Origin of the sequence: Agrobacterium sp. CCNWLW155 (assembly GCF_036888815.1) — a bacterium.
GTDB lineage: Bacteria > Pseudomonadota > Alphaproteobacteria > Rhizobiales > Rhizobiaceae > Agrobacterium > Agrobacterium radiobacter.
The window spans coordinates 286,865-402,207 of sequence record NZ_JBAKFW010000003.1; the positions used below are offsets into that span (position 1 = coordinate 286,865).

At 60.2% G+C, this 115,343-nt stretch carries 97 protein-coding genes and 1 riboswitch (1 of these 98 cut by a window edge); of the genes, 46 read left to right on the plus strand and 51 right to left on the minus strand.

Translation table 11 applies throughout. The features are described from left to right. The 3 genes in view from V6S97_RS13855 to V6S97_RS13865 are tightly spaced (at most 14 nt apart) and all read left to right on the plus strand, a layout consistent with a single transcriptional unit that may run on beyond the window. A protein-coding gene (locus V6S97_RS13855; protein WP_112346922.1) for a glycosyltransferase family 2 protein crosses the window boundary here: on the plus strand, positions 1–1,354 show its 3' portion. Its footprint begins 584 nt before the window's first position; the window shows 1,354 of its 1,938 coding nt (coding positions 585–1,938); the start codon falls outside the window, past its left edge; its stop codon occupies positions 1,352–1,354. 14 nt (positions 1,355–1,368) lie between these two features. After that, positions 1,369–1,872 (plus strand): DUF995 domain-containing protein, encoded by a 504-nt coding sequence (locus V6S97_RS13860; protein ID WP_003506364.1) that lies wholly within the window; start codon positions 1,369–1,371, stop codon positions 1,870–1,872. Between the two features lie 13 nt (positions 1,873–1,885). Beyond that, complete coding sequence (locus tag V6S97_RS13865; RefSeq protein WP_060724773.1) at positions 1,886–2,848, plus strand: glycoside hydrolase family 26 protein; 963 nt, start codon at positions 1,886–1,888, stop codon at positions 2,846–2,848. A 51-nt stretch (positions 2,849–2,899) separates the two neighbouring features. Here V6S97_RS13865 and V6S97_RS13870 read toward each other — a convergent pair whose 3' ends face one another. After that, positions 2,900–4,084: an AGE family epimerase/isomerase gene (locus V6S97_RS13870; RefSeq protein WP_334427103.1), complete on the minus strand. Its 1,185-nt coding sequence runs from the start codon at positions 4,082–4,084 to the stop codon at positions 2,900–2,902. A 337-nt stretch (positions 4,085–4,421) separates the two neighbouring features. Here V6S97_RS13870 and bcsN point away from each other — a divergent pair, with 337 nt between their 5' ends. The 5 genes from bcsN to V6S97_RS13895 all read left to right on the plus strand — a co-directional run bounded on the left by bcsN (position 4,422) and on the right by V6S97_RS13895 (position 13,590). Further along, positions 4,422–5,417 carry a cellulose biosynthesis protein BcsN gene (gene bcsN, locus V6S97_RS13875; protein WP_162691885.1) on the plus strand — a complete coding sequence of 332 codons (996 nt, stop codon included), beginning with the start codon at positions 4,422–4,424 and terminating at the stop codon, positions 5,415–5,417. Positions 5,418–5,511: 94 nt separating this feature from the next. After that, positions 5,512–7,701, plus strand: a complete 2,190-nt coding sequence (gene bcsA / locus V6S97_RS13880) for a UDP-forming cellulose synthase catalytic subunit (RefSeq protein ID WP_003506371.1) — start codon at positions 5,512–5,514, stop codon at positions 7,699–7,701. After that, complete coding sequence (locus tag V6S97_RS13885; RefSeq protein ID WP_112356273.1) at positions 7,698–10,199, plus strand: cellulose biosynthesis cyclic di-GMP-binding regulatory protein BcsB; 2,502 nt, start codon at positions 7,698–7,700, stop codon at positions 10,197–10,199. The genes bcsA and V6S97_RS13885 overlap by 4 nt, the downstream gene beginning before the upstream one ends. After that, a complete protein-coding gene (locus V6S97_RS13890) occupies positions 10,196–11,251 on the plus strand; it encodes a glycosyl hydrolase family 8 (protein ID WP_080866825.1) in 1,056 nt (351 codons plus the stop codon). The genes V6S97_RS13885 and V6S97_RS13890 overlap by 4 nt, the downstream gene beginning before the upstream one ends. Then, positions 11,242–13,590: a hypothetical protein gene (locus tag V6S97_RS13895; protein WP_003506377.1), complete on the plus strand. Its 2,349-nt coding sequence runs from the start codon at positions 11,242–11,244 to the stop codon at positions 13,588–13,590. Before V6S97_RS13890 ends, V6S97_RS13895 begins: the two co-directional genes overlap by 10 nt. A gap of 28 nt (positions 13,591–13,618) precedes the next feature. On the opposite strand, the gene V6S97_RS13900 is transcribed toward V6S97_RS13895, so the two are convergent. After that, the gene (locus V6S97_RS13900; protein ID WP_003506379.1) at positions 13,619–14,773 is read right to left on the minus strand and encodes an amidohydrolase; all 1,155 of its coding nucleotides are present in this window, start codon (positions 14,771–14,773) and stop codon (positions 13,619–13,621) included. Between the two features lie 60 nt (positions 14,774–14,833). Then, positions 14,834–16,480 carry a GNAT family N-acetyltransferase gene (locus tag V6S97_RS13905; protein WP_003506381.1) on the minus strand — a complete coding sequence of 549 codons (1,647 nt, stop codon included), beginning with the start codon at positions 16,478–16,480 and terminating at the stop codon, positions 14,834–14,836. A gap of 235 nt (positions 16,481–16,715) precedes the next feature. On the opposite strand from V6S97_RS13905, the gene V6S97_RS13910 reads away from it, so the two are divergent. Together V6S97_RS13910 and V6S97_RS13915 are read left to right on the plus strand one after the other, a co-directional pair. Further along, positions 16,716–17,450, plus strand: a complete 735-nt coding sequence (locus tag V6S97_RS13910) for an SDR family NAD(P)-dependent oxidoreductase (RefSeq protein WP_003506382.1) — start codon at positions 16,716–16,718, stop codon at positions 17,448–17,450. A gap of 36 nt (positions 17,451–17,486) precedes the next feature. After that, the gene (locus V6S97_RS13915) at positions 17,487–18,839 is read left to right on the plus strand and encodes an aspartate aminotransferase family protein (protein WP_112356274.1); all 1,353 of its coding nucleotides are present in this window, start codon (positions 17,487–17,489) and stop codon (positions 18,837–18,839) included. A 40-nt stretch (positions 18,840–18,879) separates the two neighbouring features. Here the strand turns inward: V6S97_RS13915 and V6S97_RS13920 are convergent, their stop codons facing one another. After that, entirely contained in the window at positions 18,880–19,317 is a 438-nt protein-coding gene (locus V6S97_RS13920) for an EamA family transporter (RefSeq protein WP_112356275.1), read from the minus strand. Between the two features lie 184 nt (positions 19,318–19,501). Then, positions 19,502–20,848 carry a dicarboxylate/amino acid:cation symporter gene (locus V6S97_RS13925; RefSeq protein ID WP_112356276.1) on the minus strand — a complete coding sequence of 449 codons (1,347 nt, stop codon included), beginning with the start codon at positions 20,846–20,848 and terminating at the stop codon, positions 19,502–19,504. 236 nt (positions 20,849–21,084) lie between these two features. Here V6S97_RS13925 and V6S97_RS13930 point away from each other — a divergent pair, with 236 nt between their 5' ends. Then, positions 21,085–22,926: a sensor histidine kinase gene (locus V6S97_RS13930; protein ID WP_112356277.1), complete on the plus strand. Its 1,842-nt coding sequence runs from the start codon at positions 21,085–21,087 to the stop codon at positions 22,924–22,926. 1 nt (position 22,927) lies between these two features. Continuing rightward, on the plus strand, positions 22,928–24,292 hold the full coding sequence (locus tag V6S97_RS13935) for a sigma-54-dependent transcriptional regulator (protein WP_334427109.1): 1,365 nt from the start codon (positions 22,928–22,930) through the stop codon (positions 24,290–24,292). A gap of 97 nt (positions 24,293–24,389) precedes the next feature. Here the strand turns inward: V6S97_RS13935 and V6S97_RS13940 are convergent, their stop codons facing one another. After that, entirely contained in the window at positions 24,390–24,881 is a 492-nt protein-coding gene (locus V6S97_RS13940) for a BA14K family protein (RefSeq protein WP_112356278.1), read from the minus strand. A 179-nt stretch (positions 24,882–25,060) separates the two neighbouring features. Between V6S97_RS13940 and V6S97_RS13945 the strand changes: the two genes are divergently transcribed. Next, a complete protein-coding gene (locus V6S97_RS13945; protein ID WP_112356284.1) occupies positions 25,061–25,771 on the plus strand; it encodes a GntR family transcriptional regulator in 711 nt (236 codons plus the stop codon). 51 nt (positions 25,772–25,822) lie between these two features. Here V6S97_RS13945 and V6S97_RS13950 read toward each other — a convergent pair whose 3' ends face one another. After that, positions 25,823–27,079, minus strand: coding sequence for a D-amino acid dehydrogenase (locus V6S97_RS13950; protein ID WP_060726895.1), 1,257 nt, complete (start codon positions 27,077–27,079; stop codon positions 25,823–25,825). Positions 27,080–27,086: 7 nt separating this feature from the next. Further along, on the minus strand, positions 27,087–28,253 hold the full coding sequence (alr, locus tag V6S97_RS13955; RefSeq protein ID WP_111793254.1) for an alanine racemase: 1,167 nt from the start codon (positions 28,251–28,253) through the stop codon (positions 27,087–27,089). A gap of 126 nt (positions 28,254–28,379) precedes the next feature. On the opposite strand from alr, the gene V6S97_RS13960 reads away from it, so the two are divergent. Beyond that, positions 28,380–28,838 carry an Lrp/AsnC family transcriptional regulator gene (locus V6S97_RS13960; protein WP_003500727.1) on the plus strand — a complete coding sequence of 153 codons (459 nt, stop codon included), beginning with the start codon at positions 28,380–28,382 and terminating at the stop codon, positions 28,836–28,838. A 207-nt stretch (positions 28,839–29,045) separates the two neighbouring features. On the opposite strand, the gene thiD is transcribed toward V6S97_RS13960, so the two are convergent. From thiD to V6S97_RS13985, 5 genes are read right to left on the minus strand one after another with little or no spacing between them, the layout of a single operon-like run. Beyond that, the gene (gene thiD, locus V6S97_RS13965) at positions 29,046–29,843 is read right to left on the minus strand and encodes a bifunctional hydroxymethylpyrimidine kinase/phosphomethylpyrimidine kinase (protein ID WP_111797170.1); all 798 of its coding nucleotides are present in this window, start codon (positions 29,841–29,843) and stop codon (positions 29,046–29,048) included. Further along, positions 29,840–30,502 (minus strand): thiamine phosphate synthase, encoded by a 663-nt coding sequence (gene thiE / locus V6S97_RS13970; RefSeq protein ID WP_107677376.1) that lies wholly within the window; start codon positions 30,500–30,502, stop codon positions 29,840–29,842. The genes thiD and thiE overlap by 4 nt, the downstream gene beginning before the upstream one ends. Continuing rightward, complete coding sequence (locus V6S97_RS13975; protein ID WP_111797172.1) at positions 30,489–31,229, minus strand: hydroxyethylthiazole kinase; 741 nt, start codon at positions 31,227–31,229, stop codon at positions 30,489–30,491. The genes thiE and V6S97_RS13975 overlap by 14 nt, the downstream gene beginning before the upstream one ends. Beyond that, complete coding sequence (locus tag V6S97_RS13980; protein WP_060726892.1) at positions 31,226–32,176, minus strand: ABC transporter substrate-binding protein; 951 nt, start codon at positions 32,174–32,176, stop codon at positions 31,226–31,228. Before V6S97_RS13980 ends, V6S97_RS13975 begins: the two co-directional genes overlap by 4 nt. Further along, positions 32,173–32,958: an ABC transporter permease gene (locus V6S97_RS13985; protein WP_111793270.1), complete on the minus strand. Its 786-nt coding sequence runs from the start codon at positions 32,956–32,958 to the stop codon at positions 32,173–32,175. The genes V6S97_RS13980 and V6S97_RS13985 overlap by 4 nt, the downstream gene beginning before the upstream one ends. 126 nt (positions 32,959–33,084) lie before the next feature. Next, a riboswitch (TPP riboswitch) is annotated at positions 33,085–33,187 on the minus strand. 195 nt (positions 33,188–33,382) lie between these two features. Here V6S97_RS13985 and V6S97_RS13990 point away from each other — a divergent pair. After that, positions 33,383–34,672, plus strand: a complete 1,290-nt coding sequence (locus V6S97_RS13990; protein ID WP_060726994.1) for a TadE/TadG family type IV pilus assembly protein — start codon at positions 33,383–33,385, stop codon at positions 34,670–34,672. A gap of 22 nt (positions 34,673–34,694) precedes the next feature. Here the strand turns inward: V6S97_RS13990 and V6S97_RS13995 are convergent, their stop codons facing one another. From V6S97_RS13995 to V6S97_RS14020, 6 genes are all read right to left on the minus strand, one after another. Continuing rightward, positions 34,695–36,689, minus strand: coding sequence for an alpha-glucosidase (locus tag V6S97_RS13995; RefSeq protein ID WP_112356373.1), 1,995 nt, complete (start codon positions 36,687–36,689; stop codon positions 34,695–34,697). A gap of 11 nt (positions 36,690–36,700) precedes the next feature. After that, entirely contained in the window at positions 36,701–37,555 is an 855-nt protein-coding gene (locus V6S97_RS14000) for a carbohydrate ABC transporter permease (protein WP_060726889.1), read from the minus strand. A gap of 4 nt (positions 37,556–37,559) precedes the next feature. Beyond that, the gene (locus V6S97_RS14005) at positions 37,560–38,471 is read right to left on the minus strand and encodes a carbohydrate ABC transporter permease (protein ID WP_003506425.1); all 912 of its coding nucleotides are present in this window, start codon (positions 38,469–38,471) and stop codon (positions 37,560–37,562) included. A 174-nt stretch (positions 38,472–38,645) separates the two neighbouring features. Further along, positions 38,646–39,896 (minus strand): ABC transporter substrate-binding protein, encoded by a 1,251-nt coding sequence (locus V6S97_RS14010; RefSeq protein WP_111793268.1) that lies wholly within the window; start codon positions 39,894–39,896, stop codon positions 38,646–38,648. 50 nt (positions 39,897–39,946) lie between these two features. Next, positions 39,947–41,023, minus strand: coding sequence for an ABC transporter ATP-binding protein (locus tag V6S97_RS14015; protein WP_080866814.1), 1,077 nt, complete (start codon positions 41,021–41,023; stop codon positions 39,947–39,949). A 335-nt stretch (positions 41,024–41,358) separates the two neighbouring features. Further along, positions 41,359–42,063: a GntR family transcriptional regulator gene (locus V6S97_RS14020; RefSeq protein ID WP_080866812.1), complete on the minus strand. Its 705-nt coding sequence runs from the start codon at positions 42,061–42,063 to the stop codon at positions 41,359–41,361. Positions 42,064–42,163: 100 nt separating this feature from the next. Here V6S97_RS14020 and V6S97_RS14025 point away from each other — a divergent pair, with 100 nt between their 5' ends. The 5 genes from V6S97_RS14025 (at position 42,164) to V6S97_RS14045 (ending at position 46,276) form a co-directional block, all read left to right on the plus strand. Continuing rightward, a complete protein-coding gene (locus tag V6S97_RS14025; RefSeq protein WP_111793232.1) occupies positions 42,164–43,321 on the plus strand; it encodes an LLM class flavin-dependent oxidoreductase in 1,158 nt (385 codons plus the stop codon). Continuing rightward, positions 43,321–44,214 (plus strand): aldo/keto reductase, encoded by an 894-nt coding sequence (locus V6S97_RS14030; RefSeq protein WP_080866809.1) that lies wholly within the window; start codon positions 43,321–43,323, stop codon positions 44,212–44,214. Before V6S97_RS14025 ends, V6S97_RS14030 begins: the two co-directional genes overlap by 1 nt. Continuing rightward, positions 44,214–44,738 (plus strand): flavin reductase family protein, encoded by a 525-nt coding sequence (locus tag V6S97_RS14035; RefSeq protein ID WP_003506438.1) that lies wholly within the window; start codon positions 44,214–44,216, stop codon positions 44,736–44,738. Before V6S97_RS14030 ends, V6S97_RS14035 begins: the two co-directional genes overlap by 1 nt. A 317-nt stretch (positions 44,739–45,055) precedes the next feature. Then, on the plus strand, positions 45,056–45,598 hold the full coding sequence (locus V6S97_RS14040) for a hypothetical protein (RefSeq protein WP_183229842.1): 543 nt from the start codon (positions 45,056–45,058) through the stop codon (positions 45,596–45,598). 117 nt (positions 45,599–45,715) lie between these two features. After that, positions 45,716–46,276 carry an invasion associated locus B family protein gene (locus tag V6S97_RS14045; protein WP_373426360.1) on the plus strand — a complete coding sequence of 187 codons (561 nt, stop codon included), beginning with the start codon at positions 45,716–45,718 and terminating at the stop codon, positions 46,274–46,276. On the opposite strand, the gene V6S97_RS14050 is transcribed toward V6S97_RS14045, so the two are convergent. The 4 genes from V6S97_RS14050 to V6S97_RS14065 all read right to left on the minus strand — a co-directional run bounded on the left by V6S97_RS14050 (position 46,273) and on the right by V6S97_RS14065 (position 53,713). Next, positions 46,273–49,413: an efflux RND transporter permease subunit gene (locus V6S97_RS14050; RefSeq protein WP_112356374.1), complete on the minus strand. Its 3,141-nt coding sequence runs from the start codon at positions 49,411–49,413 to the stop codon at positions 46,273–46,275. The genes V6S97_RS14045 and V6S97_RS14050 overlap by 4 nt on opposite strands. Continuing rightward, positions 49,410–50,687 (minus strand): efflux RND transporter periplasmic adaptor subunit, encoded by a 1,278-nt coding sequence (locus V6S97_RS14055; RefSeq protein ID WP_112356375.1) that lies wholly within the window; start codon positions 50,685–50,687, stop codon positions 49,410–49,412. The genes V6S97_RS14050 and V6S97_RS14055 overlap by 4 nt, the downstream gene beginning before the upstream one ends. 289 nt (positions 50,688–50,976) lie before the next feature. Next, on the minus strand, positions 50,977–52,173 hold the full coding sequence (locus tag V6S97_RS14060; protein WP_099087154.1) for a polysaccharide biosynthesis/export family protein: 1,197 nt from the start codon (positions 52,171–52,173) through the stop codon (positions 50,977–50,979). 415 nt (positions 52,174–52,588) lie between these two features. Next, positions 52,589–53,713: a glycosyltransferase family 4 protein gene (locus V6S97_RS14065; RefSeq protein WP_003506450.1), complete on the minus strand. Its 1,125-nt coding sequence runs from the start codon at positions 53,711–53,713 to the stop codon at positions 52,589–52,591. A gap of 503 nt (positions 53,714–54,216) precedes the next feature. Between V6S97_RS14065 and V6S97_RS14070 the strand changes: the two genes are divergently transcribed. The 5 genes from V6S97_RS14070 to V6S97_RS14090 all read left to right on the plus strand — a co-directional run bounded on the left by V6S97_RS14070 (position 54,217) and on the right by V6S97_RS14090 (position 59,470). After that, positions 54,217–55,743, plus strand: coding sequence for an ABC transporter substrate-binding protein (locus tag V6S97_RS14070; RefSeq protein ID WP_112356376.1), 1,527 nt, complete (start codon positions 54,217–54,219; stop codon positions 55,741–55,743). A 106-nt stretch (positions 55,744–55,849) separates the two neighbouring features. Further along, positions 55,850–56,791 carry an ABC transporter permease gene (locus V6S97_RS14075; protein ID WP_162691900.1) on the plus strand — a complete coding sequence of 314 codons (942 nt, stop codon included), beginning with the start codon at positions 55,850–55,852 and terminating at the stop codon, positions 56,789–56,791. Next, the gene (locus tag V6S97_RS14080; RefSeq protein WP_020808496.1) at positions 56,791–57,666 is read left to right on the plus strand and encodes an ABC transporter permease; all 876 of its coding nucleotides are present in this window, start codon (positions 56,791–56,793) and stop codon (positions 57,664–57,666) included. The genes V6S97_RS14075 and V6S97_RS14080 overlap by 1 nt, the downstream gene beginning before the upstream one ends. Before the next feature lies 1 nt (position 57,667). Next, a complete protein-coding gene (locus V6S97_RS14085) occupies positions 57,668–58,891 on the plus strand; it encodes an amidohydrolase/deacetylase family metallohydrolase (protein WP_087745585.1) in 1,224 nt (407 codons plus the stop codon). Between the two features lie 84 nt (positions 58,892–58,975). Then, on the plus strand, positions 58,976–59,470 hold the full coding sequence (locus V6S97_RS14090) for a RidA family protein (protein ID WP_020808498.1): 495 nt from the start codon (positions 58,976–58,978) through the stop codon (positions 59,468–59,470). 6 nt (positions 59,471–59,476) lie between these two features. Here the strand turns inward: V6S97_RS14090 and V6S97_RS14095 are convergent, their stop codons facing one another. Continuing rightward, positions 59,477–60,313, minus strand: coding sequence for an IclR family transcriptional regulator (locus V6S97_RS14095; RefSeq protein ID WP_161974202.1), 837 nt, complete (start codon positions 60,311–60,313; stop codon positions 59,477–59,479). Between the two features lie 89 nt (positions 60,314–60,402). Between V6S97_RS14095 and V6S97_RS14100 the strand changes: the two genes are divergently transcribed. Further along, positions 60,403–61,599 carry an aminotransferase class V-fold PLP-dependent enzyme gene (locus tag V6S97_RS14100; protein ID WP_087745755.1) on the plus strand — a complete coding sequence of 399 codons (1,197 nt, stop codon included), beginning with the start codon at positions 60,403–60,405 and terminating at the stop codon, positions 61,597–61,599. 49 nt (positions 61,600–61,648) lie between these two features. After that, the gene (locus V6S97_RS14105) at positions 61,649–63,484 is read left to right on the plus strand and encodes an ABC transporter ATP-binding protein (protein ID WP_087745581.1); all 1,836 of its coding nucleotides are present in this window, start codon (positions 61,649–61,651) and stop codon (positions 63,482–63,484) included. A 6-nt stretch (positions 63,485–63,490) separates the two neighbouring features. Here the strand turns inward: V6S97_RS14105 and V6S97_RS14110 are convergent, their stop codons facing one another. Next, positions 63,491–64,099 carry a glutathione S-transferase family protein gene (locus tag V6S97_RS14110; RefSeq protein ID WP_334427196.1) on the minus strand — a complete coding sequence of 203 codons (609 nt, stop codon included), beginning with the start codon at positions 64,097–64,099 and terminating at the stop codon, positions 63,491–63,493. A 22-nt stretch (positions 64,100–64,121) separates the two neighbouring features. Continuing rightward, positions 64,122–64,487 carry an ArsR/SmtB family transcription factor gene (locus V6S97_RS14115; RefSeq protein ID WP_003500789.1) on the minus strand — a complete coding sequence of 122 codons (366 nt, stop codon included), beginning with the start codon at positions 64,485–64,487 and terminating at the stop codon, positions 64,122–64,124. A 211-nt stretch (positions 64,488–64,698) separates the two neighbouring features. Here V6S97_RS14115 and V6S97_RS14120 point away from each other — a divergent pair, with 211 nt between their 5' ends. Genes V6S97_RS14120 through V6S97_RS14135 form a run of 4 tightly spaced genes read left to right on the plus strand, consistent with a single transcriptional unit; the run spans position 64,699 to position 69,551 of the window. After that, positions 64,699–65,550, plus strand: a complete 852-nt coding sequence (locus V6S97_RS14120; RefSeq protein WP_087745578.1) for an ABC transporter substrate-binding protein — start codon at positions 64,699–64,701, stop codon at positions 65,548–65,550. Further along, positions 65,547–66,674 (plus strand): LLM class flavin-dependent oxidoreductase, encoded by a 1,128-nt coding sequence (locus tag V6S97_RS14125; RefSeq protein WP_087745576.1) that lies wholly within the window; start codon positions 65,547–65,549, stop codon positions 66,672–66,674. The genes V6S97_RS14120 and V6S97_RS14125 overlap by 4 nt, the downstream gene beginning before the upstream one ends. A gap of 29 nt (positions 66,675–66,703) precedes the next feature. After that, a complete protein-coding gene (locus tag V6S97_RS14130) occupies positions 66,704–68,536 on the plus strand; it encodes a TRAP transporter large permease (RefSeq protein ID WP_087745574.1) in 1,833 nt (610 codons plus the stop codon). 16 nt (positions 68,537–68,552) lie between these two features. Then, positions 68,553–69,551, plus strand: coding sequence for a TRAP transporter substrate-binding protein (locus V6S97_RS14135; protein WP_087745572.1), 999 nt, complete (start codon positions 68,553–68,555; stop codon positions 69,549–69,551). 69 nt (positions 69,552–69,620) lie between these two features. On the opposite strand, the gene aztD is transcribed toward V6S97_RS14135, so the two are convergent. Both aztD and V6S97_RS14145 read right to left on the minus strand, forming a co-directional pair. Further along, complete coding sequence (aztD, locus tag V6S97_RS14140) at positions 69,621–70,871, minus strand: zinc metallochaperone AztD (RefSeq protein ID WP_003506476.1); 1,251 nt, start codon at positions 70,869–70,871, stop codon at positions 69,621–69,623. A gap of 295 nt (positions 70,872–71,166) precedes the next feature. After that, positions 71,167–72,678 (minus strand): aldehyde dehydrogenase (NADP(+)), encoded by a 1,512-nt coding sequence (locus tag V6S97_RS14145; protein WP_003506480.1) that lies wholly within the window; start codon positions 72,676–72,678, stop codon positions 71,167–71,169. A 244-nt stretch (positions 72,679–72,922) separates the two neighbouring features. Between V6S97_RS14145 and V6S97_RS14150 the strand changes: the two genes are divergently transcribed. Continuing rightward, the gene (locus V6S97_RS14150) at positions 72,923–73,276 is read left to right on the plus strand and encodes an antibiotic resistance protein VanZ (protein WP_153315996.1); all 354 of its coding nucleotides are present in this window, start codon (positions 72,923–72,925) and stop codon (positions 73,274–73,276) included. A gap of 28 nt (positions 73,277–73,304) precedes the next feature. On the opposite strand, the gene uxuA is transcribed toward V6S97_RS14150, so the two are convergent. From uxuA to V6S97_RS14185, 7 genes are all read right to left on the minus strand, one after another. Beyond that, the gene (uxuA, locus tag V6S97_RS14155) at positions 73,305–74,513 is read right to left on the minus strand and encodes a mannonate dehydratase (protein ID WP_087745567.1); all 1,209 of its coding nucleotides are present in this window, start codon (positions 74,511–74,513) and stop codon (positions 73,305–73,307) included. A 16-nt stretch (positions 74,514–74,529) separates the two neighbouring features. Next, positions 74,530–75,576 (minus strand): L-idonate 5-dehydrogenase, encoded by a 1,047-nt coding sequence (locus V6S97_RS14160; protein ID WP_060726878.1) that lies wholly within the window; start codon positions 75,574–75,576, stop codon positions 74,530–74,532. Between the two features lie 69 nt (positions 75,577–75,645). Beyond that, entirely contained in the window at positions 75,646–77,052 is a 1,407-nt protein-coding gene (locus V6S97_RS14165) for a TRAP transporter large permease (protein ID WP_003506486.1), read from the minus strand. A 4-nt stretch (positions 77,053–77,056) separates the two neighbouring features. After that, positions 77,057–77,629 (minus strand): TRAP transporter small permease, encoded by a 573-nt coding sequence (locus V6S97_RS14170; RefSeq protein WP_003506488.1) that lies wholly within the window; start codon positions 77,627–77,629, stop codon positions 77,057–77,059. Positions 77,630–77,689: 60 nt separating this feature from the next. Beyond that, a complete protein-coding gene (locus tag V6S97_RS14175; protein WP_003506490.1) occupies positions 77,690–78,664 on the minus strand; it encodes a sialic acid TRAP transporter substrate-binding protein SiaP in 975 nt (324 codons plus the stop codon). A gap of 62 nt (positions 78,665–78,726) precedes the next feature. Then, positions 78,727–79,443, minus strand: coding sequence for a FadR/GntR family transcriptional regulator (locus V6S97_RS14180; RefSeq protein ID WP_003506492.1), 717 nt, complete (start codon positions 79,441–79,443; stop codon positions 78,727–78,729). A 366-nt stretch (positions 79,444–79,809) separates the two neighbouring features. After that, positions 79,810–80,496 carry an HAD family hydrolase gene (locus V6S97_RS14185; protein ID WP_060724723.1) on the minus strand — a complete coding sequence of 229 codons (687 nt, stop codon included), beginning with the start codon at positions 80,494–80,496 and terminating at the stop codon, positions 79,810–79,812. A gap of 408 nt (positions 80,497–80,904) precedes the next feature. On the opposite strand from V6S97_RS14185, the gene minC reads away from it, so the two are divergent. From minC to minE, 3 genes are read left to right on the plus strand one after another with little or no spacing between them, the layout of a single operon-like run. Further along, positions 80,905–81,633: a septum site-determining protein MinC gene (gene minC, locus V6S97_RS14190; protein ID WP_162690285.1), complete on the plus strand. Its 729-nt coding sequence runs from the start codon at positions 80,905–80,907 to the stop codon at positions 81,631–81,633. Positions 81,634–81,668: 35 nt separating this feature from the next. Beyond that, the gene (gene minD, locus V6S97_RS14195; RefSeq protein ID WP_003506498.1) at positions 81,669–82,484 is read left to right on the plus strand and encodes a septum site-determining protein MinD; all 816 of its coding nucleotides are present in this window, start codon (positions 81,669–81,671) and stop codon (positions 82,482–82,484) included. Continuing rightward, positions 82,481–82,741 carry a cell division topological specificity factor MinE gene (minE, locus tag V6S97_RS14200; protein WP_003506500.1) on the plus strand — a complete coding sequence of 87 codons (261 nt, stop codon included), beginning with the start codon at positions 82,481–82,483 and terminating at the stop codon, positions 82,739–82,741. Before minD ends, minE begins: the two co-directional genes overlap by 4 nt. A gap of 42 nt (positions 82,742–82,783) precedes the next feature. Here the strand turns inward: minE and V6S97_RS14205 are convergent, their stop codons facing one another. The 3 genes from V6S97_RS14205 to V6S97_RS14215 form a co-directional block, all read right to left on the minus strand. Continuing rightward, positions 82,784–83,686: an amino acid ABC transporter substrate-binding protein gene (locus V6S97_RS14205; RefSeq protein ID WP_112356382.1), complete on the minus strand. Its 903-nt coding sequence runs from the start codon at positions 83,684–83,686 to the stop codon at positions 82,784–82,786. Positions 83,687–83,758: 72 nt separating this feature from the next. Then, entirely contained in the window at positions 83,759–84,652 is an 894-nt protein-coding gene (locus V6S97_RS14210; protein ID WP_060724721.1) for an amino acid ABC transporter substrate-binding protein, read from the minus strand. Between the two features lie 30 nt (positions 84,653–84,682). Next, positions 84,683–87,001: an EAL domain-containing protein gene (locus V6S97_RS14215; protein ID WP_112356383.1), complete on the minus strand. Its 2,319-nt coding sequence runs from the start codon at positions 86,999–87,001 to the stop codon at positions 84,683–84,685. A 343-nt stretch (positions 87,002–87,344) separates the two neighbouring features. Between V6S97_RS14215 and V6S97_RS14220 the strand changes: the two genes are divergently transcribed. Then, on the plus strand, positions 87,345–88,703 hold the full coding sequence (locus V6S97_RS14220) for an amidase (protein WP_112278543.1): 1,359 nt from the start codon (positions 87,345–87,347) through the stop codon (positions 88,701–88,703). 45 nt (positions 88,704–88,748) lie between these two features. On the opposite strand, the gene V6S97_RS14225 is transcribed toward V6S97_RS14220, so the two are convergent. Genes V6S97_RS14225 through V6S97_RS14235 form a run of 3 tightly spaced genes read right to left on the minus strand, consistent with a single transcriptional unit; the run spans position 88,749 to position 91,760 of the window. Continuing rightward, positions 88,749–89,390 carry a ThuA domain-containing protein gene (locus V6S97_RS14225; protein ID WP_003506506.1) on the minus strand — a complete coding sequence of 214 codons (642 nt, stop codon included), beginning with the start codon at positions 89,388–89,390 and terminating at the stop codon, positions 88,749–88,751. A 17-nt stretch (positions 89,391–89,407) separates the two neighbouring features. Continuing rightward, entirely contained in the window at positions 89,408–90,508 is a 1,101-nt protein-coding gene (locus V6S97_RS14230; RefSeq protein ID WP_060724717.1) for a Gfo/Idh/MocA family protein, read from the minus strand. Between the two features lie 52 nt (positions 90,509–90,560). Continuing rightward, positions 90,561–91,760, minus strand: coding sequence for an ROK family transcriptional regulator (locus tag V6S97_RS14235; protein ID WP_003506508.1), 1,200 nt, complete (start codon positions 91,758–91,760; stop codon positions 90,561–90,563). A gap of 195 nt (positions 91,761–91,955) precedes the next feature. Here V6S97_RS14235 and V6S97_RS14240 point away from each other — a divergent pair, with 195 nt between their 5' ends. The 6 genes from V6S97_RS14240 to V6S97_RS14265 all read left to right on the plus strand — a co-directional run bounded on the left by V6S97_RS14240 (position 91,956) and on the right by V6S97_RS14265 (position 98,603). After that, a complete protein-coding gene (locus tag V6S97_RS14240; protein ID WP_087745559.1) occupies positions 91,956–93,257 on the plus strand; it encodes an ABC transporter substrate-binding protein in 1,302 nt (433 codons plus the stop codon). Between the two features lie 70 nt (positions 93,258–93,327). Beyond that, positions 93,328–94,266, plus strand: a complete 939-nt coding sequence (locus V6S97_RS14245) for a carbohydrate ABC transporter permease (RefSeq protein ID WP_003506511.1) — start codon at positions 93,328–93,330, stop codon at positions 94,264–94,266. Continuing rightward, on the plus strand, positions 94,259–95,107 hold the full coding sequence (locus V6S97_RS14250; RefSeq protein WP_003506513.1) for a carbohydrate ABC transporter permease: 849 nt from the start codon (positions 94,259–94,261) through the stop codon (positions 95,105–95,107). Before V6S97_RS14245 ends, V6S97_RS14250 begins: the two co-directional genes overlap by 8 nt. Before the next feature lie 17 nt (positions 95,108–95,124). Further along, entirely contained in the window at positions 95,125–96,198 is a 1,074-nt protein-coding gene (locus V6S97_RS14255; protein ID WP_107677408.1) for an ABC transporter ATP-binding protein, read from the plus strand. 143 nt (positions 96,199–96,341) lie between these two features. Then, a complete protein-coding gene (locus tag V6S97_RS14260) occupies positions 96,342–97,394 on the plus strand; it encodes a sugar phosphate isomerase/epimerase family protein (protein WP_003506516.1) in 1,053 nt (350 codons plus the stop codon). A 21-nt stretch (positions 97,395–97,415) separates the two neighbouring features. Next, positions 97,416–98,603 carry a Gfo/Idh/MocA family protein gene (locus tag V6S97_RS14265; protein ID WP_003506517.1) on the plus strand — a complete coding sequence of 396 codons (1,188 nt, stop codon included), beginning with the start codon at positions 97,416–97,418 and terminating at the stop codon, positions 98,601–98,603. A gap of 72 nt (positions 98,604–98,675) precedes the next feature. Here V6S97_RS14265 and V6S97_RS14270 read toward each other — a convergent pair whose 3' ends face one another. The 3 genes from V6S97_RS14270 to V6S97_RS14280 all read right to left on the minus strand — a co-directional run bounded on the left by V6S97_RS14270 (position 98,676) and on the right by V6S97_RS14280 (position 100,673). Beyond that, positions 98,676–98,924 (minus strand): hypothetical protein, encoded by a 249-nt coding sequence (locus tag V6S97_RS14270; RefSeq protein WP_112278542.1) that lies wholly within the window; start codon positions 98,922–98,924, stop codon positions 98,676–98,678. A 119-nt stretch (positions 98,925–99,043) separates the two neighbouring features. Next, positions 99,044–100,315: a glycerate kinase type-2 family protein gene (locus tag V6S97_RS14275; RefSeq protein ID WP_112278541.1), complete on the minus strand. Its 1,272-nt coding sequence runs from the start codon at positions 100,313–100,315 to the stop codon at positions 99,044–99,046. Between the two features lie 4 nt (positions 100,316–100,319). Then, entirely contained in the window at positions 100,320–100,673 is a 354-nt protein-coding gene (locus V6S97_RS14280; RefSeq protein WP_020011788.1) for a DUF1304 domain-containing protein, read from the minus strand. 223 nt (positions 100,674–100,896) lie between these two features. On the opposite strand from V6S97_RS14280, the gene V6S97_RS14285 reads away from it, so the two are divergent. The 3 genes from V6S97_RS14285 to V6S97_RS14295 are packed head-to-tail and all read left to right on the plus strand — an operon-like array spanning position 100,897 to position 106,368. Then, positions 100,897–101,661: an ImuA family protein gene (locus V6S97_RS14285; protein WP_065695018.1), complete on the plus strand. Its 765-nt coding sequence runs from the start codon at positions 100,897–100,899 to the stop codon at positions 101,659–101,661. Beyond that, complete coding sequence (locus V6S97_RS14290) at positions 101,576–103,093, plus strand: DUF6504 family protein (protein ID WP_165919995.1); 1,518 nt, start codon at positions 101,576–101,578, stop codon at positions 103,091–103,093. Before V6S97_RS14285 ends, V6S97_RS14290 begins: the two co-directional genes overlap by 86 nt. Next, positions 103,090–106,368, plus strand: a complete 3,279-nt coding sequence (locus V6S97_RS14295; protein WP_087745552.1) for an error-prone DNA polymerase — start codon at positions 103,090–103,092, stop codon at positions 106,366–106,368. The genes V6S97_RS14290 and V6S97_RS14295 overlap by 4 nt, the downstream gene beginning before the upstream one ends. A gap of 12 nt (positions 106,369–106,380) precedes the next feature. On the opposite strand, the gene V6S97_RS14300 is transcribed toward V6S97_RS14295, so the two are convergent. Together V6S97_RS14300 and V6S97_RS14305 are read right to left on the minus strand one after the other, a co-directional pair. Then, positions 106,381–107,019, minus strand: coding sequence for a class I SAM-dependent methyltransferase (locus tag V6S97_RS14300; RefSeq protein ID WP_060726864.1), 639 nt, complete (start codon positions 107,017–107,019; stop codon positions 106,381–106,383). Between the two features lie 83 nt (positions 107,020–107,102). After that, entirely contained in the window at positions 107,103–108,041 is a 939-nt protein-coding gene (locus V6S97_RS14305) for an AraC family transcriptional regulator (protein ID WP_020011783.1), read from the minus strand. Between the two features lie 182 nt (positions 108,042–108,223). Between V6S97_RS14305 and V6S97_RS14310 the strand changes: the two genes are divergently transcribed. Then, positions 108,224–109,441: an MFS transporter gene (locus V6S97_RS14310; protein ID WP_003506535.1), complete on the plus strand. Its 1,218-nt coding sequence runs from the start codon at positions 108,224–108,226 to the stop codon at positions 109,439–109,441. A gap of 70 nt (positions 109,442–109,511) precedes the next feature. On the opposite strand, the gene V6S97_RS14315 is transcribed toward V6S97_RS14310, so the two are convergent. From V6S97_RS14315 to ytfQ, 5 genes are all read right to left on the minus strand, one after another. Further along, positions 109,512–110,246, minus strand: coding sequence for a FadR/GntR family transcriptional regulator (locus tag V6S97_RS14315; protein WP_020011781.1), 735 nt, complete (start codon positions 110,244–110,246; stop codon positions 109,512–109,514). 18 nt (positions 110,247–110,264) lie between these two features. Next, the gene (yjfF, locus tag V6S97_RS14320; RefSeq protein ID WP_003506538.1) at positions 110,265–111,245 is read right to left on the minus strand and encodes a galactofuranose ABC transporter, permease protein YjfF; all 981 of its coding nucleotides are present in this window, start codon (positions 111,243–111,245) and stop codon (positions 110,265–110,267) included. Further along, on the minus strand, positions 111,242–112,285 hold the full coding sequence (locus V6S97_RS14325; protein ID WP_003506540.1) for an ABC transporter permease: 1,044 nt from the start codon (positions 112,283–112,285) through the stop codon (positions 111,242–111,244). The genes yjfF and V6S97_RS14325 overlap by 4 nt, the downstream gene beginning before the upstream one ends. Continuing rightward, positions 112,285–113,808 carry a sugar ABC transporter ATP-binding protein gene (locus V6S97_RS14330; RefSeq protein WP_087745550.1) on the minus strand — a complete coding sequence of 508 codons (1,524 nt, stop codon included), beginning with the start codon at positions 113,806–113,808 and terminating at the stop codon, positions 112,285–112,287. The genes V6S97_RS14325 and V6S97_RS14330 overlap by 1 nt, the downstream gene beginning before the upstream one ends. Positions 113,809–113,883: 75 nt before the next feature. After that, a complete protein-coding gene (gene ytfQ / locus V6S97_RS14335; protein WP_003506544.1) occupies positions 113,884–114,843 on the minus strand; it encodes a galactofuranose ABC transporter, galactofuranose-binding protein YtfQ in 960 nt (319 codons plus the stop codon). Between the last annotated feature and the right edge of the window lie 500 nt (positions 114,844–115,343).

The following is a 115,343-nucleotide window of genomic DNA, read 5'->3' on the forward strand; positions in this document are numbered from 1 at the left end:
TTTCGTCGCGCAGTTCGATGCGGACCATGTGCCGGAACCGGATTATCTGAGCGAGATCATCCGTCCCTTTGCCGATCCGAAGATTGGATATGTTTCGGCCCCGAGCATTTGCGATGCCAATGCCGGTGAAAGCTGGGCGGCGCGCGGCAGGCTATATGCCGAGGCGAGCCTGCATGGCGCGCTGCAGCTGGGTTACAATAATGGTTGGGCGCCGCTCTGCATCGGCTCGCACTACGCCGTGCGCACGAAGGCCCTGCGTGAAGTGGGCGGCCTGGGGCCGGAGCTTGCCGAGGATCATTCCACCACGCTTCTGATGAATGCCGGAGGCTGGCGCGGTGTTCACGCCGTCAACGCCATCGCCCATGGCGACGGACCGGTGACGTTTGCCGATCTCATCGTGCAGGAGTTTCAGTGGTCGCGTAGCCTTATGACCATTCTGCTGCAATATTCGCGGCACTATGTGCCGAAGCTGTCGCCGCGGCTGAAGTTCCAGTTCCTGTTTTCGCAGCTCTGGTATCCCCTGTTTTCCGGCTTCATGGCGCTGATGTTCGTGCTTCCCGCCGTTGCGCTGATGCGCGGTGATGTGCTGGTCAACGCGTCCTATCCGGCGTTCCTGGCGCATTTCCTGCCGGTTTCGCTGATCATGATCGTCTTTGCGTTCTTCTGGCGTGCCACGGGCGCATTCCGTCCGCATGATGCGAAGCTCTTCAGCTGGGAAGCTATAGTGTTTCTGTTCCTGCGCTGGCCCTGGTCGCTGATGGGTGTGTTGGCGGCAATACGCGACACGATCCGTGGCGATTTCGTCGATTTCCGCATCACACCGAAGGGCACGCAGGCAAAACCGCCGCTGCCGCTGAGGGTAGTCGCGCCTTACATTCTTCTGGCGGCGCTCAGCCTTGTGGCCATGGTTCTGGCGCCGCGTGAAAACGGGGCGGAGGGCTTCTTCGTCTTCGCCGCCCTCAATGTGGCGATCTATGCGGGCCTTTCGGTGTTTCTGCTCATCCGCCATGCGATGGAAAACGGGGTGCCAAGGCTGCCGGCATTGCGTGGGGGAGCGACCGCTGCTGCCTGTTCGCTGCTGCTGGTGGCGGGGAGTGCCGCAGAACTCAGCTCCCATGCGATCGGCGGGCTGGAAGCCCTGTCGCACGGGCAACCCTATGTCAGTTTCACTGAAACGCGGTTCACGGTCGCCGGCGCGGGCGTGGAGGGTGCCAGATCGGTACGTCTGAAACTGCGCATCGCCGTGCCGGGACTGCGTGGACCGCAGGAAATGCAGGCGGAACCCATGGTGGTGCCGCCGCCGGCGGTGACAACCGGAGAGATCATGCTGGCCGACAATAGGGTCGGACAATGAAGGAGGAGGCTGTGATGAAAACAACAATAAGCAAATGCGGATTCTCCGCTTTCGTACTCTGTCTTGCGGTGGTCGTGCCAAGCGCCGTCCACGCTGCAGGCGGCACGAAGACGCCGAAACCGCTCAGAACCAGCGAAGTCGTGGACATGTACTTCGACAAGACCTGGAAATGGGAAACGGGCGGCGGACGCTTCATTGCCGATGGCCGCAAATTCGTCGCCGCAACGGAAGAAAAGGGCAAGAAGTCCATCGGTGAAGGCCGCTGGACCGTCGATGCCAATGGCACCCTGTGCATGCGCGCCACCTGGAAAAGCGCGGCAGGAAACGGCAAGGCCGATACCTGCTTCGACCATGGCCGCATTGGCAAGGTGCTCTACCAGCGCAAGCAGGGCGGGCCATGGTACGTGTTCCGGCACAACCCGCCACGCCCTGGCGATGAGTTCCTCAAACTCGTCCGCAAGGACGATGTCACGCCGCAGATCGCCGCTTACGACAAGGCGATGACGGCAACAAGGTAGGGAGTAAGGTGTCATGCAGATAACAAGAAGAAAACTTCTGTTCGCAGGTGGTGCCGCCGCAGCCTTTACCGCCGGCATGTATCCGGTGCTCAAGCTCGACGCACAGGGTGTCGCCCCCATGACGTCGACGGGCATGAAGACACTTGCCGACAAAAGACCGACATTGCATGCGGACGGTATCCGTTTCGGTGCCTACGATCCGCACGGCGATTTCACGGCCCAGACCGGGGTGGCGTCGGAACATCTGTTCCTGCCCTGGGAAGACGTGGATCTCGACAGTCTTGCACTTGCGGATGCCTACGCTCTGGAGCGCAAGCGCAACGTGTTGATCACGGTCGAACCCTGGTCCTGGGACGTTAACTGGCGGCTCACCTCCGACGAGTTGCGCCGCAAGGTGATGAGAGGTGACTATGACCAGAACATGCAGGCGATCGCCGCGCGCATGTCGGCGATGAAAAGCCCGCTGATCCTGCGCTGGGGGCAGGAAATGGAAGACACGTCCGGCCGCTTCTCGTGGTCGGGCTGGAACCCGCGTGATTACATCACGGCGTATAAACGCATGGTGGACATGACCCGCAAGGCGGTTCCCAGCGTCAAGGTGATGTGGTCACCGAAAGGTCTGGAGGGTCTGCAGGCCTACTACCCCGGTGATAGTTACGCCGATCTGGTCGGCCTCTCGGTCTTCGGTCTCGAGGAGTACGACAAGATCGAATATGGCGGACCGAAGACCTTCACCGATCTGCTGCGCAAGGGCTATGGACTTGTCGAAACCTTCAACAAGCCGGTCTGGGTTGCCGAACTGGGTTATGAAGGCGGCGATTCCTATGTTCGTCCGTGGATGAACGACGTGACGCTGAAACAGGCGGATTTTCCAAAGCTGGAAGAGGTCGTCTATTTCAACGACAAGGATGTTCATTCCTGGCCGCACAATCTCGGCAGACCGGACTGGCGCGTCGTGCGCCCGGCCAAGGCCTGATCGACGTCGAAAACCGGCGAGCGGCGATGCCGCTCGCCCGGTGGTCCGATGCTAGCTGGCCGTCGCCAGCACGGCCTCGGCCTCATAGATGGCGCAGACGATGTGATAAAAGGTGCTTGCCGGCGCCGGCTCGTCGAGCATCGGCCTGTCGGCCGGCCATTTGTCGAACCAGAGACCCTTGACCGGCGTGTCAAGGAAAGGCTGCAGCGCGCCGATGGCGCTGAGACCGGAGGCAAGGTAACGCTGCCGCTCCTCGCCGTTCGTGACGCTCGCCAGCCGCACCGAAGCCTTCAGCCATTCCGTCTGCGGCCATAACCGCGCCAGCCCATCATGCACCGAAAAATCGTCGTAGAGGCTCATCACGGCCACCTTGCGGCGCGGGCAGATGCCGTGCTCTTCCCCGATCTGGAACAGGCGTTTTGCCTTGTCGATCGCTTCATCGTTTCCGCGCAGGCTTCCCCAGCGCACCAGAAGCCATGCCCATTCGAACTGGTGGCCCGGCTCCATGATCCGGCCCTTGTCGCTGTCATGGGGTGTCCAGTCATGGGCGAAGAACTCGCGCAGCCCGCCATTGCCGCTATCGATGAAGCGGGTTAGCGCCAGACCGGCGATCTCATCGGCCAGCGCCGACCACGGGCCTTGCGGGTCCTGCAGCTCCCAGGCCAGCATCGCCTCGAAAAGGTGCATATGCGGATTGGAACAGAGCGGCGTGCGCGGCGGGTTTTCTTCCTCGAAGCCGGCAATTGGATGTCTGTAGTCGCGCTCGAGGATAGCAAGGATATCAAGCGCCCGGCCGCGCATCTCGTCCCTGCGCTCGGGAAGGCTCGCGGCCGCCTGCGCGGCGGCGAAAAGCGCAAAGGCCTGATTGTAAAGATCGAAGGAGGGGTCGATCAGCCTGCCGGTCTGGTCGGCAAGGTTGCCGTAAAGGCCGTTTTCAAGGCGATAAACCTTCTCGAACCAGGAGAGACCGTGCAGGAGCGCATCTTTCCACGGCCCCTGCCATCCGTGCTGGCCGGCGGCGGCGAAACAATAGGCCTGACGCGGCTGCACGCGGGCGCGGCGGTCATCGGAAAAAACCGGCTTCGCATCCTGGCCGAGACGCTCGTAAAAGCCGCCATCCGGGCGGGCCGAACCCGCCTGCCACCACAGGGGCAGAGCGTCTTTGTCGAGCCATTTGCGTAATGTTCCGATCTCTTCGGCAAGCGCCTGCGCGATGCTCGGAAATTGCACTGTCATATGATAACTCTCTGTTTTTACAGTTGAATTAAAAAGGTGACCAATAAAAATACGTAATAATAAACGCAAGTAGACCATGGGACATATTGCGCTGCAACCGTAAAATTATCGGCCTGACAGGACGCCAACCCTTGGCGGCGTCATTGGTTCCACCTTCTCTCGTGGGAGATGCGGGTCGCAACGACGATTCGCGATTCATAAAGTGTCAGAAATTACAACGCAAATTTGAGATTGCTTATTCGTAGTCCTCACGTATTTCGTAGCAATGGTCTGGTCATTAGTGATTCGGTCTCCTTTTAACCTGGGCGGCGTTGGGGAAACAAAGGGGCGCAAGGCAGTGAAATTTTCTGCCTATACTTCATTGCTGTTCTCCGTTGCGGTTCTTTCGGGCTGCAATACTCCCGCGGGCGTTCGGTCGTTCGGCGGCGCGCAGATGGCGTCTCCTTCCGAGGCGCTGGTTTTCCCCCCGCCCGGCGGTCCCGAAATCGTCACCGTGGTCAACCGCACCTATTCCAACGCCGTGGCGCAGCAGGTCATTTTGCGCTCTGAGGCCGCGACCCCGGGGCAGAATTATATCAAGGCTGAGTTTTTCGGCCCGCAACAGGCCGGCGATACCGGTGGCGACGCCCTGGCTTTTTCCGGTTTCCGGGCATCTTCCGTCGCGCGGGAAATCCGCGCCGAGTTTCCGGGCGAAAACATAGCCATGTCGGCAAATTACCTGCAGAACGGTTATGGTGCGTTTTCCTATGCCGCCGGCCACGGCCGCGGCGACGATAGCTGCCTTTATGGCTGGCAGGACATACGCTCGCCGGAAAGCATGCGGCAGGATTTCCGCAATCTCGGACGCATCAAGGTGCGGCTGCGCCTTTGCCAATCGGGCGCAAGCGTCGAGCGGCTGCTGGCGGTCATGTATAATTACACCATTACCGGCACCTATGCCTCGCCAAGCTGGAACCCCTACGGCACGCCGCGGGCCGTCGATCAGAACCTCGGGCGACCCGGAAGCCCGGTCTATCCCATGAAGGCGGAGGATGTGCCGATGCGGCCGGGCGGCGAAGTGACCGCCAGTGTGCCCGTCCGGCCAGTCCGCCGCGTGGCGGTCGTCATACCCGCGCAGCCGGAACCACAGCCGCTGCCACCCGTTGCTGCAGTCAATATCCCATCGCCAACATCGGCGGGTTCGCCGGTCCAGCCTGTTCGACCTTCGGTGGCGGGCAGGCGGATGGATGGCGGGCCGGTGGAAAGCAGCCGGCAACCGTCGCAGGTGCCGCAGGTGTCCATTCCCTCGCCAGCTTGTCTGTCCGGTTCGGGAGCGTCACCAGGGTGCAGGTGATCGCCGGAACCAGCGGAGAAGGAAGCGCCGAGGCGCATATCGCAAAATTTCCGGGCCGAAATTCCGGATGGGGACGAGAACGGAAAGTTTCTGGATGAACAAGGCCATCACAGTCATTGTCTGGTTGCTTGTGTCGCTTTGCGTTCTGGCCATCGTCACGATGCCGGTCAGCCTGCAGACGCATCTGGTGGCGACCGCGATCTCGCTCATCCTTCTGGCAACGATCAAGAGCTTCAACGGGCAGGGCGCGTGGCGCCTGGTCGCGCTCGGTTTCGGCACCGCCATCGTTCTGCGTTATGTCTACTGGCGTACCACGAGCACGCTGCCGCCCGTCAACCAGCTCGAAAACTTCATCCCCGGTTTTCTGCTTTATCTGGCGGAGATGTACAGCGTCGTGATGCTGGGCCTCAGCCTTGTCATCGTGTCGATGCCGCTGCCGTCGCGCAAGACGCGGCCCGGTTCGCCCGATTACCGACCGACGGTCGATGTCTTCGTGCCGAGCTACAACGAGGATGCCGAACTTCTCGCCAATACGCTGGCAGCGGCCAAGAACATGGACTATCCGGCTGACCGTTTCACCGTATGGCTGCTGGACGACGGCGGCTCGGTGCAGAAGCGCAACGCCAGCAATATTGTCGAGGCGCAGGCGGCGCAGCGCCGCCACGAAGAGCTGAAGAAGCTCTGCGAAGAGCTCGACGTGCGTTATCTGACGCGCGAACGCAACGTCCATGCCAAGGCCGGAAATCTCAATAACGGTCTTGCCCATTCGACCGGCGAGCTTGTGACCGTGTTCGACGCCGACCACGCGCCCGCCCGCGACTTCCTGCTGGAGACGGTGGGATATTTCGAAGAGGACCCCCGGCTTTTCCTGGTTCAGACGCCGCATTTCTTCGTCAATCCCGATCCAATCGAGCGCAACCTGCGCACCTTCGAGACGATGCCGAGCGAAAACGAGATGTTCTACGGCATCATCCAGCGCGGTCTCGACAAATGGAACGGCGCTTTCTTCTGCGGTTCCGCCGCCGTGCTGCGGCGCGAGGCGCTGCAGGATACGGAAGGTTTCAGCGGCGTCAGCATCACGGAAGATTGCGAAACGGCGCTCGCGCTGCATTCGCGCGGCTGGAACAGCATCTATGTCGACAAGCCGCTGATCGCCGGGCTGCAACCCGCCACCTTCGCAAGCTTCATCGGCCAGCGCAGCCGCTGGGCGCAGGGCATGATGCAGATCCTGATCTTCCGTCAGCCGCTGTTCCGGCGCGGTCTCTCGTTTACGCAGCGTCTCTGCTACATGTCATCGACGCTGTTCTGGCTGTTTCCGTTTCCGCGCACGATCTTCCTGTTCGCGCCGCTGTTCTACCTGTTCTTCGACCTGCAGATTTTCGTGGCCTCCGGCGGCGAGTTCCTGGCCTATACGGCGGCCTATATGCTCGTGAACCTGATGATGCAGAACTATCTCTATGGCAGCTTCCGCTGGCCATGGATTTCTGAGCTTTACGAATATGTGCAGACGGTTCACCTTCTGCCCGCCGTGGTTTCGGTGATCTTCAACCCCGGCAAGCCCACCTTCAAGGTGACGGCGAAGGATGAATCCATTGCCGAGGCGCGGCTTTCGGAAATCAGCCGGCCGTTCTTCGTCATCTTCGCGCTGCTGGTGGTGGCGATGGCCTTTGCCGTATGGCGCATCTACAGCGAACCCTACAAGGCGGATGTCACGCTCGTGGTCGGCGGCTGGAACCTGCTCAATCTCATCTTTGCAGGCTGCGCGCTCGGTGTCGTTTCCGAACGCGGCGATAAGTCGGCGTCGCGGCGCATCACGGTCAAACGGCGTTGCGAAGTCAAGCTTGAGGGCAGCGACGCCTGGGTGCCGGCTTCTATCGATAACGTGTCGGTGCACGGGTTGCTGATCAATCTCTTCGATAGCGCGACGAATATCGAAAAAGGGGCGACGGCCATCGTGAAGGTCAAGCCGCATAGCGAGGGTGTGCCGGAAACCATGCCTGTCAACGTGGTGCGGACGGTCAAGGGCGAGGGTTTCGTCTCGATCGGTTGCACCTTCTCGCCGCAGCGCGCCGTCGATCACCGCCTGATCGCGGACCTGATTTTCGCCAATTCGGAACAGTGGAGCGAGTTTCAGCGGGTGCGCCGCAAGAACCCCGGCCTTATCCGCGGCACGGCGATCTTCCTGGCCATCTCGCTCTTCCAGACGCAGCGTGGCCTCTATTATCTGGTCCGGACGCTTCGGCCCGCTCCCAAAGACGCCAAACCTGTCGGAGCCGTAAAATGACCGGCCGTAAATCCATCCGGGATTCTCTGGCAGTGCTGGTATGGGGGGCCGTTGCGACGGGCGCGATGGCGCAGGCCTCCCCCTTCGACATGTCGCCGGAACGGCCCGCCCAAACTGCTCCGACACCCGTACCGCCGTCCACCATTCCGCCTGCCGTACCGCGCCAGCAGCCTCCTGCCCAGAAGCCGGCCCCAACGCCGTCTCAGCCATCCGCCACGCCGCCCTTTTCGGTTCAGCCCGCGCCGCAGCAGCAACAACGCCCAGCCGTTCCGTTGCCGCCGCCGGTTTCGGCTCCTCCGCGTCAGGAAGGCGCAAGGCCGGTTCCGGCGCAGGCCTCGCCGCTCAGCGCCGACAGCCGCCGCCGATATATCCTGCCCTATGAAAAGCTCAGCCTTTCCGGTGAGATCGACCGCCGGCAATGGAGCATCTATCTGACGCCGGAGCAGGTGAATGCCGCCGTTTCGCTCAATATCGGCTATCAGAACGCCATCGTGGTCGCGCCGGAAAGCTCGAATTTTCAGGTCAGCCTGAACAATGTCCCGCTGGAGCCGGCGCGTATTGAAGCGCCCGACAGCGAGGGCAATGTCTCCTTGAAGATTCCGCCCGGCGTCCTGCAGGTCGGCTCAAATGTCGTGAGACTGGGCGTGCAGCAACGCCACAGAACCGATTGCACGATCCAGTCCACCTATGATCTGTGGACCGATGTCGACCCTGCGAGCACCTATATCGGCTTTAATGCCGATGTCGCAGGAAGCTTTGCCAATATCGACGATATTCAGGCAACGGGGCCGGACGGCAAGGCGATGACGTCGATCGAGATTGTCGCGCCGGCACTCGGCAATCCGGCGTTTGCGGATTCTTTCCTGCGTCTTTCACAGGCGCTGGCGCTCAGAACCCAGATGCCGAACCAGGCGATCCGTTTCGTGGCCGCGCCTTCCACAGAACGCAAGGCAGGCACGCTGACGGTCCTCGTCGGAACCGCCCGTGAGATTGCCGGGATAGTCGGTACGCTGCCGCCCGAGGCGTCGGCGGGCGCCTTTGCCGGCTTTGGCGCCGCAGCACCTGGTGGTCTTTCGCCGCTTTTCGTCAGTGGCCCCACCCCGCAGGCGGTTCAGGCGGCAATAGAGACGCTGTTTTCCTCGATATCGCGTACGCCCGGCGCGCAGAGAACGACCTTTTCGACCCGCAGCTGGCATGCGCCCGATGTGCCGCTTGTGATGTCGGACCGCCGTATCGCGCTTTCCGAACTTGGCCTGGAAAGCACCGAATTTGGCGGCCGGCGTTTCCGCAATGAGTTTTACGTGGGCATGCCCGCCGATTTTTATGCCTCGGCCTATGGTGAGGCGTCGCTTCTGCTCGACGCCGCCTATTCGTCGCAGGTATTGCCGGGCAGCCATATCGATATCTACGTCAATGACGAGATCGCCTCGACCGTGCCGATTTCCAACAATGGCGGCGGCATTTTCCGGCATCTGCCGATCAATGTGACGATGCGTCATTTCAAGCCGGGGCCCAACAAGGTAACCATCGAGGCGGTGTTGATGACGGCGCAGGATCAGGCCTGTGCGCCGGGTGCGCCCGCCAGCACGACCCCGCGTTTTGCATTGTTCGACACGTCTGAACTTCATATTCCGGACTATGCACAGATCGGCCGCAAGCCGGACCTCGCCGCGATGGCGGGCGCCGGACAGCCCTATCGGACCGGCGGAACTCCTGTTGCACTGTCACTCGACCGTTTTGACACTGACACCATGTCTGCGGCAGCGACGCTGATCAGCCGACTGGCAAGCGTGGCGGGGCATCCCATCAACATCGAGACTGTCGCATCGCCGCTGGTGATCGGCGACCGCGACGCGCTGTTCGTCGGAACGATTTCGCAATTCCCGCAGGCATTGATCGGCCAGTTTAATCTCGTTCCGTCCAGCCAGATATCCTGGAAAATGGGAACCGGCGTTCAGCCGCCCGCCCAGAGCAGCGAAACCCTCTTCAACGACTGGCGGGAGCGGGTGGATGGCGGTGTCTGGGAGGGGCAGGTGTCGTCTCTCGAGGACTGGATGAAGCGGAATTTCGACCTGAGCTCGGATACGCTGCGCTTCCTGCCGGCGGCCGAGCAGCCTTATGCGCCACCCGGCAATGTCTCCTTCATGCTGGCGCAGGGACTCAGCCCCTCCGGCCAGGGGGTGTGGACGCTTGCCACAGCACCGACATCAGCGGAACTTCTTGACGGCATGGCGGCGATGACGCGGGAAAACCGCTGGCGCGGTGTCACGGGTCGTGTCGCCGCCTACGATGCCGCTGCCGAAAAGCTCGAAACGGTGGAGGTGGAGCGGCCGTATTTTTACGTCACGCGGGCGTTTTCCCTGTCCAACTGGAGGCTGGTTGCCGCCAACTGGCTGTCATCCAATGTGCTTTCCTATTCGCTGGCGTTCATCGGTTTCGTGTCTCTCCTCGGCCTCGCAACTTTCACGATGCTGCGCATGATGGGGCGGCATCGATGAAGAACGGGATCTCGAAACTGGCCGGCATTCTCCTCGTGTCCGTGATGGCGGTGTTTGCAGGTATTTCCGTCAGCCGCGCCGCTTCGGTCTCACCGGAAGCGTGGTCGACCTATAAGGGTGCATTTCTGGATTCCGGTGGTCGTATCATCGATACCGGCAACGGCAATATCAGCCACAGCGAAGGGCAGGGCTACGGCATGTGGCTTGCCGTGCTTGCAGACAACCTGTCCGACTTCGAATTGATCTGGAGTTTCACACGTACCGAGCTGCTGGTGCGTGATGACGGGCTTTCCGCCTGGAAATGGGATCCGCGCACCAAGCCGCATGTCACTGATATCAACAATGCCACGGATGGCGATATTCTGATCGCCTATGCGCTGGCGCTGGCGGCCGGGCAATGGAACCGTCAGGATTATGCCGAAGCATCCGCGGCCATCGCATCCGCCGTTCTCAAGAAGACGGTGGTACAACGTGGCGGGCGGGTGCTGCTTCTGCCGGCTGCCAGCGGTTTTGACGAGGGCGACCGGGAGGACGGGCCAGTGGTCAATCCTTCCTATCTGATTTTCGAGGCGTTTCCGGTCCTCAATCTCGTCGCGCCATCGCCGCTCTGGAAAGCTCTTGCCGATGACGGCGTGGCGCAGATCGGCGCCTTCGCTTTCAGCGATAGAAAACTGCCGGCCGATTGGGTGTCTGTGAAGACGAAGCCGCAGCCGGCGTCGGGTTTTCCGCCGGAATTCGGTTATAATGCGGTGCGTATTCCGCTTTATCTTGCAATGGCGAAGATGGGCTCGCCGGATCTGCTTTCCCGTCTGAAAACCGGCATGACGCTGGAAAGCGGCGCTGCCGGAACCTTCGACCTGAAGAGTGGCGAGGTCAAGGATGTCCTGTCGGATCCCGGCTATCGTATCATTCCGGCGCTCGCCGGCTGCGTCAGCGGGGGGGCGGCCATTCCCGCCGAACTTAAAAACTTTCAGCCAACACTTTATTATCCCTCCACATTGCATCTTCTGGCATTGTCGTTTCTGGCAAGGAATAACGGGGAATGCCGATGAACAAGCCATTGTCGACCTCGGCTCTCATCCTGCTTCTGATTGCGCTCGCCGCCTTCCACTGGCGCGACAGCATTCTCGGGCGGGTTTCGGACGTGCATACCTCGGCGGTCGGTGATAACCGGGCCGTGCAGCGCATTTCACCGGCAGCCAATCCGGCCCAGATCAACGCTTTCGTCAAAAACCGCGAGATGGCGCAGGTGACTCAGCCCGCGACACCGCCGGTAACGGTGCCGGCGACCGATCCTTTGCCGGTGACGCAGGCCGGCGGGCAAGCACCGCAAACACAGACGGCGCAGGCACCGGCCCCCCGTACGCCCCAGCCCACATCGGGCAGCATGCCCGAAGTCGATCTCAGCGCGCTACGCTATTTTGCGGCGAGAGGCGATACCCAGCGCCTTCAGGCTGAAATCGCGCGTCTTCGCACGCTTTATCCCAACTGGACGCCGCCGGCCGATCCTCTCGCCATTCCCGAAAACGGCGATCCGCGGCTCGATGCCATGTGGCAGCTTTATACAGATGGCCGTTATGCCGAGGTGAGAAAGGCGATTGCCGACCGCCAGCAGGGGGAACCCGGCTGGCAGCCGCCCGACAATCTGACGGGCATGCTCACCTTGGCCGAAGCGCGCCAGCGGCTCGTCAATGCCTCCGATCTCAAGCAATATGCGACGGTGGTGGATACGGCGGCCAACAATCCCGGCCTGCTGACCTGCAGCGAAGTCGATGTTCTGTGGCGGGTGGCCGACGCCTTCGCCAATACCGACCGGATGGGACGGGCGCGCGACGCCTATCTCTACATTCTCAACAATTGCACTGTTGCAAGCGACAGGCTCGCCACGGTGCAGAAGGCATCTGCGCTTCTGCCGGCGGAAATGATGAACGATCTGCTGGCCAAGGAAAAACCTGGCGCAGACGGCCAACTGGAATTCGAACCGGTGAAGAACGATCTCGCCCGCCAGTTTGTAGCCAAGGCCGGGGAAAAAGTGAAAGAGGGCGAAAAAGAGGGGGTTGCCGTTCCCTCCGCCTATGTGATGCGGCTTGAGCGGCTTGCCGAAACCGACAAGCTTGCGAGCGACGCCCTGTTGCTCGGCTGGTACAATATCCGCCAGAAGAACATGACAGAGGCGGAAAAGTGGTTCCGCAAGGCGCGGGAAGAGGAAGACAGCGCGTCCGCCTCTCAAGGGTTGGCGCTGGCGCTGATCGACCGTAACGAGCCGCGCGAGGCCGAGGACGTCATGTATAAATGGCGCACGGCTTCCGACGATGCGCTTGCGACGTATCTTGCCGCAACGGCCAATCTTCTTGCGCTGCAGCCGCCGGTCGTGCTGCCGCCGGATGTGTTGCAACGCATCGCCGTTGAAACCGTGGCGCGCAAGGATGCGGCCACCGCGCAGCAATTTGGCTGGTACTCGCTCGCCTTCCGGCAGACCCCGCTTGCGTTGCAATGGTTCAGCACGGCTCTTGGCTGGAAGCCCGATGATGAGCCGTCTGCCTACGGCATGGCCGTCAGCTATCACGATCTTCGCAATCTCGCCGGTCTGCGTGGCATCCAGCAGCAATGGGCAAGCCGCTCCCAGCGGATCGCCGATGTGGGAACGGCGCGCATGGTGGATCAGTCCGGGCAGACGGTTGCCCCCATAACCGCGCCGTCCACTGCCCCACAGGCGACGGCGCCCGTATCGGCCTATGTGCCGCAGGCCGAGACGGCGGTGGTATATGCCCCGCCTGTCGTCCAGCAGCCGGAACCCGCACGCAAGCAGGCGCGCCGACCGGTGCAGGTGCAAAGGGAAGCCAGCGCCGCATCGCGCCCACGCTCCTGCGCGGCCTATCCCGATCCGCAGCGTCTGCCGCCGCAGCAGGCGCTCGATCTCGGCTGGTGCCTGATGGAGACGAACCGGCCGGCGGAGGCGCTGAAAGCCTTCGAAGCCGCGCTTGAAGGCGGTCAGTCAGCAGTTAAAAGCGACGCAGCCTATGGCCAGAGCCTTGCTTATCTGCGTATGGGCTTGACGGACCATGCCGCCGTTTCGGCGACGAAATCGAGCATGGACCGCCCGCGCGCGACGGAGCTGCAGGTCTCGATCCTTGCTGATCGCGCGGTTTCTGCCTTCCAGTCGAAGCGTTATGCCGAAACGCTTCTCCTGCTCGACCAGCGGGCACGGCTGGCGGATGAGCGCACGGACCTGATGGTGCTGCGTGGTTATTCCTACCTCGCCATGCGCCGTTACGGCGAAGCGGCGCGGATTTTCGAAAGCCTGACAGCCATCGGAAATCAGGATGGGATCAAGGGCCTGGCTGCCGTGCGCGCCGCTCGTCCGAGTAACGGCCCGCAGGGCGGCGGCTGAGGCAGGCCGGCGTGACGCCGGTGGCCGCTTATTTCACGTCGGTGAGGTTGCGGATGATACGCATGAAGATGCGTGCTCCGCTGCCGATCAGCGCGTCCGGAAAATCGTAATCGGGATTGTGCAGGTTGGGGTAGTCCCTGCCTGCGCCGAGAAAGAACATGGCCGAAGACGAAACGGCGCGAAAGCGGCCGAAATCCTCGGAAGCCCGCATGGGCAGCCCTTCCGAACCGTGGGAGATTTTCTCCTCGTCCAGCGCTTGCCGGATATGCTCGACCGCGTCGGGCGCATTTTCGCAATGGAGGAAAATATCGTCATAGGTGATGTCGAGCGTGAGCTTCTGCTCGGCTGCAACCTTTCTCGCCAATGACTCCGCAGCCTCGCAGAGTTTTTCCATCCGGTCGTCGGTCAGTGTCCGCAGCGTCGCCCAGATTTCCGCATCGGCCGGGGAAATACCGAAAGCGGCTTCGCCCATCACGGCATGGGTGATCGTCACCATCGAAAAATCAGGCTCAGGCGGGAAACCGGAGCCGAGTTCGGCCAAGGCCGGCATTAGCTGAGAGATGGCCCGCATGGGGGAAATGCCGTGTTCGGGCGAGGAAGCATGCGCGGTCTTGCCGGAAAGGCGGATTTTGACACCACGCGACGCGCAGTTGACCGGTCCCTCCACGACGCTGACATGGGCGAAAGGCAGGCCCGGCAGGTTGTGGAGTGAAAAGGAGTAGTCCGGCTTTATGTGTTCGAAGCGCGGGTCGGCGAGCACGGCGGCGGCGCCCGCACCGGTTTCTTCCGCCGGCTGGTACAGAAGGATGACGCGGCCGGTCTCCGGGCGCTGCCGGGAAAGGCCGAGCGCCAGCGCCGTCAGAATGGTGGAATGGCCGTCATGGCCACAAAGATGGCCCTTCCCATCAGTGCCGGAGCGGTATTCGGCCTCACTCTTTTCGTGGATAGGCAGAGCATCGAGCTCCGAACGGATCAGGATCGCCGGACCGCTTTTGCCGCTGTCATAAATCGCGGCGACGCCATGGCCGCCGAGATCCGCAAAAAGCTGGTCGGGCTGCGCCTGCTTCAGGAAAGTGCGGATGCGCCGCGCTGTTTCCTTTTCTTCGCCGGAGATTTCCGGATGACGGTGCAGATCATGGCGAAGCTCAACGAGATCGAGCATGTCCTTGTTGGTCAGAAACATCAAAAATCCTTGCAAGTCGTCCGGCCGGTTTTTCCAGCCGCAACTTACAGGGCGTTGCCTTTAATGCAAAACCTTTGGCGGATGCCAGCGTTTGCCCGCCGTTTTCGGCTTGGTAGCGAGGGTGACGATATCTGACGGCAGCGGAACCTTTGTCTTTGCCAGTTCCAGCCTGGCAAGGGCTGCACGGGCTTTTTCTGCATATTCCAGATGCGCCGCATCGTCGGAATGATAATGCTGCAGCCTGTCGAGGATTTCAGCGCCTTCCACCGTTCTTTCGGCGGCAATCAGCGCCACCGCGCATTTATAAAGCGCTTCCCGGTGGAAGGGTGCGCGATTGGTTACCTGGCGGAAGGCCTCGGATGCCTCGTGGTAGTACTGCTGCGCCAGCCGGGCCTCGCCGATGCGAAGCCACAGGACGACGGGTTCCTGGCCAGCGGCCAGAAGGCTGAGAAAGGCGATCTCGGCCTCCCGGAATTCACCCCGGTCGAACGACAGATTGGCGAGCCCGAATTGCGCGCCGAGATGGTCAGGTGCTGCGGCAAGCACCTGCCCGAAGGCGATATTGGCGGCCGCCTTCTGGCCGCTCTTGTAGAGTTTGAGCGCCTGTTCGTAGACAAAACGGATGCTGCGGGGGTGAAGCGTGCCGCCGAGATTTTCGCCCGAGCGGGTGCGGAACAACGTGCAGCTCAGCTTCTGCTCCTCCGGCCCGAAGAAATATTTGTAAGGCTCGTTGCCGCGCAGGAAATCATAGGTCCTGAAACCCTGCTCGATCGCCCGGCGGATGCAGTGGCCATGCAGCACGAGGCCGGGGGAAGGGGTCTTCCAGTTCTCGTCGCGGCCGGTGATATAGAACAGGACCGATTTCTTCTGGCGGTCGATGATATTGGCGAGTGCCCCCAACGGCTGGTCGCCGAACCACAGGACCGGTACTTCCAGATCGCCGCGGATATAGACATCCATCAACATTTGTCGTGTCGCGCCGATCAGGAGTTCCGTACGCTCCTTGCCCTTGTGCGGCGCCCAGCGGATGCGCCAGAAATCGAACAGGATATCCATATCCCGCCTGATCGTCTCTCTCGTCGCGAAGGTGATGCTATATTCATCGCCGCCTTCGACCTTTCTCAGGAAACGCCTGAGCTTTTGCCGGGTCTGGCTGCTCATATGGCTGTCGAGATAGCTATCGAACGTCTCCGGCAGGGCCACCACCGGGCAGATGCAATTGTTGATGTTGTAGGGGTTGGTCGGCATGTTGTCGCGGAACATGACGAGCGGACCCTGAAGCGCGCGGATCATTGCGTCGCGACGCTCCGGCGGGCCGGAGAGATAATCGAGTTTCAGTTCTGTCCAGTTCTGCTGGCGTATATAGGAGCAGAAACCGGCAACGGCGTGATCTTCATAGTCCGGCAGGGTGATGAAGCCGGTGTAATCCGCCGCCGCATTGCCTGCCATGACGATGCTATCATGGAAGCGGCCGGTTTTCTTGTCCGGTTCGGTGACGATGCGCAGCGGGAAAAACGCCACATAGGGCGAGCCTTCCGGCCGTTCGCGCAGCGCAAGGATGAACCAGCGCCTGCGGCGCGGCATATAATCCCTGAGCCATCCCCAGGAGAGGAAATGCCGGGCATGGGGATCGGCCATGAACACCGCATCCCAGTTTTCGCGGATCGCCTCGAAGCCGGCGTCCGTGTCGATAATATCGATGCGCATTCGTCCCCCCTCCCAATACTGATCACACATTCGGGAGGCTTCATTTTATGGGGAAACGGTCGGCTTCAAATATTCCCTTCGGGTGAAAGCCGTACATCAAATGGGATTAGCCCGTCGCCGATCCGCCATCGCTGCGCCGCGACAAAAAAGACCTTGTCAGCCGGTGGCAGCGCTCTAACATGCGGGGCTGAATGCGCGGCCGGCTCAACGGTCCGCATGGCACAGGAGTTCTCATATGGCTGTTCCTTATATGCTTCTGACCGGCGCCAGCCGCGGAATAGGGCATGCCACCGTCAAGCTGTTTCAGGAAAAGGGCTGGAGAATTCTCACCGTATCGCGGCAACCCTTCTCCGAGGAATGCCGTTGGCCGTCTGCACGGGAAAGCCATATTCAGGCTGATCTGGAGGACTTGTCCCGTATTGACGCTCTGGCGGACGAGGTGCGTTCACGCCTGCCGGAGGGAAAGCTTGCGGCGCTTGTCAACAATGCCGGAATTTCGCCCAAGGGTGAAGGCGGAAGTCGTCTCGGTGTGAAGGATACGACGGCGGATATCTGGACGCGGGTGCTGAACGTCAATCTCGTTTCGACGGCGCTGCTTGCCCGCGCGCTTTTGCCGGAACTTGAGGAGGCAAAGGGCTCCATCGTCAACGTCACATCGATTGTGGGCTCACGTGTGCATCCTTTTGCAGGCGTGGCCTACGCCACATCGAAGGCGGCGCTCGCGGCGCTGACGCGCGAACTTGCGCATGAGTTCGGCCCGCGTGGCGTGCGCGCCAACGCCATTGCGCCGGGTGAGATCAACACCGCCATCCTCTCCCCCGGAACGGCGGAACTGGTGGACGCGCAGGTGCCGCTCGGGCGGCTCGGCACCACTGCCGAGGTGGCGCAGACCATCTATTTCCTCTGCTCGGAACAGTCGAGCTACATCAACGGCGCGGAAATTCACATCAACGGCGGCCAGCACGTCTGACACGCCGACCATCAACCGAAAATGGAGCCTTTATCGATGACCATCCTGCCGAATTCCGTCGAGGCACGCGATATCGCCTATCAGATGCATCCGAACGTCAATCTGCGCAAATTCGAAAAGACCGGCGGGCTTGTCATCGAGAGCGGCGAAGGCATCTATGTGACCGACAGCAGCGGCAAGCGCTATATCGAGGCGATGGCGGGGCTCTGGTCGGTGGCGCTCGGTTTCGGTGAAAAGCGGCTGGTGGAAGCGGCGACGAAGCAGATGCAGAAGCTGCCCTATTACCACACCTTTTCCTACAAGACACACGGTCCGTCCGTCGATCTTGCCGAGTTGCTGGTCGAGCTTTCGCCGGTGCCGATGTCCAAGGTGCACTTCACCTCCTCCGGCTCCGAGGCTAATGATCTCGTTGCCAAGATGGTCTGGTATCGCTCGAACGCGCTGGGCAAGAAGGACAAGAAGAAGATCATTGGCCGCATCAAGGGTTATCATGGCGTGACCATCGCCTCGGCCTCGATCACCGGCCTGCCGCGCAACCATGAAAGCTTCGATCTGCCGCTGGACCGCATGCTGCACACAGCCTGCCCTTCCTATGTGCATTTCGGCAAGGATGGCGAAAGCGAAGCGGAGTTCACCGCGCGTATCCTTGGGGAATTGGAGGATATGATCCTGCGCGAAGGTCCCGAGACCATCGCCGCCTTCTGGGGCGAGCCGGTGATGGGCGCCGGCGGCGTTCTCCTGCCGCCTGAAGGTTATTGGGAGGGTGTGCAGGCGATCCTGAAGAAATACGATATTCTGCTTGTCGTGGACGAGGTGATCTGCGGTTTCGGCCGAACCGGCAAGATGTTCGCCTGCGAGACCTATGACATCAAGCCGGACGTGCTTGTCGTCTCCAAGCAGATTTCGTCGTCCTACATGCCGCTTTCGGCGATCATCATGAATGACAGTTTCTACCAGCCGATTGCCGATGAATCCGACCGTATCGGCTCCTTCGGCCATGGTTACACCGCCTCCGGCCATCCGGTCGCAACGGCTGTGGGGCTGGAAAACCTGAAGATCATTCAGGAGCGCGACCTTGTCGGCAATGTCGCCCGTCTGGAGGGCAGGTTCCTTAGCCATCTGAAGGCGCTGGCCGATCACCCACTCATTCATTCCTCGCGCGGTATCGGCCTCATCGGCGCGCTGGAGGTAAAACCATGGGAGGGCATGAAGCCGGGCGATACCACGCTTGCCCTTGCCGCCGCCATCGAGGAGGAGGGTGTCATCACCCGGCCGATCGGTGAATCCATCTGCTTCTGCCCGCCGCTCATCATTACGGCCGAACAGCTGGACGAATTGTTTGCCGGGGTGAAGCGTGGTCTCGACAAGGTTGCGGCCGCGCGAGGCTGAAAACCCTTATAATGGCGCCGGTCGGTTTATCCGGCCGGCCCTATCCCCGGTAGGCCACGAGCACGGCACCGCAGGCGATCAGCAGCACGCCGAGCCAGTTGGGCAGCGAGAGCCTTTCGCCCAGAAACAGCACTGCAAATACGGCGACAAAAACGACGCTCAGCTTGTCGATAGGCGCGACGCGGGCGGCATCGCCGAGCTTCAGCGCCCGGAAATAACATATCCACGAGGCGCCGGTGGCCAGACCCGAAAGAACGAGGAAGGCCCAGGTTTTGGCCGAGATGGTGGAAGGCTGCTGCCAGTTGCCGGTGATGTAAACCATCAGGCCCGCAGCCGCGAGAATGACGATGGTGCGGATGAAGGTGGCGAAATCGGAATTGACGTTTTCGATGCCGATCTTGGCGAACACGGCGGTGAGCGCCGCAAAGGCCGCCGATAGCAGCGCCCAGAATTGCCAGGCCAGAAACAGGTTCTTCATGCCGCCACTCCGCTTATCGCATTGGTCAGGCTTCGGCTCTACAGCATCTTTCGGACTATAAAAACCCCCGGTGTTGGGGCTGGCCTGAGCAATTGAAAGCCCGGCGCATCCAGTTGATGCGCCGGGCTTTCAGTATGTGCCTGCCCGGGAAAAACCGGGACAGGCCAGACCTTGGGAGGTCGTATTATTCGGCCAGCTGGACCGATGCCGGAAGCGAATCCACATCGGCGATGCCGGTGAACTCTTCCTTGCCGCTCAGAACGCGGGCAAGCTGGTCCTGATCCAGTTCGCCTTCCCAGCGGGCGACGACGATGGTGGCGACCGCATTGCCGACGAAGTTGGTGAGCGCACGGCATTCCGACATGAAGCGGTCGATGCCGAGGATCAGCGCCATGCCGGCAACTGGAACCGAAGGCACGACGGAGAGCGTGGCTGCGAGCGTGATGAAGCCAGCGCCGGTGATGCCGGCCGCACCCTTGGACGAGAGCATGGCAACGAGCAGCAGGAGGATCTGTTCACCGAAGGAGAGGTGGATACCGGTTGCCTGTGCGATGAAGAGCGCCGCCAGCGTCATGTAGATGTTGGTGCCATCGAGGTTGAAGGAATAACCGGTGGGAATGACGAGGCCGACGACGGAGCGCTTGCAGCCCGCCTTTTCCATCTTGCTCATCAGGCCCGGCAGGGCGGCTTCCGAAGAAGAGGTGCCGAGAACCAGAAGCAGTTCTTCCTTGATGTAGCGGATAAGCGCGACGATGGAGAAGCCGTTGTAACGGCAGACGGCGCCGAGAACCACGAACACAAACAGGAAGGAAGTGATGTAGAACGTGCCGATCAGCATGGCGAGGTTTGTAACGGACGAGATGCCGTATTTGCCGATGGTGAAGGCCATCGCGCCAAAAGCGCCGATGGGGGCGGCCTTCATCAGGATCGCGACCAGCTTGAAGATCGGATACATCAGGGCATGCATGAAATCGGTGACGGGCTTGCCCTTTTCGCCGACGATGCCGAGCGCGATGCCGAAGAGAACCGAGAAGAACAGCACCTGCAGGATGTCGCCGCTGGCGAAAGCACCGACGATGGTGGTCGGGATGATGTTCATCAGGAAGCCGGTGATAGTCTGCTCATGGGCCTTGTCGGCGTAGGTCGCGACAGCCTTGGCATCCAGCGTGGCGGGATCGATGTTCATGCCTGCGCCCGGCTGCACGGTATTGGCGACGATGAGGCCAACGATGAGCGCGAGCGTGGAGAATACCAGGAAGTAGATCATGGCCTTGCCGGCCACGCGGCCCACCTTCTTCATGTCGTTCATGCCGGCGATGCCGGTTGCGACGGTGAGGAAGATGACGGGAGCGATGATCATCTTGACGAGGCGGATGAAGCCGTCGCCGAGCGGTTTCAGCTGTTCGCCGAAAGCCGGATAGAAATGGCCGAGCGCGATACCGGCGATGATGGCCACCAGAACTTGAAAATACAGGTGCTTGTAAAATGGCATTTTGGCGTGGCCTGCGGCCACGGCTGTCGTATCGATCATGTTTTTTCCTCCTCGGCCTCACCCTGCCTTTATTGGCCTCCCGGGATCGCCGTGTCGTTGACGGCTTCGCGCCGATTGTGGAGTCATGTGCAATACGCATGCCAGACTTGCTTATTTGCCGTAACCAGCTGATTTCAAAAGTAGTTTTCATTGAAGCTTCGCCGGCTCAAGGGCATTTGTGCGGAATTCCGGACAAAATCTCTTGCGATCTGTGCGTAAATCCGCACAATTATCCCATGACCTATCAGGATCAGACACCTCATTCCCAGGCGAAACGGCGGGCGCAATGGCTGGCGCTGGCGGGTCTGTGGCTGCTCGTCAGTCTTGGTGTTCTCTTGGTGGCCGATGAGTTCGCCCGCAACCAGGCACTGCGGGTGGCGGGTTCCGAGGCCGCCACGGATGCCGAATTGAAGATCGCGCTTCTTAATGTTGCGCTGGAGCGGCCGCGCGCCATTCCGCTGGTCCTGTCAGGAGATCCCGATCTTGCCGCTGCGCTGGATGGTGGTGGTGCTCCTGCCCTCGATCGGCTGAACCGCAAGCTGGAGGGGCTTATTGAAGGTACGCAATCCTCGGTGATCTATGTGACCGGGCCGACCGGATTGACCATTGCGTCGAGCAATTGGCGGCAGGCGGACAGCTTTGTCGGCTCCAATTATGCTTTTCGCGAATATTTCCAGGCGGCGATGAAGACCGGCATGTCCGAACATTATGCGCTTGGCAATGTCAGCCGCCGGCCGGGTCTTTATATCTCCCGCCGTATCGATTCCGCCGACGGGCGGCCGCTTGGCGTCGTCATCGCCAAGGTCGAGTTCAACCGGCTGGAGACCGACTGGAACATCGGAGGCAAACCGGTCTATGTGGTCGACAGAAACGGCGTCGTGCTGATGACCAGCGTGCCGGAATGGCGCTTCAGGACCGTCGCGCCGATTGATGAGGCGCAGCGGAAAATCATTTCCGAGAGCCTGCAATTTGGCAATGAGGCGCTTTCAACCTTGCCATTTCGCGCGGCGCGGCGCTCAAGCGAGGGCGTTCCGCTCATTCATGTCGATCAACCGGGGAGCGAGCGCGGCGATTATCTGCAGCTCGAAATGCCGGTTCCGACCACTTCATGGACCCTGCATTATCTGCAGCCCGTGGCGCCGGCGCTGAACGCCACAATCCGCGAGGGCAGGGTGGTGGCGCTGGCGACGCTGATGCCGCTGATGGCGCTTTCGGCCCTGTGGCTGTGGCGCAGGCACAGGGCGCTTAAGGAAAAGGAAGAGGAACAGCGCGCCCGCACTGAGCTGGAAATGAAGGTGCAGGAGCGCACCCGCGACTTGACCAGAACCCGCGATCACCTGCAGGCCGAAATCGCCCTGCATGAAAAAACCACCGGTGAGTTGCGCAATGTGCAGCACGAACTGGTGCAGGCCAACCGCCTTTCCATTCTGGGGCAGGTGGCGGCGGGTGTGGCGCATGAGATCAACCAGCCGGTGGCGACGATCCGCGCCTTTGCTGATAATGCCCGCACGCTGCTGAAACGCGACCGCATGTCCGAGGCCACCGAAAATCTCGAAAACATCGCGGCGTTGACCGAGCGTATCGGCACCATTACCGGCGATCTGAAAATATTGGCCCGCAAGGGTCGCACCGCCGCCGAGCCTGTCAGCGTTCGCTTGGTCATCGAAGGCGCGGTCATGCTGTTGCGCAGCCGCTTTTCCGGGCAGATGGATGCGCTGGATATCGTGTTGCCGGATCAGGACCTGAAAGTGCTCGGCAGCCGTATCCGGCTGGAGCAGATCCTCATCAACCTTCTGCAAAACGCGCTGGAAGCCACGGAAGAGATTGGGGCGGCCCGTGTCGAGGTGCGTGTGCGCGGAGAAGGTGACATGGTCGTGCTTTCCGTCAGCGACAACGGCACGGGCATTCCTGAAGCCATCCGCGCGCAGCTTTTTTCGCCCTTCAACACATCAAAGGAAAGCGGCCTCGGCCTCGGTCTCGTCATCTCCAACGATATTGCTTCGGATTATGGCGGGCGTATCGAGGTGGATAGCAGCGAGGCGGGTACTCGTTTTTCCGTATTTCTGAAGCGAGCATGACATGACGGTGGACGGAACCATATTCCTGGTGGACGACGACTCCCAGCTGCGCAAGGCGATGGTGCAGACGCTGGAACTCGATGGATTGCCGGTTACTTCGTTTTCTCGCGCAGAACAGGCGCTTGCGGCCTTGAACGAGGATTTCGACGGCGTCGTCATCACCGATGTGCGTATGCCGGGCATGACCGGGCTTGAGTTTTTCGACCATGTCCGCAAGATCGATGCCGATCTGCCTGTCATCCTCATCACAGGGCATGGCGATGTGCCGATGGCCGTCGATGCGCTTCACAACGGTGCATATGATTTTATCGCCAAGCCATTTCCCGCCGAACGCATGGTGGAAAGCGCGCGCCGGGCTTTGGAAAAGCGTCGGCTGGTGCTGGAAAACCGCGCCCTTCGCCGGGCGGCGGGGCAGGCGGAGGATGATCTGCCGCTGATCGGCCAGACGCCGGGCATGGAGCGCCTGCGCACCACGCTCCGGCACATTGCCGATACCGACGTGGATGTGCTGGTGGCAGGCGAGACGGGCAGCGGCAAGGAAGTGGTGGCAACGGCCCTTCACCGCTGGAGCAAGAAACGCTCAAAAGGCAATTTCGTGGCGCTCAATTGCGGGGCGCTGCCGGAAACGGTGATTGAAAGCGAGCTTTTCGGCCATGAGCCGGGAGCTTTTACCGGCGCGCAGAAAAAACGCGTCGGCCGCATCGAACATTCGAGCGGCGGCACCCTGTTTCTGGATGAGATCGAAAGCATGCCGCTTGCGGTGCAGGTGAAGATGCTGCGCGTTCTGGAAATGCGCGAGGTCTCGCCACTCGGGTCGAACGAGGAGCGGCCGGTCGATATTCGCGTGGTGGCGGCGGCCAAGGTCGATCTTGGCGATCCGTCCGAACGTGGCACGTTTCGCGAGGACCTCTATTACCGGCTGAATGTGGTGACGCTGTCCATTCCGCCGCTGCGCGAACGCAAGGCGGATATTCCGCTGCTGTTCTCCCATTTCGTCACCAAGGCCGCCAACCGTTTCAACATGCCGGTGCCGCAGATCAGCGCCGGTATTTCCCGTCGCCTCAATGACCACGATTGGCCGGGCAATGTGCGCGAACTCGGGCATTTCGCCGAAAGGGTGGTGCTGGGGTTGGAGACGGAACCGGCGGACGCGCCTGCATTGCAATCCGCGCTCCCCGCGTCCGGCACCTTGCCGGAGCGCATGGATGAGATCGAAGCGCGCATCATCCGCGAAACGCTGGAACAATCGAATGGCGACGTGGCGGAAACCATCGCCACGCTCGGCATAGCCCGCAAGACCTTTTACGACAAGCTGCAACGCCACGGCATCAACCGGGCGGATTATGTGAAGAGCGGCGCGGCGTGAGCCGGCGCGGGGCCGGTTAACGCATGATGAAAAGCCGCGGACGTTTCCGTCCGCGGCCTGACAATAACGACCATAATTGTGCCGAAGGTCGGCTTGATCAACCCGCTACGCAGAAATGACGCTGGCCGTCATAATCCGTATAGGTCCCGGTGCGGGAATTGAAGCTCCGGTAACGCTGCGAGCAATAGTCGTACCAGGCGTTGGTCCATGGCTCGATGGTGCGATAGGTGGCGCGCTGGCCGTAAACCGGGCGGCTGTCATAGACAGGTTGCGGGCGGTAGACCGGGGCGGGGCGATAAACAGGCTGCGGCTGGGGCCGATAGTAGCGATAGTCCGGCTCTTCATCGACATAGCTCGGCTCATAGCGGCGGGGCGGGTCGATATAGACGCGCTCATCATCCACCGGCGCCGGGCGCGACATTGCGGAGCCGACGGCGACACCGGCGGCAAGACCGAGCACACCGCCCAGAATGGCGGCGTCGCGACGATCATGGCGGTCCCAGTCGCCAGCGGATGCGCTGCTCAAGGGAGCAATGGTAGCGGCGGCGACAGCGATTGTCAGAACTGTTTTAGCTGCAAAGGACGACATGGTGTGTTCTTCCGTACAGGTGGCAGGGCGCTGCCAGTTGCAAATTCGATGGTTAAGGAAATACAGCCCGGCTGCTGAACGGGCGCTGAATGAATTGTGGCGGACCGGCGGCGGCCCGCAATTCCTGTTTGCGTGCGCCGCACTTCGCGCTAGAACTCAAGAACAAACAGGACGCCCCGATGAGCCTTTCCCAGATAACCGTCAATTCCGACACCTCGCATGAAGACCGTGCCCAGGCCATTCGCGATACGCTGCGTGACGCCATTGTCGACCGCCGGCTTGCGCCGGGAACCAAACTGTCGGAATCGGAAGTGGGTACGCTGTTCGATGTCAGCCGCACCGTGGTGCGCGCCGCACTTCAGATGCTGGCCTATGAGGGGCTGGTGAAGGCTGAGCGCAACCGCGGCGCCTTCGTTTCCAATCCCACACCGGATGAAGCGCGGCAGGTGTTCGCCTCACGCCGGCTGATCGAACCCGGTGTCGTCGATGCCGCCATCGAAAAAATCACGCCGGCAGCAGCCAAGCGGTTGCGGGAGCATCTGGTACAGGAAAGCCGCCACCAGCATGAACGTGGCCCGAGCGCCAGACGCGCGGAAATCAAGGCATCGGGTGATTTCCACCTGATGCTGGCCTCGCTTGCCGGCAATGCCATTCTGGAAAAATTCATGGACGAACTGGTCGCCCGCTCGTCGCTGGTGATCGCGCTTTACGGCCGCTCGGGTGTCTCGAGCTGCGGCCACAATGATCATGCCGATCTCTTGGATGCGCTGGAGGTAAAGGATGCGGCAAAGGCTCGTGCGCTGATGTTGCAGCATCTTGACCACATCGAGGCCGACCTTGACCTGCGCATGAAGGAAGGTCTGGCGCTGAAGGATGCGCTGGCGCTCTGATTGACTGCCCGTCCCGTCTCGCGGGACGGGGATGGGCGGACTAATCTCGTATCAGGCGGCGTAACGGCTGATCGCCAGATCGTGGGTATCTATCTCGGGCTTGTTCCCGCTGATGAGATCGGCAAGCACCCGGGCGGAGCCGCAGGACATGGTCCAGCCGAGCGTGCCGTGGCCGGTATTGAGATAAAGATTGCTGTAGCGGGTGGCGCCGATGACAGGCGTACCGTCCGGCGTCATCGGGCGCAGGCCGCACCAGAACTTCGCCTGGGTCTGATCGCCAGCGCCGCCGAACAGGTCTTCCACCGAATGAGCCAGTGTTTCCTGCCGCGCTGCCGGCAAATCCTTGCTAAAGCCGGCGATTTCAGCCATGCCGCCGGCGCGGATGCGTGAGCCAAGCCGGGTGATAGCCACCTTGAAGGTCTCGTCCATGACCGTAGAGACGGGCGCGCGCTCCTCCTTCACGATCGGAACCGTGATGGAATACCCCTTCACGGGGTAGACCGGCAGAGTAAGGCCAAGCTGGCGCAGGAATTGCGGAGAATAGCTGCCGAGTGCGGCGACGAAAATGTCAGCCTCCACCAGCCCTCGGGTGGTTTCCACCGCCTTGACGCGTCCTGCTTCAACGATGGGGCGCATGATGCCGGTATCGTAGAGGAAGGTAACGCCGGCTTCTTCGGCCATGCGGGCAAGTTCAGTCGTGAACATGAAGCAATCGCCGGTTTCGTCGCCCGGCAGGCGCAGGCCGCCCACGATCTTCTCCTTCGCCGGCGCGAGGCCGGGTTCGATGGCGGCGCAGCCGTCGCGGTCGAGAATCTCGAAAGGCACGCCGCCCGCCGTCAGCACGTCGACATCCTTGCCGATGGCGTCGAACTGCTTCTGGGTGCGGAATACTTCAAGCGTGCCCTGCATGCGCTGGTCATATTCGATGCCGGTCTCTTCACGCAGGGCCATCAGGCAATCGCGGCTATATTCGGCGACGCGCACCATGCGGCTCTTATTGATCGCATAACGCGCCGAGGTGCAGTTGCGCAGCATCTGGCTCATCCAGCGCCAGGCGGCCGGGTCGGCCGTCGGGCGGATGATCAGCGGCGCGTGTTTCATGAACAGCCATTTCATCGCCTTGACCGGAATGCCGGGGGCAGCCCAGGGCGAGGAATAGCCGGGGGAAACCTCTCCCGCATTGGCGAAGCTGGTTTCCAGCGCCGCTGCCGGTTGGCGGTCGATCACCGTCACCTTGTGTCCGGCTTTGGCCAGATACCAGGCGGATGTCACGCCGACGACGCCGGCTCCGAGGATAGTGACGTTCATGATCGTCTCACTTGTGATTGACTGATGTTGAAGCAATGGCCGGGGTTTCACCCGGCTGAATGTAACTGCGGCGATAACGGCGTCCGAGTCCTGTCAGGATTTCATAGGCGATCGTGCCCGCATCGTCGGCGATGTCTTCCAGCGTCTGGTCTGGCCCGATCATCTGCACGAGACTGCCCTGCGTCAATGCGTCTTCGGGCAGGGCGGATATGTCGAGAATAATGCTGTCCATCGAAACGCGGCCCGCAATCGGCAGGCGCACGCCGTTATACCACGCCGCGCCGCGATTGCTGAGCGAACGCGGCAGGCCATCAGCGTAACCGGCCGCGATTGTCGCAAGCCGCGTCGGACCGGGCGCCTCGAAAGATCCGCCGTAACCGACCAGCGAACCGGCTGGAACAGTGCGGGTCTGGATGACGGCGAGGTCAAGACGAACGACCGGCTTCATCGGATTGGGACGGGCAACAGAGGGGGCGCCGCCATAAAGCGCGATGCCGGGGCGCAGTAGGTGGTTGTGGTAATCATTGCCCAGAAAGATGCCGCCGGAGTTGGAAAAGCAGACCGGTACATCAGGGAACGCAATGGCGCCTTTGCGCATCACCGAAAGCTGCGTGGCATTGGAGGCATGGTCCGGTTCATCGGCGCAGGCGAGGTGGCTCATGACGAAGGCGATGTCGATACCATCAAGCAATTGCGGCTGTGAGGCGAGGACTTCAAGCTCTTCGGGGGAAAGGCCGAGACGGCACATGCCGGTATCGATCTGCACGGCGGCGGCAAGCCTTCCGCCAAGCTTCTTGGCGTGGGCCGACCATTGGGCGATCTGCTCCAGCGAGTTCAGAACGGGAGTAACGGCCATGGCGGCACAGGAGGTCTCATTGCCGGGCTGAAGACCATTGAGAACAAAAATCCGCGCTTCTGCCGAAAGTCGGAGCCTGAGCGCTAGCGCTTCATCGATATGGGCGACGAAGAAATTGCGGCAACCCGCCTCGAACAGGACCTGCGAGACGATATCCGCACCCAGGCCATATGCATCGGCCTTGACGACCGCTGCCGTCTGCGATGCTGGCGCCATCGCCGCAAGGGCCAGATAATTGTCGCGCAATGCGCCGAGATCGATGGTCAGATGGCCGCTTGCACCACCGGCTGCCTGCTGGCGGCTGATCTGCATGTCCATGTCGTTCACCCTCATTTTTATCTCATCAGGGTATTGCAACGATTATCGAATTTCTTGGCTATTGTTCGAAGGAAATGCGATAGAGTTCGTAATCACGCAATTTTCTTTTGCTAATTGGAATCTTCTATGTCGTCCCTCGATGCGACCGACCGCCATATCATCCGTCTGCTTCGGCTCAATGCCCGCATCAGCAATGCCAAGCTTGCCGCTGAGGTCGGACTTTCGGCATCCGCCTGCCTTCGCCGGGTCGATATTCTCGAGCGGGAAGGGATTATTCGCGGGTACACGGCGCTGACCAGCGGCCTTGCCGGCGGCGAGGTGATTTCGGTCATCGTGCAGATCACGCTGGATCGGCAAACAGAGGATTTTCTCAACCGTTTCGAAAACGCGGTGCGGCGATATCCGGAAATCCGCGAATGTTATCTGATGACGGGCGGCTCGGATTATTTTCTGCGCTGCGAGGCGGAAAGTGCGGGGGATTTCGAGCGTATTCACAAGGAAATTCTGTCGAAACTGCCGGGGGTTTCGCGCATTCATTCGAGTTTTGCGATCCGGAATGTGCTGGCGACGCCGAAGGCGCGGTAGCGTGGAGCGTATGGCTTACCTCCGCTGTCCTGTCGGACATCTCCCCCTCAAGGGGGGAGATCGGATGGAGCCACCGCTTGTTCCCTCGCAATCATCTACTATCAATAAAGTGGCGTCACTGAATGTCGTGGGCCAGCCACTTGTCGATCTCCCCCCTTGAGGGGGAGATGTCCGACAGGACAGAGGGGGTAAGCCCCGCACTCTGCACTAACTCCACCACCGATAAAAATGATGCACTGGCCCCCGCCCATTCCCAACGGCAAGCCCCCGCCCGGCATCGAGCGCCCCGTTCAGATACCCCTTGGCAAGCCCCACCGCCTCCCGCAACTCACAACCCTTGGCAAGATGAGCCGTAATCGCCGCCGCCAGCGTGCACCCCGTGCCGTGGTCGTTTTTCGTCTCCACCCGGGGTGCGGAAAGCGCCTGCATGTTACCGTCCGCAAACAGATAATCCGTGCTCTGCGGCCCCTCACCATGGCCGCCCTTGATGAGCACCGCTTTCGCACCCGCTTTCAGGATTGCATCGGCCTGACGGGAGATCTCCTTCTCCGTGGTGGCGATCGGCGTGCCGGTCAGCAGCGCCGCTTCGGGCAGGTTCGGCGTGACGATGGTGGCGAGCGGCAGAAGCTCGCGCCGCAATGTCTCGATGGCATCTTCATGCAGCAAACGGTCGCCTGACGTCGCCACCATGACCGGATCCAGCACCACCGGCTGTGATTGCTGCCGAAGCCGTTCGGCGATGGCGGCGATGGTTTCGATCCGCGATACCATGCCGATCTTCACCGCATTGACGGCAAGATCGGAGAATACCGCCTCCATCTGTGCGACGATGGTGGCGACGGAAATATCCTCTACCGAGGTCACGCCTCTGGTGTTCTGGGCGGTGATGGCGGTGATGACGCTGGCGGCATAGGCGCCAAGCGCTGAAAAGGTCTTGATATCAGCCTGGATGCCCGCGCCGCCGCCGCTGTCGGAGCCGGCAATGGTCAATGCAATTGATGTCATGGTTGTCTCGCTTTCAGCGTGGCGTCAATTGCGGAGCGGAAGTCCTTGGCCGCACTGGCAATATCGGCCGCACGAAAAATGGCGGAAATGACCGCGACACCATCCGCACCCGCCTTGATGACAGATGGTACACGCGCAAGATCGATGCCGGCGATGGCGCCCACCGGCATATCAGGTCGCCATTCCCTCAAAAGGGCGCGCAGCGTCGCAAAACCGTCGATGCCAACGGGCTTGTCCGGATTGACCTTGGAAACGGTTTCGAACACGCCGCCGATGCAGGCGTAGTCGACAGGCAGGGAAGCCGCCCGTTCGGCATCGGTGCGATTCTTGACGGTGAGGCCGATGATCGCCTTTTCACCGAGAATGCGCCTTGCGGTCTTTGCATCCATGTCGTCGACGCCGAGATGCACCCCGTCCGCGCCAGAAGCGAGCGCCACATCCACACGGTCGTTGATGACAAGCGGCACGCCGGTGCCGGCGATGGCCTCGTGAATGGCGCGGGCGTTTTCGATCATCTCCCGCGTCGAGCCGTGCTTGTCGCGATATTGCAGAATGGTCGCGCCGTTGAGTGCGGCGGCGAGAGCAAGCTCCGGCAGCGGTGCGACATCGCTAAGGCTTGCGTCGACCAGCGCGTTGAGGCGGTAATCAACCTTGTTCATGCTCGATCCTCGCGTGATTGATGATGTCCTCACCGGAAATTTCGGAAAGCGCATCCAGAAATGCCGATTCAAATGTGCCGGGGCCTCCGGCGTGTCTGGCGGCGAGTTCGGCGGAAACGCCTGTCACGGCAAGGGCGGAGGCCGCCGCCGTCAGCGCATCTTTTTCCACCGCCATGAAGGCGGCGATGACGCCGCCCGAGAGGCAACCCGTGCCAGTCACCTTCGCCATCCACGGATGGCCGTTGACGATCCTCACGCTGCGGGTCGTGTCGCTGAGGTGATCCACAGGCCCGGTCTCGATCCTCACCACATCAGGCACATCGCCGATCAGGCTCATTTCGGCGTGATTACCGCGCACGATGGTCGGGGAAAGTGCGATGAGTTCGCGCGCGAACTCCAGCCGCGACGGTGAGTAGTCGCAATGCACGGGGTCGACGATCCACGGTTTGCCGGAGGCATTGGCGATCTCTATCGCCAGCCGGATGACCCCGCGCCGTTCGGCATCCAGTGTGCCGAGATTAACGGTCAGTGCATCCGCCTTGGCCACGAAGCTCTCGATTTCCTCGAGCGAGGTGGTCATGGAAGGAATTCCGCCGACGACGGTGATGCCATCCGCGGTGAATTTCTGCACCACGGTGTTCATCAGGCAATGCACGCGCGGGCGCGTCTGCCGGACGCGCTCCAGAATTTCGGCGGCCTTTGCCGCTGTTGGATAAGTCGTCGTCATGGCTGCTGCAGCTCCACGGCGATGTCGTCCGCCGCCGGCGCCTGCTTGATCAGCTGCATCTCCTGCATGAAGGCGCCAAAACGGGCATAGCGGGTGCGGTCGAGTGCGGCCGGGCGCTTGGCGAAACGCGGCAGCGTGTCGAAGAAGGCCTGCTTATTCAGCGCGTCGTCAAGGTTTGGATAGGCCTTGATGAAAAGCTGCCAGGCTTCCTGTGGGTGGTTGGTGATGAAGATCGCGGCCTGTTCCACGGCGGAGAGGAAACGCGGCAGGCGGCTGTCTTTTACGAGATCGCGATGGGTGACGAAGATCAGCTCGTCATAGGCCGGAACGCCATGTTCCTCGGGAAAGAAGGAGCGGCCCTCATGTCCCTCGAGCTTCATCTGCGTCAGCTCGAAATTGCGGAAACCGCCAAGCGTGGCATCCACCTTGCCGGCGATCAGCGACGGCGAGAGCGAAAAATTGACGTTGATGAGTTCGACATCATCCTTCGTCAGCCCGTCCTTTTCCAGCATGCGCTTCAGCATGGCATCTTCGAAGCCGGATACGGAAAAGCCGACCTTTTTGCCCTTCAGATCCTTCATGCTCTTGATCGGCCCATCGGCGAGAACGGTGACGGTATTGAGGGGCGTTTCGACCAGCGTGCCGAAACGCACGAGTGGCAGGCCGGCGTCGTGGTCGAGATAGAGGTTCGGCTGGTAATGCACGCCGATATCGGCCTGTTTTGCCGAGACGAGACGCGGCACGGCGGAGGGGTCTGCGGGCGGAACCAGTTCCACCTCCAGCCCGGCATCGGCAAACAGGCCGCGTTCTTTTGCAATCACCATCGGCGCGTGATCCGGATTCACGAACCATTCGAGCAAAACGGTGAGCTTGTCGGCCGCCTGGGATTGCATGGGCGCAAGCACGCTTGCAGCCGCGACGACGAAGGAAAGAAGAGTTCGTTTCATGGTGCCGAAAGTCTCCGCAAATATCTGAAAGGAGTGGTGTGTTCTGTTTCTTTGGCCCAGGGGGCGAGATGTGCTGTCGAGAGATCGACGATAAGCCGCAGCAGCACCGCCATGACCGCGAGAATGGCCATGGCGGCGAACATGGTGTCGGTCTGCATCCGGGCATTGGACTGGATCATCACAAATCCGAGCCCTGCGGATGCGCCCACCCATTCGCCGATGACGGCGCCCAGCGGGGCTAGCGGCGCCGCCACTCTCAAGCCCGAGATCAGCGACGGGAGCGCCAGCGGCACACGCAACCGGGTGAGGACCTGCCAGTGGCTCGCCTTTGTCAGCGAAGCGGCGTCGAGGATGGCGCGCTCCGTGCGGTTGAGGCCGTCAGTGAAGGAGGACGCGACCGGAAAGAAGATGATGATCGCCGTCATGACTACTTTCGAGGCCATGCCGAAACCGAACCAGAGGACGAGAATGGGGGCGAGCACGAACACCGGAAAGGCCTGCAACACCAGAACCATGGGCCAGACGAGGCGGCCGAGGCGCGGAATGGCGGCAATGGTGAAGGCGACGAGAATGCCGGCGGTGATTCCCGCCGCAAGCCCGAGCGCCATTTCGCTGAGCGTCACCAGAGCCTGTCCGAACAGGAAGCCGGGCTGGCGCAGAAAAGCGCCGGCAACATCGGCGGGCGATGGCAGGATATAGCGGGGTGGCGAAAACAGCCACGTTCCCGCCTGCCAGAAAACCAGCAGAAGACCGACACCGTTCAGCGCATGGATGGCACGCATGGGCCGGACCTCAGACGCAGACGCACCATGTGCGAAGGGCGGAACGTTTCAGCATCATCATTCGTCTCCAGATGTGACAATCACGGAGATCAGGGCAAAGCGGAGAAGAGAAAGGGTAGCGCCCCTTGGGCGCGACAGTTCCGTTCCTACGCCGGCATGACCCGGATCAGGTTCAAGGGTCCGGCTCAACGCCATCTCAGCACCGTCTGGTGCTCCCCTCGGAAGAGTTTGTTTTGTAAGTCAAGTTTCATAAATGTCAACGTCCCGCCGCCGATCCGTCGTCAGGCGCGATCGCGGGTACCCGTATCCATCTGCGTATTAGTTATTGAGGAAATTAGATTTATCGAAAATTAGTTATCTCTTGAAACTGCCTTTCAATATTGTACGACTAATTTGACCCCGGGAAAGATGATTGGGGGCGAATTTGAAGAGCTTCTGGCAGGATAAATCGGGAAATTTCGGCATTCTCAGCGCCTTGTTGATGGTGCCGCTGATTGGCGCCGCCGGCGTGGCCCTTGATGTGACGCACGGCATGGCCGTCAAATCAGACCTGCAGATGGCGGCGGATGCCGCGGCCCTCGCGGTGGTTGCCGATACGTCGGCGAGCGTTCACAAGGCAAAGGAAATGTCGAGTGACGGCGTCATTACGCTTGGCGGCGATGAGGCTTCCGCATTCTTCGAAAGCAATGAGAGGGCCAATCCCGACTACAAGCTCCTGTCTCTCGACGTGTCGGTGATCAAGCGCGGTAACGCCATCGAATCGTCGGTCAGCTTCAAGGCATCCATCGGCACGACGCTTTCACGGGTCCTCGGAGAGGATCTCATCACTGTTTCGGGCAAGGCGACCGCCAAATACGAGACGGAAACATTCAGCGACTTCTATGTGCTTCTGGACAACACTCCTTCGATGGGCGTTGGCGCCACGCCGGCCGATGTCGCCACCATGGTTGCGAATACGAGCGACAAATGCGCTTTCGCCTGTCACATCGTGACAAACGGGGTGGTGGACAAGAACAGCTATTATTACAAGGCCAAAAGCCTCGGAGTGACGACGCGCATCAATGTGGTCGCAAAGGCCACGGCGAGCCTTATGGACACGGCGAAGTCCAACCGCAAAAGCAGCAATCAATATCGCATGGCGGTCTACACTTTCGGAGAGAAAGCCGAAGATACGAAGCTGCTCGAGGTCGTTCCCTTGACGTCGGATCTGGCGACCGCGAAGAAGAAAGCCGGTGAAGTCGACCTGATGTCGATCCCAAAGCAGGGATTTAACAACGACCAGCAGACGGATTTCGACCGGGCACTCACTCAGATCGGCGACAAGATCGGCAATTCTGGCACCGGGGCGAGTTCGGCCAGCCCCGAGAAGATTATCTTCTTCGTTTCAGACGGTGTCGGCGATAGCTACAAGCCATCCAGCTGCACCAAAAAGACGACCAGCGGCCGCTGTCAGGAGCCGATCGATATCAAATATTGCACGAAGCTGAAGGAAAAGGGCTTCCGGATCGCCGTGCTCTACACCACCTATCTGCCGCTGCCGACCAATGACTGGTACAATAGCTGGATCGCGCCCTTTCAGCCGGAAATCGGCGCACGCATGCAGCAATGTGCTTCTCCGGGACTGTTCTTCGAAGTCAGCCCGTCGCAGGGCATCAGCGACGCGATGACCGCCCTCTTTAAAAAGGCCATCACATCACCCCGCCTGACGGGGTGATGGAGAACGAACCCGCTATCGTTCAGCCGATGGTGCGAAGTTTTTCAAACAGCTGCCGCTGGCTGCTATCGGCACGGTAGAATATCGCCGGCTCGCCGAGCGGCGCTTCGACGGTAATGTCTCGCCCGCCGCGATAATGCGTGTCGCTCCAAAGATGCACCCATTCGCCGTCGCCCGGAAGATAGAGCGAACGTTGCGTTTCTCCGGCTTTCCAGACCGGTGCGACAAGCATGTCCGCCCCGTAGAGGTAGCAGTCCTGAATGGCGTAGGTCTGCCGGTCATCCTCATAATGCAGGAAGAGGGGGCGTTGCACCGGCAGGCCCGACTCTGCAGCCTCGGCGGAGAGCGACTTCAGATAGGGGGCGAGCGCGACATAGATGGATGTCATACGGGCGAAATGGGCAAGAACCGTGTCATCCTGATCGATCTGCAGATTGTCGCGCGGCCTGTTGCCCTCATGGGTGCGCATGACCGGCGTGAAGGCGGCCATTTCCGTCCAGCGCATGATGAGTTCAGCGGTCCTGACATTGCCGAACAGGCTGGTATAACCGCCGATGTCGGAGTGGTGATAGGCATTGCCCATGAGGCCGGAGGAAAGCGCGCCGCAGATGACGGTGACCAGGCCGTCGTGACGGGAGAAGTCGACAGACTGGTCGCCGCCCCAGATCAGCGGGCAATGGGCTTGCACGCCCGTGAAGCCGGCCCGCATGAAGAACAGCGCTTCGCCGGTCTTTCCCCGGTTCTCGACGGCTTTCGCATTGACCTCGGCCCAGAGTGTTGGCCAGGCATTGTGCATCAGCTTGGCATCGACACTATTGGAAAGCGTGATATCGATCGGCAGGTATTCGCCGAAATCGGCCATCCAGCCGGAAAGGCCGAAATCCAGCATATTCTTGCCGATGATCTCCTCGGCGAACCATTCGGCGGCGGCCGGATTGGTGAAATCGACCACACCGCAATCGAACTCGCCGAAATCCACCAGCGCCGTTTTTCCCTCGGCGTTGGTGGCGAAATAACCAGCCTTTTCGGCGACCGGGAAAAGCGGGCCGTCGACGCAGAGATAGGGGTTCACGTAACCCAGGAAGCGGATGCCCTGATCGGCAAGCTCGGCGATCTTCTGGCGCAGATGCGGATAGCGCGTATCATTCGCCTGCCAGTCCCAGAACAGGCGGGCGCCAAAGGATGTCTGGCGAAGACCCACCCAGTCCTCGCACCAGAGGCCGGACACCTTCGTTCCGGCTGCGCGGATTTTCTCCAGCCGGGCAAAGGAGTTGGCGCCGTCCTTTAACCCGATGATCGCACCATTATAGACCCATTCCGGCAATTCCGGCTGACGTCCGAACCGCAGTGAAAGCGCGGAAACGATATCGGTGAAACTGTCGCCGGCGAAAAACTCGATCCTTTCAGGGATGGCCCAGATTTCGATTTCGTGGAAATCGTCATTGCGGAAATCGAAGACCGAATAGGCGCTCGTTTCCACATGCAGCGCATATTTGCGCGACGAGAGCCAGGTCGGCTGCGGATAGTTGGTGTTGTAATAATCACCGCCCGCCTTGCCGCTGACGTCAGACTTGAAGGTGATTTCGGTTGTCTTGTCGCGGCCGACCCCCGGCTCGGAGGTCCAGAGCGGGAAACGACGGCGGCGCATGTCGAAATAGGACATCTGCTCGCCGCCACCCCAGACATGCTCGTCCGTTTCCGCAACGATGCGCAGCCAGAGGCGGTTGACGGTTTCATCCAGCGCCGTCAGCAGGACGGCGTTACCGTCGAGCGTCAGGCGAAGGCGCGGTGCCTGTCCCGGTGAGGATGAGAGCGTGACGCTGTCGCCGTTGACCTCCGCATGGCGTAGGGCGGTTCGCTCGATGACATAGTCTTCGATATCGAAATTGCCGCGATACATATCCATCCGCTCCTTGCCGAAACCGGCGAAGAAGGCCGGACTATCAGACGAATGGGAAAGGATGGTGCGGTTGCCGATCGCGAGTGTGAAGCCGTCTTTGGTCGTTTCGAAATGCATGACTTAACCTTTTAGCCCTTGAGACCACCGGCGGTGAGGCCCGAGACAACCCGTTCTTGGAAAATGACGATCAGGATCGCGACCGGCACGATGCCGACCACCAGCGCCGCCGAAATGACCGGCCAAGGGAAGGCGAACTCGCCCTGATACAGCTGGATGCCGACGGGAAGCGTGCGGAGCGCCGGATTGGAATTGAAGGACAGCGCCAGCAGGAACTCATCCCAGGCATTGACGAAGGCGAGGATACCGGCGGTGAAAACGCCCGGTGCGCAGAGCGGCACGACGACCTTGAAGAGTGCGCCGATGCGGGTGCAGCCGTCGATCATGGCGGCGTTTTCGAGATCGCGCGGAATGCTTTCGAAGAAAGAGACGAGCATCAGCGTGCAGACCGGAAGAGAAAGGACCGTGTAAGGCAGAATCAGTGCCGTCCAGCTGTTGAGCAGGTTCAGCGCGCGCATGATTTCGAACAGCGGCACCAAGAGCGTCACCAGCGGGAAGGTGGAAACGGCGATGATGAGTGAGAGGATCAGCGCCCGGTATTTGAGGTTCAGCCGCGCCAGCGCATAAGCCGCCAGCACCGAAATCAGAATGGTGAGCGCCGTGGAGAGTAGGGCCACCATGAAGCTGTTGAACAGGAAGAGGTGCAGCGGCTGGTCGGAAAAGGCCTGCATGTAGTTAGCAAGCGTCGGGGTATGCGGAAACCACGTGATCGGCTTGACCGTCAGTTCCGCTTCGGTCTTCAGCGAGGTGAAGAGGATCCAGATTGCCGGGAAGAGGCCGTTGACCAGCAGGATGGAGGCCGCGATGAAGCGCAGCGGCTTGCCGGAAAAGACGGAGGACAGACCGGAATTTGCAACGGTGCTCATGGGATCAGTCCTTCGTCCTAATGATGCGGAGATAAACGGCGGTAACGCACATGGAGAGCGCAAACATCATGACCGCCAGCGCCGAACCGTAACCGAGATCAAGGAAGGAAACGGTGTTCTGGTGGATATACATGGCAAGCGTTGTGGTGGACGTGCCGGGGCCGCCGCCGGTCATCATGTAAGGAATATCAAAGGTCTGCAGCGCCGTGATCGTACGGAAGATGAGGGCGACGACGATCGAGGGCTTGAGAAGCGGCAGGGTGATTTCGAAGAACTGGCGGACCTTGCCGGCGCCATCCACATCAGCCGCTTCATAGAGCGAGCGTGGAATGGTCTGAAGGCCGGCGAGGATCATCAGCGCCATGAACGACGAAGTTTTCCAGATGATCGTCAGGCAGATGGCCGCAAAGGCCCAGTTCGGCGAGTTGAACCAGATGATGCCTTCAAAGCCCAGCCGGTTCAGAACGTCATTGACCACGCCATATTCGTAATGGAAGAACCATGCGAAGATGAGGCCGGCAAAAGAGAGCGGCAGCGCCCAGGGAATGAGCAGCGACAGGCGCATCGGCCACTGCATGGAGAAGGGGAGGTTGGCGAGCAGCGCCAGCCCTAGGCCCATGAACAGCGCGCCAGGCACGGTGATCAGCGTTATCAGAACCGTATTCCAGGTCGTTTCCCAGAAGATCGGATCGTCAAACATCGCCGTGTAGTTTTCAAAGCCGATGAATTCCGCCGGCAGGCCTGATGTCAGCGACAGGCTGAAAAACGAGGTGTAGACGAGCCGCGCCACCGGATAAACGATGATAAGCGAAAGCAGGATCGCTGCCGGCGCCAGCAGAAGCACGGCCAGCGACCGGTCGCCGAGATCGAGCCACCGCGTCCAGCGCGGCTGCGGTTTCTCGTCCACCCGAACCATGGTTCTATCAGGCATTGTCACGTCTGCCACTCCCGCAACTGGATTCACGTCATCGTCTCCCGATCGGACCGGTTTATATCCGGCCCGTTTATCGCGCCGTTCAGGCGGCTTTATTCCTGTCAGTCGAAACGGCCGGAAAGGGCATGGTTTGCATGCCGCCTTCCGGCCCAAAGCTTAGCGCAGAACGCGCCGCAGACGGCTTTCCATCTGCTTTGCGCCGTCTTCCGGTGTCATCACGCCGGCAAGCACGCCATTGACCGTGGTGCGGATTGTCTCGCTGACCTCGTTGTAACGCGGTGTCACGGGGCGGGCCTTCGCGGTCTCAACGACTGGCAGGGCGTCCGCGAACCAGGGGATCGTCTTGGTCACGTCCGCATCCTTGTAGAGTGCGGCATAGGTGGGCAGAAGGGCGGCGTTGATGGCCATGAACTTCGACACATCCTGACCCGAGAGATACTCCACCAGCTTCTTGGCTTCGTCCTGCTGCTTGGAATAGGCGGAAACGCCGAATTCCCAGCCGCCGAGGCAGGTCGTCTGCTCGCCGTCTTTGACGGCGGGCAGGCGGGCGACGCCGACCTTGTCGTTCACCTGCGATTCCTTGCCCTGGAAATGGGTCCAGGCGTAGGACCAGTTGACGGCGAAGAGAACCTTGCCGGCCTGGAATTCCTTGCGGGTATCGTCGGTTGCCACTTCCGAAATGTTCTTCTTGGAAATGCCTTCGTCGACGAAGCTCTTCCACAGCTTCAGCGAATCCACGGCGGCCTTGTTGTCGAAATTCAGTTTGCCGTTTTCAACCAGGGACTTGCCCTCGCTCCAGTAGGGCAGGAGGAAGGTGCAGACCGCGCCTTCGATCGCCTTACCCTGGAAGGACAGGCCCTGAAGTTCGGGGTTCTTTTCGCCTTCCATCACCTTCTTGGAAGCTTCCTTCAGCTCGTCCCAGGTGGTCGGCGGCTTGATGCCGTATTTGTCGAGCAGGTCTTTGCGGTAATAAAGGAACATGGAATCGGCGAAGGCGGGCAGCGCCACGATCTTGCCATCCACGGTGTTGGCTTCCGCATAGGTCGGCAGGTAGGCGGACAGGGCCTTGCCGGCAAAATCGCTGGTCCAACCGGCCGTGGCGAACTGTGCCGGGCGGATGACGTCGAGCATTAGCACGTCGAGGCTTGAATCCTTGGCCGACATGACGGTGTTGAGATATTGCGCCTGCATTTCCGAGGTGTTGCCGCCGGTCTCGATGACCACCTTCACACCCGGCGTCTTGGCCTCATATTGATCAAGCGCCTTGCGCCACACATCCGGCTGATGCTGGCTGGAAACGAAGATTTTCAGTTCGGCGTCGGCAAAGGCCTGTCCCGAAAAGGCGAGCATGGTCGCGCAGAGCGCTGCACCCATAAGGGCTTTGCCCCGGATAGCTTTGAATGTCATGTGTTCCTCCCGTTATTAAACCCTTGGCCGCGGCATTTTTCGCCGGGCGATCAGTGGATAGAGCGTTCCGTTGCCGCGTCGAAAAGATGGACCTTGGATGGATCGACGCCGATCCGCAGTTCCTCGTTCGGCGTCGGCCGAAGCTGCGGTGGCATGCGTGCGGTCAGCGCCGCATCGCCAAGGCTGAAATGGACGAGCGTGTCCGAACCCAGCGGTTCCACAACCTGCACCTTGACCGCAAGCTGCGTGTCGAAGCCCTCGACGGGGCCGAAATGTTCCGGGCGAATGCCGACGATGACTTCACGCCCGTCGAGGCCCGTTTCGCGGGATGGCCGGATGGCGGCCATCGGCAGGGAATTGCCATCGGAAAATGCCAGCCGGTCGCCGCTCACCTTTGCGCGGGCGAAATTCATCGCCGGGGCGCCAACGAAACCGCCCACGAAGACGCTTTCCGGCCGGTTATAGACCTCGTCAGGTGTGCCGACCTGCTCGATATCGCCGCCGCGAAGGATGACGATGCGGTCCGCCAGCGTCATGGCCTCCACCTGGTCGTGGGTGACGTAAATGATGGTGGTGCCGAGCTGCTGGTGCAGACGCTTGATTTCCGTGCGCACCTGTCCGCGCAGCTTGGCATCCAGATTGGAAAGCGGCTCGTCGAACAGGAAGACCTGCGGACGGCGCACGATGGCGCGGCCCATGGCCACACGCTGGCGCTGGCCGCCCGAGAGCTGGCCGGGTCGCCGGTCGAGAAGGTGCTCGATGCCGAGCATCCTCGCCGCCTCGTCAATGCTGGCATTGGCCTGCGATGCGCTGACACCGCGCACCTTCAGGCTGAAACCCATGTTTTCGCGCACCGTCTTGTGCGGATAAAGCGCATAGTCCTGAAACACCATGGCGATGTCGCGTTCGCGCGGCGGGAGCCGGTTGACGACACGGTCGCCGATCCTCACCTCGCCGTCGGTAATGCTTTCCAGCCCCGCGACCATGCGCAGCGTCGTGGATTTGCCGCAGCCGGAAGGGCCGACGAACACCACGAATTCTCCATCGTTGATTTCAAGGTCGATGCCCTTGACGATGCGAAGCGCACCGTAACTCTTGTCCAGCTTGCGCAGGCTGACCGAAGCCATATTTTCCTCCTCACGACCGGCGCGTCCAGAATTTGAATGGACGCAATAGCCGGTATCAACCTTCAAATTCCACGCATCGCATCTTCGAAAATCGATCCCGATTGTCTGGCGATATCGTGGGATGGCGAAACGCCTGTCTCCCTGAGGTCGTGATATTACCTTTCATAAAAAGGAAATCAATAGTGTATCAATTTTATTTCTGACAGAAATCAAAAACTATTAACTCATTGATTAAAAGAAATATAACTGCAAAATCAGCCCGACGGCAGGCCGCTGCTTGCTTGCCTCCCGTCAAATTCTTTCATCCATGTGGATCACGCGAAATTTGCGCAATCTCAACGTATGCGTGAAACGTATCGTGCGACGGTATGGTCGAACCAGGTCCATGAAACTTCGGCCACGGCGCCATCCTGCGCCTGGCTGAGGCGCAGAACCCGCGGCACCGAAACGCCGGCTTTCTGGCCGAAAACCTCGGGCGTCCATTCGGGCAGGTCGCCGAGATCGATGCGATCCTCCGCCTTCGATATCCAGAGGTTGAGGCGGGTGCGGTAATAGAGGTAGAGGGATTCCGACATGTTCTCGATGGCGATTGTGTCGACGTAAGAGCCGTCAAGCCAGATCTCCTCGATGGCTGCCGGTTTGCCGGCGATGCGCCGCAGACGGCGGATCCTGTGCCCTTCCGCCGATGTGCCGAAGGCGGGCAGGTTGGCAGGCTTGGCAAGGCGCGCCACATCCAGAACCTCCGCCGTCGGCAGGCCGCCGCCTTCGATCAGTTCGAGCCGGAAGAAGGCGTAGACGCTTTGCGGATCGCTGACGGCGCGGATGTAATTGCCGGAACCCTGCACGCGCTCCAGAAGGCCGCGTTCCTGCAACTCGGCAAGCGCCTTACGCAGTGTGCCGACGGCGATGCCGAGATCGGCCGCCATATCGCGCTCCGGCGCCAGCTTCTCGCCATCGATCAACCGGCCCGCCGCCACTTCGCGCACCAGCATTTCGGCGATCTGCATATACATGGGCAGGCTGCCGCCAGTGTGTTTCATATACCGTTTCCTCCCACGAAACAAAAATTGATACATCATTGATTTACATATTTCTTGATGTTATGCAAGAAAAACGAGAGCGGCCTTGAGGAGGAATTGCATGACCGTCGTACCCGTTACATCCGCTGATCTCGATGCTGCCGAGGTCTCCTGGTTTTCCGCTTTGTGTTCCGATGACTACGCCTATCTCGGCGTGCCTGACGGCAGCCTGCGCTCCAGCTTCGAGCATTGCTCCGATATCGTCAAAAAAGCCGAAGAACTCGGCTTTCGCAACATTCTCTGCCCTTCGTCCTATCAGGTCGGGCAGGATACGCTGAGCTTCGTCGCCGGCTGTGCGCCGATCAGCGACCGCATCAATTTCCTTGCGGCGATCCGCTGCGGCGAGATGCAGCCGATCATGCTGGCGCGCACGGTTGCCACGCTCGATCACATGCTGAAGGGCCGCCTGACGCTCAACGTCATCAGCTCCGATTTCCCCGGCGAAGTGGCCGACAGCGCCTTCCGTTACAAGCGCAGCCACGAGGTCGTTGAGATTCTGCGTCAGGCCTGGACCCGCGACACCATCGATCATGACGGCGAGATCTACCAGTTCAAGGGCGTGTCGACCGAACCGGCAAGACCCTACCAGCAAAATGGCGGCCCGCTTCTCTATTTCGGTGGTTACTCTCCCGATGCGCTGGAACTCTGCGGCGCACAATGTGACGTCTATCTGATGTGGCCCGAGACGAAGGATCAACTGGCAGACCGCATGCGCGCCGCCAATGAGCGCGCCGCCGCCCATGGCCGCACGCTGGATTATGGCCTGCGTGTCCATATGGTCGTGCGCGATACCGAGCAGGAAGCCCGCGAATATGCCGAACATCTGGTCTCGAAGCTGGATGATGAGTATGGCCAGCTGATCCGCAACCGGGCTCATGACAGCGGTTCGCTCGGCGTCTCGCATCAGGCACGAGCCCGCGAACTCGCTGACAAGTTCGGTTATGTCGAACCCAATCTGTGGACCGGCATCGGCCGGGCGCGCTCCGGCTGCGGCGCGGCGCTGGTCGGTTCGACGGATCAGGTTCTTTCGGCGCTGGAGGACTACCAGAAGATGGGTATCCGTGCCTTCATCCTTTCCGGTTATCCGCATCTTGACGAGGCGGAACATTTCGGCACCAAGGTTTTGCCGCAGATTAAAACCTGCTCCCTGCCGCATGCCTACGGCCGGGTGCCTTCTGAAACGCCGACCACGCCGCTCGGCAACGGGGAACGTCACTGATGGAACGCATTGCTCTTTCCGACAAACTCGAACTCAGCCGCATCGTCTATGGCATGTGGCGCATCGGTGACGACGCCGATACATCGCCCGCCCATGTGCAGGCGAAGATCGAGGCCTGCCTCGCGCAGGGCATCACCACCATGGATCAGGCCGATATTTACGGCGGATACACGGCGGAAGCGATTCTGGGGGCGGGCCTGAAGGCCGCGCCCGCACTGCGCGACAAGATCGAAATCGTTACCAAATGCGGCATCGTTGCGCCGGCCGGCCGCCACTCCGCCGCCCGCGTCAAGCACTACGATACGACGGCTGGCCACATCAATGCTTCGGTTGAGGCATCTCTTCGCGACATGGGAACAGATCACGTCGATCTGCTGCTCATTCACCGTCCGGACCCGCTGATCGACGCGGAAGAAACCGGCAAGGCGCTCGATGCGCTGGTGGCGTCCGGCAAGGTGAAGGCCGTCGGCGTCTCCAACTTCCGCCCGTGGGACTTTTCCCTGCTGCAATCGGCCATGAGCAATCGGCTGGTGACCAACCAGATCGAGATGAGCCTTCTCGCCACGGATTGCTTTACCAATGGCGATCTCGCTTTCCTGCAGGAAAAGCGCGTTTCTCCGATGGCATGGTCGCCGCTTGGCGGCGGTTCGCTGTTTTCGGGTGCTCATGGTGGCACCATGGCTGCCCTGCAGCGCATCGGCAAGGAACAGGGCGTTGATGCGACGGCTGTCGCGATCGCCTGGCTGCTGCGTCATCCGGCGAAGATCGTGCCGGTGCTCGGCACCAATAATATAGAGCGTATCAGAACCGCAGCCGATGCGCTCCGCGTGACGATGGACCGCCAGACCTGGTTCGAACTCTACACCCTTGCGATTGGAAAAGAGGTGCCGTGATGACAGTGGCAGAGGCGATCAAGATGCCCAATGAGCATGTATTCGTTCCCGGCGGCGAAAACAGCCGCAGCTTTCGCAATGCGCTCGGCGCTTTCACGACAGGCGTGACTGTCGTGACCGCCACCACGCCGGAAGGCCCGATCGGCATGACAGTCAACAGCTTTGCGTCAGTGTCGCTTGATCCGCCGCTGGTGCTCTGGTCACCGGCCAAAAGCTCATCACGTTATCAGGCCTTCAGCGGTGCGACCCATTTTGCCATCCACGTTCTGAGTGCGGATCAGGACGTGCTGAGCGCCCGCTTTACCCGCAACGGCCGTGCCTTCGACGATCTGGACTGGGAATTGAACGACGAAGGCGTGCCGGTCATCCCTGGAACGCTTGCCCGTTTCGAGTGCCGGCAGGCGGCGGCCCATGATGCGGGCGACCACACCATCATCGTCGGCGAGGTGCTGCGCGCCGCGCATCGTGATGGCGATCCGCTGTGTTTTTCGGGCGGCACCTTCGGTCGCTTCGCCCGGCAATAGTGGAACCTTCGGTCATTCCGGAAAATTCGGTATTAGTGATGCCGTTATTATGGAAACACTCCGCTTTTCTAAGGAGCGCACTGGTCGCGCTCCTTTTTTGCGAAGTAAAATAGCATTCTTCGCTTTTTATACTGACGCTGATCTCTTAAGCCGGGTTAAGTGGCTGCAAGAGATGATTCGCCGGGCCTAACAGGCGAAATGATGCGCCGATGAGGAAAAATTGATTACCGGTGGTTTGTGGCGGGAAGAGGCGTCGAAGGCCGGTTCAGGTTTTAAGCCCGTCCGGCAGTTCTTCTTGCGGGCATCAACGAGCCTCCTTGCGCTGGCGTTCCTCTGCCATCGCGCCTGCTGCATTTGCAGAATCCATCGCTTGGGTTGGCTCTTCCTCGGATGATTGGTTCTCGCCAAGTAGCTGGTTTGGGTACACGCGTGTGCCGGGAGCGAACGACCTCGCCGCCATCGACGCTCAAGGCCCGACAATAGCCGCCGGGCGTGTCGCAGAAATCGACGAACTCAGCATTGGCATTACTCTGGATGGGTCGCTGTCAGTGGAGGGCGGCCTTAAGACTTCCAATACAAAACTCGGCAACAAGGATTTGGTCGCGGGCACGTTAAATTTTTCCGGCGGCGATTGGTCGAACAAACATGACATATTTACTGGCGGCGTAGGCATTGGGGAAGTCTCCCTCACCGGCAGCAGGGGGATCTCCGGTGGGAATGTCTACCTGGGTGGCGGTTCGGGCCATGGTTGGCTCACTCTCGACAATCTATCGAGTTTCGATAATACCGGCACCACTTTTGTCGGGGGCGCTGTCGTGATCGGCCGACATTCGGTCGGTCGGGCCACCATCTCGGGCTAACCTAGGGCTCGGCTACGATCTTGGTCCTTCCGCCACTTTGACATTCCGTTATGGCGCGGTCTTTGGGGCGGGTGTGCTGGATCAATCCGCTTCAGCCGAACTGGGAGTCCGTTTCTGATGCCGTTCAGACCAAACATGTCGCGGAATGCGGCGCTTGCTGTTGCCGTCTTCGCCGGGGCCATGGCGGGTGACGCGGGTGCGCAGGAAGCCGCGAACCCGGCCGTACCGCTGCATGAAGTTCATGGAAGCTGGCAACTTGCCTGTGCGGCACCAGTGAAAAAAGATCCCGCCGATCCGAACACCACGGAGACGGCGCCGGCCAAACCGCTCTGCGCCATTGCGCAGGTGCAGCTTGAGGAAAAACCCCGCAAACTTGTCGTCTCGGTCGAATTCCGGCTTGATGATTCCAAAACGCCGGGACAGCTTTCAGGCACCATCGTCATGCCGTTCGGTCTGGCTGTCACCAAGCTCTTTTCGATAAAATCCGACAATGTGCGGCTGCAGGAAGTGCAGGTGAGCACCTGCCTTCCTGTCGGTTGTGTCGTGTCTTTCGCGCCCTTCGTCGAACTTATCTCGGCTCTCGATCGAAGCCCCGGATCTGCAGGGCCGAACCGTCTCATTTCAGCTGCAGTCGGCAGGTTTTTCCGAGGCGTTGAAGCGCTCGGAAGCCTGTATTAAGCCGCGACGGAATCGGGCTCTGCGGCGCCTTCCGGCTTTTGCTGTTCAGCATGTTTCTCGGTTGATTTTTTGCGGGAAAACAGACCGGTGAGGAAGTGGCCAAACCTGTCCATTTCCACGAAGATGACAGGCGTGATGAACAGCGTCAGCAATTGCGAGACGATGAGGCCGCCGACCACGGCGATACCGAGCGGCTGGCGCAGTTCCGAACTCGCGCCCGAGCCGAGCGCAATGGGGAGCGCCCCAAGGAGTGCACAGAAGGTCGTCATCATGATCGGTCGGAACCGGCGCACGCAGGCTTCGTGAATGGCTGTAGCCGGTGGTTCGGCCTTTTCGCGCATCAATTCCACCGCTACGTCGATCATCATGATCGCGTTTTTCTTGACGATGCCGATCAGCATCAGCAGGCCGATCAGCGCGATGATCGAGAAATCCATGCCCATCACCTTCAGCGCCACCAGCGCGCCGAAGGCCGCCGCCGGCAGGCCGGAGAGGATGGTCAGCGGGTGGATGAAGCTTTCGTAGAGCACGCCGAGAACCACATAGATGGTCAGCACCGCCGCCAGAATGAGAATGCCGGTATTGCCCTGGCTCTGCTGGAAGATCGCCGCCGTGCCGCCATAGCTGGTGAAGACATCCTGCGGCAGGCCTATCGTGCTCTTTATCTGATCGATCCGGCTTGTGGCATCGGAAAGCGCCACGCCGTCAGGCAGGTTGAAGGAAATCGTCGTGGAGACGAGCTGGCCCGTCTGGTTGATGGTCACAGGCGCCTGTGTGCGGGTGAGGGTGGCGAAGTTTGAAAGCGGAACCAGAACGCCCGATTTTGCGGAGAGAATGTTGATATCGCTGAGGAAATCATCATTCCACGGTTTGGAGCTGTCGAATTCCACGATAACGTCGTAGCTGTCGCCGGTGGACTGGATCTGCGCCGCCGTATAACCGCCAAAAGACATTTCCAGCGTCTTGCGCAGCTGGTCATTGGTGATGCCGAAGGCGGCCGCCTTTTCCGGATCGACGGAAATCGTTGCGGCGATCGCGCCATTCTGGGCATCCGAGGTGACTGACGTGAAGGTGTGATCGCGGCGCATCGCCTCCATCAGCTTGTTCGACCATTCATTGGTCGTGTCGGCATTCAGGCCCTGAACGACGAGCTGGTATTGGCTGGCAGAGTTGCGCCCGCCGAAACGCAGGCTCTGCTGTGGATTGATATAGGTGCGGATGCCCGCCACTTTCGATGTGGCCTGCCCAAGTTCCGTGAGCACCTGGCTCAGCGGCGCACGCTCTTCCTTAGGCTTCAGTTCCACGAACATCGAGCCGTTGTTCAGCGGGTTACGGGAATTGCCGCCCACAATGGAGGTGACGTGCACCACGGCCGGATTCTTGCGGATCTGATCGGCGACCTGAGCCTGCAGGTCACGCATCGCCGTGTAGGAAATATCCTCACGCGCCTGTGTCGAGACCGAAAGACGGCCAATATCTTCCTGGGGGAAGAAGCTGGAGGGCAGGGTTTCGAAGAGATAAAGCGATGCCGCGACCGAGGCGAGAAATGATGCCAAAATGATGCGGCGATGGGAAAGGCACCAGCCGACGGCGTGACCATAGGCGCGTAGCGTACGTTCGAAACCCGCATCGAACCAGCGGATGATCGCCGGTGGTCTGGAAGAATGGCCGGAGAGGCGCGAAGCGAGCATCGGCGTCACCGTCAGCGACACCAGCGCCGAGGCCATGATCGCCAGCGTGACGACCATGCCGAACTCGTTAAAGAGCCTGCCGATGACGCCGCCCATCAACAGGATGGGAATGAAGACGGCAACCAGCGAGATGGACATGGACAGAATGGTGCTGCTGACCTCTGCCGCGCCCTGAAGGGCGGCTTCCCGCATGGGCAGGCCTTTTTCATGCAGGCGCAGGATGTTTTCCAGCATGACGATGGCATCGTCCACCACCAGCCCCACGGACAGGGTTAGTCCGAGCAGTGAAATATTGTCGATGCTGTAACCCAGGACATACATCATGCCGAAGGCGGTGATGAGCGACAGCGGCACGGCAAGCCCCGGAATGATGGTTGCCGTCAGATGTCCGGTGAAGAGATAAATGACAGCCACCACCAGCCCGATGGTGAGGAACAGCGTGAACTGCACGTCCGAGATCGCGTCCTTGATCGCGATCGAGGCATCATTCATCACGTTAATATTGACTGAAGGCGGTAATTGCTGGTGAAGCGCCGGAAGCTTGGCCTTGATGGCGTCAACAACCTCGACTGTATTGGCATCCGGTTGACGCTGCACGGCGAGAATGATGGCCTGTTCGCCATCGAACCAGCTGCCGGCATTGGTGTTGTCGATGCTGTCGGTGACATTGGCGATATCGCCGAGGTGAATCCGTGCGCCGTTGGTCGTTGAAATGACCAGCGAGCGGAACGCCTCGGCATTGGTGCGTTGCGTGTCCGCCTCGATCGTCAGGCGTTGATTTTCGTTTTGCAAGGCCCCGACGGGCACCTGATTATTCGCTTGGGCGATGGCCGTGGTGACGGTGTCGACGCCGAGCCCTCTTGCCTGGAGCTGCGTGGGGTCGAGGCCGATGCGCACGGCGTAGGTCTGCGCGCCATAAATACTGACCTGGGCGACGCCCGAAATGGTGGAAAGAAGTGGCGAGATGATGTTTTCGGCGATTTCGTCCACTTTGCTGGTGGGCATTTCCTTGCTGTTGACAGCGAGCAGCAGCACCGGCGCATCGGCCGGGTTGGTTTTGCGATAGCTCGGCGTCGTCGTCATGTTGCTCGGCAACTGCCGCTGCGCGCGCGAGATTGCCGCCTGCACATCGGCGGCCGCAGCATCGATATCGCGGTTGAGATCAAACTGCAGCACGATCGAGCTGTTGCCGAGCGTGTTGGTGGCGCTGATTTCGCTGACGCCGGGAATGGTTTCGAACTGCTTCACCAGCGGCGTGGTGACCGAGGTGGCCATGGTTTGCGGCGAAGCGCCTGACAGCGATGACGAGACATTGATCGTCGGAAAGTCCACTTTCGGCAGGGCGGCAACGGGCAGCAGGCTGACGCCGGCGAGCCCTGCCAGTATCAGGCCTATGGCAAGAAGCGTGGTGGCAACGGGCCGGTTGATGCAGAAATTCGGGATCATTGGCCGCCAACCTTTTCCTGCGGAATATTGGCGGCCAGATTACCGGCCGCGCCGCCCTTGTCGGAAAATTGCTCGACGACGAGCTGGCCATCGGCAAGTTCCGATTGGCCCTCGACGATTATATGCTCACCGCCGTTCAGGCCGCTCGCGATGGCCGTGAGATCGCCATTCGAACGGGCGACTTCCACCGGCGTCATATGGGCATGATGGTCGCTATCGACGGTATAGACGAAATTGCCCTTCGGACCGGGCCGCACGGCGACCGTCGGCACGACGATCATCTCCTCATCCGAAACAAAATGAGCCGTGACGTTGACGGACTGGCCGGGCCATAAAAGACCGCGATCATTCTTGAATTCCGCCTTGGCCAGCACGGTGCCGGAGGTCTGGTCCACCGTATTGTCGTAGAACCGCAGCACACCGCTCATCGGCTCGCCACCCGTTGCCGCCGGATCGACATCAACAGCGGTGTCTTTTGTCACGCCTTCACGCAGTTGCGGCAGATAGCGTTGCGAAAGCCGGAAACTGACCGAGATCGGATCGTATTTGGTGATTGTCACGATATTGACGCCTGCGCTGAGATAGGCGCCGGGGCTGACAGTGATGTCGCCGAGCCGTCCGTCGAAAGGCGCGCGGATTTCCATATGCTCGAGCGTCACCTGATCTGAGGCGAGCGTTGCCTTGTCGGCATCGATCTTGGCGCTGGCGCTGTCGCGCGCTGCCCTGGCCTGATCCAGCACCTGTTGCGATTCCGCGCTTTGCTTGACCAGATTGGCGGCGCGCTGGAAGGCTGCCTCCGTCTGCTCAAGCGTTGCCTGATCAGCTGCGATATTGGCTTTGTCCTTGTCGACGGCGGCGCGGGCGATGCGATCGTCCATCTTGAGGATCAGATCGCCTGCCTCGATGTGCTGGCCATCCTTCGCCTCGATTTCGGTAACGAGGCCGGCCTGAAGCGGCGCGATATTGGTGATGTCGGCTGCAACCGCCCAGCCCGTCGCCGTTGCATCCATCGGCAGCGTCGCCTTGCTGACGGCGATGGTGCTGACGGTGGGTGGCCCGCCATTGCGCCGACCTCCACCTTGTCTTTGTCCCTGCTGTCGGGCTGGCTGGCCGCTCTGGGCCGATTGTGCCGCCGGTTCGGTGTTCGCCTGCTGCGAAACGCTGGCGAATTGTTTAAGGTAAGGAACTTGGTCGAGCGGCAAGCGATCCCTAAAATACCAGGTACCGGCGGCTGCAATGGCAAGAACGCTGAGGGCGGTCCAGAAACGTTTCATCTGACGATTCCGCGTAATGAGAGCGATACATGTTTCCCGAACATGTGCGGTAAGCCTTGGGAGCAGCTTTCCCCCACAAGACACCCAATGCGCTGCGAAATCACCTTAAACTTTTGTAATGGCGGCGACAATGACCGTCGCTATATGCGTTGTCTTTCAGGGGGCAGACGGTTTCGGTCCGTGCCGAAAGCCCATGCTTGATCACTTCACCTTCGCCGCCGGTTCCGGCCAAAGAAAAAGCCGCCTCGTTTCCGGGGCGGCTTTGGTACAAGTGGCGAGAAACCGACGATCAGAAGGCCCGGATGGCGTTGCGTGTGGCAAGCACGTCCTCGGCAACATTGCCCGTCGTTGCCGGAACGGAGCCGACGAGATCCAGGAACTTGTAGAGTTCGGTGGCCTGCGAATTGGTGACGTAGATGATGTCGCGATCCTGCATCGGGAACTTGGTGGCGGCGAAGAAGGTCGACGGATCGCGCAGATTGGCGCGGAAGATGACCGGAACGTCCTGTCCGGGGAACTTGGACGTGTTGATGCCGAGCTTCACGAGAAGATCGCGCTTGACGATACGATAGACATAGACCTGGGCGGGGTCGGCACGGGAATCGAGCAGCCCGCCCGCCTTGCCGAGTGCATCCGAAAGCTTGAGATCGGCATCCTCGAACTCGAAACGTCCATTGAGGCCCGAAGCGCCGAAGGCGAGATAGGTGCGGCGCTCACGCTCGACCATGATCGTGTCGCCCGGAACCACATAGATGTTTTCGGAGGGCGTGCTGACGAGGTGGTTGTAGTTGACGCGCGCGGTCTTGCCGCGGCGGATCAGCGTGACATAGGATTCGATATTCGGGGCGCTAAGGCCCTTTGCATAGGAGATAACGTCGAGAACGCGATCTCCTGCTTCCGAAAGCTGAACCTTGGTCGGCTCCTTGACGTCACCCAGCACGGAGGCCTGCGCGGAGCGGCTGGAAATCTTGGTGATGAGAACCTGCGGCTCGATGGCGCGGTTGGCGAGCCGTTCCTCGATTTCGCTCTGGACATCCTCGACATTGCGGCCGGTGGCGCGAATCTTGCCCGCATAGGGAACGCTGATATTGCCTTCCCGGTCGACCGTCTGGTTCGGCAGGCTGATGAAGTTGCCGGGACGGCTGCCCGCGTCGTTCGGGATAAACAGGCCGCCGGCCTGGCTTTCAAAGATCGCGACCTGCACCACATCGCCGACACCCATCGGCAGGGCCGGAACGCCGCCCTTGCCGCCGCCGAAACTGCCGAGCAGGGTCGTGGTTGTGGTATCGCCGACATAATTGAGAACGGCGCTGTTGATATCGAGCAGCGCGTAGTCGACACCTGCGGTTTTCTGCTTGTCCTTGGAGGCAAATTTCACGGAAGCGTTAGATTCGATCGACGCTGCATCGGGCCCGGAAGCCGCTGTAACCGTGCACCCCGTCAGTGCTGCGGAGGCAAGCAGAATCGAAACATTCAATAAACGCATTTGGTCCTCGAAATGAATGCCGTCCGAAAAGCAGAAATAATCCGGACATCGTATAAGTTTTTAAAAATAAGCACTTCATAAATGACACCGGTAAAGAAAATCAAAACCGGTATTACATCCGTTTAGCGGAATCGCATCCCGAGATGTTTACGCCTCCCAATCAGGCATATGCCCAGTTTCAGGCGATGCTTCAAGCTGATCATCGCTCAACTGCACCGAAAAATTTCGGGCGAGGCACGATGTTTTAATCCCCTGATGGTGTCAGTATTGTTGTGCTTCAATATTCAGTCGGCTGCCATAATCTCTTTGATTACCGCATTGCGCTAGTGCAGTTTTGTCACGCTTGCGCGGTTTCTTTTGCGGTTGATTTAATTGAGTTCTAATCAATTGTTTTATAAATGTTTTTATTAGCTCGTCATGCCCGCTCAGCCAGCGCGAAATTCACGGTATCCGCAAATTCCCGCAGGAAACGCTCGCGCGAGAAGCGAGCGGCATTGTTGATGCAGGCGTTCTTGTCGAAGCGATCGGAATTGTCGACGAATTCCTGTACGGCGGCGCAGATCGCTTCCGGTGTCTGCTCACCGAAATAAAGGCCGGTCGGATGGTTGGAGGCGCCGAGAGGGACAACGGTCTCCAGCACCCCACCCTTGCCATAGGCGATGACCGGTGTGCCGAGCGCCTGGGATTCGACGGGCACGATGCCGAAATCGTCTTCTGCCGCAAAGACAAAGGCCTTGGCCTCGGCCATATACTTGTGAAGCTCCTCATTGCCGACGAAACCGAGGATTTCGACATTCGGCGCGGCGATTTCGCGGATGCGTTTCATGTCCGGTCCGTCGCCGATGACGACCAGCCGTTTGTCCGGCATCTTTGCAAAGGCTTCCACGATAAGGTGCACCTTCTTGTAAGGCACCAGCCGCGACGCCGTGACGAAATAGTCACCCTTGAGGTCGGACGGGGAAAGATGGGACGTGTCCACCGGCGGATAGATCACGGTGGAATCGCGGCCATAACACTTGCGCACCCGGTTGCGGATGAATTTGGAATTGACCGTCATCAGGTCGACGCCGTTGGCGGTGCGGATGTCCCACATGCGGATATAGTGAAGAACGGCGCGCGCGATCCATGAGGCGAAGCCGCGCGTCAATCTGGTTTCCTTGAGATATTGGTGCTGCAGGTCCCAGGCGTAGCGGATGGGGCTATGGATATAGGAGACGTGAAACTGGCCCGGCCCGGTGATGACGCCCTTGGCGACCGCGTAGCTCGAGGAAATCACCAGATCATAGCCGCTCAGATCGAACTGCTCGATGGCGAGCGGCATCAGTGGCAGATAGGAGCGGTATTTTTTTCGGGCGAAGGGCAGTTTCTGGATGAAGGAGGTGTTGACGGGACGCCCGCCGAGAAACCCCCGGTCCCGCTCGCTCATGAAATCGACGAGGCAATAGAGGTCCGCGTGAGGATAAATTTCAAGAAGGTTGTGAAGCACTTTTTCGGCGCCACCTCTGTCGGTGAGCCAGTCATGCACGATTGCCGTCTTCATAATTTCCCCAATAATTTCAACGTAATAAAAATGAATGTTCCGCCTTGGAGTAAAGTTCGGCGGTGTAGAATATCAGGTCTGTCTGCAGCCTTTAAAAATACGGCTGGCGGTGATGAATTGCGTAACGACTAATAAGAATGTGCTGGTATGTATGTGGTGATCTGATGTTGGTCTGATCTTTAATAGCACTTTGTTCGCAAATGCGAAATATCCAACGTTCTTAATTCCCTTTCTTCCTTTACAGCCGAACGCCTGCCGTCATTCCCGCCGTCCCGGCTGGAAGAGTTGGATTTTTTGGTGCGCTGTATTTTGGGTAAAATCCCCATTTTTCCATCACCTTACAACCTGTTGCCGCCTCCCGCGCAAACCTGCCTCGCGTTTCGCCGATCACGGAAACTCATCGCCATGCCTCATTCTCATTGACACGGCGATGTATCAAGATATTCTGTTATAAAGATGCATATAACATAATAATGGAACACATAAGAGCTGGGAGCTTGACCATGAGACGTAAACTTGCATTTCTCGCCACTGTCGCTTTGCTGTTGGCACCTAACGTAATGATGGCCGCGGAGAAGGGCGGCGTCATCAATGTCGCGACGATCGGTGAGCCGCCGACACTTGATCCCATGGCGTCTACCGCCGATCTCGTCGGCATCGTCACGCAGCATATTTTCGAAACACTCTATACCTTCGACAAGGGCTGGAAGGTGACGCCGCTTCTGGCGGAAAGCCTGCCCGAGATCAGTGCTGATGGTAGAACCTACACGATCAAGCTGCGGCAGGGCATCAAGTTCCATGACGGCAGCGACATGACGTCCGAAGATGTCGTCGCCTCGCTTGGCCGCTGGATGAAGATCGCCTCGCGCGGCAAGCAGGCAGCCGGCTTCATCGAAAATATCTCCGCGCCTGACGCAGGGACGGTGGCGATCACCCTCAAGCAGCCCTATGCGCCGCTGACCTCGCTGCTCGCCTTCAACAATTCGGCGGCGATCATCCTGCCCGCTGAAAAGCAGGCGGAGCCAATGGCCGAATTCATCGGCACCGGTCCCTATATGCTGAAGGAACGCAAGGCCGACCAGTATATCCAGCTCGTCCGTTTCGACGGCTATAAGTCCCGCGACGGCGAAAGCGACGGTTATGGTGGCGCACGCCATCAATATCTCGATGAAATCCGCTTCGTTCCGGTACCCGATCCGAACACCCGCGTCGAAGCCGCTGTTTCCGGCCAGTATGACTATGTCGATTCCATTCCGGTGGAATCCTTCGACAAGGTGAAGTCGTCGGCGGCGTCGCAGCCGCTGATGCTGAAGCCTTTCGGTTTCCCGGTCTTCGTGTTCAACACCAAGGAGGGGCTTTCTTCCAAGCTTGAGGTCCGCAAGGCGGTAACCGAGGCGTTGAACATGGAAGACATGCTGGCAGCCGCTTTCGGCAGCAAGGATTTTTATGCGCTTGACGGCGCCTATTATCCCGACAATTTCTCCTGGCACACGGAAGACGGCGTCGAGGGCAACTACAATGTCGGCAACCCGGAAGCCGCTGCCGAAAAGCTCAAAGCGGCCGGTTATAATGGCGAGCCGCTGCGCATTCTCACTAGCCGCCAATATGAGTTCCACTACAAGATGGCGCAGGTTGCCGCGGAATATCTGAAGCTTGCCGGCTTCAAGGTGGATATGCAGGTGGTGGACTGGGCGACGCTGACGCAACGCCGCGCCGACCCGAAGCTCTGGGACATCTATATCAGCCACAGCCCCTTCCTGCCTGAACCGGCGCTGATGGGCGCGCTTTCGACCAGTTCGCCGGGCTGGTGGGACACGCCGACGCGCAAGGCTGCGGTTGACGCCTTCACCTCCGAAGCCGATCCGGACAAACGCATCGCGCTCTGGGCCAATGTGCAGAAGACGATCTATGCCGAGCTGCCGCTCCTCAAGATCGGCGACTTCAATGCCGTGGCGGCCAAGTCCAACAAGCTGGAAGGCGTCGATCCGGCTCCGTGGCCCTATTTCTGGAATGCCTCGGTCACGAAATAAGGCCAGGACGGCAATCGGGTGCCGGGCTGCCGGCACCCTTCAGCAGTTTCGCTTCAACTATCGCGCATGAGCAGTCCGCCGCTTGTGCCATTGGGAGCCCTTATTCGTGATACGGTATATTTTCCAGAGACTTGCCGGAATGGTCGTGGTGATGTTCCTCGTCGTCACCATTGTCTTCGTCATTCTGCGCGTCACACCCGGAGACCCGGCCTCCGTGATGCTGGGGCCGGATGCCTCGGCGCAGGACATAACGGAGCTGCGCACCCGGCTCGGTCTCGATCAGTCGCTTGGCGTGCAATATGTCTATTATATCGGCCAATTGCTGAAGGGCGATCTCGGCCAGTCGATCTTTCTCAACATGCCTGTTGGATCGGCCCTGCTGGACCGGGCGGAGCCGACATTCTTCCTGACGATCTTTTCGCTGCTGATCGCCAGCGTCATCGCGCTTCCGATCGGCATCTATGCCGCTTACCGGCGCGGTTCCTTCGTGGATCAGGCCGCCACCACCATTGCGATGCTGGCGGCGAGCATTCCAAGCTTCTGGCTCGGCCTCATCCTCATGCAGTTCTTCGCCGTCCGGCTCGATATGTTCCCGGTCTCGGGATATGGCGGTCCGGGCGCGAGCTTCCTCGAGCGCATGTATCACCTGACCTTGCCGGCAATCGCGCTCGGCCTCGTTTCCTCGGCCCTCATTCTGCGTTTCACCCGCGCCTCGATGCTGGATGTTCTCGGCGACGATTACGTCCGTACCGCCAGAGCCAAGGGTGTCAAGGAGCGGCGGGTGGTGATGAAACATGCGCTGAAGAATGCGCTCATTCCCATCCTGACCGTGCTTGGTCTCACCGCCGCCGTACTGATTTCCGGCGCGGTCGTCACAGAAACCGTCTTCGGCCTGCCCGGCATCGGCAATCTCGTCGTGTCGGCCGTGTTGCGACGCGATTATCCGGTCATTCAGGGCGCGCTTCTCGTCATCGCCGGGCTTTACGTGCTCATCAATTTTGCAATCGACATGCTCTACCTGCTGGTCGATCCGAGGGTTCGTTACTGATGGCCGATATTGTTTCCACCGCCCCGCCGGCGCGCAACCCGAGCATCCTGTTCATTCGGCGTCTGCTGAAGCGCAAGACGGTTGCCGCCGGTCTCATCGTTTTGCTCATCTTCGTGCTGCTTGCGGTTTTCGCACCGATGATCGCGCCTTATTCACCGTCGAAACTGTCGATCGTCAATCGCCTGAAACCGCCGAGCGAACTCTACTGGTTCGGCACCGATGAGTTTGGCCGTGACGTCTTCTCCCGCACCATCTACGCTGGAAGACTGTCGCTTCTGGTCGGGGCCGCGGTGGTGGCGCTTTCGGCGCTGATCGGCATCACGCTCGGCCTGCTCGCCGGTTTCTTCCAGAAACTGGATACGCCGATCGCCCGGCTGATCGACGCCATGATGGCTTTTCCGGATATTCTGCTGGCGATTGCGCTGGTGGCAGCGCTCGGACCGTCGCTGACGACTGTCATCATTGCTCTTGCCGTCGTCTACTCGCCGCGCCTTGCCCGCATCGTGCGCGCCTCGACGCTGGTGATCCGCGAATTGCCCTATGTGGAGGCGGCCAAGGCGCTTGGCATTTCCACCTTCCACATCATGACGCGGCATGTGCTGCGCAATCTCGTCTCGCCGATCCTCGTGCAGTGCACCTTTCTGTTCGCCAGCGCCATGCTGGCCGAGGCCGGCCTTTCGTTTCTGGGACTTGGTGTCAGCCCTGAAATACCCACCTGGGGAACCATGATTTCCGCCGGCCGCCAATATATCGGTCAGGCGGACTGGATGACCTACTTCCCCGGCTTTGCCATCATTTTTTCCGTGCTCTCGCTGCAAATGGTCGGCGACGGGCTGCGGGACATGCTCGACCCAAGACTGCGAAGGGATTTGTAATATGACGTCCGGTGAACAGGCGAAAGCGCCTCTTCAAGCTCCCATTCTTCTCACCAATGTCAAACCCGTCGGTTTCGGAAAGGGGGCGTCCCAGGCCTCGACTGATATTCTGATCGGTGGCGATGGCAAGATTGCCGCGGTAGGCTCTGCGCTGCAGGCGCCCGCGGATGCGCAGCGTATCGACGCCAAGGGCGCCTTCATCTCGCCCGGCTGGGTCGATCTGCACGTCCATATCTGGCACGGCGGCACCGACATCTCCATCCGCCCTTCCGAATGCGGGGCCGAGCGCGGCGTGACCACGCTGGTGGATGCCGGTTCGGCGGGTGAGGCGAATTTCCACGGTTTCCGCGAATATATCATCGAGCCCTCGAAGGAACGCATCAAGGCCTTCCTCAATCTCGGCTCCATCGGGCTTGTCGCCTGCAACCGCGTGCCGGAACTGCGCGACATCAAGGATATCGACCTTGATCGAATCCTCGAATGTTACGCCGAAAACAGCGAGCATATTGTCGGTATCAAGGTGCGTGCGAGCCACGTCATCACCGGCTCCTGGGGTGTGACGCCGGTCAAGCTCGGCAAGAAGATCGCCAAGATCCTGAAAGTGCCGATGATGGTGCATGTGGGCGAACCGCCGGCACTCTACGACGAGGTGCTGGAAATTCTCGGCCCCGGCGATGTCGTGACGCATTGCTTCAACGGCAAGTCGGGCTCCAGCATCATGGAAGACGAGGACCTGTTCAACCTTGCCGAACGCTGCGCCGGTGAAGGCATCCGGCTGGATATCGGCCATGGCGGCGCATCCTTCTCCTTCAAGGTGGCGGAAGCGGCGATTGCGCGTGGCCTTTTGCCCTTCTCGATCTCCACGGATTTGCATGGCCATTCGATGAATTTCCCGGTCTGGGATCTCGCGACGACCATGTCGAAGCTGCTGTCGGTCGATATGCCCTTCGAAAAGGTGGTCGAAGCCGTCACCCGCAACCCGGCCTCCATCATTCGCCTCGATATGGAAAACCGCCTCGATGTCGGCCAGCGCGCTGATTTCACTGTCTTCGATCTTGTCGATGCCGATCTCGAAGCGACCGATTCCAATGGTGACGTGTCGCGTCTGAAGCGCCTGTTCGAGCCGCGTTACGCGGTCATCGGCGCGGAAGCGATCACCGCCAGCCGCTATATCCCGAGGGCGCGCAAGCTTGTGCGCCACAGCCATGGTTATTCCTGGCGCTGACCCCGACTGGAACGGCGGAGGGCATTGCCTTTCGCCTTCCGCAGACACGACGGGATACCCGTCCCGGCATTATGAGGAATTCGCGTGAAACAGTCTTCGCTTGATGCAGAAGAGCATCTTTCGCCCTATGACCGGCTTGCCGCGCTCGGCATCTCCCTGCCGCCGCCGCCGCCGCCGATTGCCAATTTCGTCACCCATGTGGTGGAAGGCAACATGCTTTACCTCTCGGGGCAGGGGCCGCGGGAGGAAAACGGCCATCTTTATGCCGGCAAGGTGGGCGCGGAAATCGGGCTGGAAGAGGCCTATAACCATGCGCGCCTCACCGGCATCAATCTGCTTGCCGTCATGCATGAGGCGTTGGGGGATCTGGCGCGGGTGAAGAAGGTGGTCAAGCTGCTCGGCATGGTCAATGCCGTCAGCGATTTCCGCGATCATCCGAGCGTCATCAACGGCTGCTCCGATCTCTTCATCAACGTGTTCGGCGATGCCGGGCAACATGCTCGTTCCGCCGTAGGTTTCGGCTCATTGCCGGGCAATATCACCGTCGAGATCGAAGCGATCGTCGCGCTCAAGGGGTGAGGCTATTTAATGGTTGCGCCAGCCCATCAGCTTTTCGATCCGTTCCGCCGAGACCCTGACCTGTTCGGTGTAGTGGTTCTCGTCCGCCAGCACCTTCTGTTCCGGCAGCACGATGGAGATCGTCGCGACGCATTCACCCCTGTTATCGCAGATCGGCGAGGCTATGCAGGCGACGGCGTAATCGGATTCGGCGACCTGTATCGACAGCCGGTCATGAAAGGCGGCCGCCGCCGATTGCGAGAGCGTCTCCGGGTTGATCTCCGCGCGGCCAGTCGGCGAAGAACGGGCGCAGCGCCGGAAAAGTTCGAGACGTTCCGCCTCCGGCAGATGGCCGACCAGCAGGCGGCCGGACGCCGTCCAGTTCAGCGGAACACGGGTGCCGACGCGGGACGCGACCTGGAAATGGCTCGGCCCATCGGCCATGGCCAGAACAAGCATATGGTCGCCGTCGCGACCGCAAAGCTGGACGGTTTCGCCAGCGTGGCGGCAGAGATCATGCATTTCATGCGTGGCAACACCCATGAAATCCAGCGAGCGGGCATAGGCAAGGCCGTAGTGATAAAGCCGCGCGCCGAGCCAGATGTTGCCGTCGGCATTGCGGGCCAGCATGTTCTTTTCGACGAGATCGTCGACGATCACATAGACGGTGGAAAGCGGCGCCTTGATTGCCTTGGCAATGGCGTAAGCGCCAGCCGGCGATCCGGTTTCGTAAAGATAATCAATCACCTGAAGAGCGCGGTCGATGCCGCTGACGCGCGAGCGTTTGGCCGCCTTCGCGTCCGGGGTTTCTTCCGTGGGAGACACGGCGGTTGAAGGCATTTCGTCCAGCTTATGGGCGTCCAATTTCCGGCTCCTCATGAATTTTGAGAAGCTATTACATTATTATGGCATATATGTCGATGCCCAACGCATCGCAAAGACAGGAGAAAGACATGACCGAGGATATCAGAAGCAGGATCGGCCTTCGCCCGGTCATCAACGTCTCGGGCACCATGACCTCGCTCGGCGCTTCCATCGTCGTTCCGGAAGCGGTTGAAGCCATGGCGGCCATCCTGCCGCAATTTGTCGAGATCAACGATCTGCAGCGCAAGGCAAGCGCGGTGATTGCGAGGCTGACGGGCGGCGAGGCCGGTTTCGTCACGGCCTCCTGCTCCTCCGGCATCAGCCTTGCGGTGGCGGGTGCGATCACCGGCAACAATCTTCTGGCCATCGAAAAGCTGCCCGATGTGACCCCGGAAAAGAACGAGGTTCTGGTGCAGATGGGCCATGTGGTGAGCTATGGCGCACCGGTGGATCAGGCGATCCGGCTCGGCGGCGGCAAGGTGGTGCTGGTCGGGCAGGCGACATCCACCCATCGTTTCCACATGGAAAACGCCATCACCGAAAAGACGGCGGCGGCAGTTTATGTCGTTTCGCACCATGTTGTCGACTACGGCCTGCTGCATCTTTCCGAATTCGTCGAAATCGCCCATGCCAAGGGTGTGCCTGTCATCGTCGATGCCGCTTCCGAATATGACCTGAAGCTGTTTCTGGCCACGGGAGCGGATGTGGTGCTCTATTCCGGCCACAAGTTCCTCGGCGGCCCCACGTCAGGCATCGTGACCGGCAAGAAAGAACTGGTGCGCAACGCCTTCCTGCAGAATATGGGCATTGGCCGCGGCATGAAGGTCGGCAAGGAGAGCATTTACGGCGTCATGGCGGCGCTGGAAGCCTGGGAAAAGCGCGACCATGCCGGCATCCGTGAGCGCGAGACCGGCTATCTCAACCTCTGGAAAAAGACACTGGATGGACGCCCCGGCGTGACGGCGCTGATCGAGCCCGACCCGACCAACAACCCGCTCGACCGGATGCGTGTCATCATCAATGCCGAAGAAGCGCATATCACCGCGTGGGACCTGACGACGGCGCTGGCCAGGGGTAATCCTCCGATCATCACCCGCGACCACGAGGTGGAACACCACTATTTCTATCTCGACCCATGCAACCTTCACCCCGGACAGGAAACCATCGTGGCTTCGCGTCTGGCCGAGGAACTGGACAAGGCGCGCGCCTCCAACGAGGTCATTGCCACTCCGTTCGACGACCGTAGCCGCCATCGTTTCGACGGCATGCTGCGCTGGCCGGACTAAGGCTCGACCGCTGGCACCGCCAAAACCTAACGACAAGAAGGGAACGATCATGACCATGCCGCAGGCAGCACCGCTTGGTGCCGAAGATGCCGTGCTTTCCGTCCGCAACCTCACCACGTCCTTTCACGTGGATGGCGGCTGGAAACCCGTGGTGCGTGATATTTCCTTCGATGTTGGGCCGGGCGAGACGGTCGCAATCGTCGGTGAAAGCGGATCGGGCAAAAGTGTTACCTCGCTCTCCATCATGCGGCTGCTGGATCGTGAAAGCAGCAGGGTTCAGGGCGAAATCCTGCTCGGCGGACGCAACTTGCTGTCGCTTTCCGAAGACGCCATGCGGCAGGTGCGGGGCAACGAGGTTGCGATGATCTTTCAGGAGCCGATGACCAGTCTCAATCCGCTCTTCACCATCGGCGACCAGATTTCCGAGGCCCTGCTGTGCCATCAGCCCATGTCGAAAGCGGATGCCCGGGCCGAAACGATCCGCCTTCTCGAAAAGGTCCGTATTCCCTCGGCCGCATCGCGTTTCGATGAATATCCGCATCGCTTTTCCGGCGGCATGCGCCAGCGCGTGATGATCGCCATGGCGCTGGCCTCCCGCCCGAAGCTGCTGATTGCCGACGAGCCGACGACCGCGCTCGATGTGACCATTCAGGGCCAGATACTGGACCTCATCAAGACGCTTCAGGAAGAGGAAGGCACGTCGGTTCTGTTCATCACCCATGATATGGGTGTGGTGGCTGAGATCGCCGACCGCACCGTCGTCATGTATCGCGGCGAGCAGGTGGAAGTCGGCGCGACGGCCGATATCTTCCATCGCGGCAAACATCCCTATACCCGCGCGCTTTTGTCCGCCGTTCCGGTTCTGGGTTCCATGACGGGTGAGGAAAGACCGCTCCGGTTTCCCATCGTCAACACCACCACAGGCGAAACGCAGCAGCCGGCGCGCCCGGGCGATACCGTCGACGCGAGCGCTCAGCCAGTGCTCAAGGTGGAGGGGCTGACCAAACACTTCGATATTCACTCCGGTTTGTTAGGCCGGCTCAGCGGTCGCGTGCATGCGGTGGAAAACGTGTCCTTCGATCTGCGGGCCGGTGAAACATTGTCGCTGGTGGGCGAAAGTGGTTGCGGCAAATCGACGACGGGACGAGCCATCATGCGGTTGATCGAGCCGACTGCCGGTTCGGTGGTGGTCAATGGCGAGAATATTCTCGCTCTCGACAAATCAGGCATGCGCGAGATGCGCAAGACGGTGCAGATGATCTTTCAGGACCCATATGCCTCGCTCAATCCGCGCATGACCGTGGGTGCGGCGATTGCCGAACCCTTTCTGGAACACCGCATGGGAAGCGCCCGTGAGGCGAAGGATGTGGTGGCCGATATGCTCAAAAAGGTTGGTCTCTCGCCCGATATGGCGGTGCGTTACCCCCACGAATTCTCGGGCGGTCAGCGGCAACGTATCTGCATCGCCCGCGCGCTAGCGCTCCAGCCGAAGGTGATTGTCGCCGATGAGAGCGTTTCGGCGCTTGATGTTTCGATCAAGGCGCAGGTCATCAACCTGATGCTGGATTTGCAGCAGAGCCTCGATCTCGCCTTCCTGTTCATCAGCCATGACATGGCGGTGGTGGAACGCGTCAGTCACCGTGTCGCGGTGATGTATCTCGGCGAAATCGTCGAGATCGGCCCGCGCGCGGCGGTGTTCGATAATCCGCAGCATGACTATACCCGCAAGCTGATGGCCGCCGTGCCGGTGCCGGACCCGGATCGCAGAAACACCCGGCGAAATGCCGCGAATGACGAGCTGAAAAGCCCAATCCGCGCGGTCGATTACGTGGTGAAACCGCGTGAGTACCGCGAGGTTTCGCCCGGCCACCTTGTCGCCTGTTAAAGCAGGTTAAAGACCCGGTACGTCAGAGGTCGCGAAAGGCACGCGGTAACCGCGCCGGAAGGTTTCGCGTTGTCCGAGGTGGCGATACCAGCGCTGTACCGCCGGATAGTCGTCGAGGTCGATTTTGTGACGCGCGAAACGCGAGACCCATGGCCAGATGGCGATATCGGCTATCGAAAAATCACCGGCGATGAATTCCCGACCCGTCAGCCGGTCGTTCAATGTCCGGTAGAGGCGCTCCACATCCGCGGCGAAACGCGTCTCGGCAAAGGGTGCCTGTCCGGCATTGTAGGTCAGGAAATAATGGGCATAACCGAGTGTGGGGCCAAAATTGGCGCCCTGCCACATCAGCCATTCGGTGACGGTCAGCCGCGCAGCAGTGGAGGCCGGCAGAAGCCGCCCGACTTTCTCGGCGAGATAGATCAGGATCGCGTTCGATTCCGTCACAACGGTGCCATTGTCGCGATCGGCGATCGCCGGGATTTTCGAGCCGGGATTGATGCGGCTATAATCGGCTGAGAATTGCTCGCCTTTTTCGATGTCTATGGCGTGGCTGACATAGGGCAGGCCGAGTTCTTCCAGCGCAATCGAGATTTTCAGGCCGTTGGGGGTGATCTAGGTGTAAAGGTCGATCATGCTAATCGAACATCGCCTCATCTAATGGCAAAGCCCGCCTGCCTTTCTTGCCGGTCACGTCGGATAGGTCAGTATAAAGACCGCGTAATGTCAGAACCAGCTGGACGATGCGCGGATCGGTGACGCGATAGATCACCTGTTTGCCTTCCCGCGAGCCTTCGATGACACCGGCGTCACGCAATTCGGCAAGCTGCTGGGAAAGCGTTGGCTGCTGGATGCCGAGTTCGTATTCCAGTGCGGAAACGGAGGCTTCCGTTTCCATGAGATAACAGACGATGGCCAGGCGATTGGCATTGGCGACAAGCTTCAAAAGCTCACTCGCCTCCACCACGCTGCGGCAGATGAGATTGGAAACCGGTTTCGTCACGACTACAGGCCCATTTTTCAAACTATAAAAAAGTAAATTGTATTGCGATAAATTTCAATGGCTTGATGAAGCTCACTTTGGTCAGATCAAGCATTTTTTAAAATCTACAGGATTAGTAGATTTCTCTTTCGCTTTCCGGCGGAGGATCGCCAAAACGTTCCTCGAAAACACTCTATAAAAAAGTAGATTGATTGCGAAATGAGGTGTCGACATGAAAATCGGGGTCCATCCCAACAATCTGCATTTGCGGCTCGCCCGGCTCTGGCCCGGTGCTTTCAAAGAATTTGATCCGGAATTCGTGCCCTATCGCGAGGGGCGCGATACGGCGGCGCTTCTGGAAAAGGGCGACATCCATTTCGGCGGTACGGGCTCGACGCCGCCCATCGAGGCGGATGCGCGCGGGCTCTCCGCAGCCTATATCGCTGCCTCGGCCCCGAGACCCGCAAATGGCGCGATCCTCGTGCGGCGCGACAGCCCGATCCGCTCCGCCGCCGATCTCTCGGGAAAGCGCATATCGCTGATCGATGGCTCTTTTCATACCTATCTTCTGGCGCGCAGTCTGGAAGGGGCCGGGCTTGGTCTTGCGGATGTGACGCGCATCGAAAGCGGCGACAGCGACAGCCTGCACGATCTAGTCGAAGGCCGCGTCGATGCCTGGGTGACGATGTCGCCACGGCTCGAAAAAGCTCTTACGCATGACGGGATCAATCTTCTGGTCCGGTGCGGCTCCACCATTCCCAACCGCTCGCTGTTCTGGACGCTGGCACGCCACGACATAACACCGGAGACAAGGCAGGCGCTTGCGGCGGAACTCGACCGTGTCGGTCGGGCCGTGATGGCGGATATCGACGGGGCCGCGGCTCTTCTCGCCGCCGAGCCGGGCAGCGAGGGTGACGCGCAGTCATGGGCAAAGGTGCTGCGCTCGCGCGATCTTTCGGTAGTGCCCGCCGCCGAAAATATCCTTGCCGAACAGCAGGAGGAGGCCGATACGCTTTACAGGCACGGTCATTTCTCTTTACCGGTTCTGACGGGTCAATCAGCCAGCGCGGGAGGCGACAGATGAATGTTTTCTGGTACATGTGCGCGCCCGATGGCGCCTATCCCTGGCAGCCAGAAGGATCCCGCAAGGTCGATCTCGGTTATTACAAGCAGCTGGCGCTGGCTTACGACCAGCTTGGTTACACCGGCGCATTGTTTGCCACCGGCGCGCATGACGTCTGGGTTCTGGCGGGCGCGCTGCTCTCCTATACCGAGCGGCTGAAGTTTCTGGTCGCCATTCATCCGGGCCTTGTCGCGCCGACCCTGCTTGCCAAGATGGCGGCAACGCTTCAGGAGTTTTCGCGCGGACGCCTGCTGATCAATGTCGTTTCGGGCGATGCGAAGATGCTCGGCGCTTATGGCATGACCATGCCGCATGACGAGCGTTACGAGATGGCGGATGAATATCTGCAGATATGGCACCGGCTTTTCGCCGGTGAGACGGTCGATTTCAAGGGCCAATATTTCCAGACGGAGGGCGCAAAGCTCGCTCTGCCAGTGGGGCAGGGCATAGAGCCGCCGCCGCTCTGGTTCGGCGGTTCGTCGGATAAGGCGATCGACGTTGCCGCCAAACATGTCGAGACCTATCTCTCATGGGGTGAAACGCCGGACCAGATTGGTGCTAAGGTCGATCTGGTCAAGGCGCGCGCGGAAAAGCTCGGCCGCGAGCTGGAATACGGCATCCGCCTTTATGTCATCGTGCGTGATACGGATGAAGAGGCCTGGGCCGCCGCCGCCGATCTCTATGGCCGTATGGATGCGAACGCGATTGCTGCAAACCAGCGTTTCGTCGGCAAGACGGATTCCGTCGGCCAGCAGCGCATGACGGCAATGCATGGCGGGCAGAAGCCTGAGAACCTGCGCGATCTTGAAATCGCGCCCAACCTCTGGGCCGGCATCGGTCTTGTTCGGCCCGGGCCGGGAACGGCGATTGTCGGTTCGCCGGATACTGTCATCCGCACGTTGGAGGCCTATAAGAAGGCGGGCGTGAATACCTTTATCCTTTCCGGCATGCCATTGCTGGAAGAAGCTTTTCGCTTCGGCGAAAAGGTCCTGCCGCGTATTGACGTGTCGCGTGAAGTCTCGTCGGCGAAACAATTCACCTGGTCGACTTTGTTCGACCGCGACCTCTCGGCAAAGGCCTCCTGAGCATGGCTTTGGGAGTGGAGAAGAAAGACATGACGGCAAGTCCGGCAACGATATCAGCACAAAGGCGCATCGGCCCGCAACGCGTGGCCGAGCGTGTGCTCGCCGTTCTGGACAAGGCGCTCGGTGCGGTCGCCGCCGCCATCCTTGCCACGCTTCTCGTGGTGGTGCTGGTCAATGTCACCCTGCGTTATCTGTTTCACACCGGCTTCATCGGTGCGGAAGACCTCGGCATCTGGCTGCATGTTGCGATGATCGCGGTCGGCGCGCCGCTCAGTCTCAAAAGTGCGCTTGCCATGCGCCTCGATGTTTTCGTGCGGTTTTTGCCTGAGCGTTTTCATGCCGCAACCGAAGTTCTGGCGGATGCCTTCTCCTTCGTCGCAGCGCTCATCCTCGCCTTCGGCGGGGTTGAAATCGCGGCGATGCTGGGCGGCACCTCTCCGACGCTTGGTCTGCCGGAATGGGTGCGTTTCGGCTTTCTCGGTGGGGGCGGTGCGCTGATCCTTCTTTATCTGGCGCTTCAGCGTGTCAGTGAAGGCAAGGCGCTCGCCGTTCTCGCGTCTTTGGCCATCGCAGTCGTGGCCTATTTCGGCCTGCCGGAAGTGTTTATCGATACGAACCTGCCGCCAAGCCTGTTTCTGGCGCTGACGGCGGCGCTGGGGCTGGTGCTGGCGGCACCGCTCGCCCATGCTTTCCTCGCCGCGGCTTACGTGGCGATCGCCTTCGGCAGCACCTTGCCGGAGCCGGCCATCGTGTCCTCGACCGTAACAGGCATGTCGAAATTCCTGCTGCTCGCCATCCCCTTCTTCCTGCTCGCCGGAAGCCTGCTGACGGAATCGGGTGTGGCCAACCAGCTGGTTCGTTTCGCCGCTTCCATGGTCGGCCACCGGCGGGCTGGGCTGGCGCAGACGACGCTTCTGACCAGCGTGCTGTTTTCCGGCGCATCCGGTTCTTCTGTCGCCAATGCCGCCTTCGGTGCCTCCACCTTCCAGCCGGAACTGGTAAAGCACGGTTATCCGCCGGCGCAGGCCGGCGCGATCATCGCCGCCACCTCGGTGCTGGACAACGTCATTCCGCCCAGCATCGCGTTTCTTATCCTCGCAACGGCCACCAACCTTTCGGTCGGCTCGCTGCTGGTTGGCGGCTTCTTTGCCGGCGGGCTGATGGCGGTTTGCCTAGCGGTAGCGATCCATTTCAGCGTGCGCAGCGTCGATACTTTGCCGCGCGCCACGGGAACGGAGCGATGGCGCTCGGCCATCGCCGCCATACCGGCCTTCGGTCTTGGCGTCATCGTGGTGGTCGGCATCCGCATCGGCATCGTCACCACCACGGAGGCCGCAGCACTTGCGGCGCTTTACACGCTGCTTCTCGGCTTCGGTTACCGGCTGGGTGCGGGCCGCATTTTCGCGACTTTCCGCCAATCCGCCGGTGAGGCAGCGGCCATCGGTCTTTTGATCGGCACGGCCGGACCTTTCGCCTTCCTGCTCGCGGTCGATAATGTCTCCGGCCTTGTCACTGACTTCGTGACGTTACTTGGCGGCAGCAAGATCGCGGTGCTTCTGCTCTCCAATCTCATCCTGCTCGTGGTTGGTCTGGTGCTGGATATCGGCGCGGCCATTCTGCTGTTCGGTCCGATCCTGCTGCCCGCCGCCGTGGCTGCCGGCATCGATCCGATCCATTTCGGTGTCATCCTGGTGGTCAATCTCATGATCCACGGCCTGACGCCGCCGCTCGGCATGCTCATCTTTGTGGTCAGTGGTGTCACCCGTATTCCGGCGACAGCACTGTTCCGGGCCGTCGTCCCCTATCTCGTCTCTCTTCTCGTTTCCCTTGCCATTTTGTGCGTCTGGGCCATTTTCTTCTAAATCCGGGGTTTTATTCATGACTATTATCGATCGCCGCAATCTCCTCAAACTCTCCGCCTTTGGCGCGGCAACGCTCGCCGCACCGGCCTTCATTCGCACCGCACATGCAAGAACCCGCAGCCTGACCGTCGCGTCGCTTTTTGCCGACGACAAGCCGGAAACGAAAATCTGGGTGAAGATCAGTGAACTGGTGGAAGCGAAACTGCCCGGCCGTTTCCGCTTCAACATCGTCAAGAGCGGCGCGCTGGGCGGCGAAAAGGAAGTGGCGGAGAATATCCGTCTCGGATCGGTTCAGGCGAGCCTCTCCACGGTTTCCTCGCTTTCCGGCTGGGTGCCGGAACTACAGATCCTCGATCTGCCCTTCCTGTTCCGCGATGCTGACCATGTGCGTAAGGTGGTGACGGGCGAAACGGGCAACGGGCTGAAGACGAAACTCGCCGCGCAACAATTCGTCGCCGCCGATTTCATCAATTACGGCGCACGCCATCTGCTGACCAAAGAGCCGGTGACCCGGCCGGAGCAGCTGGAAGGCAAGAAGATCCGCGTCATCCAGAGCCCGCTGCACACCAAGCTCTGGAGCGCCTTTGGCACCACGCCGGTCGGCATTCCAATCACCGAAACCTATAATGCGTTGGCGACCGGCGTGGCCGACGCCATGGACCTCACCAAATCCGCCTATGCCGGCTTCAAGCTTTACGAGGTCATGCCTTATATGACCGAGACCGGCCATATCTGGGCCTCGGGCGTCGTCTATTACGGCGCGACCTTCTGGAACCAGCTGGATGATGAGGAAAAGAAGGTGCTTTCGGAAGCCTCCAGCGAAGGTGCGCAATATTTCAACCAGCTGATCGTTGAAGACGAGACGAAGTCCGTCGAGCTTGCACTCTCCAAGGGCGGCAAGGTGCTGCAGCCGGAAGCGCTGGATGAATGGCGCAAGGGTGCTCAGGGCGTCTGGCAGGATTTCGCCGGCATCGTCGGCGGTATCGAGAAGATACAGGCTGTGCAGTCTGCCTGAGGATACGTCTCTTCAAAATTAGAAAACCCCGTGCGTCTGTCGGGCGCACGGGGTTTCTTTGCTTTGGTATCAATGCGAAGCGCCGGAGCCGCCGACGGCGACGATGGAATAAGGCTGGCCTTCCACTGTGACCGTGCGGGTTTCCTTCAGGCTTTCCCCATCTACCACGCGGATGAGTGAATGGCGCGGATCGGAGATCGCGACCTGCCCATCGGCAACGGCCAGACGCGGGCGCGGATCACGCCAATGGCCGTCCTTGCTGTAGGGCTCGGTGACCTTTGCCTTGCGGGTAATCGCGCCTTCCAGCACATCAAGCACATGCAGGTCACCGTCTTCCGTCAGAATATAGGCGTTGCGCGGATTGGCGGGATCGAGGATGAAATCCACGCGCCGGGTCGGCAGCTCCACCAGACGGAAGGCGTCCTTGCTATCAGGATCGATCAGGACGACCTTGTCCTCACCGTAATTGCCGAGGAAGAACTGCATGGATTTGCCGCCAAGCAGTGTGCCGGTATAGGCTTTCGGGAAATCCTCGGGATAGGTCAGCATTTCAAGCTTCGGACCATCGGCGCCGCCCGGGCGGGCAACGAGAATGCCTTCCTTGCAGCCGAAGGCGACAAGCCGTGCGGACGTCGCCTCGCCATGCAGATCGGTGCATGCCGCCTGCTCGCCAACCTGCTTGCCCTCCCTGTCGAGAACGCGCAGTCCGATGCGCGGCGGCAGTGTATCGGGTTTCGTTTCGATCTCGGTATTCGGCACGGAAACCAGAACGAAGCGCCCCAGCGTCACCGCCACGCCATGATGCGGCGCTGTCGTGTCGACGGTGCGGACCTTGGCCTTGCCATCCAGCAGGGCCGCCTCGTCGATGATGTCTGCCTTGCCGCCACGGTCATAAAAAAGGATCGCATGGTCGTCATGCGGCACGACGTGAAAAGGGCGCTTGCCTTCGAAGGTGACGGGTAAAAGCGCGGTATCCTCCACATCCAGATCGCGATGCTCTCCGTGATCGGAGAAAACGATGCCGGTCTTGATCACATGCACCATGTCGGCATCCGACTGTGTTGCAAAAACCGTCTTGCCGGAGGCGCTGGCGGTCAGCGCCGCATAGCCCTTCAGATCGTAGCGCCCGAGCTCCTTGCCGGTTTCGAAATCTATTGCGCGCACCACCGGCTGGCTGTGATCGGCAACGAATAGCCGCCATTCCTTGATGCTGTCACTGCTTTCTTCTGCCAGCGCCATGCCTGGAACGAGCGGCGTGGCAAGCGCAAGGCATGTGGCGAGTGCGCTCATACCGAAATGGTGATGAAGGGAAAATCTCATGGTGTTCCTTCCAGACGTTGTCATCCTCATACGGGTTCGAACCGATAGCGGGTCTTTGAGAATGAGTGTAATGTTATTACGTTACGAGAGACGTATTAGCATTATGCGCAGGGTCCATGTCAACCGACGTGGACGTCGTACTGCTGAAAATCTGGAAAGTGTGTATCGGTGAAGCGTTGAAGCTTCCGTGTCAGGCCGCAAACGCGACGTCATCCTCGGGCTTGACCCGAGGATGACGGAAGCGGAGGTTCCGGCGCTGAAGGCAGGCGCATTGCCGCGCCTGCCTTTTCAGTGATTAGCGAATGTCTTCCGGCAGAACGTCCGAAGGAATGTTCTGATAAGAGACCGGGCGCATGAAGCGGCGGATCGACATGGTGCCGACCGAAGTTGCGCCGAAGTTCGTGGAGGCCGGGTAGGGGCCGCCGTGAACCATGGCTTCGGAGACTTCAACGCCGGTCGGGAAGCCGTTGGCGAGAACGCGGCCCGCCTTGCGTTCCAGGATCGGCAGCAGCTTGCGGCCGAGTTCGGCATCGCCGGCATCGAGATGCAGGGTTGCCGTCAGCTGGCCTTCGAAGCTCTTGGCGACTTCGATCATTTCTTCTGCGCTTTCGACCGTGACGATCAGGCCGAGCGGTCCGAAGACTTCTTCTGCGAGTGCATGGTTGGCAACCCAGTCCTTGCCGGCAACACGGTAGAGATAAGGTGTTGCATTGCGCAGGTTGCAGGAGGTGGTCAGCACGTCGCGCACGCCGTTGCCGGCAGCGATGCGGTCGCGGCCATCACGATAGGCCGAAGCGATGCCATCGGTCAGCATGACCTGCGGGCCGACTTCGGAAAGAGCAGTACGCGCGGTTTCCGCGACCGTGTCTGCCTGCGAGGCAAGAACGACGGCAATGCCCGGATTGGTGCAGAACTGGCCGGCACCCATGGTGAGCGAACCCGCCCAGCCCTTGGCAATGGCTTCACCGCGAGCAGAAACGGCTTCCGGCAGCAGGAACATCGGGTTGACCGAACCGAGTTCGCCGAAGAAGGGGATCGGCTCGGGGCGCTGTGCGCAGAGGTCGAAGAGCGCGCGGCCGCCGGCGAGCGAACCGGTGAAACCGACCGCCTTGATGCGCGGATGCTGCACGAGCGCGGAACCGACATCGCGGCGGCCGCCCTGGATCAGCGAGAAGACGCCGGGATGCAGATTGTGCTTCTTAACGGCGGCGAGAACGGCTTCGGCAACGATTTCGCCGGTGCCGGGATGGGCGGAGTGACCCTTGACAACCACTGGGCAACCAGCTGCCAGAGCCGCTGCGGTGTCACCGCCGGCCGTGGAGAAGGCGAGCGGGAAGTTGGAGGCGCCGAAGACCGCAACGGGGCCGATCGGACGCTGCATCAGACGGATATCCGGGCGCGGCAGCGGCTGGCGATCCGGCAGCGCTTCGTCATGGCGACGGTCGAGATAGTCGCCCTTGCGGATATGCGAAGCGAAGAGACGGAGCTGGCCAACGGTGCGGCCGCGTTCGCCCTGCAGGCGTCCCGCGGGCAGGCCGGTTTCGGACGAGCCGATTTCGGTGATGGCGTCGGCGCGGGCTTCGATCTCATCGGCGATGGTGTCGAGGAATGCGGCGCGCTCTTCGCGGGTGGTATAACCGTAGCTCCAGAAGGCTTCTTCGGCAGCTTCACAGGCCGCATTCACCAGATCGACGGTGCCGACCGAAAAATCGAAAGCTTCGCCATGTGCAGGCTCGCTGCGGAATTTTGCTTCCGTTGCGACCCATTCTCCTGCAACCAGATGTTTGCCGTGCGGCTTGAAACTCATTGTGCTCTTCCCTGAAAATCTGATCCTGTGTGGAAAATCCACCCGACACCGTAACGCCAGACCGAAAAGCGACAGCGCAAACGCCATCAGCCGCGATCCTCGCCCGGTTGCCTTCTGCCTTAGCCCGTGTGGGGCTTGAGCGAAAGCCGGTTTTTCAACTATCTGACCGAAAAGTGTGATTAATTGGGCGAGGCGTGAAAAAGACCCGCTTCCGTTTACGCGCACGGCGCTTTATTGTGACGCCATGATGACAAATAGACTTCCGAAATATGTCGCCTGGTCGGTTCTGCTGCTGATCGTGATCGTTACAATCTGCCCAATCGGATTTCGGCCGCATACGCTGACGACTGTTGGCATAGACCGCGCCGCCGCCTTCGCCTTCTGCTCTGCCGCCTTCGTGCTGGCCTATCCGCGTTATTGGCTGGCGATCATTATAGCGGGCATTGTCGCGGCTTTCGGGATCGAGGCGCTGCAATTCCTGTCCCCGACACGCCATCCGCAGCTGACGGACGGCGCCGTGAAAGCCGCTGGAGTGGTTGCCGGAGGACTTGCAACCTTCTCCTATCTCTTTTTCCGGGCGCGGTTGACCGCAGGCTGACGGAACCGTCCGCGGTCAATTCTCCTGTTCAGCCTTTGCCGTTCGCAAGACCGAAGCGGCTGTGCGACAGCGTGCGCTCGATGCCGCGCAGTTCCGCAAGCCCCTTCAGCCGGCCAATGGCGGGATAACCGGGTTGCGCGCCGCGCGTCAGATCGTCGAGAATTTCCTGGCCGTGATCGGGGCGCATTGGAATGGTGTGGTCTTCACGGCCCTCCGCCCGGCGGCGCGCCTCTTCGGTGACGAGTGCGGCGATGACGGCGACCATGTCGGTTCCGCCTTCCAGATGTTCGTCTTCGAAGAAGGAGCAGGGCACGGTGTCGGTGTCGCGCGTCACGTTGCGCAGATGCACGAAATGGATGCGGTCGGCAAAACGGCTGGCGATGAAGGGCAGGTCGTTATCCGCCCGCGCGCCGAGAGAGCCGGTGCAGAGCGTCACGCCATTGGCGCGGCTATCGACCTTTGAGAGCATATGGGCATAGTCGGCCTCGGTGGAGAGGATACGCGGCAGGCCGAGCAGCGGCCACGGCGGATCATCGCCATGGGCGCAGATGTTGATGCCGACTTCTTCGGCAACCGGCGTCACCTCGGAGAGAAAGTCGACCAGATTCTGCTGCAACCTTTCGCGGTTGATGCCGTGATAGGAGCGCAGCTTTTCCAGAAGCTGGGCGAGCGTATAACCATCCGCCGAGCCCGGCAGACCCGCGCCGATATTGCGCCCGAGCGCTGCGATTTTTGTATCCGGCATCTCAGTGAAGCGTTTTGTCGCTTCTTCTACCAGCCAGTCCGGATAATCGGCCTTTGCGTCGGGGCGCTTCAGGATGTGAATATCGAAGGCGGCGAAATCGGTAAGATCGAAGCGCATCGCCTTCGCGCCGTGTTTGGTTTCCCAGCGCAGGTCGGTGCGGGTCCAGTCCAGCACGGGCATGAAATTGTAGCAGACGGTGCGGATGCCGGAGGCGGAAAGGCGGCGCAGCGTCTCCTGCCAGTTGGATATATGGGTTTTCCAATCGCCGGTCTGGGTCTTGATATCCTCGGAAACCGGCACGCTTTCCACCACGTCCCAATAAAGACCGCCGGCCTTGATGGCCTCATGCCGTTTGGCGATCTCGTCGACCGGCCAGACGTCACCGGTGGCGATGTGATGCAGCGCGCTGACAATGCCTTCCGCCCCCGCCTGAGCCGCATCCTGAACCGTGACCCTGTCGACCGGGCCGAACCAGCGCCATGTATGTCTCATCTTAAGTCCTCAAATATCATTCTGCGGAAAATGTCAGTTGCACCTTGCAGGCCGCGGATCGGTCTCCGGCCTGTTCGAATGCGGCTTTCGCCTCGCCAAGGGGGAAACTGTGGGAAATGATTGGCCGCACATCGATCTTGCGGGTGGAGATGAGCCCCGCGGCGATGGCGAATTCATCGTGGAAGCGTTGCGAGCCGCGCCATAGGATTTCCTTGCCCACCAGCGCATTGAGCGGAATGGTAATATCGCCGGTCACGCCCACCTGCACGATGGTGCCGCGCGGACGCACGCAGGCGAAGGCGCTGCGGAGCGCGGGGCCAGCGGCGGAGCAATCGAAAATAACGTCGAAATAACCCTTGTTGTCCTGATAGGGTAAAAGCGCCTCGGCATCCTTCGCGACATTGATCGTGCGATCCGCACCCATGGCTGGCGCACGTTCCAGCGCCGCATCGGTCAGATCGGTCGCAACGATGATGCTTGCACCCCCATGGCGGGCCGCGGCGATGGTCAAGAGCCCGATCGGCCCGGCCCCCGTCACCAGCACCTTCGCGCCAGCGAGATCGCCGGCCTGCGCTGCGGCATGCAGGCAGACGGCGAGCGGTTCGGTGCAGGCAGCTTCGGCGGGCGAGGTGGCGTCTGAAAATGTTGTACATTGTTTTGCCGGAACCACGAGCCGGTCGCGGAACATGCCGTGTTCGTGCGGCAGGCGCATGGCGCTGCCCATGAAGCGCATCTCAAGGCAGTGGATCGGCTGGCCCTTCTGGCAGAAATGGCAATGGCCGCAGGGTTGCGAGGGATTGACGGCGACGAGCTGGCCGATGGCGAGCCCGTTGACGCCTTCCCCCAGCGCCCGTACATGGCCGGATGCCTCATGCCCGCAGATGATCGGTTCACGCACCCGGACCGGGCCGAAGCCGCCATCCTGGTAATAATGGAGATCGGAGCCACAGATGCCGCCCGCCGCCATAGTGAGCAGCACTTCGCCGGGACCCGGCTCGACGAGGTCCTGCGTTTCGACGCGAATGTCCTTCTGGCCGTATAGACGTGCCACGCGTGTCTGCATGACGATGCCCTCATGTCTGTGTATGGAATGAATGAACCCGCGCGGCGAACCGCGCGGGCAGGGGTTTCGTCAGCGGATCAGGCCCATTTCGGTCGGCAGCCACAACGTGATTGCGGGAATGAAGGTGATCAGCAGCAATGCGACGAACAGCGGCACCAGCCACGGCAGGATGGCGATGGTGGTGCGTTCGACGGAGAGTTTTGCCACGCGCGAGAGCACGAACAGCACCATGCCAAGTGGTGGATGCAGCAGACCGATCATCAGGTTGAGCGTGATGATAAGGCCGAAATGCACCGGATCGATGTTAAATTGCAGCACCAGCGGCAACAGGATCGGCACGAGGATGGTGATGGCCGCAATCGTATCGAGGAAGCAGCCGACGAACAGCATCAAGAGATTGACCAGCACGAGGAAGATCCACTTGCTGTCGGTGATCGTCAGGATCGCCGCAGACAGAAGCTGCGCCGCCTGGCTGACAGTCAGAAGCCATGCGAAGACCGAGGCTGCCGCGACGATGAAGAGCACCGAGGCAGTTGTCTCGATGGTGTCGAAGGTCGATTTCGCCAGCGTCTTGAAGGTCATCGTGCGGTAACGGACGAGCCCGAGGAACAGCGACCAGAGCACGGCCGCGACGGCTGCTTCCGTCGGTGTGAACCAGCCCATGGTCATGCCGCCGATCAGGATCACCGGCGTCATTAGCGCCATCACGGCGGAGAAGTCGAAATACCAGTCGCAGGCGAGCAGGATGACCAGCACGATCAGGATCGACAGGTTCAGCGACAGGCCAAATGCCGTGAGGATATAGATGCCGAGCGGCACCATCATCACCACGAAGACTTCTATTGATGCACCAAAGATGGTTCTGAGGCTGAAGGGCGTATCGGAGCCCCAGCCCTTGATATAGGCGAAGACCGCAACCGTGATCATCATCAGCAGCGTCATGACGACACCCGGAATGATGCCGGCCATGAACAGCGCGCCGATGGAGACATTCGCCATCATGCCGTAAATGACGAAGGGCAGTGATGGCGGGAAGATCGGTCCGAGCGTCGCGGAAGCGGCGGTGACGCCGACGGCCGCTTCGACCGGATAACCGTGGTCCTTCATGGCCTTGATTTCGATGGTGCCGATACCGGCGGCGTCGGCAAGCGCCGTGCCGGACATGCCGGAAAAGATCACCGAGCCGATGATGTTGACCTGTGCCAGGCCGCCTTTCATCCAGCCGACGAGCGCGACCGCGAAGGAGTAGATACGTCCCGTCACCCCTGCCGTGTTCATGAGATTACCGGCAAGGATGAAGAAGGGAACGGCCAGAAGCGGGAAGCTCTCGACACCTGCAATCAGGCGCTGCGCCGCGATGATATCAGGCGCGACATTGTAGAACACGATGTAGAGCAGCGAGGCCGAGGCCATGGAAATGGCGACCGGCAGGCCGATCAGCATCAGCAGAAGAAATGAGCCGATAAGAAGCAGCATCTGATCAATCCCCCGCGCTCTGGAATTCTTCGGGCCGCTCCAGAACGGAATAGCCACGCCGCATATTGTCGATGAAGACCTGCACCGACCGGAAGAACATCAGCACGAAAGCGGCCAGAACCGTGTAGAAGACGATGTTGCGCGGAAGCGCTACGGTTACCATCTCCTCATCTGCGACGATTTCCAGATAGCGCCACATCAGCCAGGATGTGTAAGCGAAGAAGACGATACGCAGCACATCGACAAGGATCGACATGACGCGGGCCACCTGCGGCGGCACATAGTGATAAAGCACATCCACCTGGATGTGACGCGACATGCGAACGCACATGACCGAGCCCAGAAACACCACGCCGATCAGGCAGTTGACGGCGATTTCCTCCGTCCAGGCGTAGCTGTTGTTAAGCACGTAGCGGGTGAAAAACTGGAGGAACACACAGCCCGTCATCAGCCAGAAAAGGCCGAGCGTGACCCAGTCCTCGAATGCATAGACCTTGAGATCGACCTCGGGCGGCGCCTCGTCGAATGTATGGGCGAGTTCCTCAGGCGTGACCTGAGTATGGATTTCCTGCGACATTGAGATATCCCGTCTGGAGAGAAAGGGCGGTGCGGCAAAAAAGCCGCACCGGATCTTGCTTCACTTGACGGCGCGAATGGCTTCCCAGTCGGCCTTGTCGTAACCGAAGTCCTCGAACTTCACTTTTTCGATGACGTTCTTCTCGAAGTCGGCCTTGTCGACTTCGGCGACGGTCAGGCCGCGCTTCTTGAAGTCTTCGACGAGGCTTTTTTCGCGTTCATCGATTGTCTTGGTGGTCCGCTCGGCGGCCTGCTGCATGACCTCGGTGAAGATTTTCTTGTCGTCATCGGAAAGCTGCGACCAGAGGTTCTTCGAAATCACCGTGTTGAGGTGGTCGACGATGTGACCGGTCAAGACGATATTCTTCTGCACTTCGAAGAACTTCTTCGCCTCGATGGTGGTCAGCGGGTTTTCCTGTGCATCGACGGTGCCGTTCTGGAGCGCCAGATAGACTTCCGCAAAGGCAATCGGCGTCGTGTTGGCACCGCAGGCACGCGGCATGGCGAGATAGGCTGGAACATCGGGAACACGCATCTTCAGCCCGGCCATGTCGGCGCAGGCGGCAATCGGCTTGTTCGATGTGGTGTGGCGCGTGCCGTAATAGCTGACGGCGGCGATGTGGTTGCCGGTTTTATCTTCGTAACCCTTGGCGAGGCGCTTGAAGATGTCGCTCTTGGTATAGGCGATCAAATGGCTCGGATCGCGGAAGATATAGGGGAAATAGGTGACGCCGATCGGCTTAAAGTCACGCGCCGCGAAGCTCGAGCCGGAAATGATGATATCAACAGTGCCGATCTTCAGGCCCTGATTGATATCGGCTTCCTTGCCAAGCTGAGAAGCCGGAAAGACATCGATCTTGTAGCGGCCATCAGTGCGCTTGGCGATTTCTTCTGCGGCCCAGACCGAATCCGTGTGGAACGGTTCGGAGGTTTCGTAAACATGGGCCCATTTCAGCGTGGTCTGTGCCTGCGCCGCCAGAGCGGAAAGCAGGATGGCGGCTGTTGCGCCCATCAAAGTCGACAATCTGATTTTCATTCTTAACTCCTCCCGAATTAAAGTCAGATTTTTCATTTTCCCCGTCGCCGGTTTGGCGGCGGTTATTCTTCTCCGATCGCTTCCTCCCCGAAGCTTTCGGAAAATCTCTTCTGCGACAGCGTCAGATGCTGCCGCATCGCCTCGCGCGCCCCTTCCGGGTCGTTGGCGGCAATGGCGTCACGGATTACCCGATGTTCCTGCACGGCGAGGTTCCAGGTGTGCGGACCCTCGAAATAGCTGGCGAGCTTTTCGAAAAAGGGTGACAGGCTGCGCTCGTCATAGATCAGGCCGGTAAAGCGATTGAGCGCCGAATTGCCGATGATGTCGGCAATCGCAGTGTGGAATGCCCGGTCGAGATTGAGCGCCTGCGGTGAATTGTCGAGCGCGCCGGCCATGCGTTCGATGATATCATCAAGTTTGGCGATGCATTCCGGCTTGGCAAGCCGCGCGGCTTCCTCGGCAATCGCGCTTTCGATGATGCAGCGCGCCTGCAGGATTTCGAACGGACCATGCGCATCCGGCACCGTCGGCTTTTCTTTAGCCTGTTTGCCGGCTGCGCTGACATAGACGCCCGAACCCATGCGAATATGGATGTGGCCCTCCACTTCCAGAACGATGAGGGCTTCACGAACCGTCGGGCGGGAAACGCCGAAGCGTTCCGCAAGGTCCCGTTCCGCCGGCAGGCGCTGACCTTCGGTCAGTTCCCCGCTTTCGATGAGCAAACGAATTTGTTCCGCGACCAGCCGGTAAAGGCGGCGCGGCTCCAGAGCCACAAACATGATGTCCCTCCCAGCGCGAAAGTCTCCCCCGATCGCGCAAGCGGTAAGATGGTCTTACCAATTTTATTAGGGCGCATTTATGTGGTGCTGTCAATTGGCCGGTGTGGAAAAGTGCGAGGCGAAAGACTTGCGGCCGATGCAGAGGCTTGGCATTTGCCTTACTCCGGGGCTTTTCCCATTTCCGCCATTCCGGACTTGAACCGGAAACCAGCCAGCCCAAGTCATCGGACCGAGGGTGATGGCAAAGTCCGAAAACGTCTCCTCCGTCATGCTCGGGCCTGTCCCGGGCATCTGCAACCGATCGGCTTTGCGATACGTGGTTGGGTCCTCGGGACAAGCCCGAGGATGACGGCGCGGGTTGGCTTTTCAGCTCTTGCTACCTGCGAGCTTCAAGCCGCCGTCGTCGCCGATGATGACATCCAGCTCACCATACCCGCCAATGGAAAGATGCGGCGTTTCGATCGGGTGGGAATGGGTCACGTTGATGACCACCACCGCGGCGCCCATGCGTTCTCCGGCCTGAATGCCTGCGGGCGCGTCTTCGAAGACGACGCAGCTTTCCGGCGCAACGCCCAGCCTTTCGGCCGCCTTCCTGTAACCTTCGGGATCGGGCTTGCCGTTGACGACATCGTCCGCACAGATCATGACGGGTGGCGGCGTAATGCCGGCCGCGGCGAGCCGCCGTTCCGCCAGTTCACGCACGGCTGAGGTCACGATGGCCCACTTGCCTGCCGGCAAAGATGCGAGGAAGGCTGCGGCGCCCGGTATCTGGATGATGCCGTCCACATCATCCATCTCGGCGCGCAGTATCATGTCGGCCTCTGCATCCACATTAAGGCCGGGAACCGCCTCGCGACGGATCACCTCCGAAGCCCGCATGCCATGAATGCGCTGCAGGAAAGCAACCGGCTCGATGCCGTTAGCAACGGCCCACTCCCGCCAGACCCGCTCGACGACGGCGATCGAATTGACGAGTGTTCCATCCATGTCGAACAGGAAGGCCGCAAACTCTTGCGAAAAAATCTGGTTCTGCGGCGGGACTTTGCTGTGCATCTCATTCTTCCGTTGGAACTGTGGGGCAGCCCGTATCTACAGTATTGGGAGACATAACGGAATCGCTTTTCCATCCAGGGAATCGAAGGCCGGCTCAAGGTCGGTCGGAAATCTTGTGCCAGAATCGGACGTGCCGCGATCCCGTCGAGTCGATCTCCCCGGGGCAGGGAAGGAGGGGAGGGCGTGTCTTCGCTGAGACGTCAGCCTGCTGCAAGGATGAGCTGTCATCATAGGCATTCACAGCGGGTGGAATATCGCGAAATCAAAAGGTAGCCGAGGTTTTTGAAAGTTCTGCGCGAGGAGTTTCGCAAGGGGAATTTTCTTAACGATTTCCCTTCTTTGGGGTCGGCGTTAACCATTTGTTAACCATATTCGAGGTACCTAATTGTCAACGATTTATTTACCAAGATGACCAAAGTGCTAACAGACCAGCGTTCGATCCGTATCAAAGGCCGCTCCTTCCTCGCAGTCGTCCTGTCCCCCGAATCTCCGGTCGATCAATGGCTGGAGAGGCTTGATGATCTCGCCGCCCGTTCGGCGGGCTTCTTTCTGTCGCGGCCGGTGGTTCTCGACGTCTCTGAGCTGTCGCTCGACAAGGCGGGCCTGAAAGAACTGCTGGCGGCGCTGACGGAGCGCAATGTCGGCATCATGGGCATTGAGGGCGTTCGCCCCTCGATGATCGAGCCGGGCATGCCGCCATCGCTGAAGGGTGGAAAGCCTGCTTCCGATGTCGAGGTTGAACCGGTCGCCATCGCCGCCGACTTGCCGGAGGAAAAGCCGCGTGCTGCCGGTGAGGTCAGGGCCGTCGTGCAGTCGCTGGTCATCAACGAGCCGGTGCGCTCCGGCCAGTCGATCATGTTTCCCGAAGGCGACGTGACCGTCATCGGCTCGGTCGCCTCGGGCGCGGAAATCATCGCCGGCGGTTCGGTGCATATTTACGGCGCCCTGCGCGGTCGCGCCATGGCCGGTTCGCTCGGCAATGTTTCGGCGCGCATCTTCTGCCGCAAGCTCGAAGCGGAGCTTCTGGCCATCGACGGCGTCTACAAGGTGGCCGAGGATATTGACGACAAGCTGCGCGGCCAGCCCGTTCAGCTCTGGCTGGAAAACGATACGATCAAGGCCGCAAAACTCGGCTGATAACAGATAAACACACAGGAACAGGAGAGAGCCATATGGGGAAGGTAGTCGTTGTAACTTCCGGCAAGGGCGGGGTCGGCAAGACCACCTCGACCGCAGCGCTTGGCGCCGCATTGGCGCAGAATAAAGAGAAGGTCGTGGTCGTCGATTTCGATGTCGGCTTGCGCAACCTCGATCTCGTCATGGGTGCTGAACGCCGTGTGGTTTACGATCTCGTCAACGTCATCCAGGGCGATGCCAAGCTGACGCAGGCGCTGATCCGCGACAAGCGCCTCGAGACGCTGTTCCTCCTGCCGGCCTCGCAGACGCGTGACAAGGACAATCTGACGCCCGAAGGCGTCGAATGGGTCATCAACGAACTGAAGAAACATTTCGACTGGGTGATCTGTGACAGCCCGGCCGGTATCGAACGCGGTGCGACGCTGGCCATGCGCCATGCAGACGTGGCCGTCGTTGTCACCAATCCGGAAGTCTCCTCGGTGCGTGATAGCGACCGCATCATCGGCCTGCTCGATTCCAAGACGCTGAAGGCCGAACGCGGCGAGCGCATGGAGAAGCACCTGCTTCTGACGCGTTACGATGCTTCCCGCGCCGAGCGTGGCGACATGTTGAAGGTCGATGACGTTCTGGAAATCCTTTCCATTCCGCTGCTCGGCATCATTCCCGAAAGCACGGACGTGCTGCGCGCCTCCAACGTCGGTGCGCCGGTAACGCTGGCGGATGCCCGTTGCGCGCCGGCCATGGCCTATTTCGACGCCGCCCGCCGCCTGTCCGGCGAGGATATTCCGGTGGTCATCCCGGGTGAGAAGCGTGGCATCTTCTCCAAGATCTTCGCAAGGAGGGCTGCATGAGCATCTTCAGTCTTTTCCGCAAACAGAAGTCGGCACCGCTTGCGCGTGAGCGTCTGCAGGTGCTGCTCGCCCACGAAAGGGCATCGTCCGGCTCCGATCTCGTGGCTATCCTCCGGGAAGAAATTCTCGGTGTCATCGCCAAGCATGTGCAGATCGACAGCGACAGGGTGCATGTGAAGATGGATCGCGACGAGCATGTCTCCATTCTGGAGATCGACGTCGAAATCCCGCTTGGCGCGGACCTGCGCGCTGCCTGAAGACGTTCCGCCAAAGACGCCGCCCGCCACCGGGCGGCTTTTCTATTCCGCCGTCGTATCGACGGGTTTGTGAAACGCTTCCTCCAGGTCACCGGGCAGCGGGCGTTTCAGGTTTATCCCGTTCGGCGGGATCGGCGCGTTGAACCATTTGTCGTAGATTTTTTCGATTTCTCCGCTGGCATAGATTTCGCCGAGCGCTTCGTTGACGGCATCCCTGAAGCCTCTATCGCCGTGCCGGAGCATCAGCCCATAGGGCTGAGGCGGGGCGAGATATTCGTTGGAGATGACATAGTCTTCCGGCTTGCCCGTTTCGGCGACGAAGGATCGCAGGAGAATATCGTCCATCACGAAGGCTGAGGCGCGGTTTTCCGTCACCATGTCGAAACTGCCCTCCGTGCTGTCATTCTGCAGCACGGCAATGTTCAGCCCCAATTTGCGATTGAGCACGTTGAGCTGGCTGATATTGATGGTTCCTGTCGTCACCACCACCGTTCGTCCGGCAAGATCGGCGACGGTGTTCAGACCGCTCGATTTCAGCGCGACATAACGCGTGCCGGTGATGAAGTGGCTGTAGGAGAACCACACGGCCTTGCGCCTTTCCTCCGTATTCGTGCTTGCCACGCATTCCATATCCATCGTGCCGTCATTGAGAAGCATGATGCGGTTGCTGGGCGTGCGCTTGACGAATTCGACCTTCAGTTCCGGCAGGCCGAGCTTTCTCTTGATGGAATCCGCCACCCTCAGGCAGAGCTCGATGCTGTAACCGATCGGTTCCGGCCCGGCGCCAAGATAGGAAAAGGGAATATTGCGATCGGCATAACCGAGCTTGATCGTGCCGGTTCTGGCAATGGTATCAAGCGTCGGCGGTTGGGCACCGTCACTGGCCGCCTGGGCGGGCAGAAGACTGAGGAAAAACAACAGAAGCCATAATGTCGATCTCTGCATCGCGCATCTCCAGCCAAAATAATCCGTCAAAACATCTTCATGAAAATCGATAGGAGTTGGCGCTTTGCGCTCTCAGTCCTGGTATTCGCTTGGATATTCGTAGGCCTGTTTTAATGACGCGGCCATTGGCAGGTTCAGGTTCATGCCGTTGGGGGGAATGGGCTTGGTGAACCATTTTTCATAGAGGCCGTGAATGGCCGGCCCGGTGAAGATATGTCTGAGGCTTTCATTGACCGCCGCCTTGAAAGCCGGGTCGTTGCGCCGGAAAACCAGACCATAGGGTTCGGGTGCGCTCAGCGTTTCCTCGGAAAGCGCATAGAGGTCCGGGTTTTCCGATGTCGCCGCCAGCGCCGCGAGCAATATGCCATCCATGACAAAGGCGGACGCCTTGCCGGAAACCACGAGTTCGAAGGCCTCCTCATTGGTTTTTGTCGGCATTACCGAGATATTGAGGTTCTTCGCCCGGTTGACGGCGTTGAGCTGCTCGATATTGACGGTGCCGGAGGCGGATGTGACGGACCGTCCGGCGAGATCGGCAAGGCTTTTCAGATTGTCCTGCCTTCGGGAGAGAAACTGCGTCGCGGTCATGAAATTGGGATAGGAGAAATCCACGATCTTGCGGCGTTCGCTATTATTGGTCGTGGCCGCGCATTCAATGTCGATCTGGCCGCTGCGGACAAGGATGAAGCGGGTCGCGGGCGTTGCCTTGACATATTCGAGCTCGATGCGGTCGAGCTTCAGCTTCCTGCGAATATCTTCGCTGATCGCCCGACAAAGATCGGTCGAGAAACCGGTGACCTCGCCATCGGGCAACTGATAGGAAAAAGGCGGTTCGGCCTCGCGATAGCCAATGCGGATCTTGGCGGTTCTGGCAATCTGCTGAAGCGTGTCGCCTTCGCCAGCGGCCTGCAAGGGGGTGATGGGAGCAAAGCATGTGAGGAAAAGGCAAAATACTGAAAGACGCATTTTATGTCCTCTGGGCCGGCGGCCGGTTTCTCAAATGGCTTTTTGTGGTGGGCAATAGATTTCCTGTGTCGGCAGACCGATATCGCCGAATTCATCCTGCGCAATCGGAGCGATGACGGCGCGGTTCTTGAGAATTCGGGCAAGCGGCGCGGGCTCGGCAAAATAATAGCCCTGCGCTTCGTCGCACCCGGAAAGCTTGAGCGCTTCGACCTGCTCACTGTTCTCAACGCCTTCGGCGGTGACCTTCAGGCCAATCTGTTCAGCCATGTCGATGACGGTGTTGACGATGGCCGAACACATGGGATTGGCCGGCAGGCCGGAGACGAATTCCCGGTCGATCTTGATCTTGTCGAAAGCGACATGGGTGAGTGTGCTGAGCCCGGCGTAACCGGTGCCGAAATCATCAAGAGCGAGGCGAACGCCTCTTTCCTTCAGCAGTTTCAGGGCCCGGGCGCTGCTGTCACGCTCCAGCATGGCCGTTTCCGTCACTTCCAGTTCAAGCCGTTCCGCCGGGAAACCGGATTTCTCAAGCGCCCGGTCGACGACAGGGACGATGTCGTCATTACAGAGCTGAACGGCGGATAGGTTGACGGCGAGCCTGATATCCTTCGGCCAGGTCATCGCATCCATGCAGGCCTGTGCCAGAACCCATTCGCCCAACGGCCTGATGAAGTTGTTTTCTTCGGCAAGCGTGATGAAGCGGTCCGGGGTAATGAGGCCAAGCTTGCTGTGCCGCCAGCGGGCCAGCGCTTCATAAGCTACAATGCGACCGCTCTGCAGATTGACCACGGGCTGGTAGTGCAGCTCGAATTCGTGATTTTCGAGTGCGGATTTCATGTCTATTTCCAGCGCATGCTTATGCTGCGCCGCCATGTCCATGCCCGCCTCATAGAAAACGAAATAACCACAGCCCATGGATTTCGCCCGGTAAAGGCCGAGATCGGCGTGTTGCAGAAGCTGCGTGGCGGATGTGCCGTGGCCCGGCGCGCAGGCGATTCCGATGCTGGTATCAATACTGATATCGCTGCCTTCGAGGCCGAAACTGCGCGAGACGGCATGCACCACCCGCGCGGCCAGCATCGCCGCATCGCTCTCGCAGTCACCGTTTATCGACTGTATGATTGCGAATTCGTCGCCGCCGAGGCGACTCACCATATCGTTTTCACCGAGCACGGAGGAAATCCGCGAGGCCACCGCCACCAGCAAGGCGTCACCGGCGGCATGTCCGAGTGTGTCATTGACGGCCTTGAAGCGGTCGAGATCGAGCAGCATGACATTGAAGGGCTGGCCGGACGCCGACAGTTGCTCCAGACGGTTTTCCAGCGTCTTCATCAACAGCACGCGGTTTGGAAGTCCGGTCAGCGCGTCGTGATGAGCCATATGCTCCAGCTGCTGCGCCATATCGCGTATCTGCCGCAGGCGTCCACGCTCCAGAACCGCCTCGCGCAACGTTTCGATGGCGGTTGCCATGTCGCCGATCTCGTCCCGCCGCTCCTGAAACGGCGTAGCGACATCTGTTTCCTCGCGGGCAATCCGCAGGGTCGCCTGCACCAGCGCCGGGACCGGTTTCAGGAAATGCCGGGCAATCACGGTCACAAGCACGCCGGTGACGGTCAAGACCACGATCAGCGCGGCGAGTGAATTATAGATGAGCTTGCGCTGCGCGCCATAAAGCGCGTCCGATCCGCCAATGCTGACGGCGACCGCGCCGATCGGTTTCTTCGTTTCCGTGCTGATGATCGGCAGCAGGCCGATATAATGGCTGGATTCACCGATGGTCGCAAAACCGGTGGAAAAACGCGCGGCGACCGCGTCTCTGGAAAAGATGGGATCGGTGGCGAGCGGCTTTTCGTCGTCATCGGTGGCGTTGTCGAAGGCCGCCGCGATCTGGCGGAAGCCGGAAGCGGCCTCATCATAACGGAAAAGCCAGACGGCATTCTTGGTCTGCGCGCCGATAAGCGCGAGCACGTCGCTGGGGTTGAAGCCGGTGACGAGAATGGAGTCATCATCGCCGATCGGCTTGTCGGTCAATATGCCGTTGACCTGCCCGTCGGCATCGGCGGTGACGCTGACATAGGTATAGATGCTGCGAAGCGTGGCGCTGGCGATCTGCGAATTGACGCGGGCCTGGTTGAGCCATTGCTCGCTGGCGGCGGCAACGAACATGTACCAGCCGACGAGCGCGCCGATGCTGTAGGAAAAGATCACGCCGCCCAGGAATATCAGGGTTATCTTGCTGGCAAGCGACCGCCGCCGCGAAAACCGGCCTGTTTCCGGCTGCGTCGGTGAGCGAAGCGTGTGGCCCGGTTCAACCTGTCTATCCGTCCCGCGATAGGCAGTCTCTTCCATTCGCGATAGTCCCCCGCGATGTCGCGTTATAATTGTTTTATGGAATTTTATAGGGCATGCGTTTCAATGATGTCTGCTAAATAATTCAACAAAGTTTAGAGGCGATTAAGAATTAATCCGTCTTTTTATAGTCGTAGCTTATATAAGAAATGGCATTCATGCACCTCAGGTTGAAAAAATCGGAGGTTAGAGATGAAGCGTCAAGGATAGACTCCAAAATTCTGCGATCTTCGTCATGTTTCCTGATCTGCGTGTGGGGCATAGATGGCGCGACGATTGACCTTGCCAACGGGTCGATAAACGGCATGTTGTGCGCAACATGCCGTTTTCAGGGAAGATATCCATGGCTCACAGAGGCAAAAATATCGCGCAGCTTTCCGTTCTCATCCAGAGCGGCCATCTCGATCCGCGTACCTTGGCGGAGGAGACGCTGGATGCGATCGGCAATGAGGGCGATCAGACAATTTTTGTCGAGTTGACGGCGGCGCGGGCCATGCTGGAGGCGGAAGCCGCGTCAAAACGCATTGCCGAGGGCCGTTCCTGTGGCGTGCTTGATGGCATTCCGGTGGCCTGGAAGGACCTTTTTGATCTGGAAGGCATGGCGACCACGGCCGGATCGACGGTGCTTGCGGATGATGCGCCTGCGTCTCGCGATGCTGATGTGGTGACGGCGCTGAAACAGGCGGGCATGATCTGCATCGGCCGCACCAATATGAGCGAGTTCGCGTTTTCCGGTCTCGGCATCAATCCGCATTATGGCACGCCACGCAATCCTGCTTCTAAGGATGGTCACCGTCTGCCGGGCGGCTCTTCGTCCGGCGCGGGCGTCACTGTCGCCGCTGGTCTGGTGCCGGTGGCGATCGGCACCGATACGGGCGGATCGGTGCGTATTCCCGCCGCCTTCAACGGTGTGGTGGGTTACAAGGCAAGCCGCGGCCGCTATTCGATGCGTGGCGTTTATCCCTTGGCAAAAAGCCTGGATTCGCTCGGGCCGCTCACGCACACCGTGCAGGACGCCGTCTGGGTGGATGCCGCCATGCGCGGCAAGGCGGCTGCAGACGTCCAGCGTGCGCCTCTCGCGGGCCTTTCGCTGGTGGTGCCGGAAACTGTATTTTTCGATGGCATAGAGGATGGCGTTGCAGCCGCTTTCGAGCAGGCGGTGGAACGTCTTGTCCGCGCCGGTGCGTCGGTGCGGCGGCAGGCATTCCCGATTTTTTCGGAACTGTTCGATCTTATCAAAGAAAAGGGCGCGCTGGTGACGGCGGAAGCCTTTGCCCTGCACAAGACACGGCTGGAAGGTGCGGATGCCGCGCGCATGGACCCGCGCGTGGTTGCGCGAACGAGGCTTGGTGCAAATATTTCAATGCCTGATTATATCGCCATCATCGAGGCGCGAGAACGCATGACGGCGGCGTTTTCAGGCATGATCGGCAGGCAGGAACTGCTGGTGTCGCCGACATTGCCGCATGTTGCGGCCAAGGTCGCACCGCTTCTCGATGATGACGATGCCTTTTTCGCCATGAATGCGAAAACCCTGCGAAACACCCAGATCGGCAATTTCTTCGATCTCTGCGGCGTTTCCATCCATTGCGGGACGGGTGAAGCAGACATGCCGGTTGGCCTGCTGCTTTCCGGTCTACACGGCTCGGATGACCATGTTCTCAGCGTGGCGATGGCGGCGGAAGAGATTATTCGCGGCTGATGAAAGGAAAAGGCGGCCTTGTTTTGCCGCCTCTCAATGCACGCTTCAGCGCGCCGCCCAGTTGGCGCCGCGGCGAAACATGGTCTTCATCTGCGGTACGGAAAATTCCTTGGCCTGATGGCCGAGCGCCGAATAGAAGACGCGGCCTTTGCCATATTTGCGTTTCCAGACCACCGGCATCACCACGCCGTCGATCCACCAGGCGTGGTCGCCGGTGAACTTCGTCGTGGCCAGCACCTCGTTGGAGGGGTCGACATGCATGTAATATTGCTCCGACGTATAGGGGAAATCGGAAATTCCCTCCATCAGCGGGTCGTCGGGGCGGGTGATGTTGACCGTGTAATCTATGATATTGCCGGGGTGGGCGACCCATTGGCCGCCGATCATGAACTGATATTCCACGCATTCGCGGAAACTGTCGCCCGCACCGCCATGGAAACCGGCAATGCCGACGCCGTTTTCGACGGCGGCCGTGAGGTTCTTGATCTCTTCCTTCTCGATCTTCGACATGGTGACAATAGGCACGACGAGGCTGAGATCATGCACCGACGGATCGGCGAAAGCCTCCGTGCTGTGCTCCACATAGACCTTGAAACCGTCTTCCTCCAATATGTCCTTGACGATGGTGGCGCATTCCTGCGGCTCGTGGCCGCTCCAGCCGCCCCAGACGATGAGTGCTTCGCGCATTTATTTCCTCCTCGGGATTATTTGCCGAGCTGGCCGTCGACCAGCGATGTTTCGAGCGGCGCAGGGCGCTCCGCTTTGGTGGTGATGGAAACGGTCGTGCCGCTGTCCGATGCCGTCTGGAAGGCTTCCATGACTTCCAGCACATGCAGGGCGAGATCGCCATTGGCGCGGTGCGGACGGTTCTCGCGGATCGCGTAGGCCATATCTGCAACGCCGATGGAGCGATAATTGCCGTCAGCATAGGGCGACGACAGCGACTGCGGCTCGAACTGGCCGCCCTTTTTCAGCAATTGCACCTCGCCGCCGAAATGGTTGGGATCGGGCACGATCAGCGTGCCTTCGGTGCCGTAGAGTTCCAGCGGCACATGTTTGTGGCCCGCCACATCAAAGCTCATGCCCACCTGCACAACGGCGCCGTTCTCGAAGGCCAGCACGCCGGACACATGGGTGGCGACATGGACGGGGATTTTTTCACCGTTCTTCGGTTCGCTGGTGATGAGGCGCTCATTGCGCGGTGCAACGGCAAAGCCCGCCACCTTGGCGACCGGGCCGAACAGGTTAACGAGATCGGTAATGTAATAGGGGCCCATATCCAGCATCGGCCCGCCACCGACCTCGTAATAGAAGGCCGGGTTGGGGTGCCAGCGCTCATGGCCGGGGCACATGAAGGTGGCCGTTCCGCCAACGGGCTGGCCCAGCACACCCTCATCGATCAGGCGGCGTGCGGTCTGGTGTCCGCCGCCAAGGAAGGTGTCGGGGGCCGAGCCGATGCGCAGGCCCTTGGCCTTTGCCGCATCCGCAAGGCGTTTACCCTCGGCGAAATTGATGCCGAGCGGTTTTTCCGAATAGGCGTGCTTGCCGGCATCGAGCGCACGCAGGCCCACTTCCACATGCGCCTTGGGGATTGTCAGGTTGACGATGATTTCCACTGACGGGTCGGAGAGAAGCGCGTCGATGCTGGTTGCCTTCAGGCCGAATTCGTCCGCCCGCGCCTTCGCCGCTTCCTCGTTCATATCCGCCAGTCCGCGAATATCGAGAATAGGAAACGACGCCATGGCCTTGAGATAGGCGCTGGAAATGTTGCCGCAGCCTATGATGCCGATACCGACCTTGTTCATATGATTCCTCCCGTAAATCAGAAATACCTGGACCTGTGCTCAACCCCGTGGGCTAGAGCGCTGGCCCGGTTGTGTTCCATGGCGATTCGTAAAGTTCGTAAAGCGCAACGGCCGCGGCCCCCTGCGCCCACAATTCGTCGCTCGCAACATCGAAAACCAGTTCCGCGACACCGGCCAGCGATGGCGGCACGGCGGCGTTGTAGCTGTTGCGAATGCTGGCGATGAAAGGTTCGCCAAGTTCGAGGCTGGAGCCGGTGATGATGACCCGCGGCGGCGCAAACAGCGTGACGATATTGGCAAGTGTCAGGCCAAGTGCTGCGCCGGCGCGCAGGGCCGCCGCGATGAGATCGTGATCTTCAGCCGCAATCAGCGCATGGGCATGCTGCATGCCACGGCCGAGCCGGATCGCTTCGGCAAAACGCCCGTCCACCGGGCGCGAGCCTAAAATGGCATTTTCGCCCGCCTGGCTTGCCAGCCGCACCGTGCCTTCATTGGCAAGGCCGATGACGAGGTCGCCGAGATTGTGGCTGAGACCGCCCGCACCACGAAACAGCTGGTTCTGGTGCAGCACGCCAAGCCCGAGTGTCTGTTCCAGCGAAATCAGCACCATGTCTTCGAGATCGCGCGCATGGCCGAACCAGTGGTGGGCGAGCGTGATGGCGTGTGCGTCACTTTCGATGATGGTTGGCGAATTCAGCCGCGCCGTCATTTCCTCGGCAAAGTTGACGTTTACTTCGCGCAGGATAGGACTGCTGCGGATCCTGCCGGTGCGGTGTTCGATGACACCGGGCAGGCCGAGACAGACCATGTCCACATCCTCAAGCGAAAGACCGGCATCGACGACGCAGCGTCGTACGCCGTCTTCCACCAGATCGGCGATGACGCCGATGGGCTGGCGGTCGACGCGGATCGGCAAGGCAAGGGTGGACAGCACATTGCCGCAGAAATCGGTGACGACGAAAACCATGCGGTTTGCGGCGATCTTGGCGCCCACAACGCGGGCGGCATCCGGGTTCAGTTCCAGCATCACGCGCGGTCTGCCGCGCGCCCCTTCGGTACGGATATCACCGATATGGCGGGTGAGAATCAGCCCGTCATCGAGCAGCGAGGCGGTAATCGCCGAAACAGTCGTGGTGGAGAGCTGCGTTCTTTCGCTGATTTCCACCCGCGAGATCGGGCCATGGCGGCGGATGCTATCAAGCACGCTCAGCCTGTTGATCGCGCGCATCAATTCGGGGTCTGCGGTCTTCATGAGGTCCTGCTGCGATCGGGTTCGATCTAAAACGAATTTATATCGGATTGCGGATTAAATAACGTCTGTCGGGAGGGGTGTGTCAAGCGGTTTGGGTAAAAAATTGGCAAACCGCCTTGACATCGGGCAGGGCGTGGGGTGAATTAATCCGCATTGGGGAATAAATGGTGAGGAACCCCAGGGAGGATCACGATCATGACGTATTGGCACGCAGGCGCAAGCCTGAGCGGCAGGCGGATTGCCTTTGCCGCAACGACAAGCATAGCCCTGATGCTCGGCGCGGCCAGCGCCTCGGCAGCCACGGTCGTTAAATGGATGCATGTGGAGCTGGACCCCAAATCTGTGGCTGTCTGGGAGGAGATTGCCAAGGAATATGAGGCCAAGCATCCCGATGTCGATGTTCAGCTGCAGTTCCTCGAAAACGAGGCCTTCAAGGCAAAATTGCCGACGCTGCTGCAATCCAATGACGTGCCTGACTTCTTCTACAGCTGGGGTGGCGGCGTCCTTGAGGAGCAGTCCAAGACCGGCGCGCTGAAAGATCTGACCGACGTTTTCGACGCCGATGGCGGCAAGCTGCGTCAGGCCTATAATGCGTCCGCAATCGACGGCCTGTCTTTTGACGGCAAGGTCTGGGCCGTGCCTTACCGTGTCAGCCTCGTCAGCTTCTTTTATAACAAGGAGTTGTTCGCCAAGGCCGGTGTGAAGGCGGAGGATATCAAGACCTGGGACGATTTCAGCGCCACGGTCAAGAAGATCAAGGAAGCCGGTATCGTCCCGATCGCCGGCGGCGGCGGTGAAAAATGGCCGATTCATTTCTACTGGAGCTATCTCGTCATGCGCAATGGCGGGCAGGCCGTGTTCGATGCCGCCCGCAAGGGCGAAGGCGAAGGTTTCATGGACCCGGCGATCATCAAGGCCGGTGAACAGCTGGCCGCGTTCGGCAAGCTCGAACCCTTCCAGCCCGGATATCTCGGCTCGACCTGGCCACAGGCGCTCGGCGTCTTCGGCGACGGCAAGGCGGCGATTATTCTCGGCTTCGACAATACGGAAGCCAACCAGCGCAAGAATGCGGGCGACGGCAAGGGGCTGGCCCCTGAAAATATCGGCCGCTTCGCCTTCCCGATTGTCGAAGGCGGCGCCGGCAAGGCCACCGATACGCTGGGCGGCCTGAACGGCTGGGCGCTCACCAAGAACGCCTCCAAGGAAGCGATCGATTTCGCAACCTTCCTGACCAGCAAGGAAAGCGAAGAGAAGATGGCGACCGCCGGCATGATCCTGCCGGTTGCCACGGGTGCCGCCGGTGCGGTGAAGAACCCGCTGCTGGCGGATTCGGCAAAACAGCTTGCCGCCTCCACCTGGCACCAGAACTTCTTCGACCAGACACTGGGCGCCGCCGTCGGCCGCGTCGTCAACGATATTTCAGTCGAGATCGTTTCCGGCCAGATGACCTCCGAAGAGGGCGCCCAGCAGATTCAGGACGCATTCGAACTGCGCTGATCTGACGGTTTCCATGGCAGCGCCGCGAATGTGCGGCGCTGCGTATCTGCCTCCATGAAAGCGGATAGAGATGACGGATATTTCCATGACTTCTGCGTCCATACCGGCGCGCGGCGCGACAAAGGCCAAGCGCAAGCAAAGTTCGGTCGCGCATGACCGGGCGCTGACCCTTCTGGTGTTTCTGCCGCCCGCCCTGTTGCTCTTTACCCTGTTCGTCATCCTGCCCATGGGCGAGGCGGCGTGGTACAGCCTTTACCGCTGGAACGGTTACGGCACGCCGACCGATTTTGTCGGTTTGAAGAATTTCCAGGTCCTGTTCGGTAATGCCGCCTTCTCGCAGGCCCTTATGAATAACGGCCTGATCATCCTTATCTCTATCCTGATCCAGATTCCGCTGGCGATCTGGCTGGCCATGATGCTGGCGCACCGCATTCCCGGCGTCGTAGCCTTCCGGCTGGTGTTCTTTCTGCCTTATGTTCTGGCTGACGTCGCAGCGGGCCTGATCTGGCGCTTCGTTTATGATGGCGACTATGGTCTGTTCGCCGCCATTTCCAATTTCTTCGGCTTCGCAAATCCTTACGTGCTGGCCGACAAGGATGTGGCGATCTACGCCGTGCTCGGCGTCATCGTCTGGAAATATTTCGGTTTCCATATGATGCTGTTCATCGCCGGCCTTCAATCCGTCGACAAGAACGTGCTGGAAGCAGCCGAAATCGACGGCGCGTCCGGCTGGCAGAAATTCCGTTATGTCACGCTGCCGATGCTCGGTTCCACGGTGCGCCTGTCCGTCTTCTTTGCTGTGATCGGTTCCCTGCAGCTGTTCGACATGATCATGCCGCTCACCGGCGGCGGCCCGTCCAACTCCACACAAACCATGGTCACCTTCCTCTACACCTACGGCGTCATGCGCATGCAGGTGGGGCTTGGCAGCGCAGTCGGCGTCGTTCTCTTCGTCATCTGCGTGACGCTCGCCTTCGGTTACAAAAGGATTTTCATGCGCCATGACTGACACATCCACTTCCGTCCGCATGCCGCTGCAAACCAAGCTTTATCTTTATATATCGCTGAGCCTGATTGCGGCCATCGTGCTTATCCCGTTGCTCACCACCGCGCTCGGCGGCTTCAAGACGCTGGGAGACCTGCGCGTCAACCCCTTCGGCATTCCGGCCGAATGGCAATGGTCCAACTACGGCGATATCCTGCTTGGCAAACGCTATTGGCTGCAAATCTTCAACTCGCTGGTCATCGCGCTGCTGACGGTATTCCTGACGCTGACTGTCTCGGCCATGGCGGCCTTCACCTTCGCGCATGTGAAATTCTTCGGCTCGTCCTTCCTGCTCAACTATTTCCTGCTGGGGCTGATGTTTCCGGCGGCGACTGCCATCCTGCCGCTGTTCATTCGTATCCGCGATCTCGGCCTGCTCGATACCTATTGGGGTGTGGTGCTGCCGCAGGTAGCCTTCGGGCTGGGCATGAGCATTCTCCTGTTCCGCAATTATTTCCGTAATCTGCCGGACGAGCTGTTTCAGGCGGCCTTCGTGGATGGCTGCGGTTATCTGCGCTTCTTCTGGCATATTTCCGTGCCGCTTTCGCGGCCGATCGTGGCGACCGTTGGCATCGTCTCCTTCGTCGGCAGCTGGAACAGCTACATCCTGCCGCTGATCATGCTGAACTCGGAATCGAAATATCCCTGGCCGCTCGGCATCATGGTTTATCGCGGCGAATTCGGCACGGAATGGCAGCTCGTTCTCGCCTTCATCACGCTGACGATCCTGCCGACCGTCATCGTCTTCTTCCTCGCACAGAAACACATCATCGCGGGCCTGACGGCCGGTGCCGTCAAATCGTGACGTGAAAGGAGCAAAAAATGGCTTCCGTCGAACTTAAGGATATCCGCAAGTCCTATGCCGCGCTCGATGTCATCCACGGCATCTCCCTTGATATAACGGATGGTGAATTCATCGCGCTGGTCGGGCCTTCCGGTTGCGGCAAATCCACCCTTCTGCGCATGATCGCCGGGCTGGAGGAGATCACCGATGGGGATATTCTCATCGGCGACAGGGTGGTCAATGGCATGACCCCGCGCGAGCGCAACATCGCCATGGTGTTCCAGTCCTATGCGCTTTATCCGCATATGACGGTGGCCGAAAACATGGGCTTCAATCTGAAGCTCGCCGGCCAGCCAAAAAACGTCATTGAAGAACGTGTTGCGGAAGCCGCCCGCATGCTCGATCTCGGCAAGCTTCTGGATCGCAAGCCCTCACAGCTTTCCGGCGGCCAGCGCCAGCGTGTCGCCATGGGCCGCGCCGTGGTGCGCAACCCGGCCGTCTTCCTGTTCGATGAGCCGCTGTCCAACCTCGATGCCAAGCTTCGCGTACAGATGCGCAGCGAAATCAAGGCTCTGCACCAGAAGGTTGGCACGACCTCCATCTATGTAACCCATGACCAGATCGAGGCCATGACGCTGGCGGACCGGGTGGTGGTGCTCAATCACGGCCGCATCGAACAGCAGGGCACGCCGCTCGAACTTTACAAGACACCCGCTAATCTCTTCGTTGCCGCCTTCATCGGTTCGCCGGCCATGAACCTCATCGAAGGCGTGGTCGATGGCGAGGGTGACCAGCCCGCCGCCCGGCTGAAGGACGGCACCGCGATCCGCATTGCCGCCTCCCGCAAGGTCAAGCGCGGCCAGCCGGTGACGATCGGGCTTCGCCCCGAGCACATCGGTTCGGCGATCGGCGGCGATATCTCGCTTACCGGACGGACGGTGCTGGTGGAGCCGACGGGCGCACAGACCCATGTGGTCTTCGAACTGGCGGGCGATCAGGTTACGGCAGTGGTGGATGGTGAGCAGCCGGTGAAGGTGAACACCCCGTTTGCAGCCACCGTGCATCATGAGCGTGTGCACGTCTTCGACAGGGCGAGCGGACTGGCGCTTTAAGCGCTTCCCGTCTTTTAAATGAAATACGGAAATTCTCTTGCCCTCCGCTTTTGGGGCTTGTTTGAAAATCACGAGCGGTTAGCTTGGCGCTTGGGAACAAAGCGGGTTACCGCGCAACTGTATCGATGCAGGAGGAGATTTTTATGAGAACGATCAAAGGGCCGGGTCTTTTTCTCGGTCAGTTTGCCGGTGATGCAGCCCCCTTCAATAGCTGGGATGGCATTACCAAATGGGCGGCGGAAAAGGGTTACGCCGGTGTGCAGGTGCCGACCTGGGCCGGGCAGCTGATCGATCTCAAAAAAGCGGCGGAATCGAAGGATTATTGCGACGAGTTCGCCGGCGTCGCGCGCCAGAACGGCGTGGAAGTAACCGAGCTTTCCACCCATCTGCAAGGTCAGCTCGTCGCCGTTCACCCGGCCTATGACGAGGCCTTTGACGGTTTTGCCGCACCGGAAGTGCGCGGCAACCCGAAGGCGCGTCAGCAATGGGCGGTGGAGCAGGTGAAGCTCGCGCTGAAAGCCTCGAAAAATCTCGGCATCAAGGCGCATGCGACGTTTTCCGGCGCGCTTGCCTGGCCGTTCGTCTACCCGTGGCCACAGCGTCCGGCCGGTCTGGTGGAGGCAGCCTTTGACGAGCTGGCGAAACGCTGGACGCCGATCCTCGATTACGCCGATGAGCAGGGTGTGGATGTCTGCTACGAAATCCATCCGGGTGAAGATCTCCATGACGGCGTGACGTTCGAGATGTTCCTCGAGCGGGTGAAGAACCACAAGCGCGCCAACATGCTCTACGATCCCTCGCATTACGTGCTGCAATGCCTCGATTATCTCGACAATATCGACATCTACAAGGACCGCATCAAGATGTTCCACGTCAAGGATGCGGAGTTCAACCCGACCGGGCGGCAGGGCGTTTATGGCGGTTATCAGGGCTGGGTGAACCGCGCTGGTCGCTTCCGTTCGCTGGGCGACGGGCAGGTTGATTTCGGTGCGGTCTTCTCGAAAATGGCGGCCAATGATTTTGACGGCTGGGCCGTCGTCGAATGGGAATGCGCACTGAAACACCCTGAAGACGGCGCCCGGGAAGGGGCGGAATTCGTCAAGGCGCATATCATCCGCGTCACGGAAAAAGCCTTTGACGATTTCGCATCAAGCGGCACCGATGATGCGGCCAACCGCCGTATGCTTGGGCTTTGAAAGCATTTCAGGGGAGATATTATGGCTATTGAAGGAAAGACAACGGACAAGGCGAACAAGCGGATTCGCCTTGGCATGGTCGGTGGTGGTTCGGGCGCATTTATCGGCGGCGTTCACCGCATGGCGGCGCGGCTCGACAATCGTTTCGATCTCGTGGCAGGGGCCCTGTCCTCGACGCCGGAAAAATCCCTCGCTTCCGGCCACGAGCTGGGGCTCGATCCCGAGCGTTGCTATGGTTCGTTCGAGGAAATGGCCGAAAAGGAAGCGCTGCGCGAGGATGGCATCGAGGCGGTGGCGATCGTTACCCCCAACCATGTGCATTATCCGGCAGCGAAGGCGTTTCTGGAGCGCGGCATCCATGTCATCTGCGACAAGCCGCTGACCTCCAATCTGGAAGACGCCAAAAAGCTGAAGCAGGTGGCCGACAAGGCCGATGCACTGTTCATCCTCACGCACAACTACACCGGCTATCCGATGGTGCGGCATGCGCGGGAACTGGTGGAGTCAGGCGCGCTCGGCACGATCCGTCTGGTGCAGATGGAATATCCGCAGGACTGGCTGACGGAAGCGGTGGAACAGACCGGCGCGAAACAGGCCGTCTGGCGCACCGATCCGGCTCAGTCCGGCGTCGGCGGCTCCACCGGCGATATCGGCACCCATGCCTATAATCTCGGTTGCTTCATTTCCGGTCTGGAAGCGGATGAGTTGGCGGCGGATGTGCATACCTTTGTCGAAGGCCGCCGGCTGGATGACAATGCGCATGTGATGCTGCGCTTCAAGCCGAAGGGCGGCAAGCAGGCAGCCAAGGGGCTACTCTGGTGCAGCCAGGTTGCGGTCGGTCACGAAAACGGGCTGAAGGTCCGTGTTTATGGCGACAAGGCCGGCATCGAGTGGACGCAGGCCGATCCGAACTATCTCTGGTTCACGAAGCTTGGCGAGCCGAAGCAGCTCATCACCCGTGGCGGTGCCGGGGCAGGAGCTGCGGCAGCACGCGTCACCCGCATTCCGTCCGGCCATCCGGAAGGTTATCTCGAAGCCTTCGCCACCATCTATACCGAGGCGGCGCACGCCATCGAAGCCCGCCGCACCGGCTCGGCGCTCGATAAGGCGGTTATTTACCCGACCGTCGATGACGGGGTTAAAGGCGTCGCCTTTGTTACGGCCTGCATCGAGTCCGGCAAGAAGAATGGCGGCTGGGTGAAGCTGTAAGACGAGGTTGCGGTATATTTCTTCTCCCCGTTGCCGGGGAGAAGACGCCCCTGACGTCATCTGCGGACGGGATCAATTGACGCGTGTCGTCTGTCGCTGCGCCCGTTCCGTTATGGGGCAGCCGTCCTGAAGCTTGGTCCAGGACGAAACGTTGAGCTTCATCTCGCAGCGCGCGAGATAGGAGCCACCGTCGACCTTCAGGCAGGATGTCTGGCCGAGTTCGAACATGGTGCCGCGATTTCGGCATTTGCAATTATGGGCATCCGCCAAGGTCGGAATAAGGGCCATGATCAGGCCAAGTATGAGCACTCCAGTACGCATGGCTGAGGCTCCAAAGGATATCCTGCCAGATTACTCCTGTCCGAGGGCATAGTCAAAAACGGCCTTTGCCTGTGATGCGCGCCCTCTGAGGGCAGCAGCCGCTGCGAATTCCCCCGCTGTCACCCGATCAAAATCGCCCTGATATCATTCACATTCGTCAGGGTCGGACCCGTCACGACAAGGTCTCCGGCCGCCTTGAAAGCGGTGTAGCTGTCGTGGCTTACGAGCGACTGACGCGGATCGACACCGGCTTCGCGCATGCGGGCAAGCGTATCCGGCATCACCACAGCACCCGCCGCATCCTCGACGCCGTCTATGCCGTCGCTATCGCCGGCAATGGCCCAGATGCTGCCCGCGCCCTTCAGCGTCAGTGCGAGGCTCAGCAGGAACTCCGTGTTACGGCCGCCCTTGCCGGCTGGCCCCTTGCCAATCGTGACCGTGGTTTCGCCGCCGGAAAGCAAAACGGCCGGGCCCTTGACCGGCAGGCCCTTGCGACTGGCGGAGAGCGCTATACCGGCCATGACAGCCCCGACATCCTTGGATTCGCCTTCCAGCGAATCCCCGAGGATGAGCGGCGTAAGCCCGAGTTTCACGGCCTCATCCGCTGCCGCCTGCAAGGCGAGCGAAGGAGCGGCAATGAGCCGGATATCCTCGTCGATATCGCCGGTCTTCGGGGTTTCCTCACCTTTTTCCAGCACCTTGCGCACGTTTTCCGGAAGATCGAGCGCATAACGGGAGATGATTTCCCGCACGGTTTCGATGTCGCTCGGATCGGCAACCGTCGGGCCGGAGGCGATTTCCGAGGGGTCGTCGCCCGGCACGTCGGAAATCAGCAGCGAAACAACCTTGGCCGGTCTGGCGGCCAGCGCCAGCCGTCCGCCCTTGATGCGGGAGAGATGCTTGCGCACGGCGTTCATGTCGGAAATCGTCGCGCCGCTAGCAAGCAAAGCGCGGTTGACGGCCATCTTGTCCGCAAGTGTCATGCCTTCGGCCGGTGCCACCATCAGCGCCGAACCGCCGCCGGAAATCAGCGCGATCACCATGTCGTCGGTGGTCAATCCCTCGACGGCGGCGAGAATGCGTTTTGCCGCTTCCGCGCTCCTATCGTCGGGCACGGGATGGGAAGCCTCGATGATCTCGATATGCGCAGTCGGGACGGCATGGCCGTAACGCGTGACCACCACACCCGAGAGATCGACATGTGGCCATGCCGCTTCAAGCGCTGCGGCCATCGCGGCCGAGGCCTTGCCGGCGCCCACCACCACGCACCGGCCTTTGGGCGGAGATGGAAGGTGGTATTGCAACACCTTTGCCGGATCGGCGCTGGCGACTGCAGCCATGAAGATGCGGTTGAGGGCGTCTCTTGCGGACGTGTCGTTCCATGCGCTCATCGGTTCATGCTCCGATCCAGAGGAAGCCGAGCGCAAACAATGCCGGCAACGCCTGAATGAACAGGATCTTCATATTGGCTGTCATGGCGCCGAAAATACCGGCCACCAGAACGCAGGTAAGGAAGAAAACCTTGAAGCTCAGCCCTTCATCGCCCTGCGTGAGCCCATAGATCAGCCCCGCTGCGAGAAAGCCGTTATAAAGGCCCTGATTGGCGGCAAGTACTTTCGTCTGCCGGGCAAAATCCGCCGAAAGACCGAAAGCCTTGCGGCCGGCGGGCTTTTCCCACAGCAGCATTTCCAGAATGACGATGTAAATATGGATGGCCGCAACCACGGCAATCAGAATGCTGGCGATCATCGGCGGTTTCCTCCAAACCATGATGTCCGTAGCCGTTGTCAGGGTGAACAGGTGGCGAGCGGACACTTCCGTTTTAACGGTGGCACGAAGGGCTGCAAGGCCAGAATCTCCTCTTCCCGTGCAAACTGTTGAAGAGTGGTGACCTGTTGCTTGACTCTTTGCTGAAATAGGAACAAAACAAGAACAATAGAGATGAATAACCGGAATTGAAACCTGTCATGCCATGCAAAAGCGCGCGGATCAGTTGCTCGTTGTCGAAGAGCTGCGTGAAAGGCTGGAAAGGATCGGTAACGGTCCTGAGCGGCTGCACGAGACCTTGCCTTTCGGCGTGGATGCCATCGACCATCGCCTGCCGGGAGGTGGGCTCAAGCTCGGCTGTCTGCATGAGCTGAGCGGCGGCGGCAATGGCGCTGCCGATGGTGCGGCGGCCGCCCTTTTTGCGGCCGGTGTGGCGGCAAGGCTTTCCGGCAAGGTTTTATGGTGCGTCACCCGGCGGGATCTGTTCATGCCGGGGCTGACGCAGGCCGGCCTTTCGCAGAACCGGCTCATCATTGTTGAATGCCGCGATGAGAAGGGCGTACTCGACTGTTTCGAGGAGGGCTTGCGCTGCAATGGTTTCGGCGCGGTGATGGGTGAGGTGGCAAAACTGCCGATGAACGCATCGCGACGGCTGCAACTGGCGGCGGAAACCTCCGGTGTTACCGGCATCGCCATCCGCCGTTTCCGGCGTGCGGCCGATGCGGCGCTGTACGGCGAACCGACGGCGGCGGTGACCCGCTGGCGCATCTCCGTCCGTCCTTCTTCGCCCTTGCCGGTGCCGGGGGTGGGCAGGCCGCGCTGGTTTCTCGAGCTTTTGCGATGTCGCGGCGGCGAAAGCGCTGAATTTGAAGTGGAAGCCTGTGATGCAAAGGGTCGTATCGCTCTACCTGCCGACATGGCCGACGGATCGCTTCCGGCGTCTTTCGGGAGAGAACGCGCCGCCGGTTGAAAAGCCGCTGGTCATGATCGGCCGCCAGGGCAGCCGCCGGCTGGTGCTGGCGCTCGACAAAGCGGCAAAGGCGGCGGGCATCCGGCCCGGCACGCCGGTCAGCAAGGCGCAGGCGCTGGTGCCGGGCCTTCTGGTGGAAGATCTGGATGCAGCTGGAGATGCCCGCGCCCTGCAGCAGCTGGCCTTTCATTTTCTGCGCATCTATGCCCCCATCGTCGCCGCCGATACGCCTGATGGGCTGGTGCTGGACACGGCGGGAGCGGACCATCTGCACGGCGATGAGACGCTGATGCTGAGCGGGATGGTCAACCGCCTGCATGCCGCAGGCTTTGCCGCCCGCGCGGCCATTGCCGATAGCTGGGGTGCTGCCCATGCGCTGGCCCGCTTCGGCCGCGAGCAGATCAGCATCATACCGCCGGGCGGGCAGCGGGCGGCGATCAACGGCTTGCCGCTTGCTGCGCTGAGGCTGGAGGAGCGTATCGTTTCAGGGTTGAAGGTGCTCGGCTTCCGCAGCATCGGCGAGCTTGCCGAAGCCCCGCGTGCGCCGCTGACCCTGCGTTTCGGTCCCGAAGTCGTCCGGCGTCTTTCCCAGGCTTTCGGGGAGATCGGCGAACCTATCGAACCGGTGCGCGTGGCCGAACTGGTGGAGGTGCGGCGCGCCTTTCCCGAGCCGATTGCGGCGGCGGAAACGATTGCCCGTTATACGCAGAAGCTGGTCACGGGGCTTTGCGCAGCACTTGAAAAACGCGGCCTCGGCGCCCGCAGGGTTGATCTGGTGCTGCACCGGGTCGATAGCGGCCTGCAGGCGGTGCGCGCAGGCACCTCCAGACCGGTGCGCGATATCAAGCAGCTTGTCCGGCTTCTGACTGACCGTATCGATACTATCGATCCCGGTTTCGGCATCGAGATGATGGTGCTGACCGCCACCCATGCTGAGCCGCTTCTCGCCGCGCAGGCTCGCTCCTCGCTTCTGGAGGAAGGACGTGCGGACATCGCCGATACGGTCGATGTCATCCTCAATCGTGGCCACAGGGTCTATCGTTACGCGGCGGTGGCGAGCGATGTGCCGGAACGCTCCGTTGCCCGCGTTGCGGCGCTTGCATCTGAGGATATGCTCGGCTGGCCCGGCCACTGGCCGCGCCCGGTCAGGCTTTTTGCAACGCCGGAACCCATCGAGACGCTGGCGCTGCTGCCGGATCATCCGCCGCGTTATTTCATCTGGAAAGGTGCGCGCCATAATGTGCGGCGCGCTGACGGGCCGGAACGGGTGTTCGGCGAATGGTGGAAACGCGACCGGGAAAAGGCAGCCGTGCGCGATTATTTCACGGTGGAAACCGAAAGCGGCGAACGCTTCTGGATTTTCCGCTCCGGTGACGGAGAACATGTCGAGACGGGCTCGCAGGGCTGGTTCATCCACGGGGTCTTCGCATGAGTACGCCGCGTTATGCCGAGCTGCAGGTGACCACGCATTTTTCCTTTCTGCGCGGCGCAAGCTCCTGCGAGGAGCTTTTCGAACAGGCCAAAAACCTCGGCATCGAGGCGCTGGGTATCGTGGATCGCAACAGCCTTGCGGGCATTCCCCGCGCTTACGAGGCGGCAAGTACCTACGGCATCCGGCTCGTCATCGGTTGCCGGCTCGATCTGGACGACGATCTTTCCGTACTTGTCTACCCCATGGATCGCCCGGCTTACGGTCGGCTTTGCCGGCTGCTTTCCGTGGGCAAGAAAAGGGGCGGCAAGGGCAAGTGCCGGCTGACATGGGACGATCTCGTCGCCTATGGCGAAGGCCTGATCGTGGTGTTGCTCGCCGATCTTGCGGATGATCTCTGCGCGCTTCGCCTGCGGCGGCTCAAGGCTGCTTTTGCGGATCGCGCCTATATGGCGCTCAGCCTCAGAAGACGTCCCAATGACCAGATGCGGCTTTTCGAATTGTCGAATATGGCTCAAGTCGCAGCTGTACCGACGGTGGTCACCAACGATGTGCTGTTTCATGTGCCCGAGCGGCGCATGCTGCAGGATGTCGTCACCTGTATCCGGCATAATTGCACTATCGACGAGGCGGGTTTCCGGCGCGAACGGCATGCCGACCGTTATATGAAGCCGCCGGAAGAAATGCACCGGCTTTTTGCCCGCTACCCCGAAGCGCTGGCCCGCAGTCTCGAAATCACGAAGCGCTGCAAATTTTCACTGAAGGAACTGGTCTATCAATATCCCGAGGAGCGCAGCCTGCCGGGGCTGACGGCGCAGCAGGCGCTGGAGAAGATGGTCTGGGAAGCGGTGCCGGGGCGGTATCCGCAAGGTTTGCCGGAGAAGGTGGAAAAGGCGCTCAAGCATGAGCTGGCGGTTGTCGGCAGGTTGCAATATGCGTCCTATTTCCTGACCGTGAGTGCCATTGTCCGTTATGCGCGTTCAAAAGATATCCTATGTCAGGGGCGCGGTTCGGCAGCCAATTCGATTATCTGTTTTGTACTTGGCATCACCGCCATCGACCCCGCTCTTTTCAGCAATCTCGTCTTCGAACGTTTCGTTTCCGAAAACCGGGGAGAACCGCCTGATATCGACGTGGATTTTGAACACCAGCGGCGCGAGGAAGTCATCCAGTGGGTTTATGACACTTACGGCCGTGACAAGGCGGCGCTCTGCTCCGTTGTTACCCGTTATCGTGGGCGCGGAGCGTTGCGCGATGTCGGTAAGGTTCTGGGCCTACCGGAAGATCTAACGAAGCTTCTATCCTCGCAGGTCTGGCGCTGGAGCGAGGGTGTGGGTGAAAAGCAGGTGAAGGAACTGAACCTCAATATGGAGGATCGTCGCCTGAAGCTTGCCTTCGAATTGGCCAACCAACTTGTCGGCACACCGCGCCATCATAGCCAGCATCCGGGCGGCTTTGTGCTGACCCATAACCGGCTGGACGAACTGGTGCCGATCGAACCCGCCGCCATGGATGATCGCCAGATCATCGAATGGGACAAGGACGATATCGATGTCGTGAAATTCATGAAAATGGATTGCCTGGCGCTCGGCATGCTCTCCTGCATGAAGCGCGGATTCGATCTGCTGGAGGCGCGCACTGGAGAGAAATATGATCTCGCCGCCATGCCGCCGGATGATGGTCCCACCTATGCCATGATCCAGAAGGCCGATACGCTCGGCACATTCCAGATCGAGAGCCGGGCGCAGATGTCGATGTTGCCGCGCCTGAGGCCGAAGGAGTTTTATGACCTCGTCATTCAGGTCGCCATTGTTCGCCCCGGCCCCATTCAGGGGGATATGGTGCATCCCTATCTGCGTCGCCGACAGGGAAAGGAGCCGGTTCGTTATGAAAAACCGGAACTGGAAAATATTCTGAAAAAGACGATGGGTGTTCCGCTGTTTCAGGAGCAGGCCATGCGGATCGCCATGGATTGCGCCGGTTTTACCGCAGATGAGGCGGACCAGTTGCGCCGAGCCATGGCGACCTTCAAGAATGTGGGTACCATTTCCAAATTCAGGGAAAAGCTCGTCACGGGCATGGTGGAGCGTGGTTATGAGCAAGAATTTGCCGAACGTATCTTCAAGCAGCTCGAAGGGTTCGGCAGCTATGGTTTTCCTGAAAGCCATGCGGCCTCCTTTGCGCTGATCGCCTATGCCTCCTCATGGCTGAAATGCCATTATCCCGATATTTTCTGTACGGCGCTTCTCAATTCGCAACCCATGGGGTTTTACGCCCCGGCGCAGATCGTGCGTGATGCGCGCGATCATGACGTCGAGGTGCGTCCGGTATGCGTTAATAACAGCCGTTTTGATTGCACGCTGGAGCCTACGGGCAAGAAGAATGGGAATGGTAAAGAGCGCTACGCCGTGCGGCTTGGCCTGCGCATGGTGAAGGGACTCTCTAACGATCACGCAGCGGATATCGTCGCCGCCCGGCAGGATCGGCCTTTTGCCTCGGTGGATGATCTCTGGCGAAGGGCGGGCGTTCCCGCCGCTGCCCTCGTCTGTCTCGCCGAAGCCGATGCCTTTTTACCGTCGCTTTCGCTTGCCAGACGCGAAGCGCTCTGGGCCATCAAGGCCTTGCGGGATGAGCCGCTGCCGCTTTTCGCCGCCGCCGCCAGTCGGGAAAATGCCGTGGTGGATGAGCTTCAGGAACCCTCCGTCGCGCTCAGGCCCATGACTGACGGTGGTGAGGTGGTGCAGGATTACGGCCATGTGGGGCTGACGCTGCGCGAACATCCCATGACCTTCCTGCGTCGCGATCTTTCCCGCCGCCGCATCGTCACCTGTGCGGAGGCCGTGCGCGCCCGTGATGGCGCATGGCTGGAAACGGCGGGTCTGGTGCTGGTGCGCCAGCGCCCCGGCTCGGCAAAGGGGGTGATCTTCATGACACTGGAGGATGAGACGGGCATCGCCAATGCGGTGCTGTGGGTAAAAACCTTCGAAAAATACCGGCGCGTGGTGTTGTCCGCCGGCATGGTCGGTATTTACGGCAAGATCCAGCGGGAGAGTGAGGTGGTGCATTTGGTCGCCTATCGGCTGACAGATTTGTCGGAGGCGCTGGCCAGCGTGGGCGAACGCAACCATGCCTTTCCCCTGCCGCATGGGCGTGGCGATGAGTTCCACCACGGCATTCCACCGGATGATCACCGCACTATCAGGAAGCATCCGCCGCCTGCCGTGGATGATGCGGACGAGGTGGAGCGGATAAAGGTCATTTCCCGCAATTTTCACTGAAGGCGGCTCAGATCACCTTTTGCGCGCCACGATGTAAGGACGATTGTCATTGCCCTTTGTCGCGTGGATTTCCGTGGCCAGAATGTCAAAACCGCCGGCGTTTATATGCCGGCCAAGCTCGGCCGCGTTGAACACGCCGGCAAAGGGCGCCTTGCCGATCACACGCATCGCCGGCAGGACAAGGCGGATAAACGGGTTCATATCCCTAACGCAGGGGGTCTTGGTGATGAACAGCCCGCGCGGGCCAAGCAGGGAATGAATGTGCTGCAATGTGCCGCGCAGGTCGCGCACCAGATGAAGATAGTTGAAACCCAGCACCACGTTGAACTGATGAGGGTCGGGCGCAAGCGTTTCCACGGTCGCAGTGCTGAAAACGAGGTTCGGGAGAGGGCCGGCGGCGTGTTTTCTTTCCTCGGCGATTGCGATCATGCCGGCGGAAATATCCGTCGCAAGATAGTCTTTGACGCTGCACGCAAGCCGGATCGCCGTTGTCCCGGTGCCGCAACCCAGTTCCAATACCCTGTCATCCGGATTCAGCAGGGCACGGGTCCGCTCCAGCGTGCGCTCATATCCGGCCTCATCCGAAATCCTGCCCTTTGCATATTTCCGAGCGGTCCGGTTCCAGAAACGGGCGTCGTCGGCAATACTCATGGTGGATGCTCCCCGGACGACGCCCTTCCGCTTCGGGCGGATCTGCTCTCACGCGGATATCCTGTCCGGTTTGTTTGTAGCTTTTAAGCCGCATCCTCCAACCCGGCCGTGTCCTTCCGGCGAAACTGGCTGGGCGGTGCGCCGAGCACGCGTTTGAAGGCGCGGCTGAAGGAGGCTTCGGAATCGTAACCGAGTTTTTCCGCCGCCAGCGTCACGCGCATGCCTTCGCGCAGCCACAGCCGTGCCTGGTGCATGCGTACGCGCACCACATAGCGCGCCGGGCTTTCGCCCACCACGCGGGTGAAGCGCTCCGCGAAACTGGAGCGGGAAGCGCCCATCAGGGAAGCAAGCTCCTCCACGCTCCAGTCCTTTTCGGGATTGAGGTGGATGGCGGCCAGCACCCGTCCGAGTTCGGGGTTGCGCACCGCAGCCAGCCAGCCGCTGGAATCGCCGCAGCCATACTCCACCCATGTGCGGATCAACGTCGCGGTCAGCACATCGGCAAGCCTTGCCAGAATGCCGCCCGCGCCAACGCGGTTCAGTTCCACCTCACGCGTCATGGCCTCCAGCAGGTGCGGAATGGCCGGGTCGCTTTTGGCGAGATCACTGGTCAACATCACATCCGGCATCAGCTGCAGGAGAGGGTGCAGATTATCCATGTTGAAACGCATCGAAGCGGTAAAGGCCACGGTATCGCCGCCGGCGCTGGCGCATTGCAGGTCGAAAACGCCCTGGCAGACTTCCTTCTTGCCGAAACGGTCGAAGGGGGTAGGCGTCACATTCTCGCCGCTACCCAATACATGGGCGTGGCCGCGGGGCAGAAGAACGGCGTCGCCGCATGTCAGCGTCAGCCACTCGCCGGAAGGTTTGCGCAATTTCGCCTGGCCGACGCCGATGAAATGGAACCGTGCCGCCTCCTGCTCGGGAAAAGCAGTCGCCCAGGGCGTGGCCATGCGGCACCGGCCGTATTCCACGCCGTCGAGCCTCAGGCCACGCAACATTTCCGTCAGGGCATCATTCATGGCGCTCTCGCAGATTCGGATGTTTGGTTAAGGAATATGGATTTTCTAGCATGGAAACGCCGGGCTGTCACGCATAGCTTACGACCATTGATTTGCAGAGGCTGAGCCGGCCTCCCACCGGTTTCACCATTTTGCCATTCCGTTTCAGAGCGCATTCCTGAAATGCGCATCAGGAGATTTTCATGAACAACCGGACCATAAACGAACTTGAATATGTGCCGCGCAAGACGGAGCCGGATGCGAAGTGGGCCGCCGTGGTTTCGCTTTCGCTCGGCGTCTTCGGGCTGGTGACGGCGGAATTCCTGCCGGTCAGTCTGCTGACGCCGCTTTCGGCCGATCTCGCCGTCAGCTCCGGCATCGCTGGCCAATCCATTACCGTTACGGCGCTGGTCGCGGCGGTCGCCGGCCCCGGCGTTGTCATTGGCACACGCAGCATCGATCGCCGCTGGACATTGCTTGGGCTGACCACGCTGCTGATCATCTCCAGCACTTTGGCCGCCTTCGCAAACGGTCTCTTTATGCTGTTTGCCTCGCGCGTCCTGCTCGGCATCGGCCTTGGCGGCTTCTGGGCCATGTCCGCGGCGCTGGCACTGAGACTCGTACCGCTTGATAAAATGCCGCGTGCGATGGCCATCATCCTGACAGGAGTTTCGGTCGCCACCGTCTGCGCCGCGCCCGTGGGCGCGTGGATCGGCGCGACACTTGGCTGGCGTTCTGCCTTCGTGGTTGCAGGTGCGCTCGGTGTCATCGCGCTTCTCGCGCAATTGCTCACTGTTCCGTCGCTGCCGCCGGCTGGCGCACCGGGTCTTTCCACCATGTTCCGCCTGTTGCAGCGGCCGCAGGTCCGGATCGGCCTTCTGACGACGCTGTTCATCGTTGCGGGTCACTTTGCCGGCTTCACCTATGTCCGTCCGTTCCTGGAAGATGTGACGCTTCTTGGCGTTGAGGCGATTTCGCTCGTCCTTCTGGTTTATGGTGTCGGCGGCTTTTTCGGTAATCTCTTCGGCGGTTTCCTCTCCGAGAAAAACACGGCATGGGCGGTGACGTTCGCCGCCACCCTGATCGCCGCATCGGCTTCCGTTCTGGTCGTGGCGGGTGCGTCGCCCCTGATTGCCGGCCTTGCCATCGCCTCCTGGGGTTTTGCCTTCGGCGCACTTCCAGTCAGCGTGCAGAGCTTCATCACGAGGGCCGCTTCCGACGAAGCCGAAAGTGCCGGCGCGCTGCTGCTCACCACGTTCCAGATCGCGATTTCCAGCGGTGCGGTTCTGGGCGGTCTGCTGATCGATCTTCAGGGTGCGACGATGGTCTTCGTCTTCGTGGCGATTGCCGCCCTTCTCGGTGCATCGCTGATGGCGTCGCGCCGCGGTGTGGTGCCACAGGTCGAGGCCTCGCAGGGGTAAAAGCCACCCCTCGGAGAAAAAAGACCCGCCTTCGTGCGGTCTTAAGAGAAGAGAAGGCGTTATTCCGTCTTTAGGGCGCCTTTATCGCGTTCTGTGTCCGGTCTTTGCCCACCTCGATCACATGGCGCATGGCTTTCACCGCCGCATCCGCGTCACGCGCCGCAATCGCATGTACGATGCGCAGATGATTGGAGGCGATCTCGGCGATGGTGCCGGGTGAAGCGGCTGGTGACGAGAGCTGGAAGGATATTGCAAGTGCGGCTTCGATCAGCCCGCTTGCCGAGCGCATGAAGGGGTTGCCGGACATATGCGCGACCGCAAGGTGGAATTCGAGATCGACCTTGGCGATGCTTTCCGGCGTATGTTTCGGATTGTCGAATTTGGCGGCGATGACGTAAAGGGAAACGATATCGTCATTGGAGGCCTGCAGGGCCGCCGCTGCCGCCGCCGCTGGTTCCAGCGCCAGGCGGATCTCCGCCAGATGCGTGACGAATTCCTGATCTATGCCGGCCTCGCAGCGCCAGCCCAGCACGTCGGGATCGAAGAAATTCCAGCTGGAGCGGTCAAGAACGCGGGTGCCCACCTTGGCCTTTGGTTCCACCAGACGCTTCGCCGCCAGCGTCTTCATCGTCTCGCGCAGCACGGTGCGGGAGACGCCGAACCGCAAGGAAAGTTCGGCATCATTGGGCAGCAGGGAGCCTTCCGCAATCCTGCCCGAGACGATGGCGCTGCCGAGTTCGGAGACCACATGGGCGTGGCTGTTCCGGCGTTTTCGCCCGCTTATCGTCGTTTCGAGCAGCCCCAAGCAAGCCTCCTTTGGCAATTATGCCGGATGCGGTCCGGCCAGTCTCCTGTTTGAATACCAGATGATTGCGCGCTGCAACACGATGAAGACGAAAAGCAGCACACCGATGACGATTTTCGTCCACCAGGAAGAAAGCGTCCCGTCAAAAACGATGTAGGTCTGGATCAGCCCCTGTATCAGAAGGCCGATGAAGGTTCCCGCCACCAGCCCCGTGCCGCCGGTCAAAAGCGTCCCGCCAATGACGACAGCGGCGATGGCGTCCAGTTCCACGCCCACCGTCGCCAGCGAATAACCTGACGAGGTGTAGAGCGTATAAACGATGCCGGCGAGGCCCGACAGGAAACCGGAAAGCGCATAGATACCGATTGTCGTCGCGCCAATCGGCACACCCATCAGTTCCGCCGATTGCGGGTTGCCGCCCAACGCATAGACATTGGCGCCGAAGCGGGTGCGGCTGGCGATCAGCATGCCGGCGGCGAAGACGAGAAGCATCAGCATGGCCAGCGCCGTCAGCCTGCCGCCGCCCGGAAAGCGGAAATAAAAGCCCTGTATCGCATCGATGAACGGGTGGGAGATCGGCACCGACTGCGTGGAAATCAGATAGGCCGCCCCGCGCGCCAAAAACATGCCCGCCAGCGTCACCACAAAAGGCGGGATCGACAGGAAGCGGATCATCGCCCCCATCAGGCAGCCGAACAGCGTCGAGACTGCCAGCACGATGGCGAAGGCCAGCAGCGGATGGATGTTATAGGTGCCGACCATGACCGCCACGAAGACGCTGGTGAAGGCGATGACCGAACCGATGGAGAGATCGATGCCGCCCGACAGGATGACAAAGGTCATGCCCACCGCTGCGATGCCGAGGAAGGCATTATCGGTCAGAAGATTGCCTATCACGCGCGTCGACAGGATCGACGGATATTGCAGCACGCACAGCAGATAGGCGACCACGAAGATCGTCAGCGTCGTGAGGAAGGGCAGATTGCGGCTGTGGATCATCGCGCGGTTCCTTCCTTGGTCATGCCATTGGTCGCCGCCGGTTTGACGTGCGGCTTCGGCGCTTTCACGAAACCGAGGACGGCCATGATTGCAGGCGATTGCAGTGTGAGCACCACCATGATGATGCCTGCCTTGATGATGAGGTTGAATTCCGGCGGAAAGCCCGAGACGAGGATGCCGGTATTGATGGTCTGGATGATGAGCGCGCCGATCAATGAGGCCGTGATGGAGAAGCGGCCGCCATTTAGCGATGTGCCGCCGATCACGACCGCCAGGATCGCGTCCAGCTCCAGCCACAGCCCGGCATTGTTGGCATCCGCGCCGCGAATATCGGCGGTCACGATCATGCCGGCGATGGCCGCGCAGAGGCCGGAGACGGCATAGACGAAAAACAGCAGGAAGCGGGCCCGCACGCCGGCGAGCGCCGCTGCACGGCGATTGATGCCTGTGGCCTCGATCAGGAAACCGAGTGCGCTTTTACGCACCAGAAGGCCGATCAACAGCGCCGCCGCCACCCAGATGATGACGGGCAGCGGGATGCCTGCGAACGAGCCGGAGCCGATGGCGGCAAAGCTGTCATTGTTGAAGGTGAGAATCACACCCTCGGTAATAAGCTGGGCGATGCCGCGCCCGGCCACCATCAGGATCAGGGTGGCAATGATCGGCTGTATGTCGAGAAGGGCGACCAGCACGCCGTTCCACAGGCCGCAGGCAATGCCCACCGCAAGTGAGATGACGATGACCGAGGGAATGGAATGGCCATTGCTGATGAGCGTGGCCGCGACCGCGCCGCAGATGGCGATGACCGCGCCGATGGAAAGATCGATACCCTTGGTGGCGATAACCAGCGTCATGCCGATGGTCAGCAGCGCCACGGGAGCGGCGCGCACGAGAATATCCACCAGACTGCCATAGAGCCGGCCATTCTGGAAAGAAACATGCAGAAAACCCGGCGAAATGATTGTAATCGCTGCCAGAATGATAAAGAGCGCGGCAAGCTGGGGAGCAAGTCTTTTGAAGCGTCGTGTTACAGCCACCATCACGCCGCCTCCGTTTTCGCCGCATCCGCAATTGCCCGCATGATGTTGTCGGCGGTCACTTCGCTGCCTTTCAATTCACTGACATGGCGGCGGTCGGAAAGCACGATCACACGATGCGCAACGGCCGTCAGTTCTTCCAGTTCGGAGGAGATGACGACGAGCGACATGCCTTCGCCGCAGAGTTTTTCGATCATTTTGAGAATTTCCGCATGCGCGCCGATATCGATGCCACGTGTCGGCTCGTCGAGTATCAGCAGTCTGGGCTGGGTGGCGAGCCAGCGTGCCAGAATGGCCTTCTGCTGATTGCCGCCGGACAGGAATTTTATCGGCCGGTTGGGGTCGGCCGGGCGGATATCGAGCGATTTGATGAAGCTTTCGGCCAGCTCCGCCTTTTGCCGACGGGACAGTGGCCGTGCCCAGCCCTGCCGGGCCTGAAGCGCCAGCGCGATATTATCGGTGACGGAAAAGTCGCCGATGATGCCATCCGTCTTGCGCTCTTCCGGACAGAAGCCGAACCCGGCCGCAATGGCGGCCTCGGGCGACGAAATCGCCGCCGGTTTTCCGTCAATCATCGCCGTGCCGGTATCGGGACGGTCGATGCCGAACAGCAGGAAGGCGGTCTCCGTTCGTCCGGAGCCAAGAAGACCGGCAACGCCGACGATCTCTCCCGGCCGGATGCCGAGATCGAAGGGGGCGATGCTGCCGCGCTTGCCATAGGCTTCGAACCGGATTGGCGGCTCGCCCTCGGCGACCGTATCTTCGGTCGCCTGATGTTCGTGGGTAATATGCTGAAGCTCGCGACCGAGCATCATCGAAATGAGTTCGGACCTCGGCAGGCTGCCGATGTCTCGGGTGCCGACGAGGCGGCCATTGCGCAGCACAGTCACCCGGTCGGCAATATCATAGACCTGATTGAGGAAGTGGGTGATGATGATGATGCCGATGCCGCGGGCGCGCAGGTTTTTCAACACCCCGAACAGCATCTCGACCTCATGGGCGTCAAGGCTGGCTGTCGGTTCGTCCAGCACCAGCACCTTGCCGGAAAGATCGACGGCGCGGGCAATGGCGATGATCTGGCGGATAGCGACGGAATAGCTGGAAAGCAGGGCGTTGACGTCGATGGAAAGCCCGTATTGGGCGAGCAGCGCCTGCGAATTCTTCTGCATCGTGCTGCGGTCGATCAGCCCGAAGCGGCGTGGCTGGCGGCCGAGAAACAGGTTTTCGGCGACCGTGAGATTTTCGAGAAGGTTCACTTCCTGATAGACCGTGCCGATGCCAAGCGCCTGCGCCTCGCCCACATTGGTGGGCGAGATTTCGCTGCCCTCCAGAAAGATCGAACCGCTGTCGCGGTGATAAACGCCAGTCAGGATTTTGATGAGCGTCGATTTGCCCGCGCCGTTTTCGCCAAGCAGGGCATGGATTTCACCGTGCCCGAGCGAAAAATCGACGCCATCGAGCGCCGTGATCCCCAGAAAGGATTTGCCGATGGCGCGTGCTTCCAAAAGTGGTGCCGTTTCGGACATTGAGCAGGTTCCGCATGAAGAATGCCATGATGGAGCGGCACGAACGACGCGCCGCTCCTTCCGAAGAATGGGGTATCAGTAACCCAGACCCTTCTTCGCCTCGTAGACCTTCATCGGGTCGTCAGATGCCGTGTAAAGCTTGGATTCGGTCTGAATCCACTTCGCTGGCGCCTTCTTGTCCTTCAGATAGGCTTCGAGCGCGTCGAAGGCCGGGCCGGCCATGTCAGGCGTCAGTTCGACGGTGGCGTTGGCTTCACCGGCTGCCATGGCCTTGAAGATGTCAGGCACGGCATCGATGGAGACGATCTTGATGTCGGTTCCGGGCTTCAGACCGGCTTCCTTGATCGCCTGGATCGCACCGACGGCCATGTCGTCATTGTGGGCGTAGACCGCACAGATGTCCTTGCCGCCGCCTTCGGCCTTGATGAAGCTTTCCATCACTTCCTTGCCCTTGGTGCGGGTGAAGTCACCCGTCTGCGAGCGTGCGATCTTGATGTTCTTGTGCGAGGCAATGGCTTCTTCGAAGCCCTTCTTGCGGTTGATGGCGGGCGAAGAGCCGGTCGTGCCCTGCAATTCCACCACCTTGCAATCCTTGGAGCCGACGTCCTTGACCAGCCAGTCGCCGGCAACCTTGCCTTCATGAACCTGATCGGAGGTTACGGCGGTCAGGTAAAGATCGTCCGGAGCCTCGATTTGGCGGTCGAGCAGGATGACAGGGATTTTTTCTTCCTTGGCTTCCTTCAGCACGGCATCCCATCCGGTCGCGACGACCGGCGCGATCAGGATCGCGTCCACGCCCTGCGCGATGAAGCCGCGAACGGCCTTGATCTGGTTTTCCTGCTTCTGCTGCGCGTCGGCGAATTTAAGCGTGACGCCGCGCTTCTCTGCCTGCTGTTTGGTGACGGTGGTTTCAGCCGCGCGCCAGCCGGATTCCGAACCGATCTGCGAGAAGCCGACGGTAAGCGATTTGGCGGAAACACTTGATGCAAGGCACAGCGAAACGGCGACAGTAACTGTCGCGAGAGCTTTTCTCATCTTAATCCTCCCAGAGATGATGTCAGCGTGACGGAGACACTATGAGCATATAGTAATACTCTTGAAAAGAGGCATTTTCGCATATTTCAATTTCAGAATGGTGTATCTGGTCTCGGATTTTGAAATATATCAATTAATATCAAATGGATAAACGATTCATGTTTTGTGGTTCGAACAGCCGGCACTGCTGCTGCTCACACCGCTATAGCGCTTGACAGCATATGGCTGCGTCTAATAGTAATACAAATAAGAAGATGATTTTTGCCGGAATTTTGGGTCTTGTGATCGGAGTTCAATCGGCAAAAGAGGGAGGGAGATTCCTTTGCGCAATCCTGCGATGGCCGTAAATGCCGAAAAATATTCGGTTAAAGCCGCAGAGCAGCCCAAGCCTACTCGTCTGGGCTCTCACTGTCGGTTATGCGTGATCTCCGAAAGCTGATTCCATTTTCCTTGCGCACAACATAAGCTTGTCGCATTTCGTAATATTTTACCGTTGGCCA

What these genes read in the sequence shown, in the direction of transcription:
- V6S97_RS13860 (WP_003506364.1), top strand. Translation starts at nt 1,369, where the DNA reads ATGAAAACAACAATAAGCAAATGCGGATTCTCCGCTTTCGTACTCTGT.
- V6S97_RS13865 (WP_060724773.1), top strand. Translation starts at nt 1,886, where the DNA reads ATGCAGATAACAAGAAGAAAACTTCTGTTCGCAGGTGGTGCCGCCGCA.
- V6S97_RS13870 (WP_334427103.1), bottom strand. Translation starts at nt 4,084, where the DNA reads ATGACAGTGCAATTTCCGAGCATCGCGCAGGCGCTTGCCGAAGAGATC.
- bcsA (WP_003506371.1), top strand. Translation starts at nt 5,512, where the DNA reads ATGAACAAGGCCATCACAGTCATTGTCTGGTTGCTTGTGTCGCTTTGC.
- V6S97_RS13885 (WP_112356273.1), top strand. Translation starts at nt 7,698, where the DNA reads ATGACCGGCCGTAAATCCATCCGGGATTCTCTGGCAGTGCTGGTATGG.
- V6S97_RS13890 (WP_080866825.1), top strand. Translation starts at nt 10,196, where the DNA reads ATGAAGAACGGGATCTCGAAACTGGCCGGCATTCTCCTCGTGTCCGTG.
- V6S97_RS13895 (WP_003506377.1), top strand. Translation starts at nt 11,242, where the DNA reads ATGCCGATGAACAAGCCATTGTCGACCTCGGCTCTCATCCTGCTTCTG.
- V6S97_RS13900 (WP_003506379.1), bottom strand. Translation starts at nt 14,773, where the DNA reads ATGTTTCTGACCAACAAGGACATGCTCGATCTCGTTGAGCTTCGCCAT.
- V6S97_RS13905 (WP_003506381.1), bottom strand. Translation starts at nt 16,480, where the DNA reads ATGCGCATCGATATTATCGACACGGACGCCGGCTTCGAGGCGATCCGC.
- V6S97_RS13910 (WP_003506382.1), top strand. Translation starts at nt 16,716, where the DNA reads ATGGCTGTTCCTTATATGCTTCTGACCGGCGCCAGCCGCGGAATAGGG.
- V6S97_RS13915 (WP_112356274.1), top strand. Translation starts at nt 17,487, where the DNA reads ATGACCATCCTGCCGAATTCCGTCGAGGCACGCGATATCGCCTATCAG.
- V6S97_RS13920 (WP_112356275.1), bottom strand. Translation starts at nt 19,317, where the DNA reads ATGAAGAACCTGTTTCTGGCCTGGCAATTCTGGGCGCTGCTATCGGCG.
- V6S97_RS13925 (WP_112356276.1), bottom strand. Translation starts at nt 20,848, where the DNA reads ATGATCGATACGACAGCCGTGGCCGCAGGCCACGCCAAAATGCCATTT.
- V6S97_RS13930 (WP_112356277.1), top strand. Translation starts at nt 21,085, where the DNA reads ATGACCTATCAGGATCAGACACCTCATTCCCAGGCGAAACGGCGGGCG.
- V6S97_RS13935 (WP_334427109.1), top strand. Translation starts at nt 22,928, where the DNA reads ATGACGGTGGACGGAACCATATTCCTGGTGGACGACGACTCCCAGCTG.
- V6S97_RS13940 (WP_112356278.1), bottom strand. Translation starts at nt 24,881, where the DNA reads ATGTCGTCCTTTGCAGCTAAAACAGTTCTGACAATCGCTGTCGCCGCC.
- V6S97_RS13945 (WP_112356284.1), top strand. Translation starts at nt 25,061, where the DNA reads ATGAGCCTTTCCCAGATAACCGTCAATTCCGACACCTCGCATGAAGAC.
- V6S97_RS13950 (WP_060726895.1), bottom strand. Translation starts at nt 27,079, where the DNA reads ATGAACGTCACTATCCTCGGAGCCGGCGTCGTCGGCGTGACATCCGCC.
- alr (WP_111793254.1), bottom strand. Translation starts at nt 28,253, where the DNA reads ATGGACATGCAGATCAGCCGCCAGCAGGCAGCCGGTGGTGCAAGCGGC.
- V6S97_RS13960 (WP_003500727.1), top strand. Translation starts at nt 28,380, where the DNA reads ATGTCGTCCCTCGATGCGACCGACCGCCATATCATCCGTCTGCTTCGG.
- thiD (WP_111797170.1), bottom strand. Translation starts at nt 29,843, where the DNA reads ATGACATCAATTGCATTGACCATTGCCGGCTCCGACAGCGGCGGCGGC.
- thiE (WP_107677376.1), bottom strand. Translation starts at nt 30,502, where the DNA reads ATGAACAAGGTTGATTACCGCCTCAACGCGCTGGTCGACGCAAGCCTT.
- V6S97_RS13975 (WP_111797172.1), bottom strand. Translation starts at nt 31,229, where the DNA reads ATGACGACGACTTATCCAACAGCGGCAAAGGCCGCCGAAATTCTGGAG.
- V6S97_RS13980 (WP_060726892.1), bottom strand. Translation starts at nt 32,176, where the DNA reads ATGAAACGAACTCTTCTTTCCTTCGTCGTCGCGGCTGCAAGCGTGCTT.
- V6S97_RS13985 (WP_111793270.1), bottom strand. Translation starts at nt 32,958, where the DNA reads ATGCGTGCCATCCATGCGCTGAACGGTGTCGGTCTTCTGCTGGTTTTC.
- V6S97_RS13995 (WP_112356373.1), bottom strand. Translation starts at nt 36,689, where the DNA reads ATGCATTTCGAAACGACCAAAGACGGCTTCACACTCGCGATCGGCAAC.
- V6S97_RS14000 (WP_060726889.1), bottom strand. Translation starts at nt 37,555, where the DNA reads ATGAGCACCGTTGCAAATTCCGGTCTGTCCTCCGTCTTTTCCGGCAAG.
- V6S97_RS14005 (WP_003506425.1), bottom strand. Translation starts at nt 38,471, where the DNA reads ATGGTTCGGGTGGACGAGAAACCGCAGCCGCGCTGGACGCGGTGGCTC.
- V6S97_RS14010 (WP_111793268.1), bottom strand. Translation starts at nt 39,896, where the DNA reads ATGACATTCAAAGCTATCCGGGGCAAAGCCCTTATGGGTGCAGCGCTC.
- V6S97_RS14015 (WP_080866814.1), bottom strand. Translation starts at nt 41,023, where the DNA reads ATGGCTTCGGTCAGCCTGCGCAAGCTGGACAAGAGTTACGGTGCGCTT.
- V6S97_RS14020 (WP_080866812.1), bottom strand. Translation starts at nt 42,063, where the DNA reads ATGAAACACACTGGCGGCAGCCTGCCCATGTATATGCAGATCGCCGAA.
- V6S97_RS14025 (WP_111793232.1), top strand. Translation starts at nt 42,164, where the DNA reads ATGACCGTCGTACCCGTTACATCCGCTGATCTCGATGCTGCCGAGGTC.
- V6S97_RS14030 (WP_080866809.1), top strand. Translation starts at nt 43,321, where the DNA reads ATGGAACGCATTGCTCTTTCCGACAAACTCGAACTCAGCCGCATCGTC.
- V6S97_RS14035 (WP_003506438.1), top strand. Translation starts at nt 44,214, where the DNA reads ATGACAGTGGCAGAGGCGATCAAGATGCCCAATGAGCATGTATTCGTT.
- V6S97_RS14045 (WP_373426360.1), top strand. Translation starts at nt 45,716, where the DNA reads ATGCCGTTCAGACCAAACATGTCGCGGAATGCGGCGCTTGCTGTTGCC.
- V6S97_RS14050 (WP_112356374.1), bottom strand. Translation starts at nt 49,413, where the DNA reads ATGATCCCGAATTTCTGCATCAACCGGCCCGTTGCCACCACGCTTCTT.
- V6S97_RS14055 (WP_112356375.1), bottom strand. Translation starts at nt 50,687, where the DNA reads ATGAAACGTTTCTGGACCGCCCTCAGCGTTCTTGCCATTGCAGCCGCC.
- V6S97_RS14060 (WP_099087154.1), bottom strand. Translation starts at nt 52,173, where the DNA reads ATGCGTTTATTGAATGTTTCGATTCTGCTTGCCTCCGCAGCACTGACG.
- V6S97_RS14065 (WP_003506450.1), bottom strand. Translation starts at nt 53,713, where the DNA reads ATGAAGACGGCAATCGTGCATGACTGGCTCACCGACAGAGGTGGCGCC.
- V6S97_RS14070 (WP_112356376.1), top strand. Translation starts at nt 54,217, where the DNA reads ATGAGACGTAAACTTGCATTTCTCGCCACTGTCGCTTTGCTGTTGGCA.
- V6S97_RS14080 (WP_020808496.1), top strand. Translation starts at nt 56,791, where the DNA reads ATGGCCGATATTGTTTCCACCGCCCCGCCGGCGCGCAACCCGAGCATC.
- V6S97_RS14085 (WP_087745585.1), top strand. Translation starts at nt 57,668, where the DNA reads ATGACGTCCGGTGAACAGGCGAAAGCGCCTCTTCAAGCTCCCATTCTT.
- V6S97_RS14100 (WP_087745755.1), top strand. Translation starts at nt 60,403, where the DNA reads ATGACCGAGGATATCAGAAGCAGGATCGGCCTTCGCCCGGTCATCAAC.
- V6S97_RS14105 (WP_087745581.1), top strand. Translation starts at nt 61,649, where the DNA reads ATGACCATGCCGCAGGCAGCACCGCTTGGTGCCGAAGATGCCGTGCTT.
- V6S97_RS14120 (WP_087745578.1), top strand. Translation starts at nt 64,699, where the DNA reads ATGAAAATCGGGGTCCATCCCAACAATCTGCATTTGCGGCTCGCCCGG.
- V6S97_RS14125 (WP_087745576.1), top strand. Translation starts at nt 65,547, where the DNA reads ATGAATGTTTTCTGGTACATGTGCGCGCCCGATGGCGCCTATCCCTGG.
- V6S97_RS14130 (WP_087745574.1), top strand. Translation starts at nt 66,704, where the DNA reads ATGACGGCAAGTCCGGCAACGATATCAGCACAAAGGCGCATCGGCCCG.
- V6S97_RS14135 (WP_087745572.1), top strand. Translation starts at nt 68,553, where the DNA reads ATGACTATTATCGATCGCCGCAATCTCCTCAAACTCTCCGCCTTTGGC.
- aztD (WP_003506476.1), bottom strand. Translation starts at nt 70,871, where the DNA reads ATGAGATTTTCCCTTCATCACCATTTCGGTATGAGCGCACTCGCCACA.
- V6S97_RS14145 (WP_003506480.1), bottom strand. Translation starts at nt 72,678, where the DNA reads ATGAGTTTCAAGCCGCACGGCAAACATCTGGTTGCAGGAGAATGGGTC.
- V6S97_RS14150 (WP_153315996.1), top strand. Translation starts at nt 72,923, where the DNA reads ATGATGACAAATAGACTTCCGAAATATGTCGCCTGGTCGGTTCTGCTG.
- uxuA (WP_087745567.1), bottom strand. Translation starts at nt 74,513, where the DNA reads ATGAGACATACATGGCGCTGGTTCGGCCCGGTCGACAGGGTCACGGTT.
- V6S97_RS14160 (WP_060726878.1), bottom strand. Translation starts at nt 75,576, where the DNA reads ATGCAGACACGCGTGGCACGTCTATACGGCCAGAAGGACATTCGCGTC.
- V6S97_RS14165 (WP_003506486.1), bottom strand. Translation starts at nt 77,052, where the DNA reads ATGCTGCTTCTTATCGGCTCATTTCTTCTGCTGATGCTGATCGGCCTG.
- V6S97_RS14170 (WP_003506488.1), bottom strand. Translation starts at nt 77,629, where the DNA reads ATGTCGCAGGAAATCCATACTCAGGTCACGCCTGAGGAACTCGCCCAT.
- V6S97_RS14175 (WP_003506490.1), bottom strand. Translation starts at nt 78,664, where the DNA reads ATGAAAATCAGATTGTCGACTTTGATGGGCGCAACAGCCGCCATCCTG.
- V6S97_RS14180 (WP_003506492.1), bottom strand. Translation starts at nt 79,443, where the DNA reads ATGTTTGTGGCTCTGGAGCCGCGCCGCCTTTACCGGCTGGTCGCGGAA.
- V6S97_RS14185 (WP_060724723.1), bottom strand. Translation starts at nt 80,496, where the DNA reads ATGCACAGCAAAGTCCCGCCGCAGAACCAGATTTTTTCGCAAGAGTTT.
- minC (WP_162690285.1), top strand. Translation starts at nt 80,905, where the DNA reads ATGACCAAAGTGCTAACAGACCAGCGTTCGATCCGTATCAAAGGCCGC.
- minD (WP_003506498.1), top strand. Translation starts at nt 81,669, where the DNA reads ATGGGGAAGGTAGTCGTTGTAACTTCCGGCAAGGGCGGGGTCGGCAAG.
- minE (WP_003506500.1), top strand. Translation starts at nt 82,481, where the DNA reads ATGAGCATCTTCAGTCTTTTCCGCAAACAGAAGTCGGCACCGCTTGCG.
- V6S97_RS14205 (WP_112356382.1), bottom strand. Translation starts at nt 83,686, where the DNA reads ATGCAGAGATCGACATTATGGCTTCTGTTGTTTTTCCTCAGTCTTCTG.
- V6S97_RS14210 (WP_060724721.1), bottom strand. Translation starts at nt 84,652, where the DNA reads ATGCGTCTTTCAGTATTTTGCCTTTTCCTCACATGCTTTGCTCCCATC.
- V6S97_RS14215 (WP_112356383.1), bottom strand. Translation starts at nt 87,001, where the DNA reads ATGGAAGAGACTGCCTATCGCGGGACGGATAGACAGGTTGAACCGGGC.
- V6S97_RS14220 (WP_112278543.1), top strand. Translation starts at nt 87,345, where the DNA reads ATGGCTCACAGAGGCAAAAATATCGCGCAGCTTTCCGTTCTCATCCAG.
- V6S97_RS14225 (WP_003506506.1), bottom strand. Translation starts at nt 89,390, where the DNA reads ATGCGCGAAGCACTCATCGTCTGGGGCGGCTGGAGCGGCCACGAGCCG.
- V6S97_RS14230 (WP_060724717.1), bottom strand. Translation starts at nt 90,508, where the DNA reads ATGAACAAGGTCGGTATCGGCATCATAGGCTGCGGCAACATTTCCAGC.
- V6S97_RS14235 (WP_003506508.1), bottom strand. Translation starts at nt 91,760, where the DNA reads ATGAAGACCGCAGACCCCGAATTGATGCGCGCGATCAACAGGCTGAGC.
- V6S97_RS14240 (WP_087745559.1), top strand. Translation starts at nt 91,956, where the DNA reads ATGACGTATTGGCACGCAGGCGCAAGCCTGAGCGGCAGGCGGATTGCC.
- V6S97_RS14245 (WP_003506511.1), top strand. Translation starts at nt 93,328, where the DNA reads ATGACGGATATTTCCATGACTTCTGCGTCCATACCGGCGCGCGGCGCG.
- V6S97_RS14250 (WP_003506513.1), top strand. Translation starts at nt 94,259, where the DNA reads ATGACTGACACATCCACTTCCGTCCGCATGCCGCTGCAAACCAAGCTT.
- V6S97_RS14255 (WP_107677408.1), top strand. Translation starts at nt 95,125, where the DNA reads ATGGCTTCCGTCGAACTTAAGGATATCCGCAAGTCCTATGCCGCGCTC.
- V6S97_RS14260 (WP_003506516.1), top strand. Translation starts at nt 96,342, where the DNA reads ATGAGAACGATCAAAGGGCCGGGTCTTTTTCTCGGTCAGTTTGCCGGT.
- V6S97_RS14265 (WP_003506517.1), top strand. Translation starts at nt 97,416, where the DNA reads ATGGCTATTGAAGGAAAGACAACGGACAAGGCGAACAAGCGGATTCGC.
- V6S97_RS14270 (WP_112278542.1), bottom strand. Translation starts at nt 98,924, where the DNA reads ATGCGTACTGGAGTGCTCATACTTGGCCTGATCATGGCCCTTATTCCG.
- V6S97_RS14275 (WP_112278541.1), bottom strand. Translation starts at nt 100,315, where the DNA reads ATGAGCGCATGGAACGACACGTCCGCAAGAGACGCCCTCAACCGCATC.
- V6S97_RS14280 (WP_020011788.1), bottom strand. Translation starts at nt 100,673, where the DNA reads ATGATCGCCAGCATTCTGATTGCCGTGGTTGCGGCCATCCATATTTAC.
- V6S97_RS14285 (WP_065695018.1), top strand. Translation starts at nt 100,897, where the DNA reads ATGCAAAAGCGCGCGGATCAGTTGCTCGTTGTCGAAGAGCTGCGTGAA.
- V6S97_RS14290 (WP_165919995.1), top strand. Translation starts at nt 101,576, where the DNA reads ATGCAAAGGGTCGTATCGCTCTACCTGCCGACATGGCCGACGGATCGC.
- V6S97_RS14295 (WP_087745552.1), top strand. Translation starts at nt 103,090, where the DNA reads ATGAGTACGCCGCGTTATGCCGAGCTGCAGGTGACCACGCATTTTTCC.
- V6S97_RS14300 (WP_060726864.1), bottom strand. Translation starts at nt 107,019, where the DNA reads ATGAGTATTGCCGACGACGCCCGTTTCTGGAACCGGACCGCTCGGAAA.
- V6S97_RS14305 (WP_020011783.1), bottom strand. Translation starts at nt 108,041, where the DNA reads ATGAATGATGCCCTGACGGAAATGTTGCGTGGCCTGAGGCTCGACGGC.
- V6S97_RS14310 (WP_003506535.1), top strand. Translation starts at nt 108,224, where the DNA reads ATGAACAACCGGACCATAAACGAACTTGAATATGTGCCGCGCAAGACG.
- yjfF (WP_003506538.1), bottom strand. Translation starts at nt 111,245, where the DNA reads ATGATCCACAGCCGCAATCTGCCCTTCCTCACGACGCTGACGATCTTC.
- V6S97_RS14325 (WP_003506540.1), bottom strand. Translation starts at nt 112,285, where the DNA reads ATGGTGGCTGTAACACGACGCTTCAAAAGACTTGCTCCCCAGCTTGCC.
- V6S97_RS14330 (WP_087745550.1), bottom strand. Translation starts at nt 113,808, where the DNA reads ATGTCCGAAACGGCACCACTTTTGGAAGCACGCGCCATCGGCAAATCC.
- ytfQ (WP_003506544.1), bottom strand. Translation starts at nt 114,843, where the DNA reads ATGAGAAAAGCTCTCGCGACAGTTACTGTCGCCGTTTCGCTGTGCCTT.